Below are 113,083 nucleotides of genomic sequence, written 5' to 3' on the forward strand. Positions count from 1 at the left end.
AGCTAGGGGCTCAGGGTCTTCAGCAAAGCATCATTGAAGCGCGCCGGATCTTCCACTTGCGGTGAATGGCCCAGGTCTTCGAACTCGATCAGAGTCGCATCTGGTATTGCTTTCGCGGCACGCTTGCCCAGCGCGGGATAGCCGCCAATGCGTTTGGCGACATCAGGCGGCGCTTTATCTTTACCGATGGCAGTGCGATCACGTTGACCAATGAAAAGCGTGGTGGGCACCTTCAGCTTTGGGAACTCATAAACCACCGGCTGATTCAACACCATGTCCGAGGCGAGTGCCTGGTTCCAGGCCACACGCTCTTTCCCTGGTCCGGCATACATGCCAGCCAGCATCTCCACCCAGCGATCATATTCCGGCTTCCATTGTCCGTTGTAGTACACAGCAAGCTGATAGCGCTTGATGGACGCGAAGTCGGTCTTCAGCTCGCCGGCATACCAGTCCTGAATATCCCGCCATGGCACGCCTTCGGCCTTCCAGTCCTCCAGGCCGATGGGATTGACCAGCGCCAGCTGCTCGACCGCGGCCGGGTATTGCAGCGCGTAGCGCGCGGCGAGCATGCCACCCATCGAATGGCCGATGATCACAGCACGGTCGATGCCCAGCGACTTCAATAGCGCCTGCGTGTTGGCCGCCAATTGGGCGAACGAGAACTGGTAGTGTTCCGGCTTCGTGGATTTGCAGAAGCCAATCTGGTCGGGCGCGATCACGCGGTAACCCGCGGCACGCAGTGCCTCGATAGCGGATTCCCACGTCGCCGCGCAGAAATTCTTGCCATGCAGCAGTACGACGGTCCGTCCGTTGGCCGTACCTTGAGGCTCGATGTCCAGATAAGCCATCGACAGCGATTGCCGCTGCGACTCGAAAGCGAAACGCTTCACTTCGTGCGGGTAATCGAAGCCCTCGAGTTGAGGGCCATAGGTTGGCCGCTGCGCGGCAGCGGCAGGCAACAACGTGCCTGCGGCGAGAAGTGTGATGAGGAGTCGGCGCATTTGGGATGAATCGATAGCGGGAGGACGTCAATGTTAGCGCGGGGAATGTCTACGTTCGGCAACCAGAGGCAGGAGCTTTTGACGCGGATCAACGCGGATCAACGCGGGAAGAAGCGGATCAAGCATTGAATGCTTTTTATCCGTGGTTATCTGCGTTAATCCGCGTCTAAAGCTCCGCCGGTCTTCCGGTCGCGACGCACCGGTGACGGCATGCCGTCGCCACTGCTACACAATCAGCATTCGATGACGTTCACCGCCAAACCGCCGCGGCTGGTTTCCTTGTACTTGTCCTGCATGTCGCGGCCGGTGTCGCGCATGGTCTTGATGACTTTGTCCAGGCTGACCTTGTGCTTACCGTCGCCACGCATGGCCATGCGGCTGGCGTTGATCGCTTTTACCGCGCCCATGGCGTTGCGTTCGATGCAGGGAATCTGCACCAGGCCGCCGATGGGATCGCAGGTCAGGCCGAGGTTGTGTTCCATGCCGATCTCGGCGGCGTTCTCGATCTGGCTGCTGGTGCCGCCCAAGGCTGCGACCAAGCCGCCCGCGGCCATCGAGCAGGCCACGCCGACTTCGCCCTGGCACCCGACCTCGGCACCGGAGATGGAGGCGTTCTCCTTGTAGAGAATGCCGATGGCCGCGGCGGTCAACAGGAAGTCGAACACGCGCGCTTCATTGGCGCCTGGAATGAAGCGGTCGAAGTAATGCAGCACCGCCGGAATGATGCCGGCCGCGCCGTTGGTCGGCGCGGTCACCACACGTCCACCGGCGGCGTTTTCTTCGTTCACCGCCAGCGCATATAGATTCACCCAGTCCAGCGTGGTCAGCGGGTCGCGCATCGCCGCCTCGGGCTTGCTGGACAGTTCGCGGTAAAGCGCGGGTGCCCGGCGCGATACATGCAGGCCGCCAGGTAGCGTGCCTTCCTGGAGGATGCCACGCGCCACACAGCTTTGCATGGCGTTCCATATTTCGCGCAGGCCGTTGCGGATTTCGTCTTCGCTGCGCCAGACCCTTTCGTTCTCGAACATCAACTGAGCGATGCTCATGCCGTTTTTCGCCGACTGCGCCAGCAGTTCGTCGCCGCTCTTGAAAGGAAACGGCAACGGTGTGCTATCGGCCACAATACGATCCACGGCCGCGTCGTCCTGGTTGACCACGAAGCCGCCGCCGACGGAATAGTAGTCGCGCGTAGCGATCGCCTGATCGTTGGCATCGAATGCAGTGAAGCGCATGCCGTTGGTGTGATAGGGCAGCTTCTGCCGTTTGTTCATCAGCAGGTCGCGCTTCTCGTCGAATACGACCGCATGCCGGCCTTGCAGATAGAGCCGCTTCTCACCGCGGATGCGCTCCAGCGCCGGCGGAATGATGTCTGGATCGATTTGATTGGGGTAGTGGCCCTCCAATCCCATCAGCACGGCCTTATCGGTGCCATGCCCGCGACCGGTCAGTGCCAGTGAACCGAACACTTCGGCGCGTATCCGCACCACGTCCTGCAGACGCCCGGGTTCGTCCAGCCAGCGCGCGACGAAACGCGCTGCAGCCCGCATGGGCCCGACGGTGTGGGAGGAACTCGGCCCGATGCCGATCTTGAAGAGGTCGAACGTGCTGACTGCCATGCGGCTATTCTATGCTGGCGGCGCGGAATCACCCTCCCGCGGCGCAACAGATTCCGCCGCCGAGACCTTGCCGTGCCTTTAATCCTGTACCAACGCGATGACTGCCATCTATGCGATCTGGCGCTGGAAGTGCTGGCGGCAGCGCGGGTGCCCGAGTTCGGCAGCGTATTCATCGACGAAGACGACGAGTTGGAGGAGCGCTATGGAATGCGGGTGCCGGTGCTGCGCAGGGAAGATACCAGCGCGGAACTGGATTGGCCGTTCGACCAAGAAAAATTACGCGCGTTTTTGTAGGAGCGCCATCCTCTTTGTAGGAGCGCCAGGACGGCGCTCCTACATAACGTTGGAGGCGTTATTTCACCGGCTTCAGGATCACCTTGGTGCTGACAGCGACTTCGTTGGGAATAGTCTCGGTGTCAGCCCAGTCGCCGCTGCCCACGCCAAAATCCAAACGCTTGACCGTGGCTTTGCCGTTGAGCACTGGCTGCGGGCCAGGCGTCCAGGTAAAGGTCAGCGTGACCGGCTTGGCGACCCCGCGCAGCGTCAGGGTTCCATCGGCCGCATATTGGTTTCCGCCCAGGGCGCGGAACTTGGTGGCGGTGTAGCGCGCCTGCGCGAACTTGGCCACGTCGAAGAAGTCGCTGGTTTTCAACGTATCGTCGCGGTCGTTGTTGCCCGTCTGGGCGCCAGCCAGTTGAATGGTGACGTCCAATTTCGATGCGGCCAGCTTGGCCGGGTCGAAGTCCAACGTTGTGTTGAAGCTGCCGAACTTACCGGTGAAGACTTCGCCTTGATAGTTGCTGGCAAAGATCAGCGTGGAGCCGGGCGCCTGCACATATTCGACGGCGAAGGCAGGGGCGGCGACCAGCAACAGCCCGGCGATGGCCAGGCGTGAGCGGTTAGACAGCATCATTGGATGATTCCTCGGGAACGGGGGACGAAGAAACGCGACGTCGCGGCAGCATCCGCTTCAGGGTGTCGTCGTTCTGGAACAGGTGGTGGTAGAACGCCGCACCGGCGTGCGCCAGTACCAATGCCACCAAAATCCAGAACATGGTGGTGTGCGCTGTTTCGGCCAACGCTTTCAGGCCGTCGTTTCGGCTGGCGATAGCGGGCAGGTTGAACAGCTTGAACCACTGCAAGGGATATCCTGCTGCAGAATTGAACAGCCAGCCGGACAGCGGCATGGCGAACAAGAGTAGGTATAAGCCGAAATGAGTGATAGAGGCGATACGGTGCTGCCAGGTGGGCGTTCCTACCACCGGCGCTGGCGCTCCCGCATACAGGCGCCACAGCAGCCGCAACGTGACCAGTGCAAGGATGGTCAGTCCGATCGATTTATGCAGCGCATAGATATTGATCTTACGGGGGCCATTCGGCAGGCCGGTCATTGTCAGCCCGAGATAGGCGATGACCAGGATCAACACGACGATGATCCAGTGAAATAACTGACTGACCGCGCCCCAACGTTCTGCGGTGTTCTTCAAACTCATCGTGCGGGTTCCGGTACAGGAGGAAGGGGAGGTTCGTCGATTTCAGCGGAGTTTTCCGCACCAGTGGCTTCCACACCGTCCTTGTTGGGGCGGCCGGTGCGGATGGCTTCGGCCTCGATGCGCAGTTCGACATCGTCGCCGATCACATTCTTCCATGCCGTAATCCCGAAATCGGCCCGACTGATCCGCGCCGTCGCCGAAAATCCAGCGGTGCGACGAAACGGCGGCATCGGGTGCCGTTTGACGGCATTGAGGGTCACATCCAACTTCACTTCCCGGGTTACGCCGCGCAAAGTCAGCAAACCATAAACAGAGGCGTGTTGGGTGTCGATGGGTTCGATGACGGTCGAAACGAACGTGGCCACTGGGAAATCATTCACATTCAGGAGATTGCTTTTGGCGACAGCCCGGTTCCAGTCTTCATCGCCCAGGTCCAACCGCGACAGCGGGACGGTGACGTCGAGGCGAGCGGTCGTCCAGTCGTCCGGGTCGAAGATCAGGGTGCCGCTACTGCCAGACACTGTCCCGATCGCACGTGAAAAACCGGCATGTTCCACCGCGAACATCACTCGTGTATGGACAGGATCCAGCTGATATTCGGCCGCAGCGGCGCGAGCAGGAACCGATGCCGCGAAGCACGGCAACGCCATGAATGCCAGGACGCAGGCGGAGCGGGAGCTGGCGATAAGGCGTTGGAGCATCATGGGCAGGGATTCTAGGCGTCCGCCTGGAAAGATACCCCGTTTGTAGATGCAACGGACCGTTGCGAACGCAGCCTGGGCATGCCAGACCTGCATCAGGTGGCAAGATCGCCGAAAGGGTTGAAGCAGGTGGGTTCACTAAACCCATGCCACGAAGCCAGCCGCGTAATTTCCCACATGGAAGTATTTTCTAGTGATGCCCGGCTCTACAAAGGCGTGGGTGAATTTCCTGTGGGAGCGGCGTAAGTCACGACAGGAACGTCACCATCGCGGCAAACCGGGACGACTCCCGCAATGATGCCAACGAGGTGCTATCAAACAGATGCCGTGCTATTAAACACGCGGCCAAGCGCCAAGGTCGTGAATTCAGGGGCGGTCAAGGCGCGTAGAGGAGTAAAAGGTGAGAACTGCCGGTGTCGGGGATGCGCGGAAAAAAAATGGACGGAGCCTTGATGCGTGGCTTCGGATTTCATTGTGGCTGGTTTGTCTATTCGCGGTGGATGCGAAAGCGGGGCTTCCAGAAACCCCGCAACTTCGGCAGCTGACGGTTGCTGATGGGCTGCCTTCCAACATCATTCACAAGATGGCCCAGGACCAGAACGGTTATCTATGGTTGGCCACCGCGGATGGTTTGGCGCGCTACGACGGTACCGGTTTTCGGATATGGCAATTGGGTGAAGGATTACGTGAGAACGGATTGACCTGGGTGGAAGTGGACGCCCAGAACCAGGTGTGGATAGGCACGGAAGGCGCAGGGGTAGCGCTGCTGGACCGGGAGCGTGAGCAGTTCCGCTATTTCGACAAGCAAAGCAACCCGGGACTCGACGACAACAACATCTTGAGCGTTTTACCCATGGATGACGGAACGGTCTGGATCGGCACGTGGGATGCCGGCCTACGCAGGATGGACCGCAGCGGGCGCATCACCCGTTTCGTGCCACAGCCGGACAACGTACGAAGCTTGCCGGGCAGAAGCGTGACCAGTCTGCTGCTTGGCCCGGACGGCAGCCTTTGGGTTGGCACCGATCAGGGCGCGGCACGCTGGACTGGTAGCGATTTCGAACGGCTGCCCAAAGCCGCGCACACGTCGATGTACGTATCCACGATGCGCTTTGATCACACCGGCAACCTGTGGATAGGCACCGAGTTGGGGATGAGTATCTATCGGCCCGATGGCAGTTGGTCGAAGGATCCGTGGGGCCTGCACCAACAGGTCTCGGTTCACGGATTGTTGTTGCAGGACAGCAGCGGCATTCATTGGCTGAGTACGTACGACGGCATGCGCCGCAGCAACGAAGACAAGACCATCAACGTGCCGCTGTACAGCAGTCTGACTCGCGGCCGCGTCAAACCGCAGTGGAGCGACGCACTGCAGGATGGCGAAGGCGGATTGTGGTTCGCCAGCGTAGATGCGGGTCTTTGGTATCTGCCGCCGACCTGGCGGCAATTCTCCGTGCTGGCCAAGACCGAAGGTGTTCCCGCATCGCTGGGCAACATCCAGGTATACGACATTGCTCCCTCGACCACCGGTGATATGTGGCTCGTCGGTACCTCGGGCATGTTGGATCGGTTGGATCCGGAAACGGGATTGGTCCGGCACGTGCTGGACGATGCAGGGGAAGGTACGGTGCTGTTTACGGTGGCCGAAGCCGCCGACGGGCGTGTGTGGATGGGGTATTCGGGCGGGTTGGTGCGCTACGATCCCCGTTCGGGCGCGGTGCGGCGCTGGAACGCGCAGTCTGAAACGGACGCCACGTCCGCCGACATCAATGCCATCGTGCAGGCGGCAGACGGGAATCTTTGGATCGGGCAAGACCTCCAGGGTTTGCAGGTGCGTAGCCCGGAAGGGCGGATCATCGAAAACATCGGCTTTGGCGAACGCGGCCTTGTCGCCGGCGATGTTTACAGTCAACTGGATCTGGGTCCGGATGGCCGCGTTTGGCTGGCCAGTCGGCATGGAATAGCGGCCTGGGACGCCGATGCCAGCCGATTCGTGCCGATATCTGGGTTGCCACAGGTGTCCGTGGGTGCGTTTGCGCACGACCAAAATGGCGTGCTGTGGCTGGCCCGGGTAGGCGCGCTGGAGGGCTATCGCCAACAGGCCGGCCGATACGAACGCATCGAGCGATTGGACGCAGCGGCGGGAATACCGCAGGTCATGCTCGCCGGACTGACGGTGGACCGCCGCGGCATCCTGTGGGCGGGCAGCACGCGCGGCCTGACCCGGGTGGACCCGGTGCAACGAGCGGTGCGGGCCTATGGCGTCCATGATGGCTTGCCGGGGCAGGAAATTTTGTCTGGTCCCGTGCAGCGACTGCAGGATGGCCGCCTGATCGTCAGCGCTTCGCATGGACTGGTGATTTTCGATCCGATCGCATTGCATCCGACGGATGAGGCACCCCCGCTGGTGGTGGACGCGATTACGGTGCGCCGCGCTTCCGAGCAAGTGGCGCTTCCACTAGGAGAACCGTTCCGGCTGCAATACGGCGATCGCGATCTGCAGGTTGTCGCCCGATTGATTTCGTACAGCAACGTGGCGGGGCATCGTTACCGGTTTCGCCTGTCGGATTTCGACGGCGACTGGGTGGAAGCCGACGCCAGTGGAACGCGTGTTTTCTCGCAGCTGCCGCCGGGAGACTACCAATTGGAAGTCGCCGGCAAGAATGCCGATAACGTCTGGTCGCACACGCACACCATCGCCTTCACGGTGGCACCGCCGTGGTGGCAGACGTGGTGGGCCATCACCGTCTGGGCGGTGCTGGCATTGGCACTGGTGGGCTGGGTAGCGCTGGCGTACCGGCGTTGGCTTCGCCGCCGCAGTGCTTGGCAATTGGCCATGCACAAACACGAGCTTGCCGAGCAGGCATCCGAAGCCAAGACACGGTTCCTGGCGACGCTGGGCCACGAAGTGCGCACGCCGATGACCGGAGTACTGGGCATGAGCGAGCTGCTACTGGCGACACCATTGAACGAACAACAACAGCGCTATACGACGGCCATCCAGCGCGCAGGTACCCACCTGGTGCGTTTGGTCAACGATGCACTGGATCTGGCGCGCATTGAGGCCGGCAAGCTGGAGCTGCAGGAAACGGACTTCGATCTGCACGTGCTGATAAACGACATCGCGGCGCTGATGGCACCGGTTGCGGAAAAGCGTGGCTTGTCGTTTTCCAATGAGATCGCCCCCGGTGTGCCGCGCATGGTCCGCAGTGATCCACTGCGATTGCGCCAGATACTGCTCAATCTGATCGGCAATGCCATCAAGTTCACCGATCAGGGCCACGTCGCCTTGCGCGCGGCATCGCTGTCGCCAGAAAGCTTGCGCCTGGAAATCAGCGACACGGGGCCAGGCATCAATGCCGAGCAGCAGGCGCGCTTGTTCCAGCGATTCGAGCAGGCGGAAGGCGCACGTACCGCCGCGCGTTACGGCGGCAGCGGCCTGGGCCTGGCGATCTGCCAGGAGCTGGCGGCGGCCATGGGCGGGCGCATCGGCGTGGAGAGTTCCCCCGGTTCCGGCGCTTGCTTCATTGTCGATCTGCCGATGCCACGATCGCTTGCTGTCGAAGGCAGCGATACACCCGCTAAGAAGCCACGGACTATCGCGCGCTATCGCGCCTTGAAGATCCTGCTGGTGGAGGACGACCTGACCGTGGCGGAGGTGGTGGCCGGGCTGCTGCGCGGACGCGGCCATCACGTCACCCATGCAGTCCATGGACTGGCGGCGTTGGGCGAAGTATCCGACGGAGAGTTCGACATTGCGCTGCTGGACCTGGATTTGCCGGGGCTCGACGGGCTGGCTTTGGCGCAGCAGTTGCGAATGGGTGGATTTGCCGCACCGTTGATCGCAATTACTGCGCGGGCGGATGCCGAAGCGGAAAGCCAAGCGCAAGCGGCGGGCTTCGACGACTTTTTACGCAAGCCGGTGACGGGCGACGTGCTGGCTGAAGCGATCGAGCAGGCATTGCGAAAAGCTGTTGGGGGCGATACGGGTACCGATGGCTGATAACGATGCGACGATGCCGGTAGCGCGCGCTGTGCGCACGAATGAGGTCGCGTTCGACTCACGTGCGCATGACGCACGCTACGTTCAATAATCCCAGTCCAGCTGCCGCGCAGGTCGAAGTCCACGGTTGATCTCTGAGTTGGGAGGGGCGCAGTCTTCCCAGCTCAGCTTGTGCGTCGCCTCATCTGGCACTGAATTCGTGCACGGCATCCACCAGCACAGCGACGTGCTCGGGGTTCATGTCCGGTGACATGCCGTGTCCCAGGTTGAAGATGTGGCCTTCGCGGCTGCCGCCGGCACCCGCGGCGTAGCTGTCCAGCGTCTGTCGGACCTGGCTACGGATTGCCTCGGGTGAGCCATACAGCACAGCGGGATCCAGGTTGCCTTGCAAAGCGACGTGGCCACCGGTGCGGCGGCGCGCTTCGGACAGTTCCACCAGCCAGTCCACGCCGACGCCTTCTGCGCCGCTCTCGGCCAGCGCTTCCAGGTGTACCGCGTTGCCTTTGCCGAACAGGATCAGCGGCGTCCGTTCCGCGCCTTCGCCGCGTTGCAGTTCCCGCGCGATGCGGGTGAGGTAAGGCAGCGAAAATTCACGGTACATCGCCGGCGACAACACGCCACCCCAGGTATCGAATACCTGCAATGCCTGCACGCCCGCCACCCGCTGCGCGGACAAATAGGCGATGACAGCATCGGTGTTGACCGACAACAGCGCGTGCAACGCGGCGGGCTCGTTCAACGCCATCGCCTTGATGCGCGCGAAGTCCTTGCTGCCGCCGCCTTCCACCATGTAGCACGCCAGTGTCCAGGGACTGCCGGAAAAACCAATCAACGGCACCTTGCCGTCCAGTTCGTGCCGGATCAGGCGTACGGCATCCATCACGTAGCGCAGTTCGGTTTCCATATCCGGCACGGCCAGCTTTGCGGCATCGGCGGCGCTGCGCACCGTATGGCGAAATTTCGGGCCTTCGCCATCGACGAAGTAAAGCTCCAGGCCCATCGCATCGGGAATGGTCAGGATGTCGGAAAACAGGATGGCCGCATCCAGGTCGAAACGGCGCAGCGGTTGCAGGGTGACTTCGCAGGCGATATCCGGGTTTTTTGCCATGCCCAGGAAGCTGCCGGCTTGCGCGCGCGTGGCGCGATATTCGGGCAAATAGCGGCCGGCCTGGCGCATAAGCCATACAGGCGTGCGGTCCACGGGTTCGCGCTTGAGCGCGCGCAGCAGGCGGTCGTTGCGGAGGGGGGTGGACACGTGCGGATTTCCTTAGGATGGTAAAGCCGGCGGTGGTGCTGCCTGCAAAGGGTTAAGGGTCAATAAGAAGAGCGAACGCCACGGCTTTATTGGCAGGCGGCGGAGCCGCCGACTTCACCTTTGGCAGCGTGCGGAGCACGCGACATCACGTCTTCGGCGCCTCGGCGCCACGAACGAAAGTCACCTGAAAGCCGCGCTTCAAGTGGCTGTCCCGGGCTTTTTCGAAGGCGGCAGTGGCCTCGTCCTGCAGCAGGTACTGCTCCCGCTTGAGTTGCGCACGACCGCCGATCTGGCCGGTTTCGCGCAGCAGTTCCCAGCCGCCGAACAGATCGGGCTGCAGGGTCAGTTGGACGTAGCGGGGCGCTTCGCCCGCGTTGGGGCGTTGCTGTAGGAAGACGCGCATGGGCCCATTTTAGCCGGAGAGCACTGCCAAAACGCGGGCTTCGTCCACATCGGGCACCACTTCGGCGTGGCCGACGCCCCGCCAAAGCACCAGCCGCAGCCTTCCCGCCAGGTTTTTCTTGTCCAGACGCATGCGGGCAAGCAGTTGTTGCGGAGCGAGCCCTGGCGGAATCTCGGTAGGTAGTTCAAATGCCTGCAGCAGCGCTGCAATCCGGTTGGTGTCCTGGGCGCTGGCAATGCCCAAATCCGCCGATAGCCGCGCCGCCAGCACCAAGCCTACCGCGACCGCCTCGCCATGGTTGAGGTTGTCGTTGCCGGTACCGCCGTAGCCCTGTTCGGTCTCGATGGCATGACCGAAGGTATGACCCAGGTTGAGCAGCGCGCGCTCGCCGCGTTCCAGTGGATCGCGTTCGACGATCTCCGCCTTGTGCTCGCAGCTGCGGGCAATGGCTTCCGCCAGCGCCGCTGGCTCGCCGGCCAGCAGGGCCTGGCGTTGTGCGGTCAGCCAGTCGAAGAACGCCGCATCGCGAATGGCCCCGTACTTGATCACTTCCGCCAGCCCCGCGCGCAGTTCGCGCGGCGGCAGCGTACGCAGTGTGTCGGTGTCGGCGAAGACCGCGCGCGGTGGGTGGAAAGCGCCCACCAGGTTTTTTCCTTGGGGGATGTCCACCGCGGTCTTGCCGCCGACCGACGAATCCACCATCGACAACAAGGTGGTCGGCAGTTGCACGCAGTCCACGCCGCGCATCCAGCATGCGGCGGCGAATCCTGCCAGATCGCCGACCACACCACCGCCCAGCGCGAAGATGCAGGCATCACGGGTGGCGCCCAGGGTCGCCAGCGCATCGATGGCGGCACCGAAATTGGCCAGGGTCTTGGATTGTTCGCCGGCAGGAAGCACGTAGGTGCCGATACGCAGGTCCGGCCGTGCGGCGTGCAGCGACTCGCGCACCGCCGCGGCGTAGCGTGGCGCCACAATCGAGTCACTGACCAGCAGCACGTGCCGGCCGCGTACTTGGGCAGCAAGCGCTGCGCCATCGTTCAGCAAGCCCGGGCCGATGGTGATGGTGTAAGGGTGCTGACCGCCGACATTGACGGTACGGGGGGAAGCGGTCATTCGGAGTTCTCGGTGCGTTGCCAGCGGCTGGCCAGCAGCCGGATCAGCCGTGCGGTGGCTTCCGGCGGCATCAGATGATCGGTGTCCAAGGCCACGTCGGCAACCTCGGCATAAAACGGTTCGCGCGCGATGGCCATGTCCCGCAGCACCTGCTCGCGGTCGGGCCGCTGCAGCAGCGGCCGGTTAGCGCAGCGGCCCAGCCGCCGGAGCTGGGCTTCCACGCTGACCCGCAGATAGACCACGAATCCGCTCTGCCGTATCAATTGGCGGTTGTCGGCGTCCAAAACCGCGCCGCCGCCAGTGGATATCAGTTGCCTGTGGCCAGTCAGAAGTTCGCGCAGCACGGCGCGCTCATGATCACGAAAGCCGGCCTCGCCTACGTGTTCGAAGATGGCGGGTATGGTGGCGCCAGCGTGTTCCGTGATGGCGTGGTCCACGTCCACGAATGTCAGGCCGAAGCGTTCAGCCACGCGCTTGCCGACGGACGTTTTGCCGGCACCCGTCGGGCCGACCAGAATGAGATTGGAGGCGGGATTCATCGACATGGATGCTAGCACTCCCATAGCGACCGCTTAACAGCAGGGGGCCTACGGTGGGCGTCCCGGCGGAGCCCCGCCCTGTAGCGAAAGGATGTGCCATGTCAGTCGCCAAGATCATCGAAGTGAACGCCTCCTCCAAGGTCAGCGTGGAAGACGCGGTGAAAACGGGTTTGAAGAAGACGGCCGAGTCCGTCAAGGGCATCAAGGGCGCGTGGGTCAACGAGGTGAAAGTGGTGACCGATGACGGCGGCAATATCACCGAGTGGCGGGTGAATATGCGCATCAGTTTTGTCGTGCAGTAGCCACAATCTTCTGTACGACGCTAGAACCTGAAAGGAACTGTAGCGTCCATAGAACCGTGTAGGAGCGCCGTCCCGGCGCGAGCTCTTTCCGTCAGATCGCGGTTAAAGCGAAGAGCTCGCGCCGGGACGGCGCTCCTACAAAAACCGGATGCGCGCTCCTATGGCTCCACCGGCCTGCGCTGCGCGTCCAGGTCGACGGTGCGCTGGGCGATGGCCGGCAGCGTGCGCAGCGCCTGTCGGCTGACCCGTTCGAACAACTGCACGAAGCGGTCTATCTGCGGGCGCGTCATGGAGGCTTTCGACGGATCGGCATGTTGCAGTGCTTGCTCCTGCTGCCATCGCCAATCCGGCACCACTTCGAAACCCGGCCCTCGCAGGAACCATAACGTCTCCAGCCGCTGCCATAGCGCCGGGTAGGCGCGTTCCAGCGCCTGATTGCACCAGCGCCGCCAACGGCCGTCTGGGTCCTCGTCGTGCTCCAGGGCATTGATCGGTTGGTCCAGCGCAGCAGCGGATTCGGCAGGGGTCTTCAGGCACCAGCCTTCGAAGATCACCAGGTCGACGCGGCCTTCGACGCGGGGCCATTGCGCTTCCGGTAAGCGGTCGTCGCTCAGTTTGTCGAAGCGAGGCAGCGCTACCGCACGCGCATCGCGCAAAGCATCCAAGGTGTGGCAGGCCAATGCCGTGTCGTGTGTGCCTGGTGGTCCCCGCATTGCCAGCAAAGGATGGACCTCTTGCGCCAGGGTTTGCCGCTGCACCTGGGTCAGATAGAAGTCATCCAATGAAAGGACCGCCACCCGTAGGTTTCTCGCGTGAGCTGTCGCGGCCACCTGCGAGGCCAGTGTGGATTTGCCGCTGCCCTGCAAACCAGCCAGGGCAAAAACGGCTGGGCGAGTGTCGCTGGCCAACGCCGCAGTCAACGCTTGGTCAACGAATGCGGCATCGAAGCCCGGTGGCGGTAGCTGCGGGGGAGACATCGGGAGACAATAACGCATGCCGCCGTGTCCCACGACGGCTTTGCCAGCGAGGCCCCATGAGCGACCTGTATACCGAAGCGCTGTCGACTTTCGCCACTCTCTTCAACGAAGCCAGCGCAAGTAGCGAGATCGAACCCAATGCCATGGCCTTGGCGACCGCCACGCCGGACGGCCGTCCGGCGGTGCGCACGGTGCTGCTGAAATCCTTCGATGAGCAGGGATTCGTTTTCTACACCCACCTGCACAGCCGCAAGGGTTACGAACTGGAAACCAACCCGCGCGCGGCGCTGTTGTTCCTCTGGCGCAGTCTGCGCGAGGCCGGCATCCAGGTGCGCGTTGAGGGCACCGTGGAGCAGGTCGAAGATCATGAAGCGGATCTCTACTTCGCCTCACGCCCGCGTCTGAGCCAGATTGGCGCATGGGCATCCGCGCAATCCGAAACGTTGGGTTCCCGGCAGGAGTTCGAAGACCGTATCGCTCAAGTGGTGGCCGAATTCGAAGGCCGCGACGTACCACGCCCGCAGGGTTGGAGCGGCTACCGCGTCGTTCCGGAGGCCATCGAGTTCTGGTACGGCGCGCAGTTCCGGCTGCACGAGCGCTGGCGCTACGAGCGCGATGGCATGGGCCAATGGGCCAAGCGGATGCTGTATCCATGACGGCCGACTGGAACATACGTCGGGGCACGGCGAGCGATGCGGCACAGTGGGCGCCACTGCGCCAAGCGTTATGGCCGGACGAAGCTGCGGAGCAGCTTGCTGATGAGATCGAAGAGATGCTGTCCGGCGGGACCGTCGGCTTTCTGGCCTTCGATAAACAACACGTTGCCATTGCGTTCGCGGAAGCTACGCTACGCCACGACTACGTCAACGGCACCGAAAGCTCTCCAGTAGGATTCCTGGAAGGCTGGTATGTCGCTCCGCAATGGCGTGGTAAAGGTGTGGGCCGTGCATTGGTCATGACCGTAGAGGAATGGGCACGCGATCAAGGCTGTCGCGAGTTCGCATCGGATGCGCTGCTCGACAACACCGCCAGCTTGGCCGCGCATGTGGCGTGTGGATTCGAGGAAACCGAACGCGTGGTGTATTTCCGCAAGTGGCTGGATACCTGATGGGCCCGCAGCGCATCGTCTGCCTGACCGAGGAGCCGACCGAAACGCTGTACGCATTGGGTGAGCAGCACCGCATCGTCGGCATCAGCGGGTTTACCGTGCGTCCATCGGAAGCGCGCAGGGAGAAGCCGAAAGTCAGCGCGTTCACTAGCGCGAAGATCGGCGAAATAATGAAGCTTGAGCCTGATCTGGCGATCGGCTTCTCCGACATCCAGTCGGAGATCGCGGCCGAGCTGATCAAGCAGGGTGTGGAAGTCTGGATAGCCAACCACCGCAGCGTCGCCGGCATCCTGGATTACATTCGCCGCCTGGGGGCATTGGTCGGCGCGCACGAAAGGGCGAACGCCTATGCTGATGAGCTTGAGCGCGGACTGGATGACCTAATGCAGCAGTCGGCGCGATTGCCGCGCCGGCCGAAGATCTATTTCGAAGAATGGGATGACCCGCCGATCACCGGCATTCGCTGGGTCGCCGAACTGATCCGCATCGCAGGCGGGGACGATATCTTCCCGGAGTTGGCCGTCGAATCGCTGGCCAAGCACCGGATCCTTGCCGATGGCAATGAAGTGGTGCGGCGAGCGCCGGATATCATCCTGGGTTCGTGGTGCGGCAAACGCTTTCGTCCTGAAAAGGTCTCCGCCCGGCCGGGTTGGGACGCGATTCCAGCGGTGCGCGATGGCGAACTGCACGAGATCAAATCGCCGTTGATCCTGCAGCCGGGCCCCGCGGCGCTGACCGATGGTGTGCGGGCCATTGCCAATATCGTGCAGGCGTGGGCTACACGCGAACTGTAGGAGCGGCCTCCTCCGGTAGGAGCGTCGTCTCGGCGTGAGCTCTTCGCCTTTATCGCGACCTGACAGAAAGAGCTCGCGCCGGGACGGCGCTCCTACAATTTTCGTTTGCCTTTAAAAATTCCGTTGGAACTGCAGAGTGTCTTTCCTGCCACCTGCCGCGATGGTGACATCAAAGCGATAGGTATTCCGCTGCGAAACGCGAACGGTGCCGATATGGTCGGTGTAGTCGCCGGTATCGATGGTACGCAACACGATCGGTTGACGGGCGCCGGAAATGTCGGATACCTGTCCGGTTACTTCGCCATCGGTGTCGACCTCTTCGCCATTCTTGAGTTGGCGCAACGCAATCACCACCAATGCGGTGCCGGTGTCCCGTTCCACGCCGTACTGCTTGGCCATTTCCTCGCTCAGCGACATCGTGGGCAGGGCGTTGTAGCGCACGCGCAGATCGCCGAAGTCGTTGTGCGCTGGAGCGGCCGGCACGAAATTTGCGGCACGTGGCGCTTCGGTGTTGGAGCAGGCGGCGAGCGACCAGGCCGACAGTATAAGGAAGGCAGCGTTGCGGAAGAGCAGGGAACGGGGAACGGTGAACAGGGAATGACGGCGTACTGGGGCTGTTATTTTCATGCTCGGTCCGATTTTTTTTGATTCATCTGTTCGCAGGCGTGGATCGCATGCGTCTATGTCTTGCATCGTAGTGTCTGAAAACGCTCAATCATTGGCTGCCGATAGTTCACGGCCGCGTTCCGTTGCTGCATGTATCGCTTTTCCCACCAGGGCTTCGAAACCGCCGGCCTGGAAGGTTTCGATGGCGGCTTGGGTAGTGCCGTTGGGTGAAGTGACCCGGCGGCGCAGTTCCGTGGGGGCGGCGTCCGATTCGGTCAGCATGCGCGCCGCACCTAATAGCGTTTGCAGCACCAGGGTGCGTGCGGCTTCGTCCGGCAAGCCTTCTTCCTTGGCCGCGGCTTCCATCGCTTCGGCCAGCAGGAACACGTAGGCGGGGCCGCTGCCAGAAACGGCGGTGACCGTATCCATCATTGCCTCATCCTCGATCCATACGGTTTTACCCGCGCTCGACAGCAAACCTTCGGCGCGCGCGCGGCCGGCGGCGTCCACCTGCGCATTGGCGAATAGACCGGTGACGCCCGCACCCAGCAAGGCAGGCGTGTTGGGCATGCAACGGACCACCGGCAGTTCGCCACCCAGCCATGTCTGCAGTTGCGCGACCGTAATGCCGGCAGCGATCGATACGATCACCGGATGCTGCGCCAGGGCTCGCGTCGACAGCGATTGGCAGACATCGCGCATGACCTGGGGTTTCACCGCGAACAGCCACATGTCGGCGCCATGGACGGCTTCGCTGGTGTCCGCAAAAACCTGTACGCCGAATTCGGCGGCCAAGGAGGCGCGCAACGCTTCCACCGGTTCGGCCACGCGGATCTTTGCGGCGTTCGCGCCACCGGCCACCAATCCGCCGATCAGGCTGCGCGCCATATTGCCGCCGCCGATGAAAGCGATGGGATGGGAAAGCAGGAGGCGGGAAGCGGAAGTCGTGGTCATGTCGTTCTTCGCTATGCAGTAGGAGAGGGTTTTGGAGCGCGTGCGCCAAACAGCGCCGTGCCGATGCGGACCATGGTGGCGCCCTCGGCAATGGCCAGCGGGAAATCGCCGCTCATGCCCATCGACAAGGTGTCGATCTGCGGATGATGCGCCGCCAGTTCGTCGAAAAGCGTCTTCATTCGCCTGAAGGCAGTCCGCTGCTGGCCGGGATCGGCATGAGGCGCCGGAATGGCCATCAGGCCACGCAGTGACAGCCTGGGTTCGGCAGCGATTGCCGCTGCCAGGGCGGATATTTCTTCCGGGCGGCAACCGTGTTTGCTGGCTTCATCGTCGATATTCACCTGAATCAGCACGTTCAGGGGCGGGCAGTCGGCGGCACGATATCTCGACAAGGCCACAACCAATTTGTGACGGTCTACCGTTTGTATCCAGTCGAACACCTCCGCGGCGCTCTCCGCCTTGTTCGATTGCAGGTGTCCAATCAAGTGCCATTCCAGGTTGAGCGCAGCCAGTGCCCGCGCCTTGATTTGGGCTTCCTGCACGTAGTTTTCACCGAAAGCACATTGGCCCACGGCCGCCAAAGCGGCCACCGCTTCGGCCGGTTGCGTCTTGGAGACAGCCAGCAAACGCGGCACTGGCCGATTGGCTGATTTGGCCGTGTTATCAAGACTCTGCAGGGTCTCGCTCAGGGCGTCGGCGAGCATAGGGGTTTAACCGTTGGATATCGTGGCAACAGCGCTATACTGCCTGCCGGGGTTGTATCGTTCCAGTCGCAGCATTTCGGGGAAGCAGCGTTATGGATATCGCCGAGCTCTTGGCGTTTTCGGTTAAGAACAAAGCATCGGACTTGCACTTGTCGGCGGGTCTGCCGCCGATGATTCGCGTGGATGGCGACGTCCGGCGCATCAATATTCCCGCACTGGATCACAAGCAAGTACACGCGCTGGTGTACGACATCATGTCGGACAAGCAGCGGCGCGATTTTGAAGAATTCCTGGAAGTCGACTTTTCGTTCGAGATTCCCAGCCTGGCGCGTTTCCGCGTCAACGCCTTCAATCAGAACCGCGGCGCGGGTGCGGTATTTCGCACCATTCCTTCGGAAGTGCTGACGCTGGAAGACCTGGCGTGTCCGCCGTTGTTCCGGCAGTTGATCGAGCAGCCGCAGGGATTGATCCTGGTCACCGGTCCGACCGGTTCCGGCAAGTCGACCACGTTGGCGGCGATGGTCGACCACATCAACAAGAACGAATACGGGCACATCCTCAGCGTCGAGGATCCCATCGAATTCGTGCACACCTCGCAGAAGTGCCTGATCAACCAGCGCGAAGTGCATCGCGATACGCACGGCTTCAACGAGGCATTGCGCTCGGCATTGCGTGAAGACCCGGACTACATCCTGGTCGGCGAGTTGCGCGACCTGGAAACCATCCGCCTGGCGCTGACCGCCGCGGAAACCGGCCACCTGGTGTTCGCCACCCTGCACACCAGCTCGGCGGCCAAGACCATCGACCGCATCATCGACGTGTTCCCTGCCGGCGAAAAGCCGATGGTCCGTTCGATGCTGTCCGAATCCTTGCGCGCGGTGATCTCACAAGCGCTGCTGAAAAAGGTCGGCGGCGGCCGTACCGCGGCATGGGAAATCATGGTGGGCACCCCCGCCATCCGCAACCTGATCCGCGAAGACAAGGTGGCGCAGATGTATTCGGCCATCCAGACCGGCCAGCAAACCGGCATGATGACCCTCGACCAGCACCTGCAGGACCTGGTGAAGCGCAGCCTGGTCACCCGCCAGCAGGCCAAGGAATACGCCAAGGACAAGCGGTTGTTTGAATAAAGAGGCCAGAGGCCAGAGGTCAGAGACGCGGGACAGCCAACGCGCTATCCCTCGGCTTTTCCCCGGCCCCTGACCTCTGGTCCCCGACCTCTGGAGCACACCATGAGCACCATCGATTTCACCTCCTTCCTCAAGCTGATGGCGCACCAGAAGGCCTCGGACCTGTTCATCACGTCCGGCATGCCGCCATCCATCAAGGTGCACGGCAAGATTTCGCCCATCACGCAGACGCCGCTGACCAGTCAGCAGAGCCGCGACCTGGTGCTGAACGTGATGACGCCGGCGCAGCGCGAGGAGTTCGAAAAGACCCACGAGTGCAACTTCGCCATCGGCGTGGCTGGCGTGGGCCGCTTCCGTGTCAGCTGCTTCTACCAGCGCAACCAGGTGGGCATGGTGCTGCGCCGTATCGAGACGCGCATTCCTACCGTTGAAGAGCTGAACCTGCCGGCGGTCATCAAGACGCTGGCCATGACCAAGCGCGGCATCATCATCTTCGTGGGCGCAACGGGTACCGGCAAGTCGACGTCGCTTGCAGCGATGATCGGCTATCGCAACCAGAATTCCACCGGTCACATCATCACCATCGAAGACCCGATCGAGTTCGTGCACAAGCATGAAGGCTGCATCATCACGCAGCGCGAGGTCGGCATTGACACCGACAGCTGGGATGCTGCGCTGAAGAACACCCTGCGCCAGGCGCCGGACGTGATCATGATCGGCGAGGTGCGTACCCGCGAAGGCATGGACCACGCCATCGCGTTCGCCGAAACCGGCCATTTGGTGCTGTGCACGCTGCACGCCAACAACGCCAACCAAGCAATGGACCGCATCATCAACTTCTTCCCGGAAGATCGGCGCCAGCAATTGCTGATGGACTTGTCCTTGAACATCAAGGGCGTGGTGGCGCAGCAGTTGATTCCGACCCCGGACGGCAAGGGCCGCCGCGTAGCGATGGAAATCATGCTGGGCACACCGCTGATCCAGGACTACATCCGTGACGGCGAGATCCACAAGCTGAAGGAAGTGATGAAGGAGTCCACCAACCTGGGCATGAAGACCTTCGATCAGAGCCTGTTCGAGCTGTATCAAGCCGGCGAGATCAGCTACGAAGACGCACTGCGCCACGCCGACTCGCAGAACGAAGTGCGCCTGCGCATCAAGCTGGCCCAGGGCGGCGACGCCCGCACCCTGGCGCAGGGCCTGGATGGCGTGGAAGTGGCCGAAGTGCGCTGAAGCAGCGGCTGCGCAGGTTCCGTTCTACCAAAACCCACCAGCGTCTAAGCGCACTTGTAGGAGCGACGTGAGTCGCGATGAAGCCTTCCGAGGAAAGCCCCATCGCGACTCACGTCGCTCCTACACATCCAGCGGCTTTCGGCACCTGCGATACCATTCGCGCCATGGATGCACCCGTACGCGATTCGATACATGAACCCGCTGCGCAACTGCGTGCTTGGTTGGCGGCGTTCGAGCGAGTGTTCGTACTGACCGGTGCAGGGTGCAGTACGGCTTCCGGGATTCCGGATTACCGGGACACGAGTGGCGAATGGAAGCGGCCGCCGCCGGTGACTTATCAGGCATTCGTCGGCGATCCAGCCATGCGCGCCCGCTATTGGGCCCGCAGCCTGGCGGGCTGGCCGCGCGTCGCGGAGGCAACGCCCAACGCGGCGCATATGGCTTTGGCGCAGTGGAAAGCAGCAGGGCGGCTTTCCATGTTGGTGACGCAGAATGTCGATGGTTTGCATCAGCGCGCTGGCAGCGATGCCGTCATCGATCTGCATGGGCGATTGGATGAAGTCGTGTGTCTGGCTTGCTCCGCAAGGCAGTCGCGGGACGATCTGCAACGACAGTTGCAGGATGCCAATCCCGAGTGGGCCGGAATGGAAGCGACGAGTGCGCCGGATGGCGATGCCGATTTGGAAGGCTATGACTTCAGCCGTTTCCGAGTTCCGGATTGCCGCCTATGCGGCGGACTACTGAAACCGGACGTGGTGTTCTTCGGTGAGAACGTGCCGCGGATTCGCTATGAAACGGCGCGCGCGGCGCTGGAGAATTCCGACGCGGTGCTGGTGGTGGGCTCATCACTGATGGTCTATTCCGGTTTCCGCTTCGTACGCTTGGCGCATGAAACCGGCAAACCGATAGCGCTGCTGAATCGCGGACATACCCGCGCCGATGCCATGGCTGATCTGAAGCTGGATGCCGATTGCGTGGAGACACTGCCGCGCGCGTTGATCGTCCAGGAAGCGCTGGATATTCCGATAGCCGCCAACAACCCGTAGGAGCGGCGTCTCGCCGCGAGCTCTTGCCTTCGTAGCCGTAATTATCGCGGTGGAGACATGAAGAGCTCGCGGCGGGGCGCCGCTCCTACATTGCGGTGAGGTAGCGTTTCAGCTTTCCAGTTGCTCCCGCAAACGGATCGCGTCGAACGGTGCATGCACTTTGGCGTCGTTGTCGAAGTAGCAATACAGGTCGCGCGATTTCCGCCGTGGTGGCGCCAGATCGCTGAACTTCTGCGCGTCGCCCGGTTCACTGCCGGAAGTCCACCGGCTGATGCGGTCGGCCCACCGGTCCAGCGCGGTCTCGGAGTAGCCGCTGACGTACAGCTCCTTGTCGCCATGCAGCCGCAGGTACATGAAATCCGCGGTGACGTCCTCTGCGTAGGGAAAGCGCCCCGCGCTATCCGCCACCACCAGTGCTATCCGATGCCGGCGGAGCAGCCGGATGAATGGTGTGTGGGCGAAGCTGGGGTGGCGGATTTCGACCGCGTGACGCAACGGAAGCGAGTCGCCCGTCGGCAAGGCCGTGCGTCCTTTCATGCGCGAGCGCTCACGGCGCCGGGCAAGCGCGAGGGCACTGTCGGTATCCCTGGGCAGCACATTGAAAAATGCTTCGAAGAGCGCCTCGTCGAACTGCAGACTGGGAGGAAATTGCCATAGCAGCGGTCCCAGCTTGGGGCCAAGTTGCAGTACGCCGGAGGCGAAGAAGTTCGCCAATGGTTTCTCTATTTCACGCAGGCGCAGCACATGCGTGATGTAGCGCGGGCCTTTCACGGAGAAGACGAAATCCTCCGGTGTCTCATCGTGCCAGCGCGCCCAGCTGGTGGGCGTTTGCAGGGAATAGAACGAGCCATTGATTTCGATGCTGGAAAAAGTGCGCGACGCGTATTCCAGTTCGCGCCGTTGCGCGAGATCGGCGGGATAGAAAACCCCTCGCCACGGCGTATAGCGCCAGCCCGAAATGCCGATTCGGATAGCCATTCCCGGAGTTTGAGGCGGGTGATGGCGAAGGCGGGTGAAGGCTGCTTTCCAGTGCCGAAGATCTGGATGTAGGAGCGCCGTTTCGGCGCGAGCTGTTCGCTTCTATCGCGATGGGACGGGAAGAGCTCGCGGCGGGACGCCGCTCCTACCGGTTTGGCCCGTTGCCGATGTCGACTCCCAAGGCGTTCCCCGCTGGGTGAGCGTCCGGTAGACCGGACAGCCCGGCTGATGCGCACCCGGCAGGTAGCCCAGGCTCATCAGGAATTCGCCGGTGATCTCGCCACCGGTAAAGCGGAATGTCTTTTTGAACAACTTGATCCACTCCGGCTTGTCCCGCGGGTGATGAGCGTCCAGCCATTGCGCGAATCCGCCATGGGAGGCGCGTAGGCCCTGGATCACCTGTGCGTTGTGGATAGCGGCGTCGACTTTCAGCCGATTGCGGATGATGCCCGGATCGGCCAGCAAGCGTGTCCGATCCGGTTCACCGTACACCGCCACGGTGTCCACATCAAAGCCGCCGTAGGCCCGGCGGAAGCCCTCGCGCTTTTTCAGGATGGTCTCCCAACTCAGCCCCGCCTGGTTGATTTCCAGCAGCAGGCGCTCGAACAGAACGGCTTCCTCGCGCTGGGGAAACCCATATTCCTGGTCGTGGTAGGGCCCATGAACGGCATGGCCTGGGGCAAAATCGCAGTAGCTTGGCATGGGGCTAGAATAACCCCATGTCAGAAGCCATTTCCGCCTTGGCCAACCAACTGCTGATCGCCTCGCCGGCGTTGGAGGACCCGCATTTCGCTCGCAGTGTGGCGTTGATTTGCCAGCATGACGACGAAGGCGCGATGGGCGTGGTGGTCAACCGTCCTTCCGAGTACAAGCTGGGCGAGGTGCTGCAGCAGATGAACCTGGACACCCAGGACGCCACGCTGCGCGAGCAGATCGTGCTGAGCGGCGGGCCGGTGCATCCGGAGCGCGGCTTTGTGCTGCACGACGATGCCCGCGCCTGGGAATCCACGTTGGAAGTGGCGACCGGGCTGTACCTGACCACCTCGCGCGACATTCTGGAAGCCATGGCCGGCGGCACGGGACCGGCGCATGCCATCGTCGCCCTGGGCTGCGCGGGCTGGGGTGCGGGGCAGTTGGAGTACGAGTTGGGCGAAAACGGCTGGTTGACCGCGCCGGCCGACGCCGAATTGTTATTCGCGGTTCCGCTGGAGAAGCGCTGGCAAACTGCCGGTAGCCGCATTGGTGTGGATATGACTCGGCTCACGGACTATAGCGGCCACGCATGAAAAGCTGTCCGCAAAGCCATGGCGTCTCTGACCCTGGCCCCGTCGGCAGCAGTGCTGCGCTCTTCGGCTATGGGAGGAGCTCATGAAACTGGATGGTACGGTCCTGGGTTTCGATGTCGGCGCGCGCCGCATCGGAGTGGCGGTAGGCAGCGCGTTTGGCGTGGGCGCACGCGCGCTGGCGGTGATCGATGTGCATGCGCATGGCCCCGACTGGGCGGCCATCGACAAGCTCTATGCGGAGTGGCGCCCGGACGGCTTGGTGGTGGGTGATCCGATGACGCTGGATGGCGGTGACCAGCCTATCCGCAAACGCGCCCATGCTTTCGCCAGAGAACTACACACCCGCTACCAATTACCGGTGGTGCTGGTGGATGAGCGAGCCAGTTCCATCGAAGCGGCGCAACGGTTCGCGTTGGATCGCTCCGAAGGCCGCAAGCGCCGGCGTGATGCGGCGGCCCTGGATGCGGTGGCGGCGGCGGTGATCATCGAAAGGTGGCTGGCGGCGCCTAACGATGCAATGAAGGTGGTTTAGTGCGTGTGTGGGCTTGGGATGGATCACCTTCCCGCTACCAAGTCCATAATACGTGCCGGTTCCATTCCTCTTTACCCGGCCTGGCTTCCAGCGGAAGTGCGGCTATGCGACGCGACGGTTAGCACATGACCCCACAAATTGATTCGGATGGACGCTTGCGGCACCTGCTGACCTTGGATGGTTTGCCTAAAGAGATGATCTGCCGGATGCTCGACCGGGCTGGCCAGATTCGCGACACCGCCTTGGGCCGAACCCAGCGTCGCCACTCCTTGGACGGCACCACCATCTGCACGTTGTTCTTCGAACCTTCCACGCGCACGCGCAGTTCCTTCCATATCGCCGCCCAGCGGCTGGGCGCGGATGTACTGAACGTCGATGCCTCGACCTCATCCACCCGCAAGGGCGAAACCGCGCGCGATACGCTGCGCAATCTGGAAGCGATGGGCGTACGCGGCTTTGTGGTCCGCCATGCCGAGGATGGTGCCGTGGCGACGTTGGCCGGGGAAGCGGGCGAGGGCACCACGTTGGTCAATGCCGGCGACGGCACCAGTGCGCATCCCACCCAGGGTTTGTTGGACGCGTTGACGCTGCGCCAAGCCAAGGGCGCCGATTTCTCCAAGCTGAAAGTGCTGATCGTCGGTGACGTCAAGCACTCGCGGGTGGCGCGCTCGGACCTGCACGCGCTGCGCGCGCTGGGCACCGGCGAAATCCGTGTATGTGGACCGAGTGCACTGCTGCCCGACGACGCCACGCTGGCAGGTTGCACGATCGGCAACGATTTCGATGCGATGCTGGAAGGCGTGGATGCGGTGATGATGCTGCGACTGCAACGTGAACGCATGGAAGAAGGCCTGGTCTCCTCGCTGGAGGATTATCACCGTCAGTACGGCCTGTCCGCGCAGCGATTGTCGCGTGCCGCCAAGGATGCGGTGGTGCTGCATCCAGGTCCGATCAATCGCGGCGTGGAAATCACCGACGAAGTTGCTGATGGCCCACAGTCGTTGGTGCTACGCCAAGTGAGCAACGGCGTCGCCATCCGCATGGCGGTATTGGAGATGTTGTTGGGGTAAGCCCCTATGTTCAATGTTCTTGTAGGAGAGGTCCTGGCCAGTAGGAGCGGCGTCTCGCCGCGAGCTCTTCCCGTCAGATCGCGATAACAGCGAAGAGCTCGCGCCGGGACGGCGCTCCTACACGATCGCGTTATGGGTCTGGATCTTGCGGAAACCGCTGCAACGCTTCTTCGACGATCGCCAACTGCTGCCGCGCTTCCTCGTTACCCTCAGCAGCCGCTTGCCGTACTTGCTCCAGCGACGGATGCGACACGATCAACAGCAGGTTGGCGCACTGCGGGCAGGCGTAGTCGGTGACTTCATCGTGCAACTCCATCGCCATGTACCTGCTGTCGCCTTGCCAGCCGCAGACGCAATCGAGCGGGCGGTCGCGCCATCCGGGCGCGAAGTAGTCATGGACGATTTCAGCCATGGCGCGGCTCAGTCGCGGCGCTGCGCGAACAGCCACGTCCACAGCTCGGGCGACCCGTAGGCAGAATCCCAGGCGTTATGGCTCGCATCAGGAAACTCGGTGTAGCGCACATCGGCGCCGGCAGCCTTCATGGCGGCATACATTCGGCGGGATTGAGTGGGCGGCACCACGTCATCCTTCGCGCCATGAAACAACCAGGTCGGGATATGGCGTAGCTGTTGCGCGGCGTCGGTGAAGGGATCGGCGTGCGATGCGACGCTGGAAACTTCCAGGTCGTCCAGATCGGGTCGCGTGCCAGGCGGGGTGATACCGCCACATACCGGCGCCAACGCAGCGAACCGTTGCGGCTGCAACGTCGCGAGCTCAAAGGTGCCATAGCCGCCTCGCGACATGCCGGTCAGATAAATCCGATCAGGATCACCGCCGAATTCGCTGGTAGCCGCATCCAGTGCCGCGAAAGCCATTTGCGCGACATCGCCGTCCCATGAGCGGCCGTCCGGCGATTGCGGAAATACGACGATCGCGGGAAAGTCGTCGGCATGAGTCCGCAAGTATGGGCCTAGACCCGCTTGCGTCTGCTTTTCGCCATCGCTGCCGCGCTCGCCGGAGCCATGCAGGAACAGAACAACGGGCGTCTTGCCTTCGACCAATCGGGAAGGGACGAAGACCTGATACCGATAGGTCTGCCCATCCAGCGTCAGCTCACGCGGAAGAAAGCGGCCACCAGAAGCCTCGTTGACGCTGGCGCACGCTGTCATGAGCAACGCCAGCGCAATGAGGAATGAAGGGATTCGTAGTGCACGGAGAGACCTGGTCATTGCGGCATTATGCGGCGCGGAAAGCTGGGTGGCGAACGTGGGGCGTTTTGCCTTTGTAGGAGCGCCGTCCCGGCGCGAGCTTTTCCTGTCAGGTCGCGATAAAAGCAAAGAGCTCGCGGCGAGACGCCGCTCCTACAAGAGCAGCGGAGCCGCTAATGCAGCAAAAATACCGTCGCCAATCCCAGGAAGGTGAAGAAGCCCATCACGTCCGTCACGGTGGTCAGGAAAATGCCGCTGGCCAACGCGGGATCGAAGCCGAAGCGCTTGAGTGTCAGTGGGATCAGTACACCCGCGGACGCGGCCAACAGCAGGTTGATGGTGAGTGCCGTGGCGATGACCAGCGACAACTGCGGATCACCGTGCCATGCCCAGACTACCAATCCAAGTACGAGCCCAAGGGCCAATCCGTTGAGCATCGCGATGCGGATTTCTTTCCACAGCAGGGTATTGAAGTTGGACGCGCCGACCTGGCCTAGCGCCAGCCCGCGTACCATCAACGCTAGCACCTGGGTGCCGGCGTTGCCGCCCATGCCGGCCACGATCGGCATCAGCGCGGCAAGCGCCACGATGCTGTGGATGGTGTCTTCAAAGCGATCCACCACGCCAGCGGCCAGGAATGCCGTACCCAGATTGATGGTCAGCCAGATCAGGCGACGACGCCAGGCGCGTGGCACCGGAGAAAACAGATCTTCATCCTCGTCCAGACCGGCCGCGCTCAGCGCCTGGTGCTCGGCCTGCTCGCGAATGATGTCGACCACGTCATCGATGGTGATGCGGCCCAGCAGGATGTTGTTGTCGTCCACCACCGGCGCGGAAATCCAGTCGTGGTCGGAGAACTGGCGCGCGACTTCCTGCGCGGATTCCTCCACGCCAATGGCGGGCTGTTGGTCGTCGATCAGGCGATTGATCGGGGTGGTATCTTCGTGCGTGACAAGCGAAGCCAGCGATACTCGGCCCAGGTACTGGTGGCGCCGGCTGACCACGAACAGATGATCGGTATGGTCGGGCAGCTCGCCGCGCAGGCGCAGGTAACGCAGCACTACGTCGACATTGACGTCGGCGCGGACCGTCACCACGTCCGGATTCATCAAGCGGCCGGCGGTGTCCTCCGGGTACGACAGCACCTGCTCCAGCCGTTCGCGGTTCTCGCGATCCATCGACTTGAGCACTTCGTCGATGACGGTATCGGGCAAGTCCTCGACCAGGTCGGCAAGGTCATCGATATCCAGGTCTTCGACCGCGGCGATGATTTCGTCCGGGTCCATGTCGGCCAACAGGCTTTCGCGGACTTCTTCGCCCACGTGCACCAGCACTTCGCCGTCGTCCTCGGCATCCACCAGGCCCCACACGATCTGGCGCTTGGCAGGAGGCAGGGATTCCAACAGGTTGCCGATCTCGGCCGGCGCCAAGGTGTTGACCAGCCGGCGCACGGGACCCAGCCGGCCGCTGTCCAAAGCGTCGGAAAGCAGACGCAGTTGACGTGCGGTCTTGTCATGGCGGACGGCTTCGGCCATACGGCGCTCCGAAACGGGGGCCCATCCGCAAGACGGATGCGCCGTGGCATCAAGTGTTCATCAGCGCATTATCGCCTGCTGGCGGAAATATGGACACCCCGCGTTTTGTCGCTCCTACAATGAAAAGCTCAGGCGACGGCTGACTTCAACCAGCGCTCGATGCCGGCGCGGTCGCGTGCTTGCAGCAGTAGTTTCGCGCGGCCCAGCAGTTTGGATAGATCGCTTTCACGGATGACTCGCCGTAGTTCCAGCAACGTCGCGGGATGCAGACTGAATTCGGTCAGGCCAAGCGCCAACAATATTGGCGCCAGACGCGGATCGCCGGCCATTTCGCCGCATACCGCGACCGGTATCTTGTATTCGGTGGCGGTGCTGATCACATACCGCAACAGGCGCAGCACGCCCGGATGCAGCGGTGAATACAATTCGCCCAAGGCTTCATTGTTGCGATCCGCGGCCAGCAGATATTGCACCAGATCGTTGGTGCCGATGGACAGGAAGTCGACCAGATCGATAAAGCCGTGCAGCGCGATGGCGGCCGCCGGTACTTCGATCATGGCACCCAGAGGCAGGTGTTCGGCCAACGCATGGCCACCTTCCTTTTGCAATTGAGCGACCACGCGCTTCAGACGGCGACGCACCGCCAGGATCTCCTCGCGGCTGCTGACCATGGGTACCAGAATGCGCACGGGCCCATAGCTGGAAGCGCGGGCGATGGCGCGCAGCTGAGTATCGAATACACCATCGCGGGCCAGCGACAAACGCACCCCGCGCAGACCCAGCGCCGGATTGTCTTCGTTGCTCAGTGTCAGCCCGGTCCGGTCAGCTTTATCGGCACCCAGATCCAGCGTGCGGATAGTCACCGGCCTTCCACTCATCCCCAGCACCATGTCGCGATAGGTGCGGAACTGCTCTTCTTCATCCGGCAGTTCGTTGCGCTGCAGGAACAGGAACTCGGTGCGATACAGGCCGACGCCGGCGGCGCCGAAGGCATGCGCCTTGGCTACGTCGTCCAAAGATTCGGCATTGGCATACAACGCGATGTCGACGCCATCCTTGGTGCGGGTCGGCTTGGTGCGCAGGCGGCCAAGTTCGCGCTGCTCCTTGGCGGCCTCGCGCAGGCGAGCGCGGTATTCCTGCAAGTCCGCGGGAAGGGGATTGACGACGACTTCACCGGTGCTGCCATCGACGATCAGCACATCGCCATCATTGATGCGTTGCAGTGCCTGCACCGTTCCCACCGCCAGCGGCAGGTGCAGGCTGCGCGCCAGAATGGCGCTGTGCGAAAGCGTGCTGCCGGCGGAAGTGACGATCGCCACCACGCCGTGCGATTGCAGTTGCGCCAGTTCCGACGGCGCCACGTTGTCGCTGACCAGGATTTCGCCGGCGACACCGTGAGTGTCGACGGCGCGCTTCTGCAGATGCGCATGGATGCGGCCGATCACATGGTCCAGATCGTCCATGCGGCTTTTCAGATAGGCATCGTCCATGCCATCGAATACGGCCGCCAAACGGTCGCGCTGCAGACGCAATGCGTAATCGGCGGAGTAGCGGCCCGTACGAATCAGTTCGTCCAGGCCAAGCAGCAATTCGGGGTCGTCGAGCAGCAATGCATGCAAATCAAGGAACTCGCCGACCTCCTTGGCCAACGCACCGTGCAGACGTGCGCGCAGGCCATGCATCTCGTCGCGGGTCGCTGCTACCGCCTCATGCAGGCGTTCCAGTTCGCCGGAAACTTCCTGGGCGGAGATGCGTTGCTCGGCTACATCCAATGCATGCGGCAGCCGGACCCGGGCACGTCCGAGCGCACTGCCGCGCGACGCTCCATGGCCGACCAACAGCAAACGCATCAGGTGTCCTCGTCGAATCGACGCTCGAATAGCGAGACGATGTCATCCATGGCTTCGGTTTCTTTTTCGCCGTCGACTTTCACGATCACGGGCGTACCTTGGCCCGCGGCCAGCAACATGACGCCCATGATGCTCTTCGCGTTGACCTCGCGACCCTTCGCCGCCAACGTCACGTTGCAGCGGGGATACTTGGCCACCGCCTGCACCAGCTTGGCGGTGGCGCGGGCATGCAGCCCCAGGCGGTTGGAAATAATGAGTTCGCGTTCAAGCATCGTCGTGAATGACTCCATTGCGTGCGCCGGTAGCGGCGGTGACCGGCAGATCGTCCAATCCCTGTTCCGAGTAGTTCATGATCCGCAGCAGCATGGGCAGACTGAGCGCCGAGACTCGCCTTACCGGCGTGCCCAGCCGGGCCAGCTGTCCCGCCAGATTACTGGGACTGGCGCCGTACAAATCGGTCAACACCAGTACCCCATCGCCTCCGTCGACCCGGCGCAAGGCGGCCGACGCCTGCGGTAGCAGTGCATCCAGGTCGGCGTCGAATGGAACTTCGAACGCCTCCGTCTTCAGGGGCAACTGCCGCAGCAATCGCGTCGCGACGGCAAGAATCGACTCGCCGACGCCGGGGTGAGTTATCAGGAGAATGCCACAGGCCATGGCGAAACGTTAACAGACCGGGATGACAGCCTGGAAGCACCATCACCAGAATGTGGTGTTGCCCAACGGAAGCCGGCGTAGGAGCGCCGTCCCCGGCGGTAGGAGCGGCGTCTCGCCGCGAGCTCTTCCCTCAGCGCCCGCCAAAAAAGCTCGCGGCGAGACACCGCTCCTACAGCTCCTCGTGTCTGCCGGCTTTCGCTCAATCCAGTTCGCGATGGAACGTGGCCACTTCTTCCCAGCCCAGACTGCGGGCGTGCCGGGCCAGCGTTTCGGCCAGGTACACGGACCGATGCTTGCCGCCGGTGCAGCCGAACGCGATGGTCACGTAGCTACGGGTTTCGCCACGCAGGCGCGGCAGCCAGGTATCCAGGAAGTGGCTGACCTGGCCGACGTATTCGACCACTTCGGGCTGGCCTTCCAAATATTCACGCACTTTCGGGTCGCGGCCGGAGTAGGGGCGCAGGTCTGGATTCCAATGCGGATTGGGCAGTACGCGGGCGTCGAAAACAAAATCGGCATCGGCTGGTACGCCTCGCTTGTAGGCGAACGATTCGAACAGCAACGACAACGACGTACCTTTGTTGAACGCGAACTCGGCGATGATGCGGCGCCGTAGCTGGTGCACGTTCAAATTGCTGGTGTCGATGATCACGTCGGCTTCGCCGAGCAGCGGTTCGACGATCTCGCGTTCGCGCCGGATGGCGTCCTGCAGCGACAGGCCGCCATGGCCTAGCGGGTGGCGGCGGCGGGTGTCGGAGTAACGGCGCAGCAGCACTTCGTCGCTGGCGTCGAAGAAAATAAGTTTGCCTTCCAGTCCCAGTTGCGCCAGCGCCGCGCGCCACTGCGCCAACTTGGTCAAATCGCTGTGGCGGCTGCGCACGTCGATGCCCACCGCGATTTTCTGCGGCAACACGTCATCGCGCATCAGGCTGCGGACGAACGACGGCAGTAGCTCGACCGGCAGATTGTCGATGCAGTAATAGTCCAGGTCCTCGAAAGTCTTCAAAGCGACCGACTTGCCGGAACCCGACAGGCCGCTGACGATGACAACCGTGGGAGAAGACGCTTCCGCAGCAGCGGTGTTGTCTTCGCCTGTCTCACCGATCTCGTGCATCTCGCCCGTCATCGTGTGCTCTGTTCCAGCAGGTTGCTATGTCGGGCGACGAACATGGCGGCAGGGTCGATACCTTTCGTGCGAAGAATGTGCAACCGGGTGGCGGCCTCGGTCAACACGGCCAAGTTGCGGCCGGGCATGACCGGGAGCGTGATCAGCGGTACGTCCAGGTCCAGAACATGGCGCGTGCCGCTGTCGCCGGTCAGGCGCTCATAGCCATACGGATTGGGTTCGGTCATCGGGCGCGTCAGGTGGACGATAAGGCGCAGGTACTTATTCTTCTTCACCGCGGTGTCGCCAAACATCTCGCGCACGTTCAGCACGCCCAGGCCGCGCACTTCCAGCAGGTCCTGCAGCAGTTCCGGGCAGGTGCCATCCAGCACGTCCGGTGCGATCTGGGTGAACTCCGGCGCATCGTCCGCCACCAGCCTGTGGCCACGGCTCAGCAACTCCAACGCCAGCTCGCTCTTGCCGGAACCGGCTTCGCCGGTGATCAGCACGCCTATCGAATAGATCTCCATGAATACGCCATGCAGCGTCACCCGAGGCGCCAGTGTGCGCGCCAAGTGATAAGACAAATGATTGAGCAGTTCATGGCCGCGCTTGGGCGACACCCATAACGGTGTGTCGGACTCATTGGCTGCTTCGCGCAGGTCCTCGGGGCATTGCTGGTTCTTGCTGATCACCAGCGCCAGTGGCCGGAACTGGACGATTTTTTCGATGGTTTCCCAGCGTTGGCGGGAGTCCAGCGAATCCAGCCAGCTGAGTTCCTCGGTACCCAGGATCTGTACTTTGTTGGGGTAGACCGCATTCAGATAACCGGCCATGGAGGGGCGGCGCGCAACGGTGTGGCCGGCTTCCAGTACGCGGTTCTCGCCTTTTTGCCCTGCCAACCAGCGCAGAGCCAGCTTTTCTTTCTGCTGGTCGAACAACTCGCGAGCGGTGATGCTGGTATTCATGCGATCTGATTCGAATGGAAAGGGCCGGGCGAGCCGCGCCAACGGCGCTTGATGCGGCACCGCTGGAACCTTGGGGATGGCATCCGCCGGTCCCAGCGATAACGCCGGTACCGACGAGTGTAATGCGACGGAACCGCCATCGCGAACCCGCATGCGGGGGCGAGCTGAAAATCACCAGGGCCATTTCTACGCCCTCCCGCTTTGAGGGCGAAGACCCATCCTTGCGCCAGAAACGAGATGGAGTGGCATCGCCGCGATGATCCGCGAAAGGTCGAGCTCGCGACGAGCGCGCCGCCTCCATCTCTATGCAGCGTCCACGAATCCGGGCGCGCGCCTACGGCGAGCGGTTTGGACAGAGGGAGTGGCGGGGTTTGGCAGTGTCGTCAGTCGGCGTTTTCGCCGCGCGGACTGCGTTGCAGGTCGGTCTTTTTCTTCTTGTGCTTCAGCAGGAGACGGTCGAGTTTGTCTGCCAGCGCATCGATGGCGGCATACATGTTTTGCGCATCGGCGTCGGCATGCAGGGGAGGGCGACCTACCACCGAGAGGGTGGCTTCGGCCACGTAGTCGGGCTTGCGGGTACTGAGTTGCGTACGGACTTCGAAGTGTTGATCAAAGTGGCGTTCCAGCCGCTTCAGTTTGGTCTCAACGTACTCACGTAGGGCGGGAGTGACTTCGATTTCATGGCCGTAAGTCTCGATACGCATCGTGATATCTCCTTCTTGGTCTGGTAAGCCGCACGCAGTGTGCGGGTAGCGTGTCGTAGTGAAGACAACGCGAAAGGTCTCTGGGTTCCTGCGATCTCCTGGTAAATGAAGGGAAGTTAGGACTAGTGGCTGTAACGCTATTGGGTAACCAATAGGCCTTGCGATAAAGATGGGCTTGAATGGGCCAACTATCAACCGGTAAATCCCAATTCTTTGGTCGAACCCACGCTTTATGCTTTGGGCATTCCAAAACCGTTAAACGGCGTTGGAAACGTAGTGGATATGGGATGAGGCGTGTGGCTTGCTAGCTGATGCGAACCCGCTCGTGCGAAGACAGGATGTTCATCGCCTCGCGGTATTTGGCGACGGTGCGCCGCGCCACCGGTACACCCGAGGCTTTCAGCAGTTCGGCCAATTTGGCGTCGGACAGCGGCTTGCGCGGATTTTCGTTTTCCACCAGCCGCCGGATCATGGCCTGGATGGCGGTGCTGGATGCTTCGCCGCCACCGTCGGTATCGATGCCGGAAGCGAAAAACGCTCGCAGCGGCAGTGTTCCACGCGGGGTGCGTACATATTTCCGGGCGATGGCGCGTGAAACTGTGGATTCGTGGAGGCCTACTTCATGGGCTACTTCGCGCAATGTCAGCGGGCGCAGGGCTTGCTCGCCAAATTCCAGGAAGCCAGATTGTTCCCGCAATAGGCAGCGGGTCACTTTCAGCAGTGTTTCGCCGCGTGCCTCAAGACTTTTCAGCAGCCAGCGCGCTTCCTGAAGATGGCCGCGCAGGTAGCCGGCATCGCTTTCGCCGCATTGCCGGATCATCTGTTCATAGCCGCGATGAATGGTGATCTTGGGCAGGGTATTGCCTGCCAGCGCGGCACGCCAGATGCCGCGTTGGCGCCAGATCACGCAGTCCGGCACCACGTAGGTGTCATGGCTCAACTCGCCAATCTGGGCACCCGGTTTCGGGTCCAGGCCGCGCAGCAGGCGAACCGCTTCTTCTACGGCGTTCACCGGCCGCTTAAGCTCGCTGGCCAAGCCGCTCACGCCACTTTTCGGCAACCGTTCCAGGGCGCTGTCGGCGATCAGCAGCGCCAACTCCTTTCCGGGAGTGTCGTCACTGAGTACCGCCAGTTGCAGGTGCAGGCATTCGCTTAGCGTACGAGCGCCCACGCCGACGGGGTCGAATCGCTGCAGCTGATGCAGTACCACCAGGATTTCGTCTTCGTCGACCTGCAGATCGGGCTTCATCGCGTCGGCGATGCTGCTCAGGGGCTCGCGCAGATAACCGTCATCGTCCAGCGCATCGATCAGCGCCGCGCCGATCCGGCGATCTTGCACGGACAGATGGGAGAGGTGCAGCTGCCATAGCAGATGGTCGTGGAGGGTGTCCGGTTCCACCATGCGCTCGGCGGCGCTGCCTTCTTCGTCGTCATCAAAGGAGCCGCCGCCGCTCGCCCCGGCCCATGGACCGTCGTCAGGCGACCAGTCATCACCCGGTCCGCCTTCCCCTTCTTGTTCCGGGGCGCTTCGTTCTTCGGGGGGCGTGTCGGCGGAAGGAGGCGCGTCATCGCTCATGCTGCCGCTGTCTTCTGCCCAATCCAGCAGCGGATTGCTCTCGACTGCCTCGGTCAGTTCGACTTCCAGTTCCGCCGTGGACATCTGCAGCAGCCGGATGGCCTGACGCAACTGTGGCGTCATGACCAATTGCTGTCCCAGCGATGTTTGCAGGCGTGGTTTCATTCCTGACCCATGAAGCGCGATGGACCGGCCGTAGCCGGCCGGGTCGCGGATCAGAGGCGGAAAGCTTCGCCCAGATAGACGCGACGAACGTCCGGATTGGCCAGCAACGCATCCGGCGCCCCCTGCGCCAGTACCGTTCCGGCATTGAGGATATACGCCCTGTCGCAGATTCCCAAGGTCTCGCGCACATTGTGATCAGTGATCAGAACGCCAATGCCGCGATTCTTGAGGTGTTTGACGATGCGCTGGATTTCGCCGACCGAAATCGGGTCCACGCCGGCGAATGGTTCGTCCAGCAGCATGAGGCGCGGCTTGGCTGCTAGCGCGCGGGCGATCTCACAGCGGCGACGTTCGCCACCGGACAGACTGGCGCCGAGCTGGTCGGCGACATGGCTGATTTGCAGCTCGTCCAGCAAGGACGCCAGTTCGCGCTCAATGCCGGCAGCGTCCAGATCCTCGCGCAATTCCAGCACCAGCCGGATATTGTCCGAGACCGAGAGCTTGCGGAATACCGAGGGTTCCTGCGGCAGGTAGCCCACGCCCAGTTTGGCGCGTTTATACATGGGCTCGCTGGTGATGTCGCGGCCGTCCAGTTCGATCTTGCCGGCGTCCGCGGCCACCAGGCCGACGATCATGTAGAAGCAGGTGGTCTTGCCGGCACCGTTGGGGCCCAGCAGGCCGACCACTTCGCCGGCATCCAGCGTCAGGCCGAAATCGGCGACGACTTCGCGTTGTCGATAGCGTTTGCGCAGACCTTGGGCGGTCAGCATCAGTTCTTGCCCTGCGCCGATTTGGGCTGGATGACGGTACGCACACGGGTGCCGTCGCCGCCGCTCTCCATGTTGCCGCTCTTGGTGTTGTAAACCATCTTCTGGCCGCTGTTGGAACCGCGCGGGGATTTCATCGTGTAGTTGCCGATGAAGGTGATGGTCTCGGATTTTATGTCGTATTCGACGCGATCAGCCGTCGCGTCCATCCAGCTGCCATCATCCATCTGCTGTTTCAATTTGACTTGCTTGCCGGTGAAAACGGCGCGGGAAATCTCACCGTCATCCAGGTAGATCTCACCGGTATTCGAACGGATTTCCAGCGAGCCCTGAGTGACGATCACGCCCTGTGACAGTACCGTCTTGCTACTGCCTTCGAACGAGCCGGACTGATGGCCTGAATCGATGTTCATTGGCTGATTGCGATCGGTGGACTTGGCCAGCACCAGCCCGGATACGAGCAGCAGCGACAGCAATGCGGCGCCAGCAGGCAGATTAGGGTTCATAAATAGATTTGACCTGCGACTTGAACTCGTATTCCTTCGTCTTGAGATTGGTCTCAAAACCGCGACCGGTGAGTATAGAGCCCGGTTGGGTGATGGTCACCGTATCATCGGACGCTGCGACGTTCTTGTTGGGGAAAACATTCAGCCGCTGGGTCTGGAACACCGTCGGCTGTGCCGCACCTTCCGGGCTGGTGCCGCGAACATCGCCGGTCAGGCGCAGTTCTTCGCCCTTGGCGCTCATCCAGCCTTCCTGGGAGCGCATCTGCCAGTACTTCCCCTGCTCGTCGGGCAGCAGGAACAGCGGGGTAGTGATGTCGAAGGTCTGATCTTTCGGATTTCGGTGCATCTCCGGCGAACGCAGCGTCAAAGCCTCTTTGCCTTGCCGGTCGAGGGCGATCATCTCGAAGTCCTTCATGATGTAGTCGGAGCGATCCGCCGAAACGCGCGCTGGCGGCGGGATGTCGCGGTTGCGCCAGGCCGACCAGCCGCTCAGGACCGCGGCGACCAGCAAGACCAAACCCAGTGTCATCCGCCAACTCATCCTGCGTCCTCCAACAACCCTTCCACATGGCCTTGCGCCGCCAGTAGTAGATCGCAGGCTTCTCGCGCGGCACCTTCGCCACCGCGCGCCTGTGTCTGCCAATGCGCCTGTTGCGAGGTCCATGGATGGGCGTTGGCAGGCGCTATCGCCAAGCCAACGACCTTGAAGCAGGACAGATCCGGCAGGTCATCGCCCATGAAGGCCACCGCATCCAGCCCGATGCTCATTTCGCCGCAGAGCTCCCGCACCTTGGCCAATTTGTCCTTTACGCCGACATGGACCTCCACTCCCAACTCGTTGCCGCGCCGTTCCGCGACCGTGCCACCGCGGGCCGTAATGAACACCACCCGCACACCTGCGCGGCGTAGCGAAGCCAAGCCCAGGCCATCCTGCACGTGGAAGGCTTTCAGTTCGCGACCCTCACTGTCGAAGTACAGCCGCCCGTCGGTGAGGGTGCCGTCTACGTCAAAGCACGCCAGCCGGATGCGGGAAGCACGGGCAATCAGATCGGCGTCGACGGCGTGCAGGTGAGAGATGGGCATTGAGTAGGTGAGCAGTGGGTAATGGGAGTTCGGCTTCTTCTCCCCCTTCGTGAAAGGGGGGTCAAGAAAGATTTGCTTACGTTTTAGACCACGCGCGCACGCAATAGGTCATGAATGTTCAACGCACCGACCGCACGCTGATGCTCATCGACCACGATTAACCCGCTGATTTTATGCGTCTCCATCAGGCGGGCTGCCTCTGCTGCCAATTGGTCCGCGCCGATGGTCTTGGGATCGCGTGTCATCAGATCGGCGATCTTCGCTGTGCGCACGTCCAGCGCGGCGTCGTCCAAGGTGCGGCGCAGATCGCCGTCGGTGAACAGACCGATAAGGCGCTGCTGGTCGTCGACGATCGCGGTCATGCCCAGCCGTTTGCGACTCATTTCCATCAGCGCTTCACTGAGCGTCGCGTCATCGCGTACGCGCGGCACGTCGTCCCCGGCATGCATCACATCAGTGATATGCAATAGCAAGCGGCGGCCCAGGCTACCGGCCGGATGCGAGCGGGCAAAATCATCGGCGGTGAATCCACGAGCATCCAGCAACGCCACCGACAACGCATCGCCCATCGCCAGCGAAGCGGTAGTGCTGCTGGTCGGCGCCAGGTCCAGCGGGCAGGCTTCAACGGACACGCTGACATCCAGGTGGATGTCGGCCTCACGGGCCAATGTCGATTGCGGGCGCCCGGTCATGGCGATCACCGGATTGCCCTGGCGCTTCAGCACGGGCAGCAACGTCAGGATTTCATCCGACTCGCCGGAATACGACAGTGCCAGCACCACATCCGAGTCGGTGATCATGCCCAGGTCGCCGTGGCCCGCTTCGCCCGGATGCACGTAGAACGCCGGGGTGCCGGTGGACGCCAACGTCGCGGCGATCTTGCGGGCGATGTGGCCCGACTTGCCCATGCCGGTGGCGACCACCCGCCCCTTGGAACTCAGGATCAGCCGGCAGGCGGCGGAAAACGTGCCATCGATGCGTTCGGCCAGCGCGTCCAGCGCGCGTGCTTCGATTTCGATGACGCGGCGACCGCTGGCGGCCAAGTCGGCCTGCAGGTCGGCATCGGTTTTGGGAAGCGTCTGAGCCATGCGGATGCCGAGCCAAGGGTAGAATAAGCCGGACATTTTATTAGGAAAGCCCGTTGGACGCCGAAACCATCCGTGAATTGATCGAAAAAGGCCTGCCCGATGCCCAAGTTGAGGTACAGGGCGACGATGGCGTGCATTTCGAGGCGACGGTGGTGGCGGAAGCCTTTCGCGGCAAGCTGCCCTTGGCGCGGCACCGCATGGTGTACGCCACGCTGGGCGATCTGATGGGCGGCGCGATCCATGCGCTGGCCTTGAAGACGGTGACGCCGGACGGCAAATGAGCGCCGCGGCGACAGCGCAGGCGAGTGGCAGCTGCCTCTGCGGCGGTGTCCGCTACCGCTTCGGCGGCGAACTGGGCCCGATCATGGTCTGCCATTGTTCGCGCTGCCGCAAAGCCAACGGTTCAGCCTTTCAGGCAACATCGCCAGTAGCTAAAGTGGATTTTCAACTGCAATCCGGCCAGGAACTGCTTGCCGAGTACGAATCGTCGCCTGGTGTGTTCCGTGTGTTTTGCCGAATCTGCGCTTCGCCACTTTACAGCCGGCGAACGGCGACGCCCGACGTTCTGCGGCTGCGGATAGGCAGCCTGGATACCCCAGTTGCAAGTCGGCCGGCATTGCACATCTTCACAGCGTCTAAAGCGGAGTGGCACGACATCCACGGCGACGCGCCCCAGTACGCCGAGGGCCCCACGCAAGTGCCGTTGCCAGATCAACACCGATAGCCTCTCTCACCCTTTTCATTCCTCTTCTCTCCCGAGCTCCCGTCCTCATGCAGAAAATCGTAGTCACCGGCGGTAATCCGCTGCACGGCGAAGTCACCATCTCCGGCGCCAAGAACGCTGTATTGCCGATCCTCTGCGCCACGCTGCTGGCCGATGCGCCGGTGGAAATCACCAACGTGCCGCATCTGCATGACGTGGTGACCACGGTCAAACTGTTGGGCGAACTGGGTGCTGGCATCAGCATCGACGAAGGCACGTTGTCCAAGGGCAGCGGCATCACCGTCGATCCACGCAGCGTCAATCAGCACGTGGCGCCGTATGAATTGGTCAAGACCATGCGCGCATCGATCCTGGTGCTGGGGCCGCTGCTGGCAAAGTACGGCGCAGCGGAAGTGTCGTTGCCCGGCGGGTGTGCCATCGGTTCGCGGCCGGTCGATCAGCACATCAAGGGATTGCAGGCGCTTGGCGCTGAGATCACGGTCGAAAACGGCTTCATCAAAGCCGCCGCCAAGCGTTTGAAAGGCGGGCGCTATGTGTTCGACATGGTCACCGTCACCGGCACCGAGAACGTGATGGCGGCGGCCGTGCTGGCCCAGGGCACCACCGTGCTGGAAAACGCCGCGATGGAGCCGGAAATCACCGATTTGGCGGACTGCCTGATCGCCTTGGGCGCCGATATCGAAGGTGCGGGCACCGCGCGAATCGTCATTCGCGGCGTGGATCGTCTGTCCGGCGGTCGCCATTCGGTATTACCCGATCGCATCGAGACCGGCACCTTCCTGGTGGCGGCGGCCATGACCGGTGGTCGCGTTACCGCGCGCCGTGCGCGCGGCGACACGTTGGACGCTGTGTTGAACAAGCTGGCCGAAGCCGGCGCGTCAATCGAGACCACCACCGACAGCATCACCGTGGACATGCATGGCAAGCGTCCGCGCGCGGTCAGCCTGACCACCGCGCCTTACCCGGCGTTTCCTACCGACATGCAGGCGCAGTTCATGGCTTTGAATGCGATCGCCGATGGAGTGGGCGTGATCAACGAAACGATCTTCGAAAACCGTTTCATGCACGTCAATGAATTGCTGCGCCTGGGCGCGGATATCCGCGTGGAAGGGCATGCCGCTATCGTCCGCGGTGTCGAGCGCCTTAGCGGTGCGCCGGTGATGGCCACCGATCTGCGCGCTTCCGCGTCGCTGATTCTTGCGGGCCTGGTGGCCGAAGGCGATACCGTCATCGACCGCATCTACCATCTGGACCGCGGCTACGAGAATATCGAAGAGAAGCTGGGCGCCTTGGGCGCCAAGATTCGTCGGATTTCCTGAGGCGCATATGACGAGTACACGCAAAGTTGAAGCCCGCAAAAAATATTCTGCTCGGCGCAAGGTGTTGCTGGGCTTCGTGGCGGTACTGCTGGCGGTAGTGGCCTATCTGCACTTTACCGGTGCCGCCGGCACCAGCGGAATTCCCAGCGAGGACATGGATTGGGATGGCGATGGCACGGTCACCGAGCAGGAAATCCTGCAGGCGTTCTATGCCGTGGTCGTCGAAAAGACCAGCGAAGGCCCGCGCGAATGCCGGGCGTACACGTGGCGCGCGGATGGGCGCTCGATTCGGGTGGATTGCAAGACCGTTCTGCAGCCCGATATTCCTGCAAAGGAATAAAAAACCTGCAATAAAAAAAGCCCGGCGATGCCGGGCTTTTTTTGTGATCCGACCGTTTGGGTCTGGATCTACTGCCAGGATTTGATCTGCAGGTCGATCGAGTCCTGCCCATTTTCGCGCTGCAGGATCCGCGCCGGCACCGGCATATCAGGGACGATCCAGACCAGCATTTGCTTGTTGCCATCGGTCCGCGTCACCTTGGTGGCTTCGCGTGTTTTGCCGCCGATGGTGATCTTATCCTTGCCCGCCAATTGGTAGCTCATGGTCCTCGCCTTGCCGTTCTCGACCATGCGGTAGGTCAGCGGCTTGCCGGCGGTGACGTCGCGGACGATGGCAAGGTTGACCAGCAAGGCATCCATATCGCCTGCCTGCAGTTTCACTGGGCCAGCGCGGTCGGGTTTGACGTCGCCGCTCCAGGTGGCCTGTGCCTTGTTCCAGTCATACACCGCGTTCACGGCCTTTTTCTTCACCAGGATGCGCGAATTGTCGCTGCTGGATAGCGGGCGCAGACGGCCGTTCTGTTCGTCGAAGGTGGTCTTCTGGCTCATGTCGACCACTTGGTTTTTTACCGTCAGGCTGTAGACCCAGCGATTGTCGCTGTCGCGGCTCAGCGTCATCTTTCCGTCCCCCGTCATGCCCAGTGCATTGGCTTGATAGTTGGCGGTAAAGGCTTCGATGGCGAAGGCGGGGGCGGCCGCTATGGCCAGCAAGGCGACTGTTGCCAGCGCGCGGATTTTCAGGGTCTTGGCTAGGTTCACGTTTGTGGCACTCCTTGGTATTCGACCAGGCGTAAATCGATTTTGTCCTGGCCATCTTCCCGCTGCAGTATGCGGATGGGCGTGGGCACGCCGTCGGCGACCCAGAAAATGGTTTCATCGTTGCCGCCATTGACGCGATTGATGCGCATGGCGTTGTAGCTCAGATCCTCCACCGCAATGATCTCGGCTTCGGGCGACACCGCATACTCATAGTCGCGGGAGCGGCCGTTGTCCACCACGCGGTAGCGCAATTGCTTCCCAGGCTGGGCATCGCGGATCACCGCAAGGTTCATCAGAAGGGCGCTCATGTCGCCCGGCTGCAGTGGAATCGGATCGCGGCGATTCTTCTTGATGTCTCCTTTCCACCGCGCCGTTTGAGATGCCCAGTCGTACGTGCCGGTCATCTTCTTGCCGGTAAACAGTGCGTGTCTGACGGTGGCTTGGCTGATCGGGCGGAACTGCTCGCCGACTGTTTCGAATAGGGTGCTCTGCTCGATATTCAGTCCGACAACGCGGGCGAATCCGCGCGTGCCGCGAATGCCGAGGTCGACCTGCCAGCGTGAAGCCTCGTGGTGATACACCTTCATGGTGGCGCTACCCGCCAGCTTGCCCTCGTTATAGGCCTGGTAAGTGGCGCTAAACGGCTCCAACGCTAACGCGGGCGCGCTAACGAAAGCCAGCAATGAGCCGAGCAAAAGAGCGCGAACAGGCACGGGAGGCATGATTCAGGGAGAAGGGAAGAGATTACCGGACGAATCTAGGGCCAAGGGCTTTAATAGCGGCTGACCATCGCAAAACGGATGACTGTCCTGTTCAGTCAGGCGGCCGCTGATGGCCAGCGCCACGCTCGCGGTCAACAGGGCGTGTTCATGCGGTAACAGCCGCACCGCCAGGCTTTCAGGCGTATCGCCGGGAAGAACGGGGATCACGACCTGGGCGAGGACAGTGCCGGCATCCAGTTCAGGCACCACGAAATGCACGCTGGCGCCGTGTTCGACGTCGCCTGCGGCCAATGCGCGCGCATGGGTGCGCAACCCTCGGTACTTTGGCAGCAGTGACGGGTGGATATTCAGCAGCCGTCCGCGAAAGCGCTCGATGAAGTCATCGCCCAGGATGCGCATATAGCCGGCGCAGATCACCCAGTCGGGGTGGCATGCGGCTACCGCATCGGCTAACGCTTGGTCGAAGGCCAGCCGGTCCGGGAACGACTTGGCATCCGCGCTCCAACGCAAGGCTTCCGGCACCTTTTGCAGTGCAGGCGCGTCAGGCCGGTCGGAAAGCACACCCACCAGATCAGCCGAAAGGGTTCCCGCTTTTATCGCATCCAGCAGCGCCTGCAGATTGCTGCCGCGACCGGAAACCAGAACGGCGATCCGCCGGCTCACGGCTTCGCCTGCGGGGTAGTGGTGACGTTGGATCTGATGATCGCAGCGCCGCGCGGCCACGCCACGAAGGCACCCAGTGTCGCCAGCAGCATGTCGGCGTGCGCATCCCATATGTCGCCTTGCTGGCCGTTGTAGGACTCGGCCGCCTCCGGCGACAACGCCAGCGCGATGGCCCATTCCAACCATTCGTATATCAAGCTGCTGCACATGATCAGCATGACGGCGATAGTGAAGGCCTGCCGTGGGCTCACGGGCCAGCGCTGGCTCAGGTAATGCCGTAATGCAGGGGTGAAGCAGACGCCGTAAAGCACATGGATGAGCCGATCGGTGTGATTGCGTTGCCAGCCAAAGGTTTGGTCGGGCGACCACTCGAGCAGCGCCTGCAGCCAGCGGTCATAGGGAAAATTGGAGTAAAGCCAGCGCGCCGCGATGCTGTGCACGCAGATGAAAACGCAGATCAGGACAAAATGCCGCGTCACCATCGGCCAGCGGCGATCATGTCGCCACAGCCAGATCAGACCCACCACCGTCAAACAGCTGTGCAGCGCCTGCTCCGCCGGCCACAGCGGCGATAGCCAGGTGGCGGCGAAGACGACAAGCGTCAACGCAAGCGCGATCTTCTTGCCGGGCTGCATGTGGATGTGTCAGCCGATCTTGACGCGTTCGGCGCTATCCGATTTCACCGCTTGGCCGATCCGCCAGTGCGCCAGGCCCAACCGATCGAGGTCCGATTCCAGTGCCGGCGCTTGCTCGGGCGACACGATCAGTACGAAACCGATACCGCAGTTGAAGGTGCGCCACATTTCGGCGTTCTCCACCGCGCCCTCACGCTGCAGCCAATCGAACACGGGCGGCAGCGACCATGCGCTGACGTCGATGTCCAAGCCCAAACCTTCCGGGATCACGCGGATGATGTTTTCGGTCAGGCCGCCGCCGGTGATGTGCGCCATGGCATGCAGGTCGTGGGCCTGCAGCAGTTCCAGCACCGGCTTCACATACAACGTAGTGGGCGCCATCAGCGCATCGACCAGCTTGACGCCGCCGAGGTCGAGTTCCGCCGGCCGGCCGGCGCGGTCGTAGATGCGGCGGATCAACGAATAGCCATTCGAATGTGCGCCGCTGGAGGCCAGGCCGATCAGCAGGTCGCCCGCGCGGACCTTGGCGCCGTCCAGCAATCGCGATTTTTCCACGGCGCCGACAGTGAAGCCAGCCAGGTCGTATTCGCCCGGCGGATACATGTCCGGCATTTCGGCGGTTTCGCCGCCGATCAATGCGCAGCCGGACAGTTTGCAGCCCTTGGCGATGCCGCCTACTACTGCCGCCGCGGTATCCACATCCAGCTTGCCGGTGGCGAAATAATCCAGGAAGAACAAAGGTTCAGCCCCCTGCACCAGCACATCGTTCACGCACATGCCGACCAGATCGATGCCGATGGTGTCGTGACGGTTCAGCTGCTGGGCCAGCTTCAGCTTGGTGCCGACGCCGTCGGTGCCGGAGACCAGGACGGGCTCGCGATACTTGCCCGATAGGTCGAACAAGGCTCCGAAGCCGCCCAGGCCGCCCATCACCTCCGGACGAAAGCTCCGCTTGACCAGGGGCTTGATGCGCTCGACCAGTTCGTTGCCGGCGTCGATATCGACACCCGCTTCGCGATAGGTCATCGGGGTGGAGGCGGGCGGCTTGGGCTGGGTCACGGGCGATCGTCTGCAGGGCAAGAGGTGCGATTTTAAAGGAATCCGCCACCGAATCGCGCCGGCCTGAACGGATGGCGTTGGCGCTGAGGCATCATTCGGGCAACAATTCCCCCGATTAACACGCTCTTAGGACGGTCGATGCGCCGGATTCCAGGTTTCGCCCTCGTTGCTGTTCTGCTCTTCGCCGCCACTTCGCTTGTGACCGTAACCGCCTGGGCGCAGGCGGATCTACGAACCGAAGGCGACGCCGCTGCCGCGCGCGGCATCTATCAGGCCGAAGTGCCGGTCAACAGCCAAACCGAGGCGGAGCGCAGCGGCGGTTTTGCCCGCGCATTGGGCTCGGTGCTGAGCAAGATGTCCGGCGACCGCAATGCCATGGGCCGCCCGGGCGTGGGCGCGGAACTGCGCAACGCGAAAAATTACGTCGACAGCTACGACTATCGCCAGGACGAAGGGACTTCAGCCACCGGCGCGCCGACGTTCCGCACGATCCTGATCGTCCGTTTCAAGCCGGAAGATGTGGATATGGTGGCCGGTGCGCTGGGATTGCCGATCTGGCCGCAACCGCGTCCGAAACCAGTGGTATGGCTGGCGATCAACGACGGCAGCGGTCCGAGGCTGGTAGGACTTCAGCATGCCAATGCGGCACGCCCGTTGCTTAACCGCGCCATCGAGCGGGGCTTCAGTCTGGGGCTGCCGAGTGGCAACGCCGCTGAGCAGGTGCTGGTCGGTGCGATCTGGCGGCAGGACAGCGCGGCGGTCGCGCGCGCGTCGTCGCGCTACAGCCCGCCGATGCAGCTGATAGGCAAGCTGTACCGCGACAACGGCGGTTGGACTGCGGATTGGGTGTTCGTGGATGCCGGCAAAGTGCTTTCCACCTGGTCGACCAAGGACGCCGACGCGCGGCGCGCAATGGCTTCCGGTGCCGACGGCGCTGCCGACGCGTTGATAAAGCGCTACGCAAAGCGTGGTGTGACCGGCCAGCCAGGCATCTATCGCGTGATTTTCAACGGCGTGGACAGCGCGGACGACTATCTGCGGGTGATCGGATATCTTCAAAAGATGTCCGTGGTACGCAAGATCACGCCGGTACGCGCCAACGGCAACACGTTGGAACTGGATCTCGAACTGCTGTCGGGCCTGCCCGGTTTTCGCCGCATGCTGGGCGATGACGCGCCGTTCGCCGGCGGCGAAGGCGAGCCGCCGGTTTACCTAATCAAGTAACGCTACCGGAATCAACAGCCGATGGATCTTTCTCCTACCCCTGTAGGCACGCTGGCGCGACGCTGGCAATGGCTGTTGATCGCGGCCATCGCCGGTTGGCTGATCTGGTTGCTGGCGCCTGTGCTGACGCCTTTCGTCTTGGCGGCGTTGCTGGGGTGGCTGGGCGATCCCTGGGTCGACCGGCTGGAGCGTGTCGGACGTTCCCGCACCACGGCTGTCGTGCTGGTATTCACGCTGATGATTCTGCTGTTGGTTTTGGCGCTGGTGATCCTGGTGCCGATGATCGAACGACAGATCGTCACCTTGATCGAAGCACTGCCAACGTATCGGGACTGGATCGTTCAGCGCGCGCTGCCATGGGTGGAACAGCGCACTGGCCTGGAACTGGTGGCCTGGCTGGACCCGGAACGATTGACCGAATGGGTGCGCGGACACTGGCAGCAGGCAGGTGGTGTGGCCGCCACTTTCTTCGGTTATCTGTCGCGCTCCGGATTCGCCATGATGGCCTGGGTTGCCAATCTGGTGCTGTTGCCGATCCTGACGTTCTATTTCCTGCGTGATTGGGACAAGTTGGTCGAACGCATCGCGGCGTTGATACCGCGCGACCACATCGCCATCGCCACCCGATTGGCGTTGGAATCCAATGACGTGTTGGGGGCCTTCCTGCGCGGGCAATTCCTGGTGATGCTGGCGCTGGGCGCCATCTACGCCATTGGCTTGTCGGTAGTGGGCCTCAAGCTGGGCCTACTGATCGGGATTGTCGCTGGCCTGATCAGTTTCGTTCCCTATCTGGGAACCGCCACCGGCATCGTGTTGGGCGTGGTGGCGGCGTTGGTGCAATCCGGCGGCGAGTGGAATCTGGTTGCCATGGTGATGGTGGTGTTCGTGGCGGGGCAGATGCTGGAAGGCTACGTACTGACGCCGCGCATCGTGGGCGACCGCATCGGCCTGCATCCGGTGGCGGTGATCTTTGCCATCATGGCGGGCGGGCAATTGTTCGGATTCGTCGGAATGTTGTTGGCGCTGCCAATCGCCGCAGTGGCCAATGTGATGCTGCGTTATGCGCATGAACGCTACACGCAAAGTCCGCTTTATGCGGGCGAGCGCTCCGCCATCTTGCTCGATTCCTTCATCGACAGAAAAGCGGTTGACCAGGCGCAGCCGCCGCAGGAACCGGAAGACAAGTGAGCCGTAGTCCCCAACCAGGTCCAGGCATCACTCCGCAGCTGCCGTTGACGCTACGGTACCCGCCCGACCAACGCTTCGATAGCTTTGTGGCGGCACCCGAAGCTGCATTGGCGCAATTGCGCCTGCTGGCGGAAAACCCCGGCGCCGATTGGCTGTACCTGGCGGGTGCCGCGAAGACGGGCAAGACCCATCTGGCGCTGGCGCTGTGTGCAGCGGCAGAGCAAGCCGGACGGCGTGCCGTGTACTTGCCGATGGTGGCCGCCGTGGGCCGCACTCACGAAGCGCTGGAGGCATTGGAAGGCAATGACGTTGTCGCCTTGGATGGTCTGGAAGCGGCTGCCGGCATGCGCGAAGACGAGGTGGCGCTATTCGATTTCCACAACCGTGCACGCTCCGCTGGATTGAACGTGCTTTACACCGCGCGCGGGTTGCCAGATGAAATTGGCCTGACACTCCCGGACTTGCGCTCGCGGCTGTCGCAATGCGCTCGGGTGGTTCTCCCAGCTCTGGACGACGAAGGCCGCCGGGAAGTGCTGCGTGATCGTGCTCAACGTCGGGGATTGATATTGGAAGAGGCGGCCATCGACTGGCTGCTGATACGCACCGATCGCGACTTGGGAAATTTGATCGGAATACTCGAAATATTGGACCGCGAGTCGCTGGCGGCGCAACGGCGCGTCACGGTACCGTTCCTGCGCAGCGTGCTTGAGGCGCGTTGAGAAAGTCGGCATCGCTACAGGGAATTAATCTCGGCTCTACGTAGGCGCCGCCGATTGCCCGGCAAGTTCGTTATTCAACTGCGCCAATCGTTCTGGTGTGCCGACATCGGTCCAACGTCCCAAATGATGTTCACCGGTGGCGCGCCCTTGCAACATGGCATGGCGTAGCAACGGTGCCAGTTTGAAACGGGGCGGATTGTCATCGGCGCCTGAGGTATTGCCGATCACGGTGCGCCAGTTGTCGAACAACGCGGAACGATAGACCCCAATGCCGGAGAACGTGAGCCGAGATTCTCCGGTGGCGTGCAGCAGCCCTCGCGCATCCAGCGCAAAATCTCCGTGCGAATGGTGCACCGGGTTTTCCACCAGCACCAAATGCGTATCGCCGGTTGGCTCGGACGGCAACCGCGAAAGATCGAAGTCCGTCCAAATATCCCCGTTGACCGCTATGAAAGGTGACGTGCCCAGCAACGACAGAGCATGGAACATGCCGCCACCAGTTTCCAGGGGCGTGCGGCCTTCATAGGAATAGTGAAGGCGCATGCCCCAATGCAATCCATCGCCCAGCACTTGCGGAAATTGTTCGGCCAGCCAACTGGTGTTGATGACCACTTCACTCACGCCGGCGGCAGCCAGCTTTTCCAAATGCCAGGCGATCAGCGGTTTGCCGCCGGCTTCCAGCAAGGGCTTGGGAGTGCGATCGGTCAACGGACGCATGCGCTCGCCGAGACCCGCGGCGAAGATCAAAGCTTTCATGCAATAGCCTTGGTCTGCAATGCGGGTTTGATACGGGAGTCCATCAGTTCCTGCAGCGCTCGCAACTCCGGATAGCGCGGCAGTACCTCTTCAAGATAAGTGATGAAGCGCGGAATATCCGGCAAATACTTGGTCTTGCCGTCGCGGTAGCGCAGCCGGGAAAAGATGCCCATGATTTTCAGGTGCCTTTGAATACCCAGCCAATCGGCATCGCGCTGGAAGGTCTTCAGCGCAGGCACGGGCAAGCCGGACTGCCGCGCGCGCGCGTGGTACCGTGCCAACCAACCATCGACGCGTTCCAGTGGCCAGCTGAGGAAGGCGTCCTTGAACAAGCTGATCGCATCGTAGGCGACGGGACCGCGTACACAGTCCTGGAAATCCAGCACCGCCGGCCCGGGCAGCACTGGCATCAGATTGCGCGGCATGTAGTCCCGATGGGTCATCACGCGTGCCTGCGACAACGCGTTATCCATCAAGCGACGCTGTACCAATTCAAGCCGGTCGGTATCGTCGCAATCCAGTTCCAGGCCCAGGTGGCGACGCAGAAACCATTCCTCGAACAATCCCGCGTCCCGTTGCAGCAGCGCTTCCCCAAACTCCCCCATGCCAGCTGGCGGCTCAATGGCCTGCAAACGCAACAATTGTTCGATGGCCGCGTCAAACCATTCATCGGCGGTGTCCGGCGTCATGACCTGCGCGAGCGTGGGGCCGCCCAGGTCTTCCAGCAGCAAAAACCCCGCATCGACGTCGCGCGCCAGCACCTGCGGTACCCGTACCCCACCGGACTCCAGCAAGTCGCGCATTCTCAACCAAAGACGTACGTCATCATGCTCGGGAGGCGAATCCATTACGATTCGACTAAGCCCTGTTCCCAACGTGCGCCAGTAACTGCGGAAACCCGCATCCACCGATGCCCGTTGCAGGAGCACGCCGCCATCGTCAAGCGCCATACGCGCCCAGTTCAGGCGGGAGGCTTCACGGTGATCGATGTCCTGATTTTGGGCTGTCATGCAGTTCGCGACCTGGCGTCACATTAAGAGGCACAGATTAAACCGCCTTTATCGTGACTTGCGAGCGTGGCTTCTCATGGCTGCCGATTTCGGAGCGTCAAAGATAAAGCGGCGAACGCGATCAAAGGCTTCTGATAGCGCTACAGGCTACGTTCGAAAAAAGCCCCGCATCGCAGGGCTTTATGTTGGAACGGAATCGACTGTCAGGCTTTCTTTTTCACCATGCCGTAGATGACGAGCAGGATGATGGCGCCAACCACCGAGGCAATGAAGCCTGCTGGCTCTTCTGGCCCATACCAGCCCAAGGCGCCGCCGATGAAGCGCGCCAGTAGCGCCCCGGCGATGCCGAGCACGATAGTCCAGATGAGATTGAGTTTGTCGTTGCCGGGCTTGATTGCGCGCGCGAGCAGGCCGGCGAGAAAACCGATGAGCAGGGTCCACAGGATACCGCCACCAAAGATCTGTTCCATCTGAACGCTCCGATTAGGAAGTGGGGGGCGACGACAGCCTACCCCATGCCTGGCATCGTGTCCCGCCAGTAATCCGCCTGGCTGCTTGGTCTTGCAGTCAATCCATGGCGCACACACCAGGCTATTGAGACAGCACTGCCACGTAGCGGCCGTCTGGCGGCGGGAGCTGCCTGAAAAAGGGACTGGTAAACGACACCAGCCCCGTATTTCTCAATCAGCAGCAGCCGTGGTCGCCGTGCTGGTCGCCGCCGGCCACTGCCGCAACGCCGGCAGTCTCGCCACGCAGACTGGCCGCGTGATGGTCGGCGATCACCCGCGCCACGCAGGCGGTGACTTTCTTGCCCATGGGGATGTGCAGGAATTCGTTGGGGCCGTGTGCGTTGGAATGAGGTCCCAGCACGCCTGTGATCATGAACTGCGCTCCTGGGAATTTTTCGCCCAACATGCCCATGAAGGGAATGGTGCCGCCTTCACCCATGTACATGGCCGGTGCACCAAAGAACTCGCGACTGGAAGCATCGATGGCTTTTTCCAGCCAGGGCGACATGGCTGGCGCGTTCCAACCCGTGCTGGCTTTCTCCAAGTCGAGGCTGATCTTCGCGCCATTCGGCGGATTTTTCTCCAGCAACTCCTTCAACAATTGGCCGGCCTGCTTGCCGTCCAAAGTCGGCGGCAGGCGCAGCGACAGCTTCACGGACGTGTAAGGGCGCAGCACGTTGCCGGCGGACGACAACGCGGGCAAGCCATCCGCCCCGGTGACCGATAGGGCAGGGCGCCACGTCCGGTTGAGCACCAGTTCGGTCAGATCCTCCGCCATGGGCTTCATGCCCGGCAGGAAGGGGAATTTATCGAACACCGCCGTATCCAGCACACGTGCGGCTTCCTGGGCTTGGGTGAGTCGATCGGCGGGAACTTCCACCTGCAGGCCATCGGGCAAGATGCGACCGGTGCTTTCGTCCTCCAGTCGGGACAGCAATTGCCGCAGCAGACGGAAGCTGGACGGCACAACGCCGGACGCATCGCCCGAATGCACGCCTTCCTCCAGCACTTTGACCGTGAGATTGCCGCCGGCCAGGCCACGCAAGGAGGTGGTGCACCACAGCTGACTGTAGTTGCCGCAGCCCGAATCCAGGCAGACCACTAGCGAAGGCTTGCCGATGCGGTTCGCCAAATGATCCACGTAGGCGGGCAGATCGTAGCTGCCGGATTCTTCGCAAGCCTCGATCAGCACCACGCAGCGGGCATGCGGCACACCTTGCTGCTGCAATGCCTGGATTGCCGCAAGCGAGCCGAAGATGGCATAGCCGTCGTCGGCGCCACCACGGCCAAACAGCTTGTCGCCTTTCAGCACGGGCGTCCAAGGGCCCAGATCGCTGTCCCAGCCGGTCATCTCAGGTTGCTTGTCCAGGTGGCCGTACAGCAGCACGGTATCGGCGCCGGTAGCGGAGTCCGTGGCTGGGATCTCGATGAAAATCAGCGGCGTGCGGCCTTCCAGGCGCACCGTTTCCACCTGCATGCCGGGAATAGCCTGGGCCTTGGCCCAGCTTTCCATCAGCTTTACCGCGTCCTCCATGTAACCGTTCGCAACCCAGTCCTTGTCGAACATCGGCGATTTGTTGGGTATGCGGATGTATTCGATCAGTTGGGGAACGATATCGTCGTCCCATTTTTCGGCGACATAGCGGTCGGCCTTGGCGATGTCCATGAAAGCTCCATCCTGCGCTGCAAATAGTAGGCCTCGCATTCTACGCCGGTGGGGGTAGGACTTTTCCTACACGACGTAGCGGGCTTTCCCGGCAGTTTTTCCGGAGCCCAGGCGATAGTTTGGCTACACCGGGCAATGGAGACTGATCACACCGGCAAACGAGTTCTCTCGGCTGCCGGCCAAGCGGATAAGGCCTGGGGCTCTATCCGCGAAAGTCCAGTCAAGGATTCCATTCCCACAAGGAGAGTCGTGTGAAAACGTTCGTCAACATGTTCAAAGCCGCCGCCCTGTCGCTGCTGTTGGTTTCAACTGCCTTCGCTGCCGACAAGGTCGACATCAACACCGCCGATGCGACCGTGCTGGAAGCCGCGCTGGTCGGCATCGGGCCTGCCAAAGCGGCGGCCATCGTGGAATACCGCAAAACCAACGGGCCGTTCAAAAGTGCTGAGGAGCTCGCCATGGTGAAGGGCATTGGTTTGAGGACGGTCGAGCAGAACCGCGAGCGCATCGAACTTCGCGCGATGGCATCGGGCGCAAAGCCCGCCGTTGCCGCCCCAACGAAGGCCGCGCCGGCACCGGCAGCCAGACGCTAACAATCCCATACCACGGGTTCACGCAGGACGCGAGACCGGGGTAAAAGGGGTAGGGACGCCAAGGGAGCAGGCAAGGAGCCGACATGGATGTGCTTATTGCGTAGGAAGCGCATGGAGTAAGGACAGGCGCGCGATGCCTGGAGAAAGGCAAGGAGCCAACACGGAAGTACTCATCGCCCGGATACACAACTGTGTATCCGGGCGATATTTTTTTGAGCGGGTCGGATCGGGTTGGTGATCGTGTTCGATCGGCGAGGCTCTGGAGCTGGCACAGGGCGGTTTAGAATTGCCATCGCGCTTTCCTCCTGGCAGGGCCAGAGAATGTCCGAAGTCTCCCGGGTGATTCCGGCCAACGAATACCAGCGCAGCCGCTGGAAAAACGGCTTGGGCTGGACCCGTGAAATCGTTCGAGTCCCTGATGGCGATTGCTGGAACTGGCGTTTGTCCATTGCGGAAATCGAACGCGATTCAGAGTTTTCGATCTTTCCTGACATCGATCGTGAACTCGTGCTGGTCCGCGGAAACGGTCTGCGGCTGAGGTTCGCAGATGGCGAAGTGTCCGAGCTGCCTCCACCGCATGGCCGCTTTCGTTTCGCCGGGGAACGTGCGGTGGCCGGTGAGCTGGTGGACGGCACGACTCATGACTTCAATCTGATGTGGCGCAGAGGCTTGGTTGAGACGGAGCTACTGCATCGGCCGCTGGTCGGTCCCATGTTGTTTTTTGTTGAGCCTCACACGCACTGGGCGATTCATCTGCTGAGCGGCCAAGCAGAATTTGATGCTGATTCCGGACTGCCGCCGCTGTGGGCTGGTGATACCGCACTGCTCATCGGCGATGCTGGGCGCAGGCGCTATGCCTTGCAAGGCGGTGGGGAGCTGCTGGCGATACGGATTCAGGAGTTAGACCAGAAGTAGCGTGGCACGCGCCCAGGCACAGCGATCAAGTTCAAAGACTCTCACCGGGCAGGCGTACCACGTAGAGCGGAGCTGCGCCTCGCGATAGCATCGAGTCAGTAGTAATGAGGCCGTCGCAACGGCCGGTGACAGCGAATAGCCGTCAAAGATGCCTTTTAGGACTCCGCTGCTTGTGCTCTTGGTTCTCCCACCCAATATTCGCATTCGCGCGAAGAGCAGCGGAGCAAGCTCCGCTCTACGAGAAGCGCCTTCATGGCTGAAAGGCGGCCATTCGCTATCGCCTGCCGTTGCGACGGATCATTGCCACTAGTTCAGCCTTATCGCGGGGCGCGCCGTTGCGACGGCATCATTGCCATTAGTTCAGCCCTATCGTGGGGCGCAGCTCCGCTCTACATGTGCACTTCCATCGAAGCAGCACATACACCTCAATAAACATCCCGCCGATACCGCCCTTCCAACAGCAACTGCTCCACGCCTTCATCTCCCAGGATTTCGCGTAAGGCGGCATCCACGCCTGGGGCCATTCCGGTCAGGCCGCCGCAGACGTAGATAGCTGCGCCGTCCGTCGTCCATTTGCGCAATTCATCCGCCGCTTGGCGGAGCTTCTCCTGCACATAGATGCGTTCTGACGAATCGCGTGAAAACGCCAGGTCCAGGCGAGTTAGCGAGCCGCAAGCGTGCCACTGCCTGATCTCTTCGCCGTAGAAGAAATCGCGGTCCACATGCCGCTCACCGAACAGCAGCCAATTGCGGCCGGCGCCGGCGACGATACGTGCCTTCAGATGCGCACGTAAGCCTGCGATACCCGTGCCGTTGCCGATCAGGATCAGTGGGCGCGAAGGCTCTGGCGGATGGAAATTGGCGTTGGAACGAATACGTAAGGCGATGGTGCCGCCGATTGGCGCTCCATCGCAGAGCCAACCGCTGCCCAAGCCCGGACTCCCATCCGGTCGCAGCTGCCGCCGGACCAGTAGGTGCAGTGCGCCATCTTGTGGCAATGAAGCGATGGAGTACTCGCGGTGTGGCAGCGGTTGAAGATTGTCGGCTATGGCTTGCGCGTCATAGCCGGTTCGGGCTCCCGCCACCGGCAGGTGCGAACGAGTCAGCAACTCAGCCAGCGGCTCGCGGCGGCCATCTCGCTCGACCTCGATTTCTCCCTCCAATCCCCGCGCCTGCAACCAGTGCTCGACCGTATGCGGCGCGTGGCAGGGGCCGATCTCCGCGATGTCGCCGGCCCGCCAACTCAAGGCCGAATCGTCCACGGGTCGCATCGCTAAATGGAATGCGCCACCCCCCGCACTACCGGGATTAAGTTGCCGGCGCTCCGTCAACGTCCAGGCTTCGTACCGCGGCGGCGTCCAGTCGGGGAACTCGCTGGTATCACCGAGTTGGCTAAGGTGATGCTGCCAATGCCGCAGCGCGCTTTCGTCAGCATTGTCAACTTCGACCATGTCGAACAGCGGGTGCGCGCCGTGCTGGCGCAGCCAATCGTCGAGCTGATGGCCGAAGCCGCAAAACTTGTTGTATTCGCGATCGCCAAGCGCCAGCACGGCGTAGTTCAGCGAAGTCAGCGACGCCGGCCGGCCTATCACATTGCGTAGAAAGGCGAGGGCGTGATCGGGCGGGTCGCCTTCACCGGTGGTGCTGACGATGAACAGCGCACGTTGGGCGGAAGAAAGCGTCTGGGTATCGACGCGATCGATGCTGCATAAATTTACACTCACGCCCGCTTGCCGAAGTGAATCCGCGGTGCGTTCCGCCAATGCTTGGGCGAATCCGGTCTGACTGGCATAAACAACCAGTACGGGTGATTGGTCCGTTTCGGCGTAGCTGACGATTGCATCTTGACGGTTCGCGCGTTGGCCCACCCAGCCACAAAAAAAGAAATAAGCAACGAGCGCCGCTGCAGCGATGAACCAACGCTTGGCGCGCGGCGTAGCAATCCACCAGTCAGCATTGGCATTCCAACTCAACAGCGCCAATGCCGTGGCCGCCAGCAGCAACAGTATCAACGCATTGCCTAAGGCGACGCGGTTACCAGGCAAGGCCAGAGAGGCACTCATGCAGACAGCCTGTCTTCGAATCGTGAGGTCATCCGTTCTTGCAGAGCCGCGTCGCCGCGGACCACGAACCGCGCTGCAATGTCGTGCTGTTCGGCAAAGGAAAAGCCAGCGTCCACACCCATGACGGTCAACGCGGTTGCCCAAGCATCCGCATGCATCGCATTGGCGGCGATCACCGTGACGGCAGCAGGTGCGTGCTCCACTGGTAGACCGCTGCGTGGGTCAAGCGTGTGCGAATAGCGGCGGCCTTCCTGTTCGAACCAATGCCAGCGGTCGCCTGAAGTGGCAACGGCCAGGTCGCCCAGGCCGATCACTCGCGGCACGGAGTCATCGGCTTCTTCACCAGGTGAAGATTCCACCAGTACGCGCCAAGGTTCGTTGTCCGGCTTTCGGCCGTAACCATAGAGTTCGCCGCCCACTTCGATCAAAGCGCTGGCGATTTCGTATGCCCGAAGAAATCGCGCCACGCAATCCACGCCGTAGCCTTTGGCGATCGCGGAAAGGTCGAGTTGCAAACCGCCGGGCTGTAGAAGGCATCGACCGTCTTCGATTGCGACGCGTCGCCAACCGACGCGCGCCTGGATGGCCGATAGCACAGCGTCATCAGGAACACCGCGGGCGCCGGTGCTGGCACCAAATCCCCAGGCCGCGACGAGCGGTCCTACAGTGGGGTCATAGGCACCATCGCTGGCCCGGGCGATCTCCAACGAGCCATTCAGGACATTCCAGAAGTGTTCCGGCAACGTGTGCCAGGTGCCCGCTGCGGCCTGATTGAAACGACTGATATCCGAATCCGGCTCCCAGGTACTCATCTGCGCCACCACATCGTCGAGCTGCGCCTGAATACCCGCATGCAGCGCATGCGTATCGAGGCGCGTCGGCGCGACCAGCTTCACACTCCAGGACGTGCCCATGGTATGGCCGTACAGCGAATGCATCGTGCCTGCGGTAGCGGGAAGGGAGGAAGAGGGAAGCATGGTGTTCGGCCGCCCGCTCTCCGTCGTTGCGGAGAGCGGGCGCATTGGCATTTACTGCGGCAGCACTTCCAAGGTGGCCACGTAGCTCAGCCGGCGTTGCTTGGCCTGAGGTAGCGAAGTTTTTGCATCCTGCGTGCTTGTCTCCAGCCAGTACATGCCTGCTTCCGGCCAGGTCACGCTGAAATCGCCGCTCGCATCGGTCGTGACTTTGATCTCTTCCTGCGCGTTGCGGTAACGCGTGCCGCCGCGGGTGATCTCGAATTCCAGACCGGCCGCCGGCTTGCCATCCAGCAGCAGCTTGAACTTGGCTTGCTCACCGGCGAACAAATCGTTGGGATGCGTGACCGGCACCAGTTCCAATCCCTCGCCGGTCGTCTTCAATGCGGTTTCGTTGGGCGACCCGTTGGTGACGAAGGTTTCCACCCGGCCGAGCGATTGCGAGATCTGCAGGTTCTTGGCGTCCTTCGGCACTTCCGTGGCGAAGGTGGCCGGCGTGCCGCGCCAGCGCTTGGGCTTGCCATTTTCTTCCCAGCTGCCGAACAAGCCGCTGTTGACGGTTGCGATGCGATAGGTGCCTGATTGCTTCAGCTCGACATCGAACACAGTGCGGTATTTGCCGGTGGCCAGATTCTGCGCTTCCGCGCGGCTACCATCCGGTGCGGTGATGACCAGCCCTTCGGTGCGCAATGGAACGTGATTGAAATAGAAGAGGTCATTGGAGACCGCGGCATCCACGGTGATCCACGGACTATTGCCGGCAATCACCGTCTGCGAGGGCAGCAGCCAGGTCTTATGCGCCAGCGCGGACAACGGAAAAACTGCGGCAATCGCCAGGGCCAGAGTAAGGGAACGCTTCATCGGAATCTCCAGGTCAGGGTTTGACGGTCAGGTTGACGGCGCCGAGTTCGGCGTTGCCTTGGGCTTTGCCCGATTGCGGTGTTTTCGTTGCCGGCCAGGTGAAGGGAATCTTCAACAGTTCGCGGCCGCCCACTTCTCGGACGGCTTCCACCACCAGGGTGTATTCGCCAGGCGCCAAACCCGCCAGCTGCCGCTGTCCGTCGGTGAAGGAAAGCGCGTGCTTGCCGACTGGCTTGGTCGGGCCGGTCACGCCATCTACCGGCACCTTCAAAGTGCGCCCGGACTTGCGCCACCACTGGCGGAGATCGGGCAGCCACTTGGTGCCGTGGCCCTCGGCGCCGTCGCGCTGCTGATACCAGACCGATAGATTGGCGGCGACTTTCTGGTCGGCACCTTCCAGGTAGATGGCAACGTAGGGTCGGTGGTATTCGGCCACGTTCAACTGCGGAATTTCCACGCTGATGTCCAGTTGAGCGGCGTACGCCGGCATCGTCAACAGGCCGCTCAATGCAATGGTCAAGGTGGTGGGGATAACGGTCTTCGGCATGGAGGCGCTCGCGATCGATAGAGAATCTTCAGTGGATAAGAAGCAGTGCCAGCAGCAGCGGTACCAGCAAGCCCAGGCCGACCATCGGCCAGGTCATGCGGCGCTGGCGGGCATGCAACTGCAACAGCAGCAGACCGGTAATGCAGAACACCAGGCAGGCCAACGCGAAAACATCAAGGAACCAGCTCCACGCGGGTCCGGCGTTGCGGCCTTTGTGCAGGTCGTTGAAGTAGGAAATCCATCCGCGTTCGGTGCGTTCGTATTCCACTTCGCCGGTGTCGCGCTGGATGCTGAGCCAGGCGTCCTCGCCGGGCCCGGGCATCGACAGATAGATTTCCGTTTCCGACCATTCGGCCGGGCGCTCGCCAATGGCGATGGAGAGTTCGTCACCCAGCCATGTGGCGACGGAAGGCGGCAATGATGCGTTGCCTTCCTTGGGCTCTTTCAGTTCAACGGTTAGCGCGGCGGGCAATTGCACTGTCCGCTGTGTGATCTCGGGTTGTGCTTCGATGCGGCCGGCATGATTCAAGGTGATGCCGGTGGCGGCGAACAGCAGCATGCCGATCAGGCAGACCGCGGAGCTGATCCAATGCCATTGATGCAAGGTACGCAGCCAGAAGCCGCGACGTTGCTGGCTGGACGACATATCGGTTTTCAGCGTTCGCGGGCTCACACTTCGGCCCATTCCCGTAGCAAGTTGTGGTAAACGCCTGTCAGCTGCACCAGCGCGGGGTGCTCAGGCACATCCTGTGTCAGCCGGCGGATGGCAACATCCATCTGGAACATCAGGCGCCGATGACCATCGTCGCGCAGCATGCTTTGCATCCAGAAAAATGAAGCGACCCGTGTGCCGCGAGTAACGGGGGTGACTCGGTGCAGGCTGCTGCCGGGATACAACACCAAATGCCCGGCCGGCAGCTTCACGCTTTGGGTGCCGAAGGTGTCTTCGATGATCAACTCGCCGCCGTCGTATTCCTCGGGCGCACTGAGAAACAACGTGGCGGACAAGTCAGTACGCACCGGCTCTGCGCCGCCCAGGCTGCGGTCGTAGCGCACGGCGTTGTCGACGTGATAACCGAACGATTGCCCACCGCTATAGCGATTGAACAGCGGCGGATAAATGCGCTTGGGCAGTGCCGCCGAGAAGAACGTGCTGTTGCGCGACAGCGCTTCCAACACCATCGCGCCCAGCTCCCGCGCTACCGGCGAACCTTCCGGCAGCTGCGCATTGTCCTTGGCCTTGGCCGACTGATGGCCCGCGGTGACCCGGCCGTCCGCCCAATCGGCAGTATCCAGTTGCGCCCGGGCTTGCGCCACTTGCGCGGCGCTCAGTACATCGGGAATGTGCAGCAGCATCGGGTCACCCTTCCTCGCGGAGTCCGCTCATTGTGCGTGGGCAGAGTTGGGGGCTTGATAAGGCCTAGAACCGGAAAGTGGCGGTCAGCACCGCCGAACGCCCTTCGCCCGGAATAGCCCAGCCGCTGCCGCCAGTCACCACGCCTGCCCCATTGAGCGTCAGGTTATTGCGAATGCTGGTGTAGTACTCCTCGTCGAACAGGTTGTTGACGTTGAGTTGCAGGCCGACGCGGTCGTTGATCTGATAGCCCACCATGGCGCGGTGCACCCAGTAGGCGTCGGTTTTCAGATAGACCGGCGTGTTGGTGTTGTTGGGGTAGAACGCGCCTTGGTACGTAGCCCCGTAACCGAAGGTCCATGCGCTCAGCTCATAGGTGGTCCACAGACTGGCCGAGTGGCGTGGCGTCTGGGTCAGCATGCGGCCCCTGACGGGATCGGATGCGGCGCCATCGGCGGCGTTCTGCAGCACTTCGCTGTCCAGGAAGGTGTAGTTGGCGAACACCGCCCACTCGCGAGTGATGTTGCCCGCGGCACCCAACGCGATGCCGTCCACGCGTGCCTTGCCGTCCAGGACCTGTTCCGGTTGCAGAGGGTCGCCGCTGGCCACCTTGTAGTTCTGCCGCTCGTTGCGGAACACGGCAGCCGTCAGCGCCAAGTGGTTATCCAAGATGTCCCACTTGGTGCCCAATTCGATGTTGACCGCGGTTTCCGGATCCACATTGCAGGTGGTGGCCGAGCATGCGCCGTTAACTGAGGTCTTCGACGGCGTCTTGCTGTTGGCATACGACAGATAGATGCTGGCGTTTTCCAGCGGCTTGTAGACCATGCCCGCCCGGTAAGAAAACAGATCGTCTTCATTTTCGAATACGCCGCTGACTCCGGTGACCTGCCCGATCGAACCTGGCGCGGTCGACACGATGTAGTTGGTCGTATCGCCCTCATTGTGCTCGTAGCGCGCGCCCAGGTTCAGCATCCACTTTTCACCGAACTTCATCGTGTCGAAAAGATAGACGGCCTGATTGCTCAAGCTTCCCTTGCGGTGGATGGTCCTGACGTAATTGGTTGGACCGGTCCAGACGTTGTAGGGATTGGCGAAGTCCTGCAGCGGGTAGGCGCTGTTGTTGTTGGAGAGCTCGCTGCCATCGGCATTGCGGAAGCCGTTGCCGCTATTTAGCTCGAAATCTTCCTTGCTAAAGGCCAACCCAGCGACCAGATGATGTTCGACTGTGCCGGTATTGAAGAACGCCGTCAGGTCGGTCTGGCTGTGCGCGATGAAGTTCTCGGTATCTCGCACCAGGCCGCGTGGGCCACCGGTAGGCGACCATGTACCCGGAGGTTGGATGGTGCCGGCTGGAACGCCGGGGCCGGCCGGCAAGGTCGCGCAGGTGCCGCCTGTATACGGATTGGTGCCGTTGGGTAGGCACCATGTTCCCTGCAGCGCCGTCGTATTGGTGTATTGCTCCACACGTTGCAGGCGGCCCAAGCTGCGCAAGCGAACGTTGTCGCTGAAATCCATTTCGAAAACGCCGGTCAGCATGTCGATGTCGATTTCCTGCCGCGATGTATTGCGGTAGCCGAAGTAGGTTTCCGGATCCACGCCAGGTAGCGGACCGTTGTTGAACGGACTGAGCGCGAACGGCACGCCGTACTGCGGCATATTGTTGTCGTGCTGGTGCAGATAGCTGACGGTGAAGCGGGTGTCCGATCCCAGGCCAAACGCGATTGATGGCGCAAAGCCCCAACGGTGCTTGAACTCTTCGTCGCGGCCGGGCACGTCCTGGGTATGGCCCATGGCGTTCAAGCGTACGGCGATGCCATTTTCCAAATCGAAGTTGCTGTCGGCGGTGACGCGGCCGTATTTGTCGCTACCGGCGCCCACGGTGAACGTGCTCGAATCGCCTTCGCGCGCGGTCTTGCTGACCAAGTTGATATTGCCTCCCACCGAACCCGCACCCGACATCGCCGAGTTCGCACCGTTGATCAACTCGATCGCCTCCAGGTTGAAGGTGTCGCTGCGGGTGTACTGGGCGCTGTCGCGCACGCCGTCAGTGGTGATGTCGCTGCTGGCGGTAAACCCGCGCAGATTGATGCTGTCGCCGTAGCCGCCACCGCCTTCGCCGGCGCCAAAGGTAATGCCGGGCAGGGTGCTGAGCACATCGCGCAGGCCGAACAGGTTCTGCTGATCCATGACCGCTTTGGTCACCACGGTGATCGTCTGTGGCGTATCCAGCAGCTTCTCCGTGTATTTGGGCGAGCTGGCCTTTTGCACTTGTTCGCCCACAACTTCCACGGCATCCAGGTTCTTGGCGTCGTTGGCCGCGTCGGCTGCGGCTTCAGCGGCGGGAGCGGCATGGGCGGCGCACATGGCCAGGGATAGCGCCGCGGCCAGCGGCGTGAGAGCGAGGGATTTTTTCGACATGGTCTCGGGCGTTCAAAGTGGCGGCAGCCAGGGAATGGCAGCCGTAGCCCGCACATGCTAATGATAATGATTCGCGATTACAACATAATGTTTACAATCCGACGGACGGCTGTAACGACACACGAGTTACGCGGAAGGCCAGCGGGGCCGCTTGGCCCAGCGGGCGAAGCTCAGCACGGATCGAGACGAACCCTCGACTTCATCTGCAACGAGCATGAGGGTACGTCCAATGTCCCGTTGGATCCGGATCCAACAAAGATGGATCCAAAACCTGCGTTCCGATCGGCACTTCAGCGATCGCCAAAACGGTCGACTTGGTTACCTCCGTTCCCCTGTCGCAGTCACCTCCTGTCAAAGACCAGATCGCGCGCGCGGCGAGCAATCCCGCCCAGAGGGCCCGCGCGAAGACGGCCGCGAAGCGAAACTGGACGCTTCGGAAGAAGGTCGTCGCCTACGACCTGAAAGAGCGGGCGTTTATCGATTCTCGTTCCCCAGCCGCTCGGTTCCCGTACAAATTCAGCGATTCTGACGGTGCGAAGCCCCGACTCGCGCGACCAATCTTCAAAGGCCCGTTTTTCCGATTCTTTTTCGCCGAGAAACTCATCGAAGAGCAGGAGGCTTCCCGATCCCAGCAGAGGCGTCAGCCAATTCAGGGCACAAAGCGTGGACGAGTACAGATCTGCATCGAGCGAAGCAAATGAAACGCGACCCACTTTCGCGGCCAGTTCTGGGGTGAGGGAGTCTTCGAAATAGCCTTTTACTATTTCCACGCCACGGATTCGCGGCGGTTTACATGCAAAAGTACCTACCTCCGCATTCTCGAACTTCTCTCTGAGCCCTTCGAAGGAATCGCACGCATAGATCCGTTTCTCGGAACGACCCAACGCACGGCGCAGGATTCTGGTCGAGTCACCATTCGCGACGCCGAACTCCATGATATTTCCAGGTACATGTCGCGCCAGCGCAACGCAAAGCTTAAGTACAGACGGCTTGGGCGTGACGGTGATCCGCCTGTTCAGGTATTCCCATTGGAGGCCTTCGGGGGCCACATCCGCAATCTCATGCATCACAAGATCTCTCCCGTGCCATCGTGATTCAACGCCGAGCGTGACCCATGTCGTCCTGGGTCGTCCCGACCGAATTGCCCCCTGAGCCGGCCATGTGTCGAGCAGGCCGGAGCGACAATGCAGCACACTAGGGCAGCGAGGATATCGATCCCGTGAAAAGGCGCCGCGTACGGGCACCCCTGGACTTGTGGAGTTTCGCCGCCCCTGAGCCCGCCGTTTGCAGAGGGTAGGGACTGGTTACCCGCTGTGCGCCCGCGACCATGGTGATGGTCATCGCATCACTTCGCTGTCACGGGGCGCGAAGAACAATATCGCCCGCAGCACCGGGGGGGGCGGGCTGCGCTGGCCAGCCCAGGCCGAGCTTCGAAGCCACGTCTTAACGCGTATAAAGCGCGCCCCAGGTGGCACGGCCTGATCTGAAAAGTCCTTCCGTTAGCCTGTATTACAGCTCCAAGGAGGCAACTTGATGAACGTGCATCGAGTTCATTCCGGAGGTCGGCCCCTTTCTCAAGGGATCGACGGTCGCCGCAATGCCGGCCCCGATCCGCGCATCCGAACTCCTTCGTCGGCGCCAATGCTTCGTGCACTCGATCGGGTCAAGGGGCGCGGTTGCGCGCAGCGCAGTCTTGGACTCCTTCGTACCGTTGCAACAAATACATTCCGCAGCGCGGCACTTCTGGCTTGACCGTCCCTAGTGAGGGGCGGGTGGCGCGTAGTCCGGACGCCGCCGTCGCGCTGCGTCGATGTGCTGATCTCGTTTCCGGATCGATGGCCGGCATCTCGTTGAAAAGGTGAAAACAATGTCCTTCGATTACCTGCTAAATAAGATCAATGCGGCCGGATTAGAACATGAGCCGTTTTCGCATCTTTACATCAAGGATTTCTTCAATAACCAGCACTTTTCGCAGATCACGGCTGCGCCGGAAATTGCGCTGCGTGCCCGGGATTCGGATGGTCAGCTCTTCGATGAACTGTTCGAGGCCGGCTACAAGATCATCGAATTCCCCGGTTGCATCACGAACAAGGACACCTATATAAACTGGCACCGGGTCAAGGGCACAAAGCAGAAACATAACAATACGGCGTGCGAAGGCTTTGGGGTAACGCTGCGACTGATGTCGGCAAGCACACCGTTCATTTCCGAGTTGATGCAGTTCATCAACGGCCAACAGCTCCAGGAAGTGCTCGCCGCGAAATTCGGGATCGATCTGGACGACGTTTTCTACGACTCGGGAATCCAGAAATATCTGGACGGCTATGAAATAAGCCCGCATCCGGACATCCGGAGAAAGGCGCTGACGTACATGGTGAATATCAATCCCGGACCCGGGTCGGAGGAAAAGGAACACCATACGCACTACCTCGTGTTCCGCGACGCGTACAAATATGTCCAGGCCTATTGGGAAGGTCATCCCGAGGCAGAAAGGTGCTGGGTCCCATGGAACTGGTGTGACACCAGGAAAATGCAGCGGGAAAACAACAGCATCGTGATCTTCTCGCCCACCAACTTGACCATGCACGGCGTGAAAGCGCGCTACGACCACCTTAGCAATCAGCGCACCCAGCTCTATGGAAACCTCTGGTACCACGTGCAAACCGTGACGAGCCATCCGGAGTGGGAGGACTTCGTCATCAGCCAGGCAGAGCCGAAACTGACGACCTCCATCAAAAGCAAGGTGAAATCGGTCGTGCCGGTCTCGATGCGGGATTTCATCAGGAGCCACATCCCCGGCGGCAAGCATGTGGCCAGGAAGTTCTAACGGTACCGCTTTGCATCCGGGCGATCGGCGTTTGTCCGCCTCGCCGTGATCCTTCGGAGAGTCAATCCCGGTCGTCGCGTGTCCAGACGCCGCCGTGTTCCAGCTTTACCGGGAACTTGGGCACGGGCGAGTACGCCGGTGCACACAGCGCCCGACCGTCGCGGACGTCGAACCTGGCGCCGTGCAGCACGCATTCGATGGTGGCCTCGTCGGCGTCGAAATTTCCGGACGACAGCTCGAATTCCTCGTGGGTGCAGCGGTCTTCGAGCGCGTAGAGGTCGCCGTCGTAGTTGAACACCAGGATGGGGGTGCCGGTCACTTCATCGAAAACGGTCCGCATCTCGCCAGGCAATAACTCACCTGTGGCGCAGACGAAGGTCCAGTTTTCGCTCATGCGGCGGTCTCTGCCAGCGGCTTTTCCAGGATTTCGAAGCGCAGATCGTCACGCTTGGGAATGCCGAAGCGCTCGTCGCCGTAGGGGAAGGGCTTCTTGATGCCGGTGCGGACGTAGCCGCGGCGCTCATAGAAGGCGATCAGTTCTTCGCGGATGTCGATGACTGTCATCCGCATGGCCGGCAACCGCCATTCGTCGCGGACGATGCGTTCGACTTCGTTGATCATCGTCTTGCCCAGCCCGCTGCCTTGCTGATCGGGCCTGACCGAGAACATGCCGAAATAGCCGGCGCCGTTTTCTTCCGCGATATGGGCGCAGGCCAGCATCTTGCCATCGCGCTCGGCGATCACAATGCGGCTTTGCGGTCGTTCGATATCCTGGCGAAGCACCTCGGGGTCGATGCGCTGGCCTTCGAGGATGTCGGCTTCAGTGGTCCAGCCTTGCTTGCTGGTCTCGCCGCGATAGGCGGAGGTCACCAGTTCGACCAGGGCGGGGATGTCCGCGAGCGTCGCGGGGCGGAAGGTAAGTGTGCTCATGGTGGCGATATTACGGAAAACAGGCGTCCACCTGTAGGGTGTGCGCACACGAGTCGCGCGCGGGAACCCAGGACATACGCACAGCGCACGCTACCCGTCAGGCCAGCAGGCCGCGCGCCTTCTTCAGCGCAATAACGAACTGCTCGATCTCTTCATGCGTGTTGTAGAACGCAAATGACGCGCGGCAGGTGGCGGCCACGCCAAAGAACTGCAGCAGCGGGTGTGCGCAATGCTGGCCGGAGCGAATGGCGACACCTTCCAGGTCGAGCAGCGTCGCCAGGTCATGAGCGTGCGCGCCCTCGATCAGGAAGGAAATCACCGCCGCTTTTTCCGGTGCGCCGCCGAAGATGCGCAGGCCTTCGATCTTGCCGAGTTCTTCGGTTGCATGGGCCAGCAACTCAGTCTCGCGCGCTTCGATGTGCGCCATGCCAACCGATTGCAAGTACTCCACTGCGGCGCCCAGGCCGATGAAGCCGGCGATGTTCGGTGTACCCGCTTCGAACTTATGTGGCGGATCGTTGAATACCGTGCCTTCGAAACAGACTTCCTTGATCATCTCGCCGCCGCCAATGAACGGCGGCATGGCTTGCAGGTGTTCGCGCCGTGCCCACAACGCACCAGTGCCGGTAGGGCCGCACATCTTGTGTCCGGTCAACGCGTAGAAGTCGCAGCCTATTGCCGCAATGTCCACCGGCCGATGCGGGACCGCCTGCGAACCATCGACGACGGTGACGATGCCGCGCTTGCGCGCTTCGCGGCAGATGTCGCGCACGGGATTCACCGTGCCCAGCACGTTCGAGACGTGGGCAACGGCCAGTAGCTTGACCTCGGGTGTCATCGCCGCATAAAGCGCGCGCAGGTCCAGCGAGCCATCGGGAAGTATTTCGGCCACGCGGATGCTCGCGCCGGTGCGCTGGGCAACCAATTGCCAGGGCACGATGTTGGCGTGGTGTTCCATCCGCGAAACCTGGATGACGTCGCCGGCTTTCAAGCGCGGCAATGCCCAGGAGTAGGCGACCAGGTTGATGGCGAAGGTGGTGCCGCTGCACAGCACCAGCTCATCCGGGCGAACGTTGAGGAACCGCGCCAGTTTCTTGCGTGCGCCTTCGTAGGCGTCGGTCGCTTCCGAACCCAGCGTATGCACGGCGCGGCTGACATTGGCATTGTGCAGGCGGTAGAACGCGTCCACCGTCTCGATCACCGAGGCGGGCTTTTGCCCGGTATTGGCGCTGTCCAGATAGATCAGCGGCTTGCCGTGCACTTCGCGGGTCAGCAGCGGGAAGTCGGCGCGGACCCGGTTCCAGTCGATAGGGCGGTCGCCTTCTGCGTGGACGGGCAGGGGCGAAGAAGGTTTGGCGATGAACGACGTCATGCCGGGTCCAGCTGTTCAAGGGAGGCGTCCACCTGCGACGTCAGCAGCGCGAGCGTGTCGGGGTCTTCAATGGCGGCCAGAGGCTCGCGGCAGAACGCGGCGGTCAGCAGCCGTTGCGCTTCGACTTGGGGCAGGCCGCGAGAGCGCAGATAGAACAATGCATTGGGTTCCAATTGGCCGACCGTCGCGCCGTGAGCGGCCTTCACTTCATCGGCATGGATTTCCAATACTGGTTGGGTGTCGATCTCGGCATTGTCGGACAGCAGCAGATTCTTGTTGGATAGCGAGGCATCGGAACCGTCGGCCCCTTCCCGGATCAGGATGCCGCCATGGAAGACGACGCGGCCGCGGCTGGCGCCCAGTCCGCGCCAGGTCAGCTCGCACGACGTATCCCGCCCGATGTGGTCGATGCCCAGACGAGTATCGATGTGGCGACGCCCGCCAGCCAGCAACACACCATTGGCAGTCAGTTGGGCGTTGTCGCCTTCAAGCCGGACGTTGAGCTCGTGCCGCGACAACCCACTGCCCAGCTCCAGATCGACGCGCCGGTACTGCGAATGGCTGGACAGCACAGCGTCGGTGCGCAGCAGGGAAGTGGCGCGATCGCTTTCGTTCTGTACGCGCGCATGCACCAGCTGGGCGTCTTTCGCCAAGTGGACATGGGTCAACGCGTTGATGAGATGCGCGTGCGTGCCGATTGCCAGATGGTGTTCGACCAGCGTCAGTCGTGCGCCTTCGCGCAGCTCGATCAGGTTGCGCAGGTGCCAAGCCCGGTCCGCACCGTCCTCCGCCCCGATGAAGACCAGATGCAGGGGGCGGTCGTCGGCAACGCCGGCTTCTGCTCTCAGCAAGACGCCTTCGCTCGCCAGGGCCGCATTGAGGCGCGCGAACACGTCCTCGCTGCGTTCGAAACGCCGGGCGAGAAAGCGTGCGGTATCGCTCTGATCGGCCAAGGCTTCCGAAAGCAATTGCACGCTGACGCCGATCGGCAGATGGGTGGTATGCGACAGCGGCACCGAATAGCGGCCGTTGACGAAGACCAGGCGGGGCGTGGGTATGGCGGCCAGCGCAAGCGGGTCCACGTCGGGCACCGCATCCACGGCGGCAAACCGGCGCCGCTCCAGCGCCCGCAGCGAGGTGTATTTCCAGGCCTCGCTACGCGCGCCCGGCAATCCGTCGCGCAGCGCTTCGTCCAGTACGCTGCGGCGGACGGCGTCGCCGCTGAACGTCTCAGCCAGCGATTGCAGCAAAGCGCTCATTACGCGGCCTTCTCGGGTTCGACCCGATCTTTCAGCCAGGCATAGCCGTGCTGTTCCAACTCCAGCGCCAGCTCAGGCCCGCCGGATTCGACGATGCGGCCGTCGGACAGAACGTGCACGACGTCCGGTTTGATGTAATCCAGCAAGCGCTGGTAGTGGGTGATGACGAGGAAGGCGCGGTCCGGCGAACGCAGCGTGTTGACGCCTTCGGCGACGCTTTTCAGCGCGTCAATGTCCAGGCCGCTGTCGGTTTCGTCCAGGATGGCCAACTTGGGTTCCAGCACAGCCAACTGGAAAATCTCGTTGCGCTTCTTCTCGCCGCCGCTGAAGCCTTCGTTGACGCCTCGGTGCAGCAGTTCGTCCTTCAGGTGCAGCACCGCGAGTTTTTCGCGGACCAGCTTGAGGAACTGCATGGAATCCAATTCGCCCTCGCCACGTGCCTTGCGCTGCGCGTTGAGCGCTGCACGCAGGAAGTAGGTGTTGTTAACACCGGGGATTTCCACTGGGTACTGGAAAGCCAGGAAAATCCCCGCGGCAGCGCGCTCTTCCGGCGCCAGCTCAAGCAGGTCCCTGCCTTCGTAGCTCACCGTGCCAGCGGTGACCTCATAGCCCTCGCGTCCGGCCAGGATGTTGCCCAGCGTGGATTTTCCCGCGCCATTGGGGCCCATCACCGCGTGCACCTGCCCGGGCTTCAGTTCCAGAGACAGGCCCTTGAGGATTTCCTTGCCGGCGACGCTGGCGTGGAGGTTTTCGATCTTCAGCATTTCGGTTTCCAGTGATTGAGCCCCTCTCCCACCGGGAGAGGGGTTGGGGTGAGGGTTCGGCGGCATCGTGGTGGTTAACCATCTGGATCTCGCCGTACCCTCATCCGCCCTTCGGGCACCTTCTCCCGCAGGAGAAGGAAACTACGTCAGCCAACCGATCCTTCCAGGCTCACTTCCAGCAGCTTCTTGGCTTCCACTGCGAACTCCATCGGCAGTTCGCGGAACACCTGTTTGCAGAAGCCGTCGACGATCATGCTGACCGCGTCCTCCTGGCTGATGCCGCGGGCACGGCAGTAGAACATCTGGTCGTCGGAGATCTTGGAGGTGGTGGCCTCATGTTCCAGCGTCGCGGTCGGGTTCTTGACCTCGATATAGGGGAACGTGTGCGCGCCGCATTTCTTGCCGATCAGCAGGGAATCGCACTGGGTGTAGTTGCGTGCGCTGCTGGCATTGCGGTCGACCTTGACCAGGCCGCGGTAGGTGTTCTGGCCATGGCCGGCGCTGATGCCTTTGCTGACGATCTTCGACTTGGTGTTCTTGCCGATGTGGATCATCTTGGTGCCGGTGTCGGCCTGCTGGCGGTGGTGAGTCAGCGCCACCGAATAGAACTCGCCCACCGAGTCGTCGCCCAGCAGCACGCAGGACGGATACTTCCAGGTGATGGCCGAACCGGTTTCCACCTGCGTCCAGCTGATTTTGCTGCGCGCGCCACGGCATTCGCCGCGCTTGGTGACGAAGTTGTAGATGCCGCCGCGGCCTTGCTCATCGCCGGGGTACCAGTTTTGCACGGTGCTGTACTTGATCTCGGCATCTTCCAGCGCCACCAGTTCCACCACCGCCGCATGCAGCTGGTTCTCATCGCGCATCGGCGCGGTGCAGCCTTCCAGGTAGGACACGTAGCTCTTGTCCTCGGCGATGATCAGGGTGCGTTCGAACTGGCCGGTGTGGCCGGCGTTGATGCGGAAATAGGTGCTCAACTCCATCGGGCAGCGCACGCCCTTGGGAATGAACACGAAGCTGCCATCGGAGAACACCGCCGAATTCAACGCGGCGAAATAGTTGTCGCCGGTGGGCACCACGCTGCCCAGGTATTGCTTGACCAAGTCCGGATACTCGCGGATGGCCTCGCTCATCGAGCAGAAGATGACGCCTTTCTCGGCCAGTTCCTTGCGGAAAGTCGTGCCGACCGACACCGAATCGAACACCGCATCCACCGCCACGCCGGCCAGCTTGGCGCGCTCATGCAGCGGTACGCCCAGCTTGTCGTAAGTGTCCAGCAGCTCCTGCGGCACTTCATCCAGCGAAGCGTATTTGGCCTTGGGTGCGCTGTAGTAGCTGATGGCCTGGAAGTCGATGGGCGCGATCTTGAGCTTGGCCCAGTGCGGGACCGGCATGGTCAGCCAGTGCCGGTAGGCGGCCAGGCGCCATTCGGTCATCCATTCCGGTTCGTCCTTCTTGGCGGAAAGCGCGCGGACTACATCCTCGCCCAAGCCAGGCGGCAGCGAATCGGACTCGATGTCGGTGATGAAGCCGGCGTCGTAGCGGCGTCCCAGTTGTTCCAGGATTCCGGCGTTCTTGGTGGGAGTGTCGTTAATGGGAGCTGCTTCGGTGGCCATGGGGCTGCCTACTTGTTCAACGCGTGGCGACGCGCACGGCGATGGGGCGTCGTCGCGTGTCGTCGCTGGTGGAAGGGGAGCGCAGCATCTGCGCCAAGGTCACGCCGCGCAGGGCGTCGGCGACCACGTCATTGATCAGCCGCCAGTTGGCGCGGGCGCTGCATTGCTGGGCGATGCCGCAGTGGCTGTCGTGCTGGCTGCACTCGGTCATCGCCAGCGGCCCTTCCATGGCTTCGACGATCTCGATCAGGGTAATGCCGGCGGCATCGCGGCTCAGGCGGTAGCCGCCGTGAACGCCACGCAGGCCCTCGACCAGCCCGGCCTGGGCCAGCGGCTTGAGCAATTTGCTGACGGTGGGAGTTTCCAGGCCGGATTGTTCGGCCAGATCGGCCGCGCTAAGCACCTCGCCTGGCCGTGCGGCGAGCACGGTCAAGACCACGGTGGCGTAATCGGTCAGTTTGGTGACGCGAAGCATGGCGGGGCGGGACTCCTAAAGCGTACCGAAATTGTACTCTTTTGAAGGCGCCCGGCCAAGCGGGCCTTGATTCAGGCTGCCGGCGAGCCTTGGCCGCCATGCAAGCATGCCAATGAGTTAGGCGGAGATATTCCGAAGACGGCTGCATTAGGACTTGGGATCGGGCGCGGACTAGGCGAGAATCTCCGGCTTACGCTCACTCCCCTCGGAAGCCGCATGCCCCGCAAGATCGAAGCCAGAAAGTCCGACATCCATGGTAATGGCGTGTTTGCCATCGCACCGATCAAGAAGGGTGAGCGGGTTGTCGAGTACAAGGGCAAGCGCCGGACGCACGAAGAAGTCGACCAGGACGATAGTGGCGATGTCGACTCCGGCCATACGTTCCTGTTCACGCTGAACGACGAGTACGTCATCGATGCGAACTACAAAGGCAACAAGGCCCGGTGGATTAATCACAGCTGCGCCCCGAACTGCGAAGCCGTGATCGAAGAGCACGACGGCAAGAACCGCAAGAAGGACAAGGTTTTTATCGAAGCGGTCCGCAACATCCAGCCGGGCGAAGAACTGACCTACAACTACGGCATTACGCTGGAAGAAAAGCACACCGCCCGCCTGAAGAAGATCTGGGCCTGTCGCTGCGGTAGCAAGAAGTGCACCGGCACCATGCTGCAGCCGAAGAAGTAGCCGGCCTCGGAACAACGCGACACCGGCGCCGGCCCAGGGGATTTTCGGGTGGGATGCAGCGGTAGGGAAAAAGGTTTGCATGACTAACGCCAGTCGGTGATCGCCCTGGTCTGGCGTAGTTTGCGCGTCATGCGGGCGTGGGCCCCAAGGGAGTGGGTTGATGCGTAAGGTTTTATCCGTCTTTTCCATTTTGGGGATGGTCTCGGCGCCGGCGATGGCCGTTGAGGTCGATGGCCGCGTCGATCCCGCCGAGTGGCAGGGCGCCCGGCATGTCACCGATTTCCGGAAAGTGCAGCCGCTGACCGGAACGCCAGCCTCGCAGCCGACGGAAGCGTGGATACTCGCCACGCCCGATGGCCTGGCGATCGCCTTCAGAAACGTCCAGCCCGTGTCCGTGCCGCGCACCCGTCAACGGGTGCGGCGTGATTTCGATGAACAGGTCGACCGGGTCAACCTGATGATTGATTTCGACGGCGATGGGCGTACCGGATACAACTTCACGGTGTCTTCTACCGGCGGCATCTCCGATGCGGTCATCACCAACGAAAACCAGTTCAATGATGACTGGGACGGCAATTGGCGATATGCGGTCAGCGAGGATGCTGAGAGCTGGTCGGTGGAGATGTTGATCCCCTGGTACATAGCGCCAATGCATAAAGCGGACAGCGATCAGCGTTCCATGAAGATCTATCTGGACCGGGTGATCGGCTCGACCGGCGAGCGCTCCGCATGGCCGTTGGCCAGCTATGAACGCCCGCGCTTCCTGTCCGATTTCCACGAGGTGGAAATGCCGCACTACGAGCAGGCGTTGCTCGCCGTCACGCCCTATGTTTCAGGCCTGTACGACAACGTTCGCAGCCTTGCCGACTACGAAGGCGGCCTGGACGTGCTGTGGAAGCCGAACGGCCAGTTTCAGATGACCGCCACCGTCAATCCCGATTTCGGCCAGGTCGAAAGCGACGATTTGGTAGTCAACTTCAGCGCCACCGAAACCTTCATCAGCGACAAACGTCCGTTCTTTACCGAGAACCAGGGCTTGTTCGAATACAACACGCCGTCCGATGACAGCCAACTGCTCTACACGCGCCGCATCGGTGGCCCGGCGGACGACGGCAACGGCGCCGGTGACATCACCGCGGCGGTTAAGGTCAACGGTAGTCTGGGGCAGACCAAGTACGGCATATTTGCTGCTGACGAGGCCGACGAAGCGGGACGCTCGTTTCGCGCGCTGCGGCTGGTGCGCGACTTCAGCACCCAGAATCTGGGCCTGATGCTGACCCAGGTCGAGCGGCCTTATCTCGACCGCGAAGCGACGGTATTGGGCATGGACCACGACTGGCGCCCGACCGCACGCTGGAATATCCGCACTCGCATATTCGGCAGCGAGATCGAACAGCGCGGGGAGACCACGCGTGGCCTGGGTGCGACGGTGTGGGCCGACTACGAAATGGATCGCGGCTGGCGCCAACAATGGATCGCCATGCATTTCGGCGACGAGTTGCAGATCAACGATGCCGGTTATCTGTCGCGCAACAGCACCAACTACCTGCATTGGGACGTGAAGAAGCGCTTCGCGGAGCAGCCGGAAACCTCGCGCTATTCTTCCAAGGAATGGCGTTGGCGCATCAGCAGCAACCACAACAACCATGGCGAAAAGCTTGCCGACCAGTTCCGCATGAGCCGCGAGAGCCGGTTGCGCAATGGCAGCTATGAGTACGCACAGATCAACATCAACGGCGCCGGCGTCGACGACCTGCTGACCCGCGGCAATGGCTCAGTGAAAATGCCATGGCGCTGGAATGCATATTTCGAGTACACACGGCCGCGCAAGGGCAACTGGGCCCACGAGGTCTATGCCGATCTGATCACCGGCGGTTTGGCCGGTAGCCGCAAGGTCGGCTATGCATTGGAATACGAAGCGACCTACTTCATCAGTGACGCTTTCAGCGTGTACGGCGGCGTGTATGCCGACATGACCCCTGACTGGCTGATCTGGCAGCGGGACAATCTCATCGGCAGCTACAAGGGCCGGGAATGGCATGTCAGCGCCGGATTGAACTGGAACATCGGCAGCAAGCAGGAGTTGCGCGTCAAACTGCAAGCGCTGGCCGTGGATGCAGACGCCTTGGGCGCGTACCGGGTGGCGTCGACCGGAGACGCCATGGCCAGCGACGATACGATCGATGATTTCAGCCTGAGCAATCTTGGCTTCCAAGTCCGTTATCGCTATGAACTGGCGCCGCTTTCCTATCTATATGTGGTGTACGGCCGTGGCGGCTTCGATAGAAACGACTATTCGGACGACGCCAGCCAACTGCTGAACGACAGCTTCGGTCTGCGCGACGACGAGCAACTGCTGGTGAAGCTGAGCTATCGGTTCGAGATATAGAGGCGATGAGTGGCAAGAAGACGTTTTCACACCGGATAGCTATCAGGGGCAAAAATTCCCGTCATCCCGTCATCCCGTCATCCCGTCATCCCGGCGCAGGCCGGGACCCAGTGCCTTGCGGGTCCGATAAACGATTGCCATGACTGACGCGAAAGTTTCCGCGGGCGCGCGCCCGTCGGGCCCATCACTCCAAGCCAGGCACCGCACCGATATCGCGGTTGAATCGCACGACCACACGCCCGTTTTCAATGTTCGTCGACACGACCTGCAGATCGCCCAGCAGCGCTGCCGTTGCCGGATCCAACTGGTACAGCGGTTCTTTTTTGGCGTAGTCGGACAGCCACAGGTTGATCAGCATCTGGGTGCGTCCATCGACTTGCTGCCCGGGCGAAGCGGCATCGATGCGATCCAGGGTGGGCTGATCCAACAGCAGCGCCCGTTGCTGCGGGTCGAAGCGTAGTCCGCTGCTCAGCCAAAGCCGGCCAATAGGCGTGGCTGTGCCGCCTCCAGAGGCGGCCTTGGCATCGATGCCCAGCATGAGGCGTTGGCCTTCCGCGGGAATCGAGAGCTGCGGGTCGCTAAGGGTCAGTGTCAAAAGCCCGCCCAGTGTGTCGTAGTCCTGCGGGAACTCGGCGCTCAGATGCTGCTGTACCTGAGCAGCGGTGACGCTGACTTCATTGCCCTTTACCGTCTGCGCCCAGACAGCAAACGGCGCGCACGACGTCAGCAGGAGCGCCGCACTAACGCGAAAAAAAACACTTCGAAATTTCTTCATCATTGCCTCAACGATCATCGAGTTTCACCAGAATCCTGCCGTCTTCGATCAAGGTCGCACCGATGCGCTTGTTCGCGGGCAGGCGGTCCAGCACATCCGCATCGATACGGTAGACCGGTTCTTGATTGGCGTATTCCGTCAGCACAGCATTGACCAGCTCGCGCGTGCCGCTTTCCTTCAGTGACCCGGAACCAGGTACTTCCACATCAATGATTTCCGGGTTCAGCAAGTGCAGGCCCCGCGTTGCCGGGTTGTAGCGCAGGCTACTGGCCAGCGCGAAATGGCCTTTGCTTACCTCTCCGACACCCATCGCGCGAACGCCGATGTCGAAATCCATCCGTAGCCGCTCGTCGCCTGGCGGGATAGTCAGCCGGGGATTGCTGAGCGTGGCCGATACCAATCCGCCCAGTTTGTCGAACTCACGCGGGAAGCTGTTGTTGAGATGCCGCTGCAGCTGCGGCTGCGTGAAGCTGATCTGGTTGCCCAGATAGCCGGAAACCGTGTTCATGGCCGCGCAGCCGGCAAGCGACAGTAGGGCGAGTAATGCGAAGGCTGAATTCAGATGGCGGCGTGGGTGCATGGTCGAACTCGCGGAAAGGTAACCACCTTAGCCAGCGGGAGTGAACACAGCCTCAATCGCGAGTGCCCTACGGCAACGGATGCGGGCTGGGTTTCGATCGCCCGTGCCTCAAGCAAGCATGCTCATTCGCGCTGCTGCATTGCCAACCGGAGCCCCAACGCCACGAACACGCTGCCAGTTGCCCAGCGCTTCCAGCGATCGAAACGCGGGTTGGCCGGAGCACGTCGCCCGAAACGACCGATCAGCAGCGAAAGCGCGAGACTGTGCGTCAGGCCAATCACCGATAACAACGCGCCGAGCATCAGGAATTGCAATGGCACCCAGCCACGTTCGGGCTGGACGAACTGCGGCAGGAAGGCCAAGAAGAAGATGGCTACCTTGGGATTCAACAATCCGGTCACGACCGAGCGTAAATACACGTTAGGGGCTGGCGCAGAGGGTGGCGTCCGTACCACGGCTCCGGTGTCGAAAGTGCGGATGTCAGCGGTGGGCGTGCGCTCGCGCCACGCCTTGATGCCCAGCCAAATCAGATAGGCCGCACCGGCGTACTTGACCAGTTCGAAAGCCATCGCCGATGTGGCCAACACCGCCGACAAGCCCAGGCCGGCAGCCAGGGCATGAAGCAAGGTGGCGGTCTCCAGCCCCAAGGCGGCCTGAGCGCCGCGACGAGTGCCGCCCGCCAGGGCCTGGGTCGCTATCCAAGCTGTGCCTGGACCTGGGATCAGTACCAGTGCTGTGGCAGCGGCGGTGTAGGCAAGCAAGGTGGTGCTGTCGAACATGGAGAAAACGTTCATGAAATGCGCCCGCCAATGGAGAGCCGTAGCTTACGCGCGGTACCGATCAATCGACGCGGTTGCCTTGCTTCAGGCCCTTGATGAATTCGCCCATGTGCTGACGCAGGGGCGCGAACAGATCGTCGGTGTCTCCACGATGTTTCAACATCAGGCCGCTGAGCAGCTTGGTACCGATGACCAGGGCTGCGCGCTCGTCGCCGGTGAAGCCGCGTTGCCGCTGGGTTGCTTCCAGGATCCGCATCCAGTCGTCGTGGCAGCTGTGTTCGAACTCGATGGTGCAGCGGCCACTGCATGCTTGGCCGTCCTGCTCGATCGGGGTGACGGTGATGCGGTAGCGATGTTTGTCGTTTGCCATGGGATTCTGCCGGAGAAGCGGAAAGCCATCCCAAGATAGGCCCGGCGCAAACCGACGGCGAGTGTTACCGCCGCGATGCACTGTTCCAGGCACTTGGCGGTTGGACGTTTAGGTTCAGCGTGGTCGCGGGGTGTTGAAGGCCTGCATTAGCGGCAGAGGATCGTAGGCGCCATTCCGGCCGTAGATGCCATAGTGCAGATGCGGTGGCGTGCCGCGGGCGTTGCCGGTGGTGCCGACCACACCCAAGGGATCTCCAGGCCGCACCAGATCACCGGTTTGCAGGCCTGGCGCCCAATCATCAAGGTGCGCGTAGTAGTGGCGTTCGCGAGCCGGGCCCAATACCCACACCTGCTTACCACCCAGGCCGCCGTCACGCACCGACACCACGATGCCGCGGGTACTGCTGAACACCTGTGTTCCACGCGGTGCAAAAATATCCACCCCGGCGTGAGTACGGTCGGTTCCGCGCGGCGCGCCGAACGTATCGGCGATTCGTCGTGCGGTCACTCCATCGACCGGCACGGGAAGGGCGGTTGGCGGCGGCATGCGCGACAACTCCCACAGCGTGCGCGGCTTCGCCATGAAAGGCTGCCTCCACGCCCAAGGCAGCAGCCATGCCGCCAGCGCCATGAGTATCAGCCACGTCAGCCAGCGTCCCACTCCGCGACGACGCGGTGTGGACGGGGTGCCTTGTGGAGGCGAGGGCGCTTGCACGCTAGGAGAATTAAGCCTGGCCGGATAGGTTTGCCTGACCTGCCAACTGCTGCTCCAGTCGGGACTTCAGTGCGTCGTCGAGCTTGAGTTGCCGCGCCAGTTCATCCAGATATGCGCGCTCCATGAAGTTCTGGTCGTCGGCGACCAGCAGACTGGCCAGATACATTTCCGAAGCGATCTCCGGCGTGGTGCCCGCCTTGGCGACTTCCGCCGGATCCAGCGGCTTCTCCAACTCGGTGTGCAACCAGGCCTGTACGGCATCGTCCTGATGGATGCGAGCGAACTCACCTTCGATGACCTGGCGCTCGCGCGCGTCAACATGGCCATCGGCTTTGGCGGCGGCGACCAGCGCTTTGAGAATGGCCTGGCTGTGCTGCTCAGCCAGAGGGGGTGGCAGGCGATCGACGGTTTGCGGCTCCGTCTTGACCGCGCCTTCCTGCTGAAGCTTGTAATCGCCATAGGCTTTGTAGGCCATGACGCCCAAGGCGGCCAAGCCACCATAGGTCGCCAATTTGCGCGTGCTTTTGTTGCGGCCCAGCAACAATCCGAGTGCGCCGCCGGTCAATGCACCTTTGCCGAAGTCGGCGTTGAGAACACTGCCGGGTTTGCCGCTACCGCTGCCGCCTTGGCTGGATTTGAGGAGGTGGTCGAGAAAACCTTGGATATTCATGCGTGGCGCTCCGTTCGGGATTTCTATAGGTGCGGGCTGATAAGCCGCGCATCAAGTCCGCGCCCCGATAGCCATTCGGTCGGCGTGATGAAGAACGCGCCGCAGCGCGTCCGGATGGCGCAGAAACAGGTTTCTATCGTTCTTCAGGCGCAACGTCGCGACTCACCGGCATCGGCATGCCGACACCACTCCCGCAGGGGAGCTGCGTGAAGAAGCAGGTCACTAAACCCAAAACAAAAAAAATCGGGACGGCGAACCGTCCCGATCGGGTATTACGGATGAAGCGGCAGATCAGGCCGCGGCGTCCTTGAGCTTCTTGAGCGGACGCACTTTGACCTTCACGGAAGCCGGCTTGGCGGCGAACCACTGCTCTTCCTTGGTGAACGGGTTGATGCCCTTGCGCTTCGGCTTGGCCGGAACGCTGACGGCGGTGATCTTCAGCAGGCCCGGCAGGGTGAAGGCGCCAGCGCCTTTCTTGCTGACGGAAGCATGGACGGCGCTTTCCAGCGAAGCCAGCACGGCGCGCACGTCTTTGGCGGCCACGGCGGTGGCTTCGGAGATGTGGGCAACCAGACCCGACTTGCTCAGGGCTTCCTTGATCGGCTTCGGTGCGGCCGGCTTTGCAGCGGCCTTCGGTGCGGCTTTCTTGGCGGCCTTTTTCGGCGCTGCTTTCTTCGTGCTCTTTGCCATATATGTCCTGTCTTGCAGTCTGTAGGTGGGTAATCGGGCCGAAACGTGTCGGCAAGCGAAATGTAGGGCAAAGCCAACGCGCCGCCAAGTGCAAAAGCGATAAAAAAGCTTCTTTTTTTGCTTTTTTCTGTTGTTGGTGCGGATAAGCGGCCGGTTCGGCCGGAAAAAATCGTATTTGGTGGATCGGCCAACCTATCGCCGACCGATCCATCTGCTACGCTCGCCACGTCGGCCAGCAGCTTGCGAATTGCTCTGGCCAGCGATAACGAACGCTCAATCTTCTTCCTGCCGAGGCTTGTAAGCCTCTGTCAGCTTCTGCTGGATGTTGGCCGGCACCGGCTCGTAGTGGCTGAAATCGAGGTTGTAGCGTCCACGTCCTGCGGTCGCCGACTTCAGTTCGGCAGCGTAGCCTTCCAGTTCCGATAGCGGCACCTGCGCTTTCACGACGATCTCGCCGCGGATCGAATCAGTACCGTTGATGCGGGCCCGCTTGCTTGCCAAGCCGCCGGTGATGTCGCCTACCTGCGATTCGGGTGCACTGACCTCCAGATCCACCACCGGCTCCAGCACCTGCGGTTTGGCTTTGGCGATGGCGTCCAGGAACGCTTTCTTGCCCGCTGCGGCGAAGGCAACTTCCTTGCTATCCACCGGATGATGCTTGCCGTCGTAAACGATCACCCGTACGTCCTGTAGCGGATAACCGGCAATGGCACCGGCTGACAGCACTTGGCGTACGCCTTTTTCCACTGCCGGCAGGAACTGCCCGGGAATGGTGCCGCCTTTGACTTCATCGACGAATTCGAAGCCGCTGCCGCGCGCCAGCGGTTCGACGCGCAGGAAGACTTCGCCGAACTGGCCCGCACCACCGGTTTGCTTCTTATGGCGATGGTGGCCTTCGGCCCGCGCACCAATGGTCTCGCGATAGGCGATGCGCGGAGGATGGGTCTTCACTTCCACGCCATGACGTTCCTTCAGGCGGTCCAGCATGATCCGCAGATGCAGATCGGATAAGCCGCGGATCACGGTTTCGTTCAGTTCGTTCTGGTGTTCGACGACAAAGCCGGGATCTTCTTCGGCCAGTTTGTGCAGTGCCGTGGAAAGCTTCTGCTCCTGGCCCTTGCTGGCCGCCTCGACCGCAAGGCCGAACATGGGTTTGGGGAAATCGATCGGCGCCAGATGGATTTCGTCTTCGTCATGGCTGTCGTGCAGCACCGCATCGAAATGCAGTTCTTCCACCTTGGCGATGGCGGCGATATCGCCGGGGATGGCCTGTTCCACTTCCATGTGGTCCTTGCCCTTGAGCTTGAACAAGTGACCGACTTTGAAGGGTTTCTTGCCATCGTCGACGAACAGTTGGGTGTCCTTCCGAACGGTGCCCTGGTACACGCGGAACACGCCCAGCTTGCCGACGAAAGGATCGTTGACGATCTTGAAGACATCCGCGATGACGTGTGCCTTGGCGTCGGGCACGGCTTCGATGGGTTTGGCCGATGCGCCACGACCTTTGAGAAAAGGCGGCGGGTTGGCTTCGGCCGGATTGGGGAAAAGCTGCTCGGCGATGTCCAGCAGTTCTTTGACGCCTGCGCCGCTACGCGCGGAAGCGAAGCACACCGGCACCAGATGGCCTTCGCGCAGGCATTGCTCGAAGGCATCGTGTAGCTCCTCGCCAGACAAGCCACCTTCGCCAAGGTCCAGATAATGTTCCATCACCGTTTCGTTGATCTCGACGACCTGGTCGATGATTTTCTGGTGCCATTCTGCAACCGGACCAAGGTCGGATTCCCCGGTGTTGCGGCCATAGCAGTCAACGACGGATTTTCCGCCATCCACCGGCAGGTTGAGCGGCAGGATTTCGGGGCCGAACTCCTCGCGCAGGTCTTGCAGCACCTGGGCGCAATCGGCGCCTTCATGGTCGATCTTGTTGATGACGATGGCGCGGCAAAGTCCTCGCTGCTGCGCGCGTTCCATCAGCCGGCGGGTTCCGTGCGCCACGCCGGTATCGGCATCGACCACGATCAACGCGGTCTCCACTGCCGACAACGCCGACAACGTCGGGCCGCGGAATTCCGGGTAGCCGGGGGTGTCGATCAGGTTGACGTGGATGCCGGCATGGTCGGTGCTGGCGATAGCGGTATCGATGGAGTGGCCGCGGCTTTTTTCCATCGGGTCGTGATCGGATACGGTGGTGCCGCGTTCGACCGTGCCTGCCGTCTGTAGGGCGCCGCCGGCATGCAGCAGGGCTTCGAGGAGCGTTGTTTTGCCGGCGCCAGGGTGGCCTGCCAAGGCCACATTGCGGATTTGCTGAGTACTGTATGCCATGAGGCCATTCCTCCCATGATTGAGAGTCCGGCCGGGAGTGGCCGGGCCTTTGCGGAGCAGGTCCGCATATGCCGTCATGGCTGTCCGGGCAAAAGGGCGACCCGTGAGCGGAGCGCTCCGCGAGCGGTCATGGCGGGCGGTCAGCATCCGCATGCGGGCCAGGGTGGTCAAGCCGCAGTGCGGTACAGGGGCAAATGAGTAGCCGCCCACGCCGCCACGCACCCGGTGCAGCGCCGCAGCTTGGGGAATGTATCGGCATGTGCTTTCTCGCTCTTCCTTGTGCCGGACACAGGGCGCCACGGCACCGGCGGCTACCTGCTGAGATATGCCCGGCGTGAACATCGGCCGGTGTAAGCTGCGCGTTCCCCCCTGACCCGAGGATGTGACCATGGCTTTGAAACGTTATGCCGATGCGGTATGGAATGGCGACCTGCAAGCTGGCAAGGGAACCATCTCGACGCCGCAAAGTGGCCTGTTCGACGCCCAGAACTATTCGTTCAAGACGCGCTTTGGCGACGAGAAAGGCACCAATCCGGAAGAACTGCTGGCGGCCGCGCATGCGGGCTGTTTCAGCATGGCGTTGTCGGCGGTGCTGGGCAAAGCGGGGTTCACCCCGGAAAAAATCCAGACCCGTGCCGAAGCCACGATGGAGCCGGGCATGGATCCGGGCCCGACGGTGACTGGCGTCAAGTTGATCGTCTCGGCCAGTGTGCCGGGGATCGACGAGGGGAAGTTCAAGGAAATTGCCGAACAAGCCAAGGCGGGTTGCGTGATCTCGCGCGCGCTGTCGGTGCCGGTATCGCTGGAAGCGACCTTGCTCTGAGGGAACTAGTCAATCGAACCATCCGTTTGACGGTGGTTCGTGACTTGTGAGTTGATGCCGCGCACGACATCCATCCGTTCGGCCCTGCTCATCCATGGCGCTGGCGGTGGCGGCTGGGAATGGAATCTTTGGCGCGGCGTGTTGCGAGCTAACGGTATCCACGTTTGCGCACCGGACCTGCAGCCATCCGCTGCAGGTCTGGCCGCAACGCGCTTCGGCGACTACGAAGCGCAAATGCGGGCCGCGCTGTCGGTGCTGCGTTCTCCGCGCGTGGTGATCGGCGCCAGCCTCGGTGGTTTGGTGGCGATGCGTGTCGCCGACCTGGCCGATGCCGTGGTGCTGGTGAATGCTCTGCCGCCCGCGCCCTGGCACCGCGAGTTGCCGCCGCGTGATTGGCCGACGATTGTGCCGTGGCGAAACAATGCGCGGCTGGTTTCCACTTTGCGCTCGCTGCCGGATTCCGACGAGGCGACCGCGTTGTATGCATTCCGGCATTGGCGCGATGAATCTGGTGCGGTCTTGCGCCAGGCCTATGCCGGTATCCAGGCTGAGGCACCCAGATGCCCAACGTTGTTCGTCGTTTCCAGCAACGATGAAGACGTACCGCCGCCGCTTTCCGTAAGAATCGCGTCCGCGTGGTGTGCCGAGGTGGTGCAAACGGGTTCGATCAGCCATGCGGGACCTCTACTGAGTCACACGGCGGCTGCCATCGCCGGACAAACTGTCGCATGGCTAAACAGGAAAGGGGCGGCGGGCGGAATTCAGACTGCTTTAACGGCGCTGGCCTGACGATGCGATTGCGCTGATCCGGCGCGGGGAGACCCGTCATGAATTATTTTTCCGCCGTTTTGCTTGCCGCGGGACTGCTTGCTTCCACGAGTGCCAGTGCGCAATCGTCAGGCTATTACGGTTCCGGCTATGGCGCGCAATACGACTATGCGCGAGTGATACGGGTCGATCCGATCATCGAATCCGATGGTTATCGCGACACTTCCGTCAATTCGCAACGTTGCTATTACCGCCAGGCCGATGATGTCTATGCACGCGACGACGGCTATTACCCGAACGGCGGAGACTACCGCGGAGACGACTACTACCGGGACGATGGCTACCGCAGCGGCGGTAGTGAAACCGGGAGGACCGTCGCGACGGTCATCGGCGGCATCGCCGGTGCCGTGCTGGGCAGCAAAGTAGGCGAGGGTAGCGGCCGTTACGTTGGAACGGCGGTAGGTTCCATGGTGGGCGGCATGGCCGGACGATCCATCTACAACAGCTCTCAGCGCAACCGCCAAACGCAACAGGGCACCGTGCGGGTCTGCGATCCGGTGCCCACCAGCGGACGCGGTGGCTACAGCGACCACTATGGTGATGGTCGTGTCGCCGGTTATGACGTGACGTACGAGTATGCGGGCCGTACATACCACACCCGCACAGACCATCATCCCGGCGACCGGATCCGCGTGCGGGTGGATGTCCGGCCGGAGTGACCGCGGGCACAAGCACCGACTTCCGCAACATCCATGACATGGGGCCGCAAGGCTCCATGTTTGTTTTGAGCCCCATGTTCGTTTCGAGACTTATGTTCGTTTGGGAACTGTAACCACGGGGGTTGCCGGTCCGCGACGGCGCGCGCATAGTCCCGGTCGATCGTGAAGAGGAGCTCCATATGCGCTTTTTGGTGGGGATTGCTGCGTTGTGCCTGGCTAGTGCAAGCACGTGGGCCACACAGGTGCAGGTACTGACCGCGGCACGTGTGCATACCTCCGACCCGCGGCTTCCCATTGCCGAGGCGATCGCCTGGGACCAGGAAGGGCGCCTGCTTGCGGTGGGGGATTCGGATGAATTATTGGCCCGTTACCCGGACGCTCGGCGAATCGAGGCGACAGGTAAGACGGTGATTCCGGGTCTGGTCGATGCGCACGGCCATGTGATGGGGCTGGGTTATGCATTGATACGTGCGGACCTGGTGGGTGCGCGCGACAAGGCCGAAGTGATCGCACGCCTGAAGACCTACGAGAAGCAGCTGCCCGCGGGTGCATGGCTATTGGGAAGCGGTTGGGATCAGAACGACTGGCCAGGCAAGGCATTCCCGAGTGCGGCGGATCTGGACGCCGCTTTCCCGGAACGCCCGGTCTGGCTGGAACGCGTCGATGGTCACGCGGGCTGGGCCAATTCGGCTGCTTTGCGTGCCGCTGCCGCAAGATCGGACAAGCCGCTCACGGGTGATTGGCAGCCAGGGGGTGGGCGTATCGAACGTATCAACGGCCAGCCTACCGGCGTCTTGGTCGACGCGGCGATGGCGCTGGTGAATGCCGCAGTCCCTGCGCCGGATGAAGCCCAGCGCGAGCAGGCGCTTGCCAAAGCGTTGGATATGGCCGTGCGGCATGGCCTGACCGGCGTCCATGACATGGGCGTATCGCGGGACGACCTTGCGCTGATGAAGCGTTTTGCCGACGCCGGCCGCTTGCCACTACGGTTGAGCGCTTACGCTGATGCCGATAGTGCTGCGTTGGCCGATCTCTGCGCCCAGGGACTCTATCGCCACGAAAGCGGGCGCCTGCAGATGCGTGGCGTCAAGTTCTACATGGATGGCGCGCTGGGCAGCCGCGGTGCGGCCCTGCTGGAAGACTACAGCGACGACCACGGCAATCGCGGCCTGTTGCTTACCCAGCCGGCCGCATTCGAATCGGCCGTGCGCAAAGCCAAAAAGTGCGGTGTGCAGGTAGCCACCCACGCCATTGGCGATCGCGGGAATCGCCTTGTGTTGGACACCTATGCGCGTGTCCTAGGAAATACGAAAGACAGCGACCACCGCTGGCGCATCGAACACGCGCAAGTCGTTGCGCTCGACGATATTCCGCGTTTCGCATCGCTAGGTGTGATTGCCTCGATGCAGCCTACCCATGCCACCTCGGATATGCCGTGGGCAGAGGATCGCATCGGGCCACAGCGCATCAAGGGTGCCTATGCATGGAGGCGTTTCCTCGGCAGCGGTGCACGCTTGGCGTTGGGTTCCGATTTTCCGGTCGAATCGCCTGATCCGCGCTTGGGGCTGCATGCCGCGGTGACGCGACAGGATCGAGCAGGTCAACCACCGGCGGGATGGAAGCCGGACCAACGGTTGACCACGGCCGAAGCCTTGCGCGGCTTCACCGCCGATGCCGCGTATGCGGGGTTCGACGAAGACGAAGTAGGGCGGCTGGTGGCAGGACTGCGCGCGGATTTCGTGGTCCTGGACGAGGATCCGCTGGCGATCCCGGCGGGAGGGCTCGACGAACTGCACATCCGATCCACGTGGGTCGACGGCAAACCTGTATTCCAAGCCGCGCCTCGATAGCCACCCGTTGCGCGCTATCAGGAACGCGCCGCAGCGCGTCCGTATGGCGAACAACAATAGGGAGGGCTCAATCGCTCTTTAGCTTCTATCGTGACCTGACGGGAAGGACGCCCATGGAGCTCCTACCGAAGATGAGTGAGCCAAGACTTTCCGGCGGCCGCGAATCCGGGGTGAAACCGAAATTACCAACGGATATGCCCGCTCACCACCGTTTGCACCTGCCCACCCGACCAGACCTCGCCTTTGGCATCCACGTGCAGTTGCAGTAACGCGTCATGACCGACTTCGCGGCCTTGGCTTACGACATACCGGTCGCGGCCACCCGGCAGAGCGTTCTGCGACTTCAGCCACGCAGCAAGCGTGGCATTGGCAGCGCCCGAAGCCGCGTCCTCGAATGCAGCGGGCGCACCGACGAAAGCGCGCACCGCCAGATCGTAAGGTTGTCCGCTGGCGCGCGCATAAGCACATACGCCCATGCTGTCCGTCGCCCGCGCCAACGCCGCGATCGCTGTCCAGTCTGGCGAAGCCGCGCGCAGGCTGGCTTCGTCCTGTAGCTCCGCTAGCCACCACCGGCGCCCGCCATCGACCAGTGCGGGACGAAGCGCGCCAGCGATCAGGCCTTGCAATGCACCGCGCAGCAGTTCGTTCCGGTCTGGGGCGCCGATTTCCACTACTTTGGCGCGCGGTGTGCGCACCGCAATGGTGCGCGTTGAGCCTTCGCCTTCCACCTGTAACGGCAGCAGGCCGGCAATACCTTCCTGAACCAGCACGCCGTCGCGCGGGATGGCCAAGCCAGCGTCCAGCACGGCGTGCGCGGTGCCAACGCTGGGATGGCCGGCGAAGGGCACTTCACGGCGTGGACTGAACATACGGATCGCGTAGCTGGCTTCGGCCGTGGTGGCGGGGAACACGAACGTGGTTTCCGGCAGGCGCGTCCAGCGGGCGATGGCCTGCATGGTGGCATCATCGAGCCCGCCTCCGTCCAATACCACCGCCAGCGGATTTCCTGCACCAGGGCGGTCGGCAAAGACATCGAGTTGGACAAAACGGCGTGCGGTCATGAGAGGAGTTTGCGCAGTGGGGTCGCGCAGCTTAGCAATTCACGCTGCCGCGGATGATCGGCTGTACCTGTCCGCCGATCCACACATTGTCCGCGTCATCAATGGCGATTTCGATTTTCCCATCGCGGCCCAGTTCGCGGCCCTGGCTGGCGACATAGTGCCGGCCTGTTCCAGGTAAGCGGCCGGCCTGCAGCAGCGCCGCGGCGATGCAGGCATTAGCGCTGCCAGTGACGGGGTCTTCCGGAACAGCATCGCCGGGACAGAAGACGCGCAAGGTGAGCTGATGGTCCTTGGCGTTGGCCATCGCGAATACCGCCAACCCCACCGCATCGCTCGGCGCTGTAATCGTGCCGATACGCGCATAGTCCGGCGTGAACCCGCGAACCGTCCCCGCATTGGCCAGCTCGACCAGCCACCAGTGGGGGCCGTTGTCCCACAGCGCCGGCGCCAGGGCGCCGCGCGGTATGCCGGCAAAAGCCGCTTCGATCTCTGGGCGGTAGTGCTGGGAGCCAGCCACTTCCTGCGCGCGCGGCGCGCGGATATGAATCTTGCGTTGTGGACCTGTGTCATCAACGCGCACAGGCAGCAGGCCGGCCGCGCATTCCTGTATCAGTTGCTGCTTCCCGCGGACCAGACCGGCATCCAACGCCGCCCAGGCGGCGCCGACACTGGGGTGGCCCGCGAAGGGCAGCTCCCGAAGGGGAGTGAATATGCGTACGCGATAGTCGGCTTCGGCCGTGGTGGGAGGTAGGAAGAAAACGATTTCCGACAAGTTCGCCCAAGCGGCATAAGCCTGCATGGTGGCGGTATCCAGGTCCCCGGCATCGAACACCACGCCCAAAGGATTGCCCGCGCCGGGACGGTCGGCGAAGACATCGAGTTGCAAGTAGGGATGCGAGGTCATCCGGGGAGTCTTTAGGCAAGCGCTTCGTTTAGAATCGAAGGTTCACGCCCGAAGGTCGGGCAAGCCCCCATTCTATCCATGCCTTCTGCCTCTACCGCTTCCGATCGTTGGATCGTCCTCAAGTTTGGCGGCACCTCGGTGTCGCGTCGTCACCGCTGGGACACGATTGGCCGCTTGGCGAAAAAACGGGCGGAGGAAAACGAGGCGCGAGTGCTCGTTGTGGTGTCGGCATTGTCCGGCGTCACCAATGAGCTGACCGCGATTGCCGATGGCGCAACGGACGCCACGGCGCGTGTCGCCGGCTTGGAACAACGGCATCGCGATTTCGTCGCCGAACTGGAATTGGATCCGGATGCTGTGCTCGGCGAACGCCTGGCGGCGTTGCGCGGTTTGCTGACCGATCCGCGCGCCACGACGCGTACGCTGGATTGGCAAGCCGAAGTGCTGGCACAAGGTGAACTGCTTTCGTCCACCTTGGGTGCCGCCTACCTGCACGCGCAGGGTTTGGATTTCGGTTGGATGGATGCGCGGAATTGGCTGCAAGCCAGCATCCTGCCGAATCAGAGCGCATGGGCGCAGCGGTTGTCGGTGTCGTGCGGCATCCAGGCGAGTGATGACTGGAGTCGCGCATTCCGCGAACAGCCGACGCGCATGTTGCTGACCCAGGGTTTTATCTCGCGCCATGAAGACGGCGGTACTGCCGTGCTGGGACGGGGTGGTTCGGACACGTCCGCTGCGTATTTCGGTGCGTTGTTGGGCGCGCAGCGGGTGGAAATCTGGACCGATGTGCCCGGCATGTTCAGCGCCAATCCGCGTGAAGTGCCGGACGCGCGCCTGCTGACGCGGCTGGATTATTACGAAGCCCAGGAAATCGCCACCACCGGCGCCAAGGTGCTGCACCCACGTTCCATCAAGCCCTGCCGCGACGCCGGTGTGCCGATGGCGATCCTGGACACCGAGCGTCCGGACCTGCCGGGCACCAGCATCGATGGCGGTGCGCTGACGGTACCCGGTGTGAAGGCTGTCAGCCGCCGCAACGGCATCTTGCTGGTGTCGATGGAAGGCATCGGCATGTGGCAGCAGGTGGGCTTCCTGGCGGATGTGTTCGCGCGCTTCAAGAAGCACGGCCTGTCGGTGGACTTGATTGGTTCGTCTGAAACCAACGTCACCGTATCGCTGGACCCCAGCGAGAATCTGCTCAATACCGACGTGCTGGCTGCATTGTCGGCGGACCTTTCCGAGATCTGCCGAGTCAAGGTGATCGCGCCGTGCACGGCCATTACCCTGGTCGGCCGCGGCATGCGATCGTTGCTGCATAAGTTGTCGGACGTGTGGGCGATGTTCGGACGCGAACGCGTGCATCTGATCTCGCAATCGTCCAACGACCTCAACTTGACCTTCGTGATCGACGAGGCCGATGCCGACGGCCTGCTGCCAGTGCTGCACGCGGCATTGATCGACAGCGACGCCATGCCGGTGGAAGAGACCAGCGTGTTTGGTCCGCGTTGGCGCGAAATCAACGGTGCCGTCCGTCACCGCGGCACGCCGTGGTGGCATGGCCAGGCGCAGCGTACGCAACTGCTTGCATTGGCACAGGCCGATACGCCGCGCTACGTCTATCATTTGCCGACGGTCCGCGCACGTGCTCGTGCCTTAGCCGCGATTAGTGCCATCGATCGACGATTCTATGCAATCAAGGCGAACTCTCACCCGGTGCTGCTGCGCACTCTGGTTGAGGAGGGCTTCGGCCTGGAATGCGTCTCGCAGGGCGAACTGGAGCGGGTGTTCGAAGCCGTGCCTGAGTTGGCGCCGCAGGATGTGCTGTTCACGCCAAGTTTCGCGCCGCGCGCCGAATACGAGTTCGCGTTGTCTCGCGGCGTTATCGTCACGTTGGACAACGTGGAAGCATTGCGTCAGTGGCCAGAGCTGTTCCGCGGCCGTAGCCTGTGGCTACGCATCGATCTGGGCCGCGGCGATGGCCACCACGACAAGGTCAAGACGGGCGGCAAGACTTCCAAGTTCGGTTTGCCATTGGCGCGGTTAGAAGAGTTCCTGGCGCAGGCCAGATCTCTGGATAGCCACATCATTGGTTTGCATGCACATCTGGGCAGCGGCGTGGAAACGCCGCAGCACTGGCGTCAGGTCTGCGATGAACTGGGCGGCATTGCCGATCAGATTGGGAGCATCCAAAGCATCGATATCGGCGGCGGCTTGCCCATTCCCTACAGCGCCGACGATGAGCCTTTCGATCTGGGGGCCTGGAGTGCCGGTTTGGCGGAGATCAAGGCTGCCTACCCGGGATATCAACTGATCGTCGAACCAGGCAGGTATCTGGTAGCGGAATCGGGCGTGCTGCTGACCCATGTCACCCAGGTAGTGGACAAGGAAGGCATTCGCCGGGTCGGTGCCGATGCGGGCATGAACGCATTGATACGGCCGGCGCTGTACGACGCTTGGCACGATGTGGCCAACCTGAGCCGTTTGGACGATAAGACTGAAATCGCGTTCGATGTGGTCGGACCGATCTGCGAATCCAGCGATGTGTTCGGAAAGCGTCGGCGTCTTCCAGCCGCCACGGCCGAAGGCGACGTGCTGCTGTTCGCCGACGCTGGTGCCTATGGCTATTCCATGGCAAACACCTACAACCTGCGCGCGTTGCCGGCGGAGGATGTGATTGATGACGCTGGAACCTGAAACCGCTTCCCTGTTTCAAGGCGTCGCAATTGATTGCGGCGCTTGCGCTGGGCTTCATTGTTTTCTTCTGCCGCCGCCAATAGTGCGGTGTCCCACAAATAGCTTACCTATCTGACTTGGCCTTGACCCCCGATCCTGCGTTGCTCGTCGTCACCATAGTTCCGCTATGCCTTCTCCTCGCGCCTTGGCTCGGGGGCCAATGCACGGCGTCATATAGGCAAGCTATTTGCGGGACACCACACTTGCGCCGCCAGTTGCGTGTCACCACAGGTAATCATGATCAATTTCGATAAAACCAAGATTCAGTCGTTCCGCTTCGCCCGGTGTTCACTCGACGCGGAGACGGGCGTGGCGCGATTGGTCTACGCCTTCGACGATGGCCCGGAACTGACGGAGACCGTCACTATCCCAGGCGCGCCCTTCGCGTTGAATGCTGAGCAAGAAGCCGCCGCGCAACGCGCGTTGCGCCTGCTGCATCTGATCACCGGCGTCAGTTACTACAAGGCCGCGGTACCCGCTGAAATACGCATTGACGGCTACGCCATCGATTCCGCTACCGCGGTGCTGCTGGAGCAAACCTATGTCCACGGACTGGGCGAGTTCGCGTATCGCAATGGCTTGAACCTGCATGGCCGAATTCGCTTTCCCGTGAGCCAGTCCTCAGTCGCGCCCGCTGCCGCGGCATTAGGGTTGCGCCAGCACGCCCTGGTGGCCATCGGCGGCGGCAAGGATTCGCTGGTCAGCATCGAAGCGCTGCGTTCGGCCGATGTGGAGCAGACGGTTGCATGGATAGGAGGTTCGCAATTGATCTCCGTCTGCGCGGCGCGCACGGGACTGCCCACGTTGAACGTCGGCCGCGCATTGGCGCCCGAGCTTTTCGAGTTCAATCGCCAGGGTGCCTGGAACGGTCACATTCCGGTGACGGCGATCAATTCCGCGATCCTGGTGCTGGCCGCGGTGCTGCACGGTGCGAATCAGGTGGTGTTCTCCAACGAACGTTCCGCCAGCTACGGCAGCATGATTCCCGGTACCGGCGAAGTGAACCATCAGTGGTCGAAAGGTTGGACGTTCGAACAGATCTTTGGCGAGTATGTGCAAACGCATGTCGCCGCCGATCTTCACTACTACTCATTGCTGCGTCCGCTGTCGGAACTGGCGGTCGCGCGTCAGTTCGCCAAGACCGATCACTACGACGCGCATTTTTCCAGCTGCAACCGTAACTTCCACATTCTCGGCGAACGCCCGGTCAACCGCTGGTGCGGCGTCTGCCCCAAATGCCATTTTGTCTTCCTGGCGCTGGCGCCGTTCATGCCCAAGCCGCGACTGGTCAGCATTTTCGGGCGCAACGTGTTGGACGATGTCTCGCAAGTAGGCGGTTTCGACGCGCTATTGGAATACCAGGATCACAAGCCGTTCGAGTGCGTGGGCGAAGGCCAGGAGTCGCGCGCTGCGATGGCCGCCTTGGGTGAGCGTCCAGAGTGGCGGGAAGACGCCTTGGTCGCACGCTTTAATCAGGAAATCCGGCCGCAGTTGGATGTGTCGGAACTCAAGACCGCGCCCTTGCTGGAGCTCACCGGCGAACATCGCATCCCCGCTGCGCTGTGGGAGCGCCTGCGTGCGAATTTCGCAGCTTGATAGTCACCGTGTCGCGTTGTGGGGCTGGGGCCGCGAAGGGCGCGCTGCTTACCATGCCATCCGCCAACGCCTTCCCGCGCTGCCGCTGACACTGTTCTGCAATGCGGAGGAAGCTGCCGAAACCGTGGCGTTGCAGGACGCCCTCCTGAAGGCGGAGACCCGCGTCGATGGAACCACGCTATCGGCGTTCGATGTGGTGGTGAAGTCGCCGGGCATCAGTCCTTACCGACACGAAGCATTGGAAGCGGCGGCAAAAGGTACGCGCTTCATCGGCGGTACGGCGTTGTGGTTCGGCGAACATGGCGATGCGGCCGGATACGCGCCGGGGACCTTCTGCGTTACCGGCACAAAAGGCAAAAGCACCACGACCTCGCTGCTAGCGCATCTACTGCGCGCGGGCGGCTTTCGAACCGCATTGGCCGGCAACATTGGCCTGCCTTTGTTGGAAGTGCTGGAGCCGCAACCGGCTCCGGATTACTGGGCGATCGAGCTGTCTAGCTATCAGACTCGTGACGTCGCGATCAGCGGGGTCCATCCCGATGTGGCGGTGGTGCTGAATGTCTTTCCCGAGCATCTGGACTGGCACGGCGGAGAAGCACGTTATATCGAAGACAAGCTGGCCTTGGTGACAGGAGCGCGGCCGCGTGTCGCGGCACTGAATGCCGCCGACCCTCATCTTGCGCGGCTTGTATTGCCTGATAGCGAAGTGCGCTGGTTCAACCGCGAGGATGGCTGGCATTTGCGTGGTGATGATCTGTACCGAGCCGAACGCTTTGTCCTGGATACCACCACGGTGCCACTACCAGGCCGGCACAACCGCAGCAATCTGTGCGCGGTGCTGACGGCTATCGAGGCGGTTGGCATTGAAGCCGCTCCGCTGGCGATGTCCGCCCAGTCTTTCCGGCCGTTGCCCAATCGCCTGCAGACCGTCGGTGAGCGCGACGGCATTGTCTACGTCAACGATTCCATCAGTACGACACCACACGCGAGTCTAGCGGCGCTGGATTGCTTCCGTTCCCACCGCGTCGCGATTCTGTTGGGCGGCCATGATCGGGGGCTGGATTGGGAAGATTTTGCCGCTCGAATGCGTGAGCAGCCGCCTGCGGTCATCGTCACCATGGGCGCCAATGGGGCGCGCATCCATGCATTGTTGGAGCCATTGGTGCAGGTGGGCGGTTTCCAGCTTGCAGCCGCGAATGGGTTGGTCGAAGCGATGGCGCAAGCGCGTCGGTTGCTTGAGGGAAGAGGCGTGATCCTGCTCTCGCCCGGCGCGCCAAGTTTTGGACAGTACAAGGATTACGTGGCACGCGGCCGGCACTTCGCGGAGATCGCAGGATTCGACCCGGATACGATTTCTTCGATCCCTGGGTTAGGAATCGCCTAACGCTGTCCTTCTGTAGGAGCGCCGTCTCGGCGCGAGCTCTTGCTTCTATCGTGGTTTGACAGCAAGAGCTCGCGCCGAGACGGCGCTCCTACGGAAGGTAAAGAATCAACGCAGCTCAGTGCCTGCGTTCCACCGCATAACGCGCCAGTCCTCGAAGCGCTGCCATGGCGTCATTCTCAGGGAGCCCATCCAGCGCCTGTTCGGCACTAGCCGCGTATTCGCTGGCGCGGCGTTGGCTGTATTCCAGCCCGCCGGTGGCTCGGATGGCTGTCAGAACTTCCGGCATGGCGTCGGCGTCGCCGCTTCGGACGATGTCGCGTAGCCGGTTTGCGATAATGCTGTCCGATTGCCGTATGGCGTGGATCAGCGGCAGCGTGGCCTTGCCTTCGGCCAGATCGTCGCCCAGATTTTTGCCCAGGTCGGCGGCGTCGGCGGTGTAGTCCAGCACGTCATCGGCAATCTGGAAGGCGTAGCCCAAGTTCATCCCGTAGTCGTAAAGCTGGCGCTGGGTAGCCGGGTCGGCGCCGGAAGCCAGGGCTCCCAGTTGGGTCCCTGCCGCGAACAGCACCGCGGTCTTGCGCTCGATCACCCGCAGATAGGTCGCCTCGTCCGTGTCGGGGTTGTGCACATGCAGCAGCTGCAGTACCTCGCCTTCGGCAATGCGGTTGGTGGTATCGGCCAGGATCCGCATCACCTCCATACGGTTCAGTTCGACCATCAACTGGAAGCTGCGTGAATACAGAAAGTCGCCCACCAGCACGCTGGGCGCGTTGCCCCATAGCGCATTGGCCGTGCTCCGGCCGCGTCGCAGGTCGGACTCGTCCACTACGTCGTCGTGCAGCAGGGTGGAGGTGTGGATGAACTCGATGATGGCCGCCAACTGATGATGATCGGCGATGGCCGGACCGCAGGCGCGTCCGGCCAATACCACCAGCATGGGTCGCAGCCGCTTGCCGCCGGCGGAAATGATGTGGTCGGCGATCTGGTTGATCAGCACCACATCCGAGGCCAAGCGGGCCCGGATCAGGGCGTCGACCGCCGCCATGTCCGGCGCGGCTAGGGACTGGATATGCGACAGGGCCAGGACGGGGCGGGGGGATTCGACGACGGACATGCGGGCGATTTGGGGGAAGTGCCTGAATTATAAGGCCCGACGGCCAGAGAAGTCCTACAGCTGACTAGGAAGCCCTCTGATGGTCCGAGTGCCGCGGGTATACTCCACTAGTCTATGCCCGCGATTGGCGGGTGTTTCTCAACGGAAAACGATATGGCCCGCGGCATCAACAAAGTCATCCTGGTCGGCAATCTCGGCAATGACCCGGAAACCAAATATACCCAGGGCGGCATGGCGATCACCCGGATCAGCCTGGCCACCACCAGCGTCCGCAAGGACAAAGAAGGCAACCAGCAGGAACGCACCGAATGGCACCGCGTAGTGTTCTTCGGAAAGCTGGGCGAAATCGCTGGCGAGTACCTGCGCAAGGGCAGCTCCGTCTACGTGGAAGGCTCGCTGCGTTATGACAAGTACACCGGCCAGGACGGGGTGGAGAAGTATTCCACCGACATCATCGCCGACGAAATGCAGATGCTGGGCGGCCGTGGCGAAGGCGGCGGTGGCGGTGAACGTTCGGCCCGCCCGCAGCGCCAGGAATATTCGTCATCGGGTTCGTCTTCGGCCCCACGCCGGCAGGCTCCGGCGCCGCAGCAGGCGCCGGTGGACGATTTCGCTGACGACGATATTCCGTTCTGATCGGCTACGAACGACTTAATCAAAACAAATGGGGAGAAATGTGCCGACTTGGCTGGTGACCGGTGGAGCCGGTTTTATCGGTGGAAATTTTGTACTGCGGGCGGTCGCCAGCGGCGTCCGCATCATCAATCTGGATGCGTTGACCTACGCCGGGAACCTCGACACGCTGTCGGCGCTGGAGAGCGACCCTGACCACGTGTTCGTCCATGGCGATATTGGTGATGGTGCGTTGGTAGCCAGGCTGCTGGCTGAGCACCAGCCTGATGCGGTGCTAAATCTCGCTGCCGAGAGCCACGTCGACCGGTCCATCGACGGTCCGGGAGCTTTCATCCAGACCAACGTGGTCGGTACATTGGCTTTGCTGGAAGCGGTGCGCGACTACTGGCGTTCATTGCAGGGAGAGCGGCGCGATGCGTTCCGATTCCTGCACGTGTCCACGGACGAGGTCTACGGTTCATTGGGCGACACGGGCAAGTTCACCGAAACTACGCCGTACGCGCCAAATTCGCCTTACTCCGCTTCCAAGGCAGCTTCCGATCATCTGGTACGCGCGTTTCACCATACCTATGGTCTGCCGGTGCTGACGACCAATTGCTCGAACAACTACGGCCCCTACCATTTCCCCGAAAAACTGATCCCCCTCGTCATTGCGCGGGCCTTGGCAGGCGAAGCGCTGCCGGTTTACGGCGACGGCAAGAACGTCCGCGATTGGTTGTTCGTGGGAGATCATTGTTCGGCTATTCGGACCGTGCTTGAGAAGGGTCGTGTCGGCGAAACATACAACGTGGGTGGCGATGCCGAGCGTCAGAATATCGAAGTGGTCAAAACCATCTGCAAATTGCTGGATGAGCGTCGTCCGCGTGAAGACGGAAAATCGCGCGCCACCCAGATTACGTTTGTTGCCGATCGTCCTGGGCACGACCGCCGCTATGCCATCGATGCGTCCAAACTCAAGAGTGAGCTTGGGTGGCGGCCTCAGCATACTTTCGAACAGGGCATCGCAGAGACAGTCGACTGGTATCTCGACCATCAGGAGTGGGTAAAGCGGGTGCTGGACGGTAGCTATCGTCTGGAACGCATCGGCACTGCGGCATAACGGCGAGAGAAAGCGATGACGACACGCAAAGGCATAATCCTGGCCGGCGGTTCCGGCACCCGTCTCTATCCGTTGACGCAGGCCATCAGCAAGCAGCTGTTGCCGGTCTACGACAAGCCGATGATCTATTACCCGCTCAGCGTGTTGATGCTGGCGGGCATTCGTGAAGTGCTGGTGATCAACACGCCGCATGAGCAGGCGCTTTTCAAGCAGCTGCTAGGCGATGGATCACAATGGGGCATGCAAATTCGGTATGCGGTCCAGCCCAGCCCGGACGGATTGGCACAGGCCTACCTCATTGGCCGCGAATTTGTCGGCGGCAAACCTAGTTGCTTGGTGCTGGGCGACAACATCTTCCACGGGCACGGCTTCAGCGAAATATTGCACCGTGCCGATGCACGCGCCGATGGCGCCACTGTTTTCGGCTACTGGGTTAGTGATCCGGCACGTTATGGTGTCGCTGAATTCGATGCGCAGGGCCGGGTCGTCGATATAGTAGAAAAGCCTGCTCAGCCGCGCTCCAACTATGCGGTTACCGGTCTTTATTTCTATGACGGAAATGCCAGCGAATACGCCGCTTCGTTGAAACCCTCGTCCCGCGGCGAGCTAGAGATCACTGATCTGAATCGTTGCTACCTGGGGCAAGGTAACTTGCACTTGGAGCCGTTGGGCCGGGGACACGCGTGGTTGGATACCGGCACCCATCAATCCCTGTTGGAAGCCTCGACCTTTATCGAGACCATCGAAGCGCGGCAAGGGTTGAGAGTGTGTTGTCCGGAAGAGATTGCGTACGGAAACGGCTGGATCGACACGGCTCAGTTGGAAGGACTGGCTGCGCCGTTGGCAAAGAGCGGATATGGCCAATATCTGCTGTCGCTGATCGCGCGCGGGGTGGTGCGATGAAGGTGGTCGAAACCCGTCTGCCAGGCTGCATCATCATCGAGCCTGCGGTGTTTGGCGATGATCGTGGCTTCTTCTTCGAAACCTGGAATGCCGAACGCTACGGCAAACATGGACTGCCCACCTGCTTCGTACAAAGCAATGTGTCTTTGTCCTCGCGTGGGGTACTGCGCGGTTTGCATTACCAATGGCCGAACCCGCAGGGAAAGCTGGTCAGTGTGCTGGAAGGCGAGGTCTATGACGTCGCGGTGGATATTCGGCGCGGCTCGCCCCACTTCGGCCGTTGGACAGCCGTGATCCTGAGTGCGGAGAACAAGCGACAGTTCTGGATTCCGGAAGGCTTCGCGCACGGTTTTGCTGTCCTCTCGGAGCGGGCACTGTTCAGCTATCTCTGCACTGCGCCCTACGACAAGGCCGCCGATGCGGCAGTGTGTTGGAACGATGCCGCGATAGGCGTCGATTGGCCAATCAGCACGCCATTGCTTTCCGGCAAGGACGCGGTTGCACCGCTGCTGGCCGATGTCTCTCCTGAGCGTCTGCCGATTTTCTCCGCATGAGTATCTTGTTGTTGGGTGCCAATGGCCAAGTCGGTCACGAGCTTCGTCGTAGTTTGGCACCGCTAGGCAGGATCGTGGCTGCGACACGGACCGGCGAGCTGCCGGACGGAGCTCGTTGTGAAGTGGCCAATTTCGACGATCCGAATTCCCTGGCGGAACTGGTTGAGCGCTTAGCGCCGGACGTAGTGGTCAATGCGGCAGCCTACACTGCAGTGGATCGCGCCGAGGACGACCAAGAAGCGGCTTTCCGGGCGAACGCGGAAGCACCGGGTGTGCTCGCCGAAATCTGCGCGCAGCGCGAAGTACCTTTTGTCCATTTCTCCACCGATTACGTCTTTGACGGAACCGGCACCAGTCCCTATCGCGAAGACGATCCAACGGCACCGCTGGGTGTCTACGGAGCAAGCAAGCTGGCGGGTGAGGAAGCAGTACGTGCGGCGCGCGGACGCCATCTGATATTTCGTACCGCCTGGGTGTACAGCGTGCGCGGACAGAACTTCCTGCGCACCATGCTCCGGCTGGCAGCGGAACGCGAAGAGCTACGCGTGGTGGGCGATCAAATTGGCACACCGACGCCGGCGTACCTCATAGCCGATGTCACGGCGGCCGCGATTTCCCACTCACAGCCGCTATCCGGCACCTTTCATCTCACCGCTACCGGTGAAACCAGCTGGCATGGCTTTGCCGAAGCGATCATCGATGGCGCGGCCGAACGGGGGCTGCTGCAGCGCCCGCCGCGAGTCGTGGCGATCGGTACTGAGGACTACCCGACCCGGGCCAAACGCCCGGGTTACTCGTGTCTGGATACAGGAAAGCTCAGCGGGGCATTGAGCGCGCCCTTGCTGGATTGGCCGGCAGGGTTGAAGAAAGTGATGGATGATCTGAAGGCCGAGTCCCGCTAACATGCTTGGAACAAAGATCCGAAGTTGCGGGATTCGCTTTTCTACAAGGCGTGGGGACGTCTGAGCGAAAGAATGGCAATAACCTGCGGTGCATAACGGCGACAGCATTGGCGAGAGTGGTAGCGCTGAAGCTGGCGATTCTATATATGAATCAATGGAAGCGGGAAGGGGACGGATTATGTGGAAATGGCTCAACAGCGTACTGGTTATGTGCTTGCTGACTTACCCGGCGATTGCGGTCGCCCAGGCGGATATTGGGGCATTTGTCCGCAAGGACCTGTTTCACGACATCAAGCTGTCGCCCAATGGCGATTACTATGCCGCGACCGTGCCGCTTGAGGATAGGACCGGTCTGGCAATCATGCGTCGTGCAGAAAAGAAAATAGTGGGTTCGTTTTCCCTGGGGAAAAACTCGCATGTGACGGATTTCTGGTGGGTAAATCCGGAGCGGGTGGTGATCGCGGTTGCTGAGAAGGCCGGCACGTTGGATGAGCCGGTGCCGACAGGCGAGCTGTACGCTATCAGTGCCGATGGATCGAAGCCGGAGTTGCTGGTGGGCTTTCGGGTTCAGAGCGCTGGTCCGGGCACGCGTCTTCATTCCAAAAAGGTCGAGAATGTCGCCGCGTTTCTGGTTGATGCGCTTCCGCAGGACGACCGGCATGTGATCATCAGTGTTTGGCCGGCCGGTGATGAACCTTACACGCGTGCAGAGCGCATGGACGTCTACACTGGCCGCCGCACGCTCGTCGCGCGGGCTCCGGTGCGCCGCGCCGATTATTTCACTGACAATCAGGGCGTCGTCAGATTCGCGCATGGTGCGGGACCGGACAATGTGCGCAAACTCTACTATCGACATGGCGATGGTGCCGATTGGCAGTTGATCAGTGACGAGGTGGTAGACGGGAATGCCGAGTATCCGTTGGGGTTCTCACAAGACAATCGAATTGCCTATCTGCAGGTAGAGCAGAGCAGCGGACCTGATGCCGTGATCGCGTACGACGTGGCTTCCGGCAACCGCGAGCAGATCATGCGCGATGAGATCGCGGACCCTGATTGGATCGTGTACGGGATAGACTCCAAAGGCGGGGCAGGCGCGACCCCGGTTGGGGTCGGTCTTGTTGCAGGCAAACCGCGACGCAATTTCTTCAATCCGGCATCGGCCGAGGCCAAATTGTATGGAATGCTTGAAGCAGCATTTCCCGGCGAAGCAGTGCGGATTACCTCAACTACGGCCGACGGAAAAATCGCGCTGGTGCAAGTGAGTAGCGATCGCAACCCCGGCGATTTTTACCTTTTTCAGATCGACGCAAGAAAAGCGGAATATCTGTTGAGCCGCCGCGATTGGTTTGATCCAGAAAAGATGGCGGAATCCCGACCTATTCAGTTGAAGGCACGGGATGGATTGCCACTGCATGGCTATATCACTCTTCCTCAGGTCGGGAATGGGAAAAACCTTCCGATGGTCGTGCTACCCCATGGTGGGCCGTTTGGAGTTGCGGATACCTGGGGATTCGACACGGAGGCGCAGATGCTGGCGCAAGCCGGTTACGCAGTGTTGCAGGTCAACTTTCGCGGTTCCGGTGGTTATGGGCGAGCCTTCCGGGAAGCGGGTGCGAAGCAGTGGGGCCTGAAGATGCAGGACGACGTTACCGATGCGACGCGCTGGGCGATACAGTCTGGCGTCGCCGATCCGAATCGTATCTGCATCTATGGGGCCAGCTATGGCGCCTACGCCGCTCTGGCCGGTGTAGCCAAAGAGCCTGATCTCTACAGGTGTGCGGTCGGCTATGCTGGCGTTTACGACCTGCCGATGATGCATACCCGTGGTGACATCCAAACCGCCAGGTCGGGGGAGGCTTATATCCGGGAATGGATCGGTGAGCGTGACGAAATAGCCGCCGTTTCGCCCACCAATATGGCGAATCGCATCAAAGTGCCGATTTTTCTCGCGGCAGGTGGCGAAGACGAACGAACGCCTATCGCACACTCCGAACTCATGGAACGCCGGTTGAAAGCGGCAGGAGTCCCGGTGGAGACGCTCTACTATAAAACTGAAGGGCATGGCTTCTACACCGAAGAGCATCGGCATGAGTACTACACCAAGCTTCTAGGTTTCTTCGGTCGCCATATCGGCGGAGTCAAATCGAAGTAGAAGGTGAAAAAAAAACGGCGCCAAAAGCGCCGTTTTTTTTAAGCGGCGTATCGGTCAACGCACACCATGCATCATTCGCCTGAGCAGCGGAGTCGCAACGAAAGCGAGCAACGCGCAAGCCAGGCCTATCCACATCATCAACCAGAAAAGATCGGCGTACTTGGCGGCAGCGTCCACCATGTCGATTGTTTCGCCTTCAAGCACATCAATGGCGGCGAGCTTTCCAAATAGCGCGGCCAGTGCTTCTGAGAAGGCAGTGGCAAGAAACCAAGTGCCCATCATCAGGCTGACCACGCGCGGGACCGACAGCTGGGTGACCGCCGATAAGCCGACGGGCGACAAGCACATCTCACCGATTTCCAGTATCAGATAAGCCAACACCAGCCACCACACGCTGGCGATCTGTCCACTGTCGCCAACCTGTTGCGCCGCCAAGGCAAGGGGTACGAACGAGAGTCCGGCGAACATCAGGCCCAATGCGGACTTGAATGGTTTGGACGGATTCATGCCCACCTTGTCCAAACTTTCCCACAGCACCGCGAAAACAGGCGCCAGCAACACCAGGAATATGGCGCCCAAGTAGGTGAGCGACCCGGCCGTTTGCGGCAGTACAACCGAATCACGGACCAGGAACACCAACATCAATGTCACCACCGCGATGAACAGCGCACGCGGCGCACGAGAACTTGGACTCCGGTCCGACAGTTCCGCGGCGAGCACGAACGACACCGGCGCCAGCAGCAACGAGTATGTGGACCAGGGCGCGTGCGAAAGAAAAATCGCGGCATTCGTAGCGATGCTGTCCGACCACACCACCACTTCCTGGCTGCGTACCAGACTGGGAAAAATGTCCTTGGTGAGCAGGCGATCGGTGAACGTCACCCAGGAGCCGTAGGTCTGCTCGTACAAAGTGAAGAACACCAGGCACATAAGGATCATCGCCATCAACGCGAGCATCTGGTGCCGCTGCACCGGTGTGCACTGAGTGGTGATGAACCAGCCGAACCACGCCAGTACGACCACAAGTACGACCAGCATCAGCATCAGCGCCAACGACACTTCTCCACCCAGCGAGAAGGTGCCATTCGCCGCCGCCCACATCAGCCAAGCTACCGGTACAACCCCGGCGATGGCGCCGAAATAGATCAACCATTCGCGCGGTACACCCGCGACTCGCTCGCGTAACGTCTGTGGCGCTGGAGGCTCGGCATGTCCCTGCAGGTATTTTTGTCCCCACAGAAACAGCGCCAAGCCCAGCAACATGCCGATGCCGGCCGCGCCGAAGCCGTATTTCCAGCCCAGCGTTTCACCCAGATACCCGCACACCAGCGACGCGAACAGAGCGCCCAGATTGATGCCGGCGTAGAACAGACTGAATCCGGAATCGCGGCGCGGGTCGTTTTCGGCGTACAGACGGCCGACAATGGTGGAAATGTTCGGCTTCAAGAAGCCGACGCCCATGATGATCAGCGCCAGCGACAGGTAGGTGATGCGCAGCGTGGATTCGTCTCGGACCACCATGTCTCCCACTAATGCCGCGGCGTTGCCTTCGAACGCCATGCCGATATGGCCCAGCACCAGCAAGATGCCGCCGAACACCACTGCCTTGCGCATGCCCAACCAGCGATCGGCGAGCAGTCCGCCAATGACGGGAATGCAGTAAACCAGGCCGCCATACGCACCCAGCAGGTCCAGACCGGCCTTGTCGCCAAACAAGTGATATTTGGTGAGATAAAGCAATAAAAGCGCCTTCATCCCATAGAAGGAGAAGCGCTCCCACATCTCGGTGAAGAAGCAGACGTAGACCCCTTTGGGGTGTCCCAGGAAATCGTCTTGCACGACGGCCAAGGTGGCGGGACTCGACAAGGGCGGCTCCGGGCGAAAAGGCCGCCGGAGTATATCCCTGCGCGCGCGGCTGGACTTGCCGGCGGCTTGGCTATAGCGTGTCGGCTTTCCGCAATCAGGGGAACCGCATGAATCAGCCTGCGACTCCGCAGCTCACCTTCCGCGCCGTGGTACTGGCGATCATCCTGGCGGTGGTCCTCTCCGCGGCCAACGCTTATCTCGGTTTGTTCGCGGGCCTGACCATCGCGACCGCCATCCCTGCGGCCGTCGTGTCGATGGGAGTGCTGCGGCTGTTGGGCGGCGGCACCATCCTGGAAAACAACATCGTCCAGACTGGCGCGTCGGCAGGCTCCTCCATCGCCGCCGGTGTCATCTTCACGATCCCGGCGCTAGTCATTCTCGGCTACTGGCAGGACTTCCGTTATTCCTGGGTGCTGGCCATCGCCGGCCTGGGCGGTTTGCTGGGTGTGCTGTTCTCGGTGCCGTTGCGGCGCACCATGATCGTCGAAGAACCGTTGGCGTTCCCCGAAGGCAAGGCCGCGGCTGAGGTATTGAAGGCGGGCGAAAATCCGGGCCCGGGCTTGAAAATCCTGGGCATGGCGAGCGGCATTGGCGCGTTGGTGAAACTGGCGGCCGAAAGCGGACTGCGCCTGATCCCGGACAACGCCGCTGGCGCTGGTTTCTTCGGCAAGTTTTTGGGTTACATGGGCACAGGTTTGTCGCCTGCGCTGCTCGGCGTGGGTTATATCGTCGGACTCAATGTCGGCATCGTGGTGCTCTCCGGCAGCATCCTGTCGTACAACATCGCCATTCCGCTTTACTACGCGTTCTTCCAGAACACCGATCCCGCATTGGCAACGCAGATCGTTGGCCAAAGCGCGTTCGATGCAGCGCAGATCATTCGCGCCGAGAAGGTGCGGTACCTGGGCGTCGGTGCGATGCTGATCGGTGGCGTGTGGACGTTGTTCTCACTGCGCAAGTCGCTGTTTTCGGGCGTCAGGAGCGGCTTCGCCGCCGCTCGCAAGAGCAGCGCCGGACAGGTCGTCGCCGAAACCGAGCGCGATCTGCCAATGAAATGGATGCTGGTCGCACTGGTCATCTTCGTGATTCCGCTGGCGCTGCTCTACCAGGCCATCGTGGGGCAGTGGACGGTCAGTATTCCAATGACGATCATCATGATCGTCGCCGGCTTCCTGTTCGTGTCGGTGTCGGCTTATCTGGCCGGCCTGGTGGGTTCGTCGAACAATCCGGTGTCGGGCATCACTATCGCCACGATCCTGTTCGCTTCCGTGGTGTTGATGTTCCTGCTTGGCCGCGATTCTCCGATAGGCGCGGTCGCCGCGATCATGATCGGCGCGGTGGTGTGCTGTGCAGCGGCGGTCGGCGGCGACAACCTGCAGGATCTCAAGGCCGGTTATCTGGTGGGCGCCACGCCGTGGAAGCAGCAGCTGATGCTCGGCATCGGCGCGTTTTCCTGCGCGCTGATCATGGCGCCGGTGCTGAATCTGCTTGCCGCCGCGTACGGCATCGGTCCTTCCACGCCGGAGCACCCGCAATCGCTGAATGCACCGCAGGCCACCCTGATGGCCTCGGTCGCAAAAGGCATGTTCGGTGGACAGTTGCCGTGGGGCATGATCGGTATCGGCGTAGCGATCGGCGCGGCAGTGATCGCGCTGGACGAATGGCTGAAGTCGCGCAATTCCACGTTCCGCGTGCCGGTGCTCGCCGCGGCAATCGGCATCTATCTGCCGTTGGAACTGATGGTGCCGATCTTCCTTGGCGGTCTGCTGTCCTATTTGGTGGAGCGCAAGCACGGCGTGCACCCGCACGACGAAGCCGAACGCGATCGCATTCACCGCCCCGGCATGCTGTTCGCCGCTGGCCTGATCACGGGTGAAGCGCTGCTGGGCATCGGCATCGCGGTGCCCATCGTGGTGAGCGGGCGTCCGGATGTGCTGGCGCTGCCAGAAACATGGCGCTTCGGCGAGCCGCTCAGCATGTGGGTCGGCCTGGTCGTGCTGACGTTGGTGGGCTGGCTGATGTACCGGGTGGGTGCCAAGCTGACCAAGGTGAAGCTGGAAAGCTGATCTGGTGAGATTCGTAAGCGCAAACGCATGACTTCATGCCTTTGCGCCGGATCAACGTTACGGCCTAACATTGGGGTTTCCTGTTTGCCGGAGCCCCGGATGAATCTGCGTCTTGCCGTACTGCCTTTCTGCCTGCTCGCCGCGTTGCCGGCCTATGCCGAACGTGGATTCGACGTCCGCGACCTGGCCGCGCTGGAGCGTGTGTCCTCGCCGGTGTTGTCGCCGGACGGCAGCCAGGTCGTCTTCGCCAAGCGCCAGGTCGATGCGGCGGTAGCGAAGTCCAACACCGGGCTGTGGACGCGCAACCTGCGCACGCGCGATATGGCACCGCCCAAGCAGCTCACGCCGGAAGGCTGGAATGTCAACTCGCCATCGTTTTCGCCCGACGGAAAAACCGTTTACTTCCTCAGCGCGAAATCCGGCACGCAACAGCTCTACGCCATGCCTGTCGCGGGCGGCACGCCGCGCGCGCTGACTGACTATCCGTTGGATGTCGGCAGCTACAAAATATCGCCGGATGACGCGCGGGTTGCGTTCAGCGCCGATACCTTTGGCGAATGCAAGGCGGATTTCGCCTGCACCAAAAAGAAACTCGACGACACCGCTGCACGCAAAAGCACCGGCGTAGTGTACGAGAGGTTGTTCGTACGCCATTGGGATACCTGGGCCGATGGCCGCCGCAGCCGACTGTTCGTTGCCGCCCTGCCGGCAGGCAAGGCCAAGCCGGTCGCCAGCGCTATTTCGCTGACCGACAGCCTCGATGGCGATACGCCGTCCAAGCCATTCGGCGACGCCAGCGAGTACGCCTGGTCGCCTGACGGACAATCGCTGGTCGCCGGCATTCGCGTCGCCGGCAAGAGCGAGGCCTGGTCGACCAACTTCGATCTCTATCGCCTGAGCGCGGATGGCAAGGCGGCACCGATCAATATGACGGCGTCCAATCCCGCGTGGGATGCAGGCCCGGCGTTTAGCGCCGACGGCAAGACGTTGTACTACCGCGCCATGAAGCGGCCGGGTTTCGAAGCGGATCGCTTCGCATTGATGGCGATGGACATCGCCAGCGGCCAAGTGCGGGAAATCGCGCCGAAGTGGGACCGTTCCGCGGATGGCATCGTGTTGTCGGAAGACGGCAAGACTATCTACATCACCGCGCAGGACAACGGCGAACATCCGTTGTTTGCGGTGGATATCGCGACGGGAGAAGTGAAGAAGGTAGTCGCAGAGGGTTCCGTCTCGGCCTTCGAAATTGCAGGCGGCACCTTGGCGTTCACCCGCAATACGTTGAAATCCGGTGACCAGCTGTTCACTGCCGGTCTGGATGGCGCATCCCCGCGACCCATCACTCAAAGCGCCGAAGAAGTGCTGAAGGACGTCGCCTTCGGCGATTTCGAGCAGTTCCAGTTCAAAGGCTGGAACAACGAAACCGTGCACGGCTATGTGGTCAAGCCATGGAACTACGTGGAAGGGCAGAAGTATCCGGTCGCCTTCCTCATCCATGGTGGCCCGCAAGGCAGCTTCAGCAATGGTTGGAGCTATCGCTGGAATCCGCAGACCTATGCCGGTCAGGGCTACGCTGTGGTGATGATCGATTTCCATGGTTCCACCGGCTACGGCCAGGCGTTCACCGACGCGATCAGCCAGCATTGGGGCGACCGGCCGCTGGAAGACCTGCAGAAGGGCTGGGCGGCGGCGCAGAAGAAATACAGCTTTCTGGATGGCGGCAACGCTTGTGCGCTGGGCGCCAGCTATGGCGGCTACATGATCAACTGGATCGCCGGCAATTGGCATACGCCGTCCACCGGGGCGTGGAAATGCCTGGTCAACCACGATGGCGTTTTCGACACTCGCGCCATGGGCTATGTCACTGAAGAGCTGTGGTTCACCGAGTGGGAAAACGGCGGTACGCCGTACCAAGCGCCGAAGAACTACGAGAAGTTCAACCCGGTCAACCACGTCGCCCAATGGCGCACGCCGATGCTGGTGGTGCAGGGCGAAAAAGACTATCGCGTACCTTTGGATCAAGGCCTGTCCGCGTTCACCGCGTTGCAGCGCAAAGGCATCGAATCCAAGCTGCTGTACTTCCCGGACGAAAACCATTGGGTGCTGAAGCCGCAGAACAGCATCCTGTGGCATGACACGGTGAATGGCTGGTTGAAGCAACACCTCAAACCGTAAAGCAGGGGTCTGAGATCAGGGGCCAGGGACCAGGGACCAGGGACCAGGGACCAGGGACCAGGGACCAGGGACCAGCTTCCCCTTGCCAGCCATTCGGCTGTTGAGAAGCGCTGTAAGAGGGGATGGGGGGATTTGCTGTTGCTCTAGAACACAAAAAGGGGCGAAGCCAAAGCTTCGCCCTTTTTTTCTTTTTTCATTGCCGCCGCTTAGTTCAACGGACAACCTTGGTTGTTGTACGCGTCCAACGTACTGGCCAGCGACAGCATCACTTCGCGGTCGCCGGTGCCCAATGCGAAGGTCACCTGCTGGATCACCTGTGCCGATGTCAGCGGGAAGTCGACGCCGGTCGAGGTTGCGTTGAGCAATGAGGCAATGGCCTGCTTCATCAGGATGCGCTTGGCGCCGTCCACGCCCGGGCCGCCTTGGAAGCTCAGCGCCGTCAGGAAGGTAGCGTCAGGCGCGTCCACGCCGAAGTAGCTTTGCACCAGCGTGCTGGTGGTGTACGGCAGCGGCCAGGAATCGTGGTGCTTCTTCACCTTCCAATAGCCCAGCGTGCAGCCTTCGTACCCGGTCTCTTCCGGGACGGAATAGCAGAAGCTGGCCTCAGCGATCGGCGGATAACGGTCGTTGGTAGTGGTGGTGGTGAACGCCGGTGCGGCCGGCAGGTGCAGGCCAGCATCTTCAGTCACTGGCGGATCGTAGGAGTACAGAACGCCCACGCCACCGCCCCTTATCCCGACGCTATGGATCGATTGGCCAGTGCTGAGTTGCTGCCAGTACAGCAGCCAACCGCTGGTCGAGTCGAAATAGATGGTATCCACCGTCAGCGTGCCATCGCTATTGGCTTGCACGCCCTCCGGTAGCGGGTTGACCACCAGCTCACGCAGGATATTTGCCGTATCGAAGTCCTTGCAGCTTAGGCCGCCATCGATCAGCGTCGGCGTGCCGATCGTGGTTGCTCCGGCCGGGCCGGCGGCCGCGATGAACAGGGCGACCGTGGTGGCGGCACCGACCAGCACGGAGCGGGCGGTATCGCCCAGCCGAGCCTTCTTGGATGAAACAGTCATGGGATTCTCCCCTCAAGGTGGATGTGAGCGCGGAGCCCGCTATCTATCCCTGGCTTTCGGGCCGTTGCGGTCAGTTAAACGCCCGTAGGTGCGAGCAGCGGCCATCGGCTGAAAGCAAGCCAGATGACCACGTGGCGCGGTCAGAAGGCAAAAAGGCCCTCAACGAGCCATGGGTGGTGACCTCGCCCGTAGGTGGCTGAAACAGATGTGAGATTTCAGGCAAGCCCGTTCAGCGGGAGTGCGGATCGGATAAAGCCAGGCCTTGATCTGAAGACGGCACAAGCCGCAGGAGCGGCGTCCTATGGCACCATGCGGCCCATGCTTGGCCTTGGGCCGGCAGTTCGACACGGGCGGGTCGCTCCGGTGGCTCGCCCGTTTTTTTTGTTCAGCAATAGGGGAATGCCATGGCGCCTGTCGAGGCCGGTACCGCATTGATCACCAACGACGCCGTCGTGCTGGGCCTGTTGGCCGTCACGTTGGGGTTCGTATTCTGGGGCGCGTCGCGGCCCAGTGGATTCTGGAAGAAGTTCTATAGCTACGTGCCGGCGCTGTTGATGTGCTATCTGCTGCCGGCCATCTACAACAGCACCGGGTTGATCAGTGGCGAGGCATCGGCTCTGTATCCGATGGCGCGGGACTACCTGCTGCCCAGCTCATTGGTGCTGTTCTGTATCGCCATCGACATTGGTGCCATCCTGAAACTGGGCCCGAAGGCGCTGATCATGTTCCTTACCGGTACGGCCGGCGTGATGCTGGGCGCGGTGGTGTCGTTCCTGGTGATGGGCGTGATCCATCCGGAAACGGTGGCCGGCGATACCTGGCGCGGCATGGCGACGTTGACCGGCAGCTGGATCGGTGGTGGCGCCAACCAGGCGGCCATGAAGACCGTGTTCCAGGTTGATTCCACGTTGTTTGGCCAGTTCGTGGCAGTCGATGTGTTGGTGGCCAATCTGTGGATGGCATTGTTGTTGTTTCTGGCGGCACGCGCTTCGGCGGTCGACCGTTGGCTGGGCGCGGATACCTCGGTTATCGACGATCTCAAGCACCGGATGGAAACCTATCAAGCCAAACATGCACGCAACCCGAGCTTGGCCGATCTGATGATGATCCTCGGCATAGGCCTGGGAGCGACCGGTTTGGCGCACTGGTTGGCGGGGCCGCTGGTGGAATGGATCAAGACACTGCCGCCGGAATGGCGATTGGAGGAATTCAGCCTGACCTCCGGATTCTTTTGGATGGTGATACTGGCCACGACCGTCGGCCTGCTGCTCAGCTTCACACGGACCCGGGAACTGGAAGGCGCGGGTGCGTCCAAGATCGGCACGGCGATGCTGTATTTCCTCATCGCCACCATTGGCATGCACATGGATCTGAAGGCGCTGGTGGACAAGCCCTTGCTGTTCGCGTTGGGCCTGATCTGGATACTGACGCATGGCGCATTGCTGTTGCTGGTCGCCAAGCTTATTCGCGCGCCACTGTTCTTCATGGCGGTAGGTTCACAGGCGAATATCGGTGCCGCAGCTTCGGCACCGGTGGTGGCGAGTGCGTTCCATCCCGCGTTGGCGCCGGTTGCCGTGTTGCTGGCCGTATTTGGTTATGCCTTGGGTACTTATGCGGCCTATATGACCGGTCAGCTGCTACGTATATTGGCGGGAGGCTGATCGTCCCCAAGAGGCAGATACAAACGACGTGAGTCGCGACCGGAAGAACAACCAAAGCTTTTGACACGGATTAACGCGGAAAGAAGCGGATAAAGCATTGAAGACGTTTATCCGTGTTTATCTGCGTTAATCCGCGTCTAAAGGCTTCTCTCTCTTGAGATAGCGACTCACGTCGCTCCTACAAAGATACGAAGGTGCATACAAAAAAGCGAAGCCGTTGGCTTCGCTTTTTGTATGCACCGAGGGACGACATCAGCAACAGCGGAATCCGTTCCTGCCGCCGAAGCGCGCTTCCTGCCGTTCGCGGAAGAAGGTCTTGTAGTCCATCACTTCGCGATCCGGATGCTTGTCCAGCATGTGGCGGACATAGTTGTCGTAGTCCGGCACGCCGCAACACAGGCGGGCGGTTTGCACCAGGCGCCGCCACACGCGGCGGTGCGCCTGGTACTGGCTGACGGGAACCAGCGCCGTACTCATAACAGTTCTCCCATCAAAGGTTCTCCGCCAAGGCCGGATCGGTGGCCACATAGGCCGTTTCGCGATCACTGCGTTGCGGGCTGCGCCTTGCCTTGGCGATCGCGCCGATCGAATAGAACAGCACGCTGAACACCACGAACAGGAACAGCGCGGTGAGACCCGCGTTGACGTAGTTGTTGATCATCACCTGCTGCATCTGGCCGAAATCCTTCGACGGCGCGAGCAGTTCGCCGGCGGCGATCGCGTTCCGGTACTTGCCCGCCTGGGCGAGGAATCCGACCGCAGGGTTTTCATCGAAGATCTTGATCCACCCGGCCGCGGTGGTGCAAATCAGCAGCCACACTGTCGGCACGATCGAAACCCACGCATAGCGGTCGCGTTTCATCTTGAACAGCACCACGGTGCACAACATCAACGCAATGCCCGCCAGCATCTGATTGGCGATGCCGAACAGCGGCCACAGCATGTTGATGCCGCCCAGTGGATCGGTGACGCCCTGGTACAGGAAGTAACCCCACAATGCCACGCAGCCCGCGGTGGCAAGCAGGTTAGGACCCCATGCTTCGGTGCGGCGCAGTGCCGGTACGAAGTTGCCAAGCAGGTCCTGCAGCATGAAGCGGCCCGCGCGCGTGCCGGCATCGACTGCCGTCAGGATGAACAGTGCTTCGAACAGAATCGCGAAGTGATACCAGAACGCCATCATGCCTTCGCCCGGCAGCACCGCGTGTAGTATCTGCGCTATGCCTACCGCCAACGTCGGCGCGCCGCCAGCGCGCGACAGGATGCTGTTCTCGCCGATCTCTTTCGCCGTTGCCGTCAGCATCTCGGGCGTCACCGCGAAGCCCCAGCTCGACACGGTCTGTGCCACGGTCTGGACGTCGGTGCCGATGATCGCCGCCGGACTGTTCATGGCGAAATACACACCCGGGTGGATGATCGACGCCGCGACCATTGCCATGATCGCCACGAACGATTCCATCAGCATGCCGCCGTAGCCGATGTAGCGCGCATGGCTTTCGCTGGCCAGCAGCTTTGGCGTGGTACCGGAGGAAATCAACGCGTGGAAACCCGAGACCGCACCGCACGCAATGGTGATGAACAGGAACGGGAACATGCTGCCTTTCCACACCGGTCCGGTGCCGTCGGTGAACTGCGTCAATGCCGGCATGCGCAGCTCCGGCATCACGATGACGATGCCGATCGCCAGCGCGATGATGGTGCCGATCTTCAGGAACGTCGACAGATAGTCGCGCGGCGCCAGCAGTAGCCACACCGGCAATACCGCGGCGACGAATCCGTAGCCGATCAGCATCCAGGTGATCTGAGTGCCAGTGAACGTGAAGGCCGGTCCCCAGGTCGGATGCGCCGCCACCTTGCCGCCGAACCAGATCGCCAGCAGCAGCAGCACCAAGCCGACCACGGAGATCTCGAGGATCTTGCCCGGGCGGATGTAGCGCATGTACACGCCCATGAAGATGGCGATGGGTATCGTCGCCATGACGGTGAACATGCCCCACGGACTTTCCGCGAGCGCCTTGACCACGATCATCGCCAGCACCGCCAGGATGATGATCATGATCAGGAACGCACCGAACAACGCGATGGTGCCGGCCACCTGGCCCATTTCTTCTCTTACCAGATCGCCCAGCGAGCGGCCGTTGCGGCGGCTGGAGATCACCAACACCATGAAGTCCTGCACCGCACCGGCCAGCACCACGCCGGCGATCAGCCACAGCGTGCCGGGCAAGTAGCCCATTTGCGCCGCCAAGACCGGCCCGACCAGTGGGCCGGCACCGGCGATAGCGGCGAAGTGGTGGCCGAATAAAACGTGCTTGTTGGTGGGCACGTAGTCCAGGCCGTCGTTGTTGACGACGGCGGGCGTGGCGCGGGTGGGATCCAGCCGCAGCACATTATTGGCGATGAAGAGACTGTAGAAGCGGTAGGCGACCAGATAGATCGATACCGCGGCCACCACGATCCAAAGCGCATTGATGTGCTCGCCGCGGCGTAGCGCGACCGTTCCCAACGCGAACGCACCAAGTATGGCTAGCGCCGCCCAACCGAGCTTCGACAGACCTTTCATGAACGAACCTCCAAAGAGACCTGCGCTAGCGTCCTCCCATGGAGGAAAAGGGTCAATCTGTAACCGCAGATTCGGTCTTCGACTTTGGTCTATCTATGCGCTGAAGAAGGATGCCTGCGGCACTGCAGCACGAAGCCCAGAAACAGCAGTCCATCGTCATGACCCGCCATCCGGCTGTTGAGAAGTGCCTCCGGCGAAGGCGGGAGCCAGTGTCTTCAATGGTGCCTTCAACTGCCGAATGCTTTTCGCGCCGCCATCATCTAGGCGAACGCTGGCGTTTTTCCTGTAAGCGCTACAACCATTTGGCACGCTTGAACAGCCGATACAGGCCCACACAGACAAGGATTACTCCGCCTATCAAGATCGGATAAGCAAAACGATCGTCCAGTTCCGGCATGTTCTTGAAATTCATGCCGTACCAGCTGGCGATCAAGGTGGGGGCCGCTAGCAGCGCTGCCCACGCGCCCAATCGCTTGACCACTTCGCCCTGCGCCAGGGTAACCAACGACAGGTTGACGCTGAGCGCAGTCGTCAGCATTTCGCGCAAGGTGTCGGTAGCTTCGTTGACTCGCAAGGCATGATCGTAGACGTCGCGGAAGTACAAGCGCACTTCGTCGGGTATCAGCGCGCTTTGCGAACGCGACAGCTGAGTCAGTACATCCTGCAGTGGTGCCACGGCCAGACGCATCTTGGTCAGTTCGCGTTTGAGCTCATAGAGTTTGATCACCGTCACCCGCCGGAAAGTATCCGAGAAAATGTCTTTCTCCAGCGTATCCAAGGTGTCGCGGAACTCGTCGACGATGGGGCGGTAATTGTCGACGATGAAATCCAGCACAGCGTACAAACCGTAAGAAGGTCCCAGCGCCAGCAGCTCCGGTTCGCGCTGTACCCGCTCGCGGACGGGCGCATACGACAGTGAGGCGCCATGGCGCACTGTGACCAGATAGCGCGCTCCCAGAAAAGCGTGCGTCTCGCCGTAACGGATGCGGTCGTCGACCACTTGCGCAGTGTGCAGCGCGACGAAGAGCGAATTGCCGTAGGCCTCTATTTTCGGGCGCTGATGGGCGTGCTGTGCGTCCTCCACTGCCAGATCATGTAGACAGAATTCCTCCTGTAGCTTGTCCAGGATGCTGTCGTCCGGCTCGTACAAGCCGACCCAAAGAAAACTACCGTCCTCATTCGCCAGCACGTCGCTGATCTCATCCAGCGGAATATCGCGGCGTTTGCCCTCGCGATCATAGACAACGCAGTTGATCACGCACTTGGGCAGTGCGGGTTTGTCGCCCTGGACGGAGGAGATATCGTTCATGGCGCGCATCGTGCGCCAGATGGCGCTGACGGGCAAGATGTCCTGATGCTTCCCTGTGGGAGTGGTGTCGGCATGCTGGCACCACTCCCACATGTGCGTTCACTGCGCGATGAAGCGAATCGCCTGGCCGCCGCCGGGCGCCAGGCGCAAGATCAGCGTGTCGGTGCTGGCGACTTGCCGCTCTTCGATGACGATGTCCTGCGGTGCAGTCTTCCAATCGGCCTTGGCACCGTCGCGGTATATCTGCGCTGTGTAGCGGCGGCCCGGCGCCAAGAAAGATAACGAAGCCTTCAGTTCACGCGGCTTTTCGTCCGACACCGCACCCAGGTACCAGTTGTCGCTGTGGCGGTCCTTGCGGGCGATGGTGACGTAGTCGCCTACTTCGCCGTTCAACACGCGCGTGTCTTCCCAATCCACTGGAACGTCCTTGATGAACTGGAACGGCGCGGGATTGGCTTCGTAGTTGTCCAGCAGATCCGCCGCCATCTGCAGCGGGCTGTAAATGACCACATACAGCGCCAGTTGCTTGGCCCAGGTGGTCGCCACGCCATCGGGCGCGCGCGTTTTCATGCCGAAGATGCCGGGGGTGTAGTCCATGGAGCCTGCCAGCAGGCGGGTGAACACCAGGTTGGCTTCATGTTCGGGCGGATTGCCCGGCTGGCCCCAGGCGCTGTATTCCATGCCGCGTGCACCTTCGCGGGAGATCGTATTGGGGTAGGTCCGGCGTAGGCCGGTGTCCTTGATGGGCTCGTGCGCGTTGATGGAGATGTGCCGCTTTGCCGCCTCGGTGACGACCTTCAGATGATGGCGGGCCATGTCCTGGCCTTCGTGCCATGCGTAGTGGACCTTGCCGTCGCTACCGATCACCTTGGCCTGGCCGGCATCGGCCAC

At 61.7% G+C, this 113,083-nt stretch carries 110 protein-coding genes and 1 pseudogene (1 of these 111 cut by a window edge); 40 read left to right on the forward strand and 71 right to left on the reverse strand.

Annotation, left to right across the window (positions count from 1 at the left end):
- Positions 1-2 precede the first annotated feature (2 nt).
- Complete coding sequence (locus AB6O04_RS00965) at positions 3-1,001, reverse strand: alpha/beta fold hydrolase (RefSeq protein WP_368561746.1); 999 nt, start codon at positions 999-1,001, stop codon at positions 3-5.
- Between the two features lie 233 nt (positions 1,002-1,234).
- On the reverse strand, positions 1,235-2,617 hold the full coding sequence (locus tag AB6O04_RS00970; RefSeq protein WP_368561747.1) for an L-serine ammonia-lyase: 1,383 nt from the start codon (positions 2,615-2,617) through the stop codon (positions 1,235-1,237).
- Between the two features lie 72 nt (positions 2,618-2,689).
- Here AB6O04_RS00970 and AB6O04_RS00975 point away from each other — a divergent pair, with 72 nt between their 5' ends.
- The gene (locus AB6O04_RS00975) at positions 2,690-2,911 is read left to right on the forward strand and encodes a glutaredoxin family protein (RefSeq protein ID WP_368561748.1); all 222 of its coding nucleotides are present in this window, start codon (positions 2,690-2,692) and stop codon (positions 2,909-2,911) included.
- A gap of 58 nt (positions 2,912-2,969) precedes the next feature.
- Here AB6O04_RS00975 and AB6O04_RS00980 read toward each other — a convergent pair whose 3' ends face one another.
- The 3 genes and pseudogenes from AB6O04_RS00980 to AB6O04_RS00990 form a co-directional block, all read right to left on the reverse strand.
- Positions 2,970-3,530, reverse strand: a complete 561-nt coding sequence (locus tag AB6O04_RS00980; protein ID WP_368561749.1) for a YceI family protein — start codon at positions 3,528-3,530, stop codon at positions 2,970-2,972.
- The gene (locus tag AB6O04_RS00985; protein ID WP_368561750.1) at positions 3,517-4,110 is read right to left on the reverse strand and encodes a cytochrome b; all 594 of its coding nucleotides are present in this window, start codon (positions 4,108-4,110) and stop codon (positions 3,517-3,519) included. Before AB6O04_RS00985 ends, AB6O04_RS00980 begins: the two co-directional genes overlap by 14 nt.
- 89 nt (positions 4,111-4,199) lie before the next feature.
- Positions 4,200-4,760, reverse strand: a pseudogene (locus tag AB6O04_RS00990) (YceI family protein); the annotation flags it as partial.
- A 523-nt stretch (positions 4,761-5,283) separates the two neighbouring features.
- Here AB6O04_RS00990 and AB6O04_RS00995 point away from each other — a divergent pair.
- The gene (locus tag AB6O04_RS00995; RefSeq protein WP_368561751.1) at positions 5,284-8,814 is read left to right on the forward strand and encodes a two-component regulator propeller domain-containing protein; all 3,531 of its coding nucleotides are present in this window, start codon (positions 5,284-5,286) and stop codon (positions 8,812-8,814) included.
- A gap of 181 nt (positions 8,815-8,995) precedes the next feature.
- On the opposite strand, the gene hemE is transcribed toward AB6O04_RS00995, so the two are convergent.
- The 4 genes from hemE to AB6O04_RS01015 all read right to left on the reverse strand — a co-directional run bounded on the left by hemE (position 8,996) and on the right by AB6O04_RS01015 (position 12,127).
- Entirely contained in the window at positions 8,996-10,069 is a 1,074-nt protein-coding gene (gene hemE / locus AB6O04_RS01000; RefSeq protein ID WP_368561752.1) for a uroporphyrinogen decarboxylase, read from the reverse strand.
- A 145-nt stretch (positions 10,070-10,214) separates the two neighbouring features.
- Positions 10,215-10,472 carry a WGR domain-containing protein gene (locus tag AB6O04_RS01005; protein ID WP_368561753.1) on the reverse strand — a complete coding sequence of 86 codons (258 nt, stop codon included), beginning with the start codon at positions 10,470-10,472 and terminating at the stop codon, positions 10,215-10,217.
- Between the two features lie 9 nt (positions 10,473-10,481).
- Entirely contained in the window at positions 10,482-11,588 is a 1,107-nt protein-coding gene (gene aroB, locus AB6O04_RS01010; protein ID WP_368561754.1) for a 3-dehydroquinate synthase, read from the reverse strand.
- Positions 11,585-12,127, reverse strand: a complete 543-nt coding sequence (locus tag AB6O04_RS01015; RefSeq protein ID WP_368561900.1) for a shikimate kinase — start codon at positions 12,125-12,127, stop codon at positions 11,585-11,587. Before AB6O04_RS01015 ends, aroB begins: the two co-directional genes overlap by 4 nt.
- A gap of 98 nt (positions 12,128-12,225) precedes the next feature.
- Between AB6O04_RS01015 and AB6O04_RS01020 the strand changes: the two genes are divergently transcribed.
- Positions 12,226-12,429: a dodecin family protein gene (locus AB6O04_RS01020; RefSeq protein WP_337342477.1), complete on the forward strand. Its 204-nt coding sequence runs from the start codon at positions 12,226-12,228 to the stop codon at positions 12,427-12,429.
- A gap of 158 nt (positions 12,430-12,587) precedes the next feature.
- Here AB6O04_RS01020 and AB6O04_RS01025 read toward each other — a convergent pair whose 3' ends face one another.
- Positions 12,588-13,424 (reverse strand): kinase, encoded by an 837-nt coding sequence (locus AB6O04_RS01025; protein WP_368561755.1) that lies wholly within the window; start codon positions 13,422-13,424, stop codon positions 12,588-12,590.
- Positions 13,425-13,462: 38 nt separating this feature from the next.
- Between AB6O04_RS01025 and pdxH the strand changes: the two genes are divergently transcribed.
- Genes pdxH through AB6O04_RS01040 form a run of 3 tightly spaced genes read left to right on the forward strand, consistent with a single transcriptional unit; the run spans position 13,463 to position 15,308 of the window.
- A complete protein-coding gene (pdxH, locus tag AB6O04_RS01030) occupies positions 13,463-14,062 on the forward strand; it encodes a pyridoxamine 5'-phosphate oxidase (protein WP_368561756.1) in 600 nt (199 codons plus the stop codon).
- A complete protein-coding gene (gene aac(6'), locus AB6O04_RS01035) occupies positions 14,059-14,514 on the forward strand; it encodes an aminoglycoside 6'-N-acetyltransferase (protein ID WP_368561757.1) in 456 nt (151 codons plus the stop codon). The genes pdxH and aac(6') overlap by 4 nt, the downstream gene beginning before the upstream one ends.
- Complete coding sequence (locus tag AB6O04_RS01040; RefSeq protein ID WP_368561758.1) at positions 14,514-15,308, forward strand: cobalamin-binding protein; 795 nt, start codon at positions 14,514-14,516, stop codon at positions 15,306-15,308. Before aac(6') ends, AB6O04_RS01040 begins: the two co-directional genes overlap by 1 nt.
- A 111-nt stretch (positions 15,309-15,419) precedes the next feature.
- On the opposite strand, the gene AB6O04_RS01045 is transcribed toward AB6O04_RS01040, so the two are convergent.
- The 3 genes from AB6O04_RS01045 to AB6O04_RS01055 all read right to left on the reverse strand — a co-directional run bounded on the left by AB6O04_RS01045 (position 15,420) and on the right by AB6O04_RS01055 (position 17,572).
- Entirely contained in the window at positions 15,420-15,935 is a 516-nt protein-coding gene (locus AB6O04_RS01045) for a DUF4426 domain-containing protein (RefSeq protein ID WP_368561759.1), read from the reverse strand.
- Positions 15,936-16,019: 84 nt separating this feature from the next.
- On the reverse strand, positions 16,020-16,868 hold the full coding sequence (proC, locus tag AB6O04_RS01050; protein WP_368561760.1) for a pyrroline-5-carboxylate reductase: 849 nt from the start codon (positions 16,866-16,868) through the stop codon (positions 16,020-16,022).
- Between the two features lie 11 nt (positions 16,869-16,879).
- The gene (locus AB6O04_RS01055; protein WP_368561761.1) at positions 16,880-17,572 is read right to left on the reverse strand and encodes a YggS family pyridoxal phosphate-dependent enzyme; all 693 of its coding nucleotides are present in this window, start codon (positions 17,570-17,572) and stop codon (positions 16,880-16,882) included.
- 92 nt (positions 17,573-17,664) lie between these two features.
- Here AB6O04_RS01055 and AB6O04_RS01060 point away from each other — a divergent pair, with 92 nt between their 5' ends.
- From AB6O04_RS01060 to AB6O04_RS01070, 3 genes are all read left to right on the forward strand, one after another.
- On the forward strand, positions 17,665-18,702 hold the full coding sequence (locus tag AB6O04_RS01060) for a type IV pilus twitching motility protein PilT (RefSeq protein WP_368561762.1): 1,038 nt from the start codon (positions 17,665-17,667) through the stop codon (positions 18,700-18,702).
- 102 nt (positions 18,703-18,804) lie between these two features.
- A complete protein-coding gene (locus AB6O04_RS01065) occupies positions 18,805-19,935 on the forward strand; it encodes a PilT/PilU family type 4a pilus ATPase (RefSeq protein WP_368561763.1) in 1,131 nt (376 codons plus the stop codon).
- Positions 19,936-20,099: 164 nt separating this feature from the next.
- Positions 20,100-20,981 (forward strand): NAD-dependent protein deacetylase, encoded by an 882-nt coding sequence (locus AB6O04_RS01070; protein ID WP_368561901.1) that lies wholly within the window; start codon positions 20,100-20,102, stop codon positions 20,979-20,981.
- Positions 20,982-21,089: 108 nt separating this feature from the next.
- Here AB6O04_RS01070 and AB6O04_RS01075 read toward each other — a convergent pair whose 3' ends face one another.
- A complete protein-coding gene (locus tag AB6O04_RS01075; RefSeq protein WP_368561764.1) occupies positions 21,090-21,959 on the reverse strand; it encodes a DUF72 domain-containing protein in 870 nt (289 codons plus the stop codon).
- 102 nt (positions 21,960-22,061) lie between these two features.
- Positions 22,062-22,661 (reverse strand): DNA-3-methyladenine glycosylase I, encoded by a 600-nt coding sequence (locus AB6O04_RS01080; protein ID WP_368561765.1) that lies wholly within the window; start codon positions 22,659-22,661, stop codon positions 22,062-22,064.
- Positions 22,662-22,678: 17 nt separating this feature from the next.
- On the opposite strand from AB6O04_RS01080, the gene AB6O04_RS01085 reads away from it, so the two are divergent.
- The 3 genes from AB6O04_RS01085 to AB6O04_RS01095 all read left to right on the forward strand — a co-directional run bounded on the left by AB6O04_RS01085 (position 22,679) and on the right by AB6O04_RS01095 (position 24,847).
- The gene (locus AB6O04_RS01085; protein WP_368561766.1) at positions 22,679-23,245 is read left to right on the forward strand and encodes a YqgE/AlgH family protein; all 567 of its coding nucleotides are present in this window, start codon (positions 22,679-22,681) and stop codon (positions 23,243-23,245) included.
- Positions 23,246-23,327: 82 nt separating this feature from the next.
- Positions 23,328-23,777, forward strand: coding sequence for a Holliday junction resolvase RuvX (ruvX, locus tag AB6O04_RS01090; RefSeq protein ID WP_368561767.1), 450 nt, complete (start codon positions 23,328-23,330; stop codon positions 23,775-23,777).
- 125 nt (positions 23,778-23,902) lie between these two features.
- Positions 23,903-24,847 carry an aspartate carbamoyltransferase catalytic subunit gene (locus tag AB6O04_RS01095; RefSeq protein ID WP_368561768.1) on the forward strand — a complete coding sequence of 315 codons (945 nt, stop codon included), beginning with the start codon at positions 23,903-23,905 and terminating at the stop codon, positions 24,845-24,847.
- Positions 24,848-24,977: 130 nt separating this feature from the next.
- Here the strand turns inward: AB6O04_RS01095 and AB6O04_RS01100 are convergent, their stop codons facing one another.
- From AB6O04_RS01100 to AB6O04_RS01170, 15 genes are all read right to left on the reverse strand, one after another.
- A complete protein-coding gene (locus tag AB6O04_RS01100) occupies positions 24,978-25,259 on the reverse strand; it encodes a hypothetical protein (RefSeq protein WP_368561769.1) in 282 nt (93 codons plus the stop codon).
- 8 nt (positions 25,260-25,267) lie between these two features.
- Positions 25,268-26,077 carry a prolyl oligopeptidase family serine peptidase gene (locus tag AB6O04_RS01105; protein ID WP_368561770.1) on the reverse strand — a complete coding sequence of 270 codons (810 nt, stop codon included), beginning with the start codon at positions 26,075-26,077 and terminating at the stop codon, positions 25,268-25,270.
- Positions 26,078-26,229: 152 nt separating this feature from the next.
- On the reverse strand, positions 26,230-27,591 hold the full coding sequence (gene mgtE / locus AB6O04_RS01110; protein ID WP_368561771.1) for a magnesium transporter: 1,362 nt from the start codon (positions 27,589-27,591) through the stop codon (positions 26,230-26,232).
- 128 nt (positions 27,592-27,719) lie between these two features.
- Positions 27,720-29,441 (reverse strand): phosphoenolpyruvate--protein phosphotransferase, encoded by a 1,722-nt coding sequence (gene ptsP, locus AB6O04_RS01115; protein ID WP_368561772.1) that lies wholly within the window; start codon positions 29,439-29,441, stop codon positions 27,720-27,722.
- On the reverse strand, positions 29,441-29,713 hold the full coding sequence (locus AB6O04_RS01120) for an HPr family phosphocarrier protein (protein ID WP_368561773.1): 273 nt from the start codon (positions 29,711-29,713) through the stop codon (positions 29,441-29,443). The genes ptsP and AB6O04_RS01120 overlap by 1 nt, the downstream gene beginning before the upstream one ends.
- Positions 29,706-30,098 (reverse strand): PTS sugar transporter subunit IIA, encoded by a 393-nt coding sequence (locus AB6O04_RS01125; protein WP_368561774.1) that lies wholly within the window; start codon positions 30,096-30,098, stop codon positions 29,706-29,708. The genes AB6O04_RS01120 and AB6O04_RS01125 overlap by 8 nt, the downstream gene beginning before the upstream one ends.
- 199 nt (positions 30,099-30,297) lie before the next feature.
- The gene (rapZ, locus tag AB6O04_RS01130) at positions 30,298-31,212 is read right to left on the reverse strand and encodes an RNase adapter RapZ (RefSeq protein WP_368561902.1); all 915 of its coding nucleotides are present in this window, start codon (positions 31,210-31,212) and stop codon (positions 30,298-30,300) included.
- A gap of 8 nt (positions 31,213-31,220) precedes the next feature.
- Entirely contained in the window at positions 31,221-32,171 is a 951-nt protein-coding gene (hprK, locus tag AB6O04_RS01135; RefSeq protein ID WP_337342456.1) for an HPr(Ser) kinase/phosphatase, read from the reverse strand.
- A gap of 383 nt (positions 32,172-32,554) precedes the next feature.
- Complete coding sequence (raiA, locus tag AB6O04_RS01140) at positions 32,555-32,875, reverse strand: ribosome-associated translation inhibitor RaiA (protein WP_368561776.1); 321 nt, start codon at positions 32,873-32,875, stop codon at positions 32,555-32,557.
- Positions 32,876-33,179: 304 nt separating this feature from the next.
- Positions 33,180-34,616, reverse strand: coding sequence for an RNA polymerase factor sigma-54 (locus AB6O04_RS01145; protein WP_368561777.1), 1,437 nt, complete (start codon positions 34,614-34,616; stop codon positions 33,180-33,182).
- Between the two features lie 50 nt (positions 34,617-34,666).
- Positions 34,667-35,386 (reverse strand): LPS export ABC transporter ATP-binding protein, encoded by a 720-nt coding sequence (gene lptB, locus AB6O04_RS01150; protein WP_368561778.1) that lies wholly within the window; start codon positions 35,384-35,386, stop codon positions 34,667-34,669.
- On the reverse strand, positions 35,386-35,889 hold the full coding sequence (gene lptA, locus AB6O04_RS01155; protein WP_337342452.1) for a lipopolysaccharide transport periplasmic protein LptA: 504 nt from the start codon (positions 35,887-35,889) through the stop codon (positions 35,386-35,388). The genes lptB and lptA overlap by 1 nt, the downstream gene beginning before the upstream one ends.
- Positions 35,879-36,430: an LPS export ABC transporter periplasmic protein LptC gene (lptC, locus tag AB6O04_RS01160; RefSeq protein ID WP_368561779.1), complete on the reverse strand. Its 552-nt coding sequence runs from the start codon at positions 36,428-36,430 to the stop codon at positions 35,879-35,881. Before lptC ends, lptA begins: the two co-directional genes overlap by 11 nt.
- Positions 36,427-36,972: a KdsC family phosphatase gene (locus AB6O04_RS01165; protein WP_368561780.1), complete on the reverse strand. Its 546-nt coding sequence runs from the start codon at positions 36,970-36,972 to the stop codon at positions 36,427-36,429. The genes lptC and AB6O04_RS01165 overlap by 4 nt, the downstream gene beginning before the upstream one ends.
- A gap of 83 nt (positions 36,973-37,055) precedes the next feature.
- Positions 37,056-38,060 (reverse strand): KpsF/GutQ family sugar-phosphate isomerase, encoded by a 1,005-nt coding sequence (locus AB6O04_RS01170; protein ID WP_368561781.1) that lies wholly within the window; start codon positions 38,058-38,060, stop codon positions 37,056-37,058.
- A gap of 53 nt (positions 38,061-38,113) precedes the next feature.
- On the opposite strand from AB6O04_RS01170, the gene AB6O04_RS01175 reads away from it, so the two are divergent.
- From AB6O04_RS01175 to AB6O04_RS01190, 4 genes are read left to right on the forward strand one after another with little or no spacing between them, the layout of a single operon-like run.
- Positions 38,114-38,341, forward strand: a complete 228-nt coding sequence (locus tag AB6O04_RS01175; protein WP_368561782.1) for a BolA family protein — start codon at positions 38,114-38,116, stop codon at positions 38,339-38,341.
- Positions 38,338-38,784 (forward strand): GFA family protein, encoded by a 447-nt coding sequence (locus AB6O04_RS01180; RefSeq protein WP_368561783.1) that lies wholly within the window; start codon positions 38,338-38,340, stop codon positions 38,782-38,784. Before AB6O04_RS01175 ends, AB6O04_RS01180 begins: the two co-directional genes overlap by 4 nt.
- Positions 38,785-38,831: 47 nt before the next feature.
- A complete protein-coding gene (murA, locus tag AB6O04_RS01185; protein ID WP_368561784.1) occupies positions 38,832-40,103 on the forward strand; it encodes a UDP-N-acetylglucosamine 1-carboxyvinyltransferase in 1,272 nt (423 codons plus the stop codon).
- Between the two features lie 7 nt (positions 40,104-40,110).
- Positions 40,111-40,443 carry a hypothetical protein gene (locus AB6O04_RS01190; protein WP_368561785.1) on the forward strand — a complete coding sequence of 111 codons (333 nt, stop codon included), beginning with the start codon at positions 40,111-40,113 and terminating at the stop codon, positions 40,441-40,443.
- A 68-nt stretch (positions 40,444-40,511) separates the two neighbouring features.
- Here the strand turns inward: AB6O04_RS01190 and AB6O04_RS01195 are convergent, their stop codons facing one another.
- The 5 genes from AB6O04_RS01195 to purM are packed head-to-tail and all read right to left on the reverse strand — an operon-like array spanning position 40,512 to position 44,247.
- Positions 40,512-41,201, reverse strand: coding sequence for a DUF3108 domain-containing protein (locus tag AB6O04_RS01195; RefSeq protein ID WP_368561786.1), 690 nt, complete (start codon positions 41,199-41,201; stop codon positions 40,512-40,514).
- Positions 41,198-41,914 carry a DUF3108 domain-containing protein gene (locus AB6O04_RS01200; protein ID WP_368561787.1) on the reverse strand — a complete coding sequence of 239 codons (717 nt, stop codon included), beginning with the start codon at positions 41,912-41,914 and terminating at the stop codon, positions 41,198-41,200. Before AB6O04_RS01200 ends, AB6O04_RS01195 begins: the two co-directional genes overlap by 4 nt.
- A gap of 12 nt (positions 41,915-41,926) precedes the next feature.
- Positions 41,927-42,586 carry a phosphoribosylglycinamide formyltransferase gene (gene purN / locus AB6O04_RS01205; protein ID WP_368561788.1) on the reverse strand — a complete coding sequence of 220 codons (660 nt, stop codon included), beginning with the start codon at positions 42,584-42,586 and terminating at the stop codon, positions 41,927-41,929.
- Positions 42,583-43,221 carry a DUF2238 domain-containing protein gene (locus AB6O04_RS01210; protein WP_368561789.1) on the reverse strand — a complete coding sequence of 213 codons (639 nt, stop codon included), beginning with the start codon at positions 43,219-43,221 and terminating at the stop codon, positions 42,583-42,585. Before AB6O04_RS01210 ends, purN begins: the two co-directional genes overlap by 4 nt.
- A 9-nt stretch (positions 43,222-43,230) precedes the next feature.
- Positions 43,231-44,247 (reverse strand): phosphoribosylformylglycinamidine cyclo-ligase, encoded by a 1,017-nt coding sequence (gene purM / locus AB6O04_RS01215; protein WP_368561903.1) that lies wholly within the window; start codon positions 44,245-44,247, stop codon positions 43,231-43,233.
- 171 nt (positions 44,248-44,418) lie between these two features.
- Here purM and AB6O04_RS01220 point away from each other — a divergent pair, with 171 nt between their 5' ends.
- Genes AB6O04_RS01220 through hda form a run of 3 tightly spaced genes read left to right on the forward strand, consistent with a single transcriptional unit; the run spans position 44,419 to position 47,411 of the window.
- Complete coding sequence (locus AB6O04_RS01220) at positions 44,419-45,504, forward strand: DUF2066 domain-containing protein (protein ID WP_368561790.1); 1,086 nt, start codon at positions 44,419-44,421, stop codon at positions 45,502-45,504.
- Between the two features lie 21 nt (positions 45,505-45,525).
- Entirely contained in the window at positions 45,526-46,692 is a 1,167-nt protein-coding gene (locus tag AB6O04_RS01225; RefSeq protein WP_368561791.1) for an AI-2E family transporter, read from the forward strand.
- Positions 46,689-47,411, forward strand: coding sequence for a DnaA regulatory inactivator Hda (gene hda, locus AB6O04_RS01230; protein ID WP_368561792.1), 723 nt, complete (start codon positions 46,689-46,691; stop codon positions 47,409-47,411). The genes AB6O04_RS01225 and hda overlap by 4 nt, the downstream gene beginning before the upstream one ends.
- Before the next feature lie 36 nt (positions 47,412-47,447).
- Here hda and murU read toward each other — a convergent pair whose 3' ends face one another.
- The 4 genes from murU to AB6O04_RS01250 all read right to left on the reverse strand — a co-directional run bounded on the left by murU (position 47,448) and on the right by AB6O04_RS01250 (position 51,352).
- A complete protein-coding gene (gene murU / locus AB6O04_RS01235) occupies positions 47,448-48,167 on the reverse strand; it encodes an N-acetylmuramate alpha-1-phosphate uridylyltransferase MurU (RefSeq protein ID WP_368561794.1) in 720 nt (239 codons plus the stop codon).
- Positions 48,164-49,177 (reverse strand): aminoglycoside phosphotransferase family protein, encoded by a 1,014-nt coding sequence (locus tag AB6O04_RS01240; protein WP_368561795.1) that lies wholly within the window; start codon positions 49,175-49,177, stop codon positions 48,164-48,166. The genes murU and AB6O04_RS01240 overlap by 4 nt, the downstream gene beginning before the upstream one ends.
- A 203-nt stretch (positions 49,178-49,380) precedes the next feature.
- The gene (locus tag AB6O04_RS01245) at positions 49,381-49,647 is read right to left on the reverse strand and encodes a GlsB/YeaQ/YmgE family stress response membrane protein (protein ID WP_368561796.1); all 267 of its coding nucleotides are present in this window, start codon (positions 49,645-49,647) and stop codon (positions 49,381-49,383) included.
- A 214-nt stretch (positions 49,648-49,861) separates the two neighbouring features.
- On the reverse strand, positions 49,862-51,352 hold the full coding sequence (locus AB6O04_RS01250) for a M20 family metallopeptidase (protein ID WP_368561797.1): 1,491 nt from the start codon (positions 51,350-51,352) through the stop codon (positions 49,862-49,864).
- Between the two features lie 269 nt (positions 51,353-51,621).
- On the opposite strand from AB6O04_RS01250, the gene AB6O04_RS01255 reads away from it, so the two are divergent.
- Both AB6O04_RS01255 and AB6O04_RS01260 read left to right on the forward strand, forming a co-directional pair.
- Positions 51,622-51,945, forward strand: coding sequence for a ComEA family DNA-binding protein (locus AB6O04_RS01255; RefSeq protein WP_368561904.1), 324 nt, complete (start codon positions 51,622-51,624; stop codon positions 51,943-51,945).
- 321 nt (positions 51,946-52,266) lie between these two features.
- On the forward strand, positions 52,267-52,860 hold the full coding sequence (locus AB6O04_RS01260) for a HutD family protein (RefSeq protein ID WP_368561798.1): 594 nt from the start codon (positions 52,267-52,269) through the stop codon (positions 52,858-52,860).
- Positions 52,861-53,285: 425 nt separating this feature from the next.
- On the opposite strand, the gene AB6O04_RS01265 is transcribed toward AB6O04_RS01260, so the two are convergent.
- From AB6O04_RS01265 to AB6O04_RS01300, 8 genes are all read right to left on the reverse strand, one after another.
- The gene (locus tag AB6O04_RS01265) at positions 53,286-54,923 is read right to left on the reverse strand and encodes a sulfite reductase subunit alpha (RefSeq protein ID WP_368561799.1); all 1,638 of its coding nucleotides are present in this window, start codon (positions 54,921-54,923) and stop codon (positions 53,286-53,288) included.
- Positions 54,920-55,900, reverse strand: a complete 981-nt coding sequence (locus tag AB6O04_RS01270; RefSeq protein ID WP_368561800.1) for an FAD:protein FMN transferase — start codon at positions 55,898-55,900, stop codon at positions 54,920-54,922. Before AB6O04_RS01270 ends, AB6O04_RS01265 begins: the two co-directional genes overlap by 4 nt.
- Positions 55,901-55,951: 51 nt before the next feature.
- On the reverse strand, positions 55,952-56,758 hold the full coding sequence (locus AB6O04_RS01275) for a DUF4198 domain-containing protein (protein WP_368561801.1): 807 nt from the start codon (positions 56,756-56,758) through the stop codon (positions 55,952-55,954).
- A 13-nt stretch (positions 56,759-56,771) separates the two neighbouring features.
- Positions 56,772-57,290 carry a DUF2271 domain-containing protein gene (locus AB6O04_RS01280; protein WP_368561905.1) on the reverse strand — a complete coding sequence of 173 codons (519 nt, stop codon included), beginning with the start codon at positions 57,288-57,290 and terminating at the stop codon, positions 56,772-56,774.
- A gap of 43 nt (positions 57,291-57,333) precedes the next feature.
- Complete coding sequence (locus tag AB6O04_RS01285) at positions 57,334-57,951, reverse strand: PepSY-associated TM helix domain-containing protein (RefSeq protein ID WP_368561906.1); 618 nt, start codon at positions 57,949-57,951, stop codon at positions 57,334-57,336.
- Between the two features lie 23 nt (positions 57,952-57,974).
- Complete coding sequence (locus AB6O04_RS01290; protein ID WP_368561802.1) at positions 57,975-58,661, reverse strand: Fe2+-dependent dioxygenase; 687 nt, start codon at positions 58,659-58,661, stop codon at positions 57,975-57,977.
- A 64-nt stretch (positions 58,662-58,725) separates the two neighbouring features.
- Entirely contained in the window at positions 58,726-61,080 is a 2,355-nt protein-coding gene (locus tag AB6O04_RS01295) for a TonB-dependent receptor (protein ID WP_368561803.1), read from the reverse strand.
- 341 nt (positions 61,081-61,421) lie between these two features.
- Complete coding sequence (locus tag AB6O04_RS01300) at positions 61,422-62,147, reverse strand: TylF/MycF/NovP-related O-methyltransferase (RefSeq protein WP_368561804.1); 726 nt, start codon at positions 62,145-62,147, stop codon at positions 61,422-61,424.
- 800 nt (positions 62,148-62,947) lie between these two features.
- Here AB6O04_RS01300 and AB6O04_RS01305 point away from each other — a divergent pair.
- On the forward strand, positions 62,948-63,907 hold the full coding sequence (locus AB6O04_RS01305; protein WP_368561805.1) for a hypothetical protein: 960 nt from the start codon (positions 62,948-62,950) through the stop codon (positions 63,905-63,907).
- Positions 63,908-63,968: 61 nt separating this feature from the next.
- Here the strand turns inward: AB6O04_RS01305 and AB6O04_RS01310 are convergent, their stop codons facing one another.
- The 7 genes from AB6O04_RS01310 to AB6O04_RS01340 form a co-directional block, all read right to left on the reverse strand.
- Entirely contained in the window at positions 63,969-64,301 is a 333-nt protein-coding gene (locus tag AB6O04_RS01310; RefSeq protein WP_368561806.1) for a non-heme iron oxygenase ferredoxin subunit, read from the reverse strand.
- Positions 64,298-64,837: a GNAT family N-acetyltransferase gene (locus AB6O04_RS01315; RefSeq protein ID WP_368561808.1), complete on the reverse strand. Its 540-nt coding sequence runs from the start codon at positions 64,835-64,837 to the stop codon at positions 64,298-64,300. The genes AB6O04_RS01310 and AB6O04_RS01315 overlap by 4 nt, the downstream gene beginning before the upstream one ends.
- Positions 64,838-64,934: 97 nt before the next feature.
- Positions 64,935-66,209 (reverse strand): cysteine desulfurase, encoded by a 1,275-nt coding sequence (locus AB6O04_RS01320; RefSeq protein WP_368561809.1) that lies wholly within the window; start codon positions 66,207-66,209, stop codon positions 64,935-64,937.
- The gene (sufD, locus tag AB6O04_RS01325; RefSeq protein ID WP_368561810.1) at positions 66,206-67,468 is read right to left on the reverse strand and encodes a Fe-S cluster assembly protein SufD; all 1,263 of its coding nucleotides are present in this window, start codon (positions 67,466-67,468) and stop codon (positions 66,206-66,208) included. The genes AB6O04_RS01320 and sufD overlap by 4 nt, the downstream gene beginning before the upstream one ends.
- The gene (gene sufC, locus AB6O04_RS01330; RefSeq protein ID WP_368561811.1) at positions 67,468-68,232 is read right to left on the reverse strand and encodes a Fe-S cluster assembly ATPase SufC; all 765 of its coding nucleotides are present in this window, start codon (positions 68,230-68,232) and stop codon (positions 67,468-67,470) included. The genes sufD and sufC overlap by 1 nt, the downstream gene beginning before the upstream one ends.
- Positions 68,233-68,378: 146 nt before the next feature.
- Positions 68,379-69,848: a Fe-S cluster assembly protein SufB gene (gene sufB, locus AB6O04_RS01335; RefSeq protein ID WP_368561813.1), complete on the reverse strand. Its 1,470-nt coding sequence runs from the start codon at positions 69,846-69,848 to the stop codon at positions 68,379-68,381.
- A 16-nt stretch (positions 69,849-69,864) separates the two neighbouring features.
- Entirely contained in the window at positions 69,865-70,323 is a 459-nt protein-coding gene (locus AB6O04_RS01340) for an SUF system Fe-S cluster assembly regulator (protein WP_368561814.1), read from the reverse strand.
- A gap of 216 nt (positions 70,324-70,539) precedes the next feature.
- Here AB6O04_RS01340 and AB6O04_RS01345 point away from each other — a divergent pair, with 216 nt between their 5' ends.
- Positions 70,540-71,007, forward strand: a complete 468-nt coding sequence (locus AB6O04_RS01345) for an SET domain-containing protein (RefSeq protein ID WP_368561816.1) — start codon at positions 70,540-70,542, stop codon at positions 71,005-71,007.
- Positions 71,008-71,167: 160 nt separating this feature from the next.
- Positions 71,168-73,396 carry a DUF5916 domain-containing protein gene (locus AB6O04_RS01350; protein ID WP_368561817.1) on the forward strand — a complete coding sequence of 743 codons (2,229 nt, stop codon included), beginning with the start codon at positions 71,168-71,170 and terminating at the stop codon, positions 73,394-73,396.
- A gap of 184 nt (positions 73,397-73,580) precedes the next feature.
- Here the strand turns inward: AB6O04_RS01350 and AB6O04_RS01355 are convergent, their stop codons facing one another.
- From AB6O04_RS01355 to fusA, 8 genes are all read right to left on the reverse strand, one after another.
- Positions 73,581-74,171, reverse strand: coding sequence for a DUF1439 domain-containing protein (locus AB6O04_RS01355; protein ID WP_368561818.1), 591 nt, complete (start codon positions 74,169-74,171; stop codon positions 73,581-73,583).
- A gap of 7 nt (positions 74,172-74,178) precedes the next feature.
- Positions 74,179-74,679: a DUF1439 domain-containing protein gene (locus AB6O04_RS01360; protein WP_368561819.1), complete on the reverse strand. Its 501-nt coding sequence runs from the start codon at positions 74,677-74,679 to the stop codon at positions 74,179-74,181.
- A 194-nt stretch (positions 74,680-74,873) separates the two neighbouring features.
- Positions 74,874-75,545, reverse strand: a complete 672-nt coding sequence (locus tag AB6O04_RS01365; protein ID WP_368561820.1) for a LysE family translocator — start codon at positions 75,543-75,545, stop codon at positions 74,874-74,876.
- A 46-nt stretch (positions 75,546-75,591) separates the two neighbouring features.
- Positions 75,592-75,900 (reverse strand): DUF3861 domain-containing protein, encoded by a 309-nt coding sequence (locus AB6O04_RS01370; RefSeq protein ID WP_368561821.1) that lies wholly within the window; start codon positions 75,898-75,900, stop codon positions 75,592-75,594.
- A gap of 114 nt (positions 75,901-76,014) precedes the next feature.
- A complete protein-coding gene (locus AB6O04_RS01375; RefSeq protein WP_368561822.1) occupies positions 76,015-76,530 on the reverse strand; it encodes a M23 family metallopeptidase in 516 nt (171 codons plus the stop codon).
- Between the two features lie 94 nt (positions 76,531-76,624).
- Positions 76,625-77,284, reverse strand: coding sequence for a tellurite resistance TerB family protein (locus AB6O04_RS01380; protein ID WP_368561824.1), 660 nt, complete (start codon positions 77,282-77,284; stop codon positions 76,625-76,627).
- A 291-nt stretch (positions 77,285-77,575) separates the two neighbouring features.
- The gene (locus tag AB6O04_RS01385; protein WP_368561825.1) at positions 77,576-77,974 is read right to left on the reverse strand and encodes an HU family DNA-binding protein; all 399 of its coding nucleotides are present in this window, start codon (positions 77,972-77,974) and stop codon (positions 77,576-77,578) included.
- Between the two features lie 273 nt (positions 77,975-78,247).
- Complete coding sequence (gene fusA, locus AB6O04_RS01390) at positions 78,248-80,293, reverse strand: elongation factor G (RefSeq protein WP_368561827.1); 2,046 nt, start codon at positions 80,291-80,293, stop codon at positions 78,248-78,250.
- 388 nt (positions 80,294-80,681) lie between these two features.
- Between fusA and AB6O04_RS01395 the strand changes: the two genes are divergently transcribed.
- From AB6O04_RS01395 to AB6O04_RS01410, 4 genes are all read left to right on the forward strand, one after another.
- On the forward strand, positions 80,682-81,116 hold the full coding sequence (locus AB6O04_RS01395; RefSeq protein ID WP_368561829.1) for an OsmC family protein: 435 nt from the start codon (positions 80,682-80,684) through the stop codon (positions 81,114-81,116).
- 54 nt (positions 81,117-81,170) lie between these two features.
- Positions 81,171-81,905: an alpha/beta hydrolase gene (locus AB6O04_RS01400; protein WP_368561831.1), complete on the forward strand. Its 735-nt coding sequence runs from the start codon at positions 81,171-81,173 to the stop codon at positions 81,903-81,905.
- A gap of 38 nt (positions 81,906-81,943) precedes the next feature.
- A complete protein-coding gene (locus AB6O04_RS01405; protein WP_368561832.1) occupies positions 81,944-82,603 on the forward strand; it encodes a glycine zipper 2TM domain-containing protein in 660 nt (219 codons plus the stop codon).
- A 179-nt stretch (positions 82,604-82,782) separates the two neighbouring features.
- Positions 82,783-84,453 carry an amidohydrolase gene (locus AB6O04_RS01410; protein ID WP_368561833.1) on the forward strand — a complete coding sequence of 557 codons (1,671 nt, stop codon included), beginning with the start codon at positions 82,783-82,785 and terminating at the stop codon, positions 84,451-84,453.
- A 182-nt stretch (positions 84,454-84,635) separates the two neighbouring features.
- Here the strand turns inward: AB6O04_RS01410 and AB6O04_RS01415 are convergent, their stop codons facing one another.
- Both AB6O04_RS01415 and AB6O04_RS01420 read right to left on the reverse strand, forming a co-directional pair.
- Positions 84,636-85,514, reverse strand: a complete 879-nt coding sequence (locus AB6O04_RS01415) for a PhzF family phenazine biosynthesis protein (RefSeq protein WP_368561834.1) — start codon at positions 85,512-85,514, stop codon at positions 84,636-84,638.
- A gap of 31 nt (positions 85,515-85,545) precedes the next feature.
- A complete protein-coding gene (locus tag AB6O04_RS01420) occupies positions 85,546-86,418 on the reverse strand; it encodes a PhzF family phenazine biosynthesis protein (protein ID WP_368561836.1) in 873 nt (290 codons plus the stop codon).
- Positions 86,419-86,496: 78 nt separating this feature from the next.
- Between AB6O04_RS01420 and AB6O04_RS01425 the strand changes: the two genes are divergently transcribed.
- The 3 genes from AB6O04_RS01425 to murD all read left to right on the forward strand — a co-directional run bounded on the left by AB6O04_RS01425 (position 86,497) and on the right by murD (position 92,131).
- Positions 86,497-89,112, forward strand: coding sequence for a bifunctional aspartate kinase/diaminopimelate decarboxylase (locus tag AB6O04_RS01425; RefSeq protein ID WP_368561837.1), 2,616 nt, complete (start codon positions 86,497-86,499; stop codon positions 89,110-89,112).
- Between the two features lie 276 nt (positions 89,113-89,388).
- Entirely contained in the window at positions 89,389-90,747 is a 1,359-nt protein-coding gene (gene murL / locus AB6O04_RS01430) for a UDP-N-acetyl-alpha-D-muramoyl-L-alanyl-L-glutamate epimerase (RefSeq protein ID WP_368561839.1), read from the forward strand.
- Complete coding sequence (gene murD / locus AB6O04_RS01435) at positions 90,728-92,131, forward strand: UDP-N-acetylmuramoyl-L-alanine--D-glutamate ligase (protein ID WP_368561841.1); 1,404 nt, start codon at positions 90,728-90,730, stop codon at positions 92,129-92,131. The genes murL and murD overlap by 20 nt, the downstream gene beginning before the upstream one ends.
- 115 nt (positions 92,132-92,246) lie before the next feature.
- On the opposite strand, the gene AB6O04_RS01440 is transcribed toward murD, so the two are convergent.
- Complete coding sequence (locus AB6O04_RS01440; RefSeq protein ID WP_368561842.1) at positions 92,247-93,245, reverse strand: polyprenyl synthetase family protein; 999 nt, start codon at positions 93,243-93,245, stop codon at positions 92,247-92,249.
- Between the two features lie 153 nt (positions 93,246-93,398).
- On the opposite strand from AB6O04_RS01440, the gene AB6O04_RS01445 reads away from it, so the two are divergent.
- From AB6O04_RS01445 to AB6O04_RS01470, 6 genes are all read left to right on the forward strand, one after another.
- Positions 93,399-93,881, forward strand: a complete 483-nt coding sequence (locus AB6O04_RS01445) for a single-stranded DNA-binding protein (protein ID WP_368561843.1) — start codon at positions 93,399-93,401, stop codon at positions 93,879-93,881.
- 40 nt (positions 93,882-93,921) lie between these two features.
- A complete protein-coding gene (rfbB, locus tag AB6O04_RS01450; protein ID WP_368561844.1) occupies positions 93,922-94,977 on the forward strand; it encodes a dTDP-glucose 4,6-dehydratase in 1,056 nt (351 codons plus the stop codon).
- Between the two features lie 15 nt (positions 94,978-94,992).
- Positions 94,993-95,880: a glucose-1-phosphate thymidylyltransferase RfbA gene (gene rfbA / locus AB6O04_RS01455; RefSeq protein WP_368561846.1), complete on the forward strand. Its 888-nt coding sequence runs from the start codon at positions 94,993-94,995 to the stop codon at positions 95,878-95,880.
- Entirely contained in the window at positions 95,877-96,434 is a 558-nt protein-coding gene (rfbC, locus tag AB6O04_RS01460; protein WP_368561847.1) for a dTDP-4-dehydrorhamnose 3,5-epimerase, read from the forward strand. Before rfbA ends, rfbC begins: the two co-directional genes overlap by 4 nt.
- Positions 96,431-97,336 (forward strand): dTDP-4-dehydrorhamnose reductase, encoded by a 906-nt coding sequence (gene rfbD, locus AB6O04_RS01465; RefSeq protein ID WP_368561848.1) that lies wholly within the window; start codon positions 96,431-96,433, stop codon positions 97,334-97,336. The genes rfbC and rfbD overlap by 4 nt, the downstream gene beginning before the upstream one ends.
- A gap of 178 nt (positions 97,337-97,514) precedes the next feature.
- Positions 97,515-99,488 carry an alpha/beta hydrolase family protein gene (locus AB6O04_RS01470; protein WP_368561849.1) on the forward strand — a complete coding sequence of 658 codons (1,974 nt, stop codon included), beginning with the start codon at positions 97,515-97,517 and terminating at the stop codon, positions 99,486-99,488.
- 54 nt (positions 99,489-99,542) lie between these two features.
- Here the strand turns inward: AB6O04_RS01470 and AB6O04_RS01475 are convergent, their stop codons facing one another.
- Positions 99,543-101,354: a peptide MFS transporter gene (locus AB6O04_RS01475; RefSeq protein ID WP_368561851.1), complete on the reverse strand. Its 1,812-nt coding sequence runs from the start codon at positions 101,352-101,354 to the stop codon at positions 99,543-99,545.
- Between the two features lie 107 nt (positions 101,355-101,461).
- Here AB6O04_RS01475 and AB6O04_RS01480 point away from each other — a divergent pair, with 107 nt between their 5' ends.
- Entirely contained in the window at positions 101,462-103,420 is a 1,959-nt protein-coding gene (locus AB6O04_RS01480) for an OPT family oligopeptide transporter (RefSeq protein ID WP_368561852.1), read from the forward strand.
- 99 nt (positions 103,421-103,519) lie between these two features.
- On the forward strand, positions 103,520-105,595 hold the full coding sequence (locus AB6O04_RS01485; protein ID WP_368561854.1) for a prolyl oligopeptidase family serine peptidase: 2,076 nt from the start codon (positions 103,520-103,522) through the stop codon (positions 105,593-105,595).
- Between the two features lie 206 nt (positions 105,596-105,801).
- Here AB6O04_RS01485 and AB6O04_RS01490 read toward each other — a convergent pair whose 3' ends face one another.
- Positions 105,802-106,662, reverse strand: coding sequence for a hypothetical protein (locus AB6O04_RS01490; protein WP_368561855.1), 861 nt, complete (start codon positions 106,660-106,662; stop codon positions 105,802-105,804).
- Between the two features lie 404 nt (positions 106,663-107,066).
- Between AB6O04_RS01490 and AB6O04_RS01495 the strand changes: the two genes are divergently transcribed.
- Positions 107,067-108,323, forward strand: a complete 1,257-nt coding sequence (locus AB6O04_RS01495) for a DUF819 domain-containing protein (RefSeq protein ID WP_368561856.1) — start codon at positions 107,067-107,069, stop codon at positions 108,321-108,323.
- A gap of 252 nt (positions 108,324-108,575) precedes the next feature.
- On the opposite strand, the gene AB6O04_RS01500 is transcribed toward AB6O04_RS01495, so the two are convergent.
- The 4 genes from AB6O04_RS01500 to AB6O04_RS01515 all read right to left on the reverse strand — a co-directional run.
- Positions 108,576-108,800, reverse strand: coding sequence for a YbdD/YjiX family protein (locus tag AB6O04_RS01500; protein WP_368561858.1), 225 nt, complete (start codon positions 108,798-108,800; stop codon positions 108,576-108,578).
- Between the two features lie 13 nt (positions 108,801-108,813).
- A complete protein-coding gene (locus AB6O04_RS01505) occupies positions 108,814-110,883 on the reverse strand; it encodes a carbon starvation CstA family protein (protein WP_368561859.1) in 2,070 nt (689 codons plus the stop codon).
- Positions 110,884-111,175: 292 nt separating this feature from the next.
- Positions 111,176-112,192, reverse strand: a complete 1,017-nt coding sequence (gene corA / locus AB6O04_RS01510) for a magnesium/cobalt transporter CorA (protein ID WP_368561860.1) — start codon at positions 112,190-112,192, stop codon at positions 111,176-111,178.
- A gap of 99 nt (positions 112,193-112,291) precedes the next feature.
- Positions 112,292-113,083 carry the end of a glycoside hydrolase family 97 protein gene (locus AB6O04_RS01515; RefSeq protein ID WP_368561907.1) on the reverse strand. It continues 1,161 nt past the right edge of the window, so only the last 792 of its 1,953 coding nucleotides appear in the window; the start codon falls outside the window, past its right edge; the stop codon is at positions 112,292-112,294.

The organism is Pseudoxanthomonas sp. UTMC 1351 (genome assembly GCF_040948865.1).
GTDB lineage: Bacteria > Pseudomonadota > Gammaproteobacteria > Xanthomonadales > Xanthomonadaceae > Pseudoxanthomonas_A.

Bases quoted from the DNA above. Each gene is read 5' to 3' on its own strand.
- lptB (WP_368561778.1), bottom strand. From the start codon at position 35,386: ATGCTGACCGCCCAAGGTCTGCGCAAACGCTATCGACAACGCGAAGTC.
- ptsP (WP_368561772.1), bottom strand. From the start codon at position 29,441: ATGCGTTTGCTGTTGGTCGGCCATGGAGCGTCGCGCGGCAGTGCGCTC.
- lptA (WP_337342452.1), bottom strand. From the start codon at position 35,889: ATGAACCCTAATCTGCCTGCTGGCGCCGCATTGCTGTCGCTGCTGCTC.
- AB6O04_RS01410 (WP_368561833.1), top strand. From the start codon at position 82,783: ATGCGCTTTTTGGTGGGGATTGCTGCGTTGTGCCTGGCTAGTGCAAGC.
- AB6O04_RS01315 (WP_368561808.1), bottom strand. From the start codon at position 64,837: ATGAGCACACTTACCTTCCGCCCCGCGACGCTCGCGGACATCCCCGCC.
- AB6O04_RS01495 (WP_368561856.1), top strand. From the start codon at position 107,067: ATGGCGCCTGTCGAGGCCGGTACCGCATTGATCACCAACGACGCCGTC.
- AB6O04_RS01500 (WP_368561858.1), bottom strand. From the start codon at position 108,800: ATGAGTACGGCGCTGGTTCCCGTCAGCCAGTACCAGGCGCACCGCCGC.
- AB6O04_RS01340 (WP_368561814.1), bottom strand. From the start codon at position 70,323: ATGCTTCGCGTCACCAAACTGACCGATTACGCCACCGTGGTCTTGACC.
- AB6O04_RS01120 (WP_368561773.1), bottom strand. From the start codon at position 29,713: ATGCTTGAACGCGAACTCATTATTTCCAACCGCCTGGGGCTGCATGCC.
- AB6O04_RS01300 (WP_368561804.1), bottom strand. From the start codon at position 62,147: ATGCATGAGATTGCGGATGTGGCCCCCGAAGGCCTCCAATGGGAATAC.
- AB6O04_RS01420 (WP_368561836.1), bottom strand. From the start codon at position 86,418: ATGACCTCGCATCCCTACTTGCAACTCGATGTCTTCGCCGACCGTCCC.
- AB6O04_RS01400 (WP_368561831.1), top strand. From the start codon at position 81,171: ATGCCGCGCACGACATCCATCCGTTCGGCCCTGCTCATCCATGGCGCT.
- AB6O04_RS01075 (WP_368561764.1), bottom strand. From the start codon at position 21,959: ATGGCTATCCGAATCGGCATTTCGGGCTGGCGCTATACGCCGTGGCGA.
- AB6O04_RS01350 (WP_368561817.1), top strand. From the start codon at position 71,168: ATGCGTAAGGTTTTATCCGTCTTTTCCATTTTGGGGATGGTCTCGGCG.
- AB6O04_RS01015 (WP_368561900.1), bottom strand. From the start codon at position 12,127: ATGAATCCCGCCTCCAATCTCATTCTGGTCGGCCCGACGGGTGCCGGC.
- AB6O04_RS01385 (WP_368561825.1), bottom strand. From the start codon at position 77,974: ATGGCAAAGAGCACGAAGAAAGCAGCGCCGAAAAAGGCCGCCAAGAAA.
- AB6O04_RS01060 (WP_368561762.1), top strand. From the start codon at position 17,665: ATGGATATCGCCGAGCTCTTGGCGTTTTCGGTTAAGAACAAAGCATCG.
- AB6O04_RS01260 (WP_368561798.1), top strand. From the start codon at position 52,267: ATGTCCGAAGTCTCCCGGGTGATTCCGGCCAACGAATACCAGCGCAGC.
- hprK (WP_337342456.1), bottom strand. From the start codon at position 32,171: ATGAATACCAGCATCACCGCTCGCGAGTTGTTCGACCAGCAGAAAGAA.
- AB6O04_RS01395 (WP_368561829.1), top strand. From the start codon at position 80,682: ATGGCTTTGAAACGTTATGCCGATGCGGTATGGAATGGCGACCTGCAA.
- sufB (WP_368561813.1), bottom strand. From the start codon at position 69,848: ATGGCCACCGAAGCAGCTCCCATTAACGACACTCCCACCAAGAACGCC.
- lptC (WP_368561779.1), bottom strand. From the start codon at position 36,430: ATGAGTTGGCGGATGACACTGGGTTTGGTCTTGCTGGTCGCCGCGGTC.
- proC (WP_368561760.1), bottom strand. From the start codon at position 16,868: ATGACCACGACTTCCGCTTCCCGCCTCCTGCTTTCCCATCCCATCGCT.
- AB6O04_RS01275 (WP_368561801.1), bottom strand. From the start codon at position 56,758: ATGAAGCGTTCCCTTACTCTGGCCCTGGCGATTGCCGCAGTTTTTCCG.
- AB6O04_RS01305 (WP_368561805.1), top strand. From the start codon at position 62,948: ATGTCCTTCGATTACCTGCTAAATAAGATCAATGCGGCCGGATTAGAA.
- AB6O04_RS00970 (WP_368561747.1), bottom strand. From the start codon at position 2,617: ATGGCAGTCAGCACGTTCGACCTCTTCAAGATCGGCATCGGGCCGAGT.
- AB6O04_RS01250 (WP_368561797.1), bottom strand. From the start codon at position 51,352: ATGGACATCGCCAAGGCCGACCGCTATGTCGCCGAAAAATGGGACGAC.
- AB6O04_RS00965 (WP_368561746.1), bottom strand. From the start codon at position 1,001: ATGCGCCGACTCCTCATCACACTTCTCGCCGCAGGCACGTTGTTGCCT.
- AB6O04_RS01210 (WP_368561789.1), bottom strand. From the start codon at position 43,221: ATGCAGCCCGGCAAGAAGATCGCGCTTGCGTTGACGCTTGTCGTCTTC.
- AB6O04_RS01055 (WP_368561761.1), bottom strand. From the start codon at position 17,572: ATGCTCGCCGACGCCCTGAGCGAGACCCTGCAGAGTCTTGATAACACG.
- rapZ (WP_368561902.1), bottom strand. From the start codon at position 31,212: ATGCACGAGATCGGTGAGACAGGCGAAGACAACACCGCTGCTGCGGAA.
- AB6O04_RS00985 (WP_368561750.1), bottom strand. From the start codon at position 4,110: ATGAGTTTGAAGAACACCGCAGAACGTTGGGGCGCGGTCAGTCAGTTA.
- murL (WP_368561839.1), top strand. From the start codon at position 89,389: ATGATCAATTTCGATAAAACCAAGATTCAGTCGTTCCGCTTCGCCCGG.
- AB6O04_RS01365 (WP_368561820.1), bottom strand. From the start codon at position 75,545: ATGAACGTTTTCTCCATGTTCGACAGCACCACCTTGCTTGCCTACACC.
- aroB (WP_368561754.1), bottom strand. From the start codon at position 11,588: ATGACCGCTTCCCCCCGTACCGTCAATGTCGGCGGTCAGCACCCTTAC.
- AB6O04_RS01470 (WP_368561849.1), top strand. From the start codon at position 97,515: ATGTGGAAATGGCTCAACAGCGTACTGGTTATGTGCTTGCTGACTTAC.
- AB6O04_RS01485 (WP_368561854.1), top strand. From the start codon at position 103,520: ATGAATCTGCGTCTTGCCGTACTGCCTTTCTGCCTGCTCGCCGCGTTG.
- AB6O04_RS01505 (WP_368561859.1), bottom strand. From the start codon at position 110,883: ATGAAAGGTCTGTCGAAGCTCGGTTGGGCGGCGCTAGCCATACTTGGT.
- murU (WP_368561794.1), bottom strand. From the start codon at position 48,167: ATGAAAGCTTTGATCTTCGCCGCGGGTCTCGGCGAGCGCATGCGTCCG.
- AB6O04_RS01225 (WP_368561791.1), top strand. From the start codon at position 45,526: ATGGATCTTTCTCCTACCCCTGTAGGCACGCTGGCGCGACGCTGGCAA.
- AB6O04_RS01380 (WP_368561824.1), bottom strand. From the start codon at position 77,284: ATGAATATCCAAGGTTTTCTCGACCACCTCCTCAAATCCAGCCAAGGC.
- AB6O04_RS01295 (WP_368561803.1), bottom strand. From the start codon at position 61,080: ATGTCGAAAAAATCCCTCGCTCTCACGCCGCTGGCCGCGGCGCTATCC.
- AB6O04_RS01375 (WP_368561822.1), bottom strand. From the start codon at position 76,530: ATGGCGCTGGCGGCATGGCTGCTGCCTTGGGCGTGGAGGCAGCCTTTC.
- AB6O04_RS01345 (WP_368561816.1), top strand. From the start codon at position 70,540: ATGCCCCGCAAGATCGAAGCCAGAAAGTCCGACATCCATGGTAATGGC.
- AB6O04_RS01100 (WP_368561769.1), bottom strand. From the start codon at position 25,259: ATGGCTGAAATCGTCCATGACTACTTCGCGCCCGGATGGCGCGACCGC.
- AB6O04_RS01415 (WP_368561834.1), bottom strand. From the start codon at position 85,514: ATGACCGCACGCCGTTTTGTCCAACTCGATGTCTTTGCCGACCGCCCT.
- sufD (WP_368561810.1), bottom strand. From the start codon at position 67,468: ATGAGCGCTTTGCTGCAATCGCTGGCTGAGACGTTCAGCGGCGACGCC.
- AB6O04_RS01025 (WP_368561755.1), bottom strand. From the start codon at position 13,424: ATGCGTTATTGTCTCCCGATGTCTCCCCCGCAGCTACCGCCACCGGGC.
- AB6O04_RS01320 (WP_368561809.1), bottom strand. From the start codon at position 66,209: ATGACGTCGTTCATCGCCAAACCTTCTTCGCCCCTGCCCGTCCACGCA.
- raiA (WP_368561776.1), bottom strand. From the start codon at position 32,875: ATGCGTATCGAGACTTACGGCCATGAAATCGAAGTCACTCCCGCCCTA.
- AB6O04_RS01290 (WP_368561802.1), bottom strand. From the start codon at position 58,661: ATGCTGCTGCACATTCCCGATGTACTGAGCGCCGCGCAAGTGGCGCAA.
- AB6O04_RS01440 (WP_368561842.1), bottom strand. From the start codon at position 93,245: ATGTCCGTCGTCGAATCCCCCCGCCCCGTCCTGGCCCTGTCGCATATC.
- AB6O04_RS01145 (WP_368561777.1), bottom strand. From the start codon at position 34,616: ATGAAACCACGCCTGCAAACATCGCTGGGACAGCAATTGGTCATGACG.
- purM (WP_368561903.1), bottom strand. From the start codon at position 44,247: ATGACCTATCGCGAAGCGGGTGTCGATATCGACGCCGGCAACGAACTG.
- rfbC (WP_368561847.1), top strand. From the start codon at position 95,877: ATGAAGGTGGTCGAAACCCGTCTGCCAGGCTGCATCATCATCGAGCCT.
- AB6O04_RS01285 (WP_368561906.1), bottom strand. From the start codon at position 57,951: ATGTCGTCCAGCCAGCAACGTCGCGGCTTCTGGCTGCGTACCTTGCAT.
- AB6O04_RS01370 (WP_368561821.1), bottom strand. From the start codon at position 75,900: ATGGCAAACGACAAACATCGCTACCGCATCACCGTCACCCCGATCGAG.
- AB6O04_RS01355 (WP_368561818.1), bottom strand. From the start codon at position 74,171: ATGAAGAAATTTCGAAGTGTTTTTTTTCGCGTTAGTGCGGCGCTCCTG.
- rfbD (WP_368561848.1), top strand. From the start codon at position 96,431: ATGAGTATCTTGTTGTTGGGTGCCAATGGCCAAGTCGGTCACGAGCTT.
- AB6O04_RS01045 (WP_368561759.1), bottom strand. From the start codon at position 15,935: ATGAAAATAACAGCCCCAGTACGCCGTCATTCCCTGTTCACCGTTCCC.
- pdxH (WP_368561756.1), top strand. From the start codon at position 13,463: ATGAGCGACCTGTATACCGAAGCGCTGTCGACTTTCGCCACTCTCTTC.
- AB6O04_RS01020 (WP_337342477.1), top strand. From the start codon at position 12,226: ATGTCAGTCGCCAAGATCATCGAAGTGAACGCCTCCTCCAAGGTCAGC.
- rfbA (WP_368561846.1), top strand. From the start codon at position 94,993: ATGACGACACGCAAAGGCATAATCCTGGCCGGCGGTTCCGGCACCCGT.
- AB6O04_RS01125 (WP_368561774.1), bottom strand. From the start codon at position 30,098: ATGGCCTGTGGCATTCTCCTGATAACTCACCCCGGCGTCGGCGAGTCG.
- corA (WP_368561860.1), bottom strand. From the start codon at position 112,192: ATGAACGATATCTCCTCCGTCCAGGGCGACAAACCCGCACTGCCCAAG.
- AB6O04_RS01095 (WP_368561768.1), top strand. From the start codon at position 23,903: ATGACCCCACAAATTGATTCGGATGGACGCTTGCGGCACCTGCTGACC.
- AB6O04_RS01490 (WP_368561855.1), bottom strand. From the start codon at position 106,662: ATGACTGTTTCATCCAAGAAGGCTCGGCTGGGCGATACCGCCCGCTCC.
- mgtE (WP_368561771.1), bottom strand. From the start codon at position 27,591: ATGGCCGAAGCCGTCCGCCATGACAAGACCGCACGTCAACTGCGTCTG.
- ruvX (WP_368561767.1), top strand. From the start codon at position 23,328: ATGAAACTGGATGGTACGGTCCTGGGTTTCGATGTCGGCGCGCGCCGC.
- murA (WP_368561784.1), top strand. From the start codon at position 38,832: ATGCAGAAAATCGTAGTCACCGGCGGTAATCCGCTGCACGGCGAAGTC.
- AB6O04_RS01405 (WP_368561832.1), top strand. From the start codon at position 81,944: ATGAATTATTTTTCCGCCGTTTTGCTTGCCGCGGGACTGCTTGCTTCC.
- AB6O04_RS01180 (WP_368561783.1), top strand. From the start codon at position 38,338: ATGAGCGCCGCGGCGACAGCGCAGGCGAGTGGCAGCTGCCTCTGCGGC.
- AB6O04_RS01070 (WP_368561901.1), top strand. From the start codon at position 20,100: ATGGATGCACCCGTACGCGATTCGATACATGAACCCGCTGCGCAACTG.
- AB6O04_RS01085 (WP_368561766.1), top strand. From the start codon at position 22,679: ATGTCAGAAGCCATTTCCGCCTTGGCCAACCAACTGCTGATCGCCTCG.
- AB6O04_RS01105 (WP_368561770.1), bottom strand. From the start codon at position 26,077: ATGACCAGGTCTCTCCGTGCACTACGAATCCCTTCATTCCTCATTGCG.
- sufC (WP_368561811.1), bottom strand. From the start codon at position 68,232: ATGCTGAAGATCGAAAACCTCCACGCCAGCGTCGCCGGCAAGGAAATC.
- AB6O04_RS01245 (WP_368561796.1), bottom strand. From the start codon at position 49,647: ATGGAACAGATCTTTGGTGGCGGTATCCTGTGGACCCTGCTCATCGGT.
- AB6O04_RS01165 (WP_368561780.1), bottom strand. From the start codon at position 36,972: ATGCCCATCTCTCACCTGCACGCCGTCGACGCCGATCTGATTGCCCGT.
- AB6O04_RS01240 (WP_368561795.1), bottom strand. From the start codon at position 49,177: ATGACAGCCCAAAATCAGGACATCGATCACCGTGAAGCCTCCCGCCTG.
- AB6O04_RS01255 (WP_368561904.1), top strand. From the start codon at position 51,622: ATGTTCAAAGCCGCCGCCCTGTCGCTGCTGTTGGTTTCAACTGCCTTC.
- AB6O04_RS00980 (WP_368561749.1), bottom strand. From the start codon at position 3,530: ATGATGCTGTCTAACCGCTCACGCCTGGCCATCGCCGGGCTGTTGCTG.
- AB6O04_RS01040 (WP_368561758.1), top strand. From the start codon at position 14,514: ATGGGCCCGCAGCGCATCGTCTGCCTGACCGAGGAGCCGACCGAAACG.
- AB6O04_RS01360 (WP_368561819.1), bottom strand. From the start codon at position 74,679: ATGAACACGGTTTCCGGCTATCTGGGCAACCAGATCAGCTTCACGCAG.
- AB6O04_RS01310 (WP_368561806.1), bottom strand. From the start codon at position 64,301: ATGAGCGAAAACTGGACCTTCGTCTGCGCCACAGGTGAGTTATTGCCT.
- AB6O04_RS01080 (WP_368561765.1), bottom strand. From the start codon at position 22,661: ATGCCAAGCTACTGCGATTTTGCCCCAGGCCATGCCGTTCATGGGCCC.
- AB6O04_RS01190 (WP_368561785.1), top strand. From the start codon at position 40,111: ATGACGAGTACACGCAAAGTTGAAGCCCGCAAAAAATATTCTGCTCGG.
- AB6O04_RS01005 (WP_368561753.1), bottom strand. From the start codon at position 10,472: ATGCGCGTCTTCCTACAGCAACGCCCCAACGCGGGCGAAGCGCCCCGC.
- AB6O04_RS01270 (WP_368561800.1), bottom strand. From the start codon at position 55,900: ATGCTTCCCTCTTCCTCCCTTCCCGCTACCGCAGGCACGATGCATTCG.
- AB6O04_RS01065 (WP_368561763.1), top strand. From the start codon at position 18,805: ATGAGCACCATCGATTTCACCTCCTTCCTCAAGCTGATGGCGCACCAG.
- AB6O04_RS01170 (WP_368561781.1), bottom strand. From the start codon at position 38,060: ATGGCTCAGACGCTTCCCAAAACCGATGCCGACCTGCAGGCCGACTTG.
- AB6O04_RS01425 (WP_368561837.1), top strand. From the start codon at position 86,497: ATGCCTTCTGCCTCTACCGCTTCCGATCGTTGGATCGTCCTCAAGTTT.
- AB6O04_RS01445 (WP_368561843.1), top strand. From the start codon at position 93,399: ATGGCCCGCGGCATCAACAAAGTCATCCTGGTCGGCAATCTCGGCAAT.
- AB6O04_RS01265 (WP_368561799.1), bottom strand. From the start codon at position 54,923: ATGAGTGCCTCTCTGGCCTTGCCTGGTAACCGCGTCGCCTTAGGCAAT.
- AB6O04_RS01220 (WP_368561790.1), top strand. From the start codon at position 44,419: ATGCGCCGGATTCCAGGTTTCGCCCTCGTTGCTGTTCTGCTCTTCGCC.
- AB6O04_RS01480 (WP_368561852.1), top strand. From the start codon at position 101,462: ATGAATCAGCCTGCGACTCCGCAGCTCACCTTCCGCGCCGTGGTACTG.
- fusA (WP_368561827.1), bottom strand. From the start codon at position 80,293: ATGGCATACAGTACTCAGCAAATCCGCAATGTGGCCTTGGCAGGCCAC.